Raw genomic sequence first — 115,343 nt, forward strand, 5'->3', positions numbered from 1 at the left:
GATCATGACTAGTTATGGTGCAAGTTACACAGAAGATAGGCTAAGAAATTCCATTCTGCTCGATTGTGGATTTGTGACAATGCAACTGATGCTTGCTGCCAAAAATTACGGATATGACACTAATCCTATAGGTGGTTTTTTGCGTAAAGAACTGACTGAAGCCTTTGAACTTGATCCGAAACGATATATTCCCATATTACTTTTATCTATAGGGAAAGCTGACGAAGAAGGTAAAGATACGGTACGTTTTTCTGTAGATGAAGTTACTCAATGGAAATAATATTTAAGATGAACAAATTATAAGATATAACAGTTCATAGAGTTAAGAATCGAAAATATATCATTTCATTCTATCTATTACTTATTAACTTTAAAAACCCTGATTTATATGAAAAAACTCATATTATCTATTTTATTATTAATAATAGCGATGACAACAATTCAAGCTCAAAACCCGTTCTTTTCGGCGTATAAAACGCCTTACGATACTCCCCCGTTCGATAAGATAAAAAACGAACATTACGAACCTGCCATAGAGAAAGGTATTAAAGACCACACTATGGAGATAAACAAGATAGTGATGATCAGGGCTGTCCCTACTTTTGAGAATACAATAGTACCGCTGGAGGAATCAGGAAAACTTCTGTCCCGTGTTACATCAGTGTTCTTCAATCTGCTAAGTGCGGAAAGCAATGACGAAATGCTGCAAATAGCCCAACGGGTACAACCGAAGCTTTCGGCACACTCGAATGAAATCAACCTGAACGAAGGGCTGTTTCAGAAAGTGAAAGCTGTATATGACAAACGGTTCGAATCCAATCTTAATCCTGAGCAGATCCGCCTGGTGGAAAAGACATACCAGGGATTCGAAAACAGAGGTGCTACACTCACTGGTAAGGACAGGGATACCTATAAAGAATTATCTTCTAAATTGAGCCAATTAACTCTGACTTTCGGACAAAATGCGTTGAAAGAGAACAACAAATTCGAAATGTTGCTGACCGATAAAGCTGATCTTGCCGGACTTCCTAAAATAGCTTTAGATGCAGCTGAAGCGAAAGCCAAGTCTAAGAATAAAGAAGGATGGTTATTTGACCTATCGGCCCCAAGCTATATCGCATTCATGAAATACTCTTCACGCCGCGACCTCAGGGAAAAGCTATATAAGGCCTATACAACCCAATGTGCTGCAGGCGGTGAATTCGATAATCAGGAAAATGTAAAAGAAATAGCCAAAACCCGTATGGAAATCGCCAATCTGCTGGGTTATTCCGATTATGCAACTTATGTATTACGAAACAAAATGGCTAAGGATAAGAAGCACGTATATGAACTACTTGACAATCTGTTCGATGCCTATACTAAAGCTGCCCGCGAAGACGTGAAAATGGTCGAAGGTTTTGCTGTAGGCATGGAAAATAAAGATATAGATCTTCAGCCTTGGGACTGGTCATACTATTCCGAAAAACTGAAAGATGCCAAATATAGTGTCAGTGACGAACTGGTACGCCCATACTTCGAACTGGAAAATGTAAAGAAAGGCGTATTCGGACTAGCTACCGATTTGTATGGCATCACTTTCAGAAAGAATACAAAAATACCCGTTTACCATTCTGAAGTAGAAGCGTTTGATGTATTGGACGAAAAAGGCAACTTCCTTTCCGTACTTTATACAGATTTCCATCCCCGTGAAGGAAAAAGGCAGGGTGCATGGATGACAGAATTTAAAGGCCAATACATAGAAAAAGATAAGGATTCCCGTCCACAGGTGCTTATTGTAATGAACTTTACCCGCCCTGCCGGTACAGACCCCGCTCTGCTTACTTTTGATGAGATGGAAACATTCCTGCATGAATTCGGGCACGCATTGCACGGTATGCTTACAAAATGCACTTACGAATCTTTATCCGGAACCAATGTTTTACACGATTTCGTGGAACTCCCATCTCAGATAATGGAAAACTGGCTGACCGAAAAAGAATATCTGGATAAGTTTGCCGTACATTATAAAACAGGTGAGAAAATACCTGCCGAACTGGTAAAAAAACTTGTGGATGCAGCTAACTACAATGCCGGTTACCTGTGTTATCGTCAATTATCGTTCGGATATTTGGATATGGCCTGGCACACGCTTACACAGCCATATACAGGCGATGTGATCGACTTCGAGCGAAAAGCGATGGAGAAGACTGCTCTCCTACCCCTGGTAGACGGTAGTGCTATGTCCCCTTCATTCGGACACATATTCTCGGGCGGATACGCAGCCGGATACTATGGATACAAATGGGCTGAAGTACTTGATGCAGATGCTTTCGCCCTGTTCAAAGAAACCGGAATTTTTAACAAAGAAACGGCAGAATCGTTCCGTAAAAATATTCTTGAGAGAGGAAATACAGAGGAACCGATGAGCCTGTATGTAAAATTCAGGGGACAAGAACCGTCTGTGGATGCATTGTTGATTCGCAACGGTGTAAAAAAATAACAAGTTTTTGTTTTTATAAAAGGCTATTTCTTATACAGGAATAGCCTTTTTACTTTTATCCGGCTGATATGGATATTATAAAAAATAATTGCTATTTACAGTAAATGGTATCATATAAATTTTTCAAAGAACTCCTTATCAACAACCCTTATTTTCTGATTGTTTACTTATAGATAAATATTTCAAGATTTGATTACAATTTTACTTAGTTTAAGCCCATTTTGTATATTGTCATTTTATAAAGTTTTACTATTTTTGTGTCGAAATAATAGAACGAATCACACACTTGACACAGAATTAGCCTTCATGAAATATTTCCTTTGGTTCTCTTTCCTCATATTCTCATTTTTTATAGTTAGCTGTAAAAAGAAAGAACATACGAAAGTCAGCGAATCTGACAAGAAAGAAGTTATCCAATCCAAATTTGCGAGAAACTATCCGGAGTTTGATCTCAGCATATTGCAAGAGTCACTAAAAGCTCATACTACTAATGATTCGGTATTAAAATCAATATACATTGCAACAGAGTTCAACCCCGTATGGATACATGACACACTCGATACAAAAAGATTATATACGTTTATTGACATCTTAAATCAGGTAGAAGAGCACGGATTATCTCCCGAATTATTTTCTTCGTCAAAAATAAAAATGATGGCAGATGCAATAGACTCTGGTACCTTTGTTAATAATCTGGATACAGTGTATAAGATAATGATTGCTTTGGAAGAGATATCGACCAGGTCTGCCATAAAGTATATTACAGGAATGAAATACGGCTTTACTGATCCCAAAAGCCTGTACAAGAAAGATTATGATATCGTCACTTCCGCTCCCGATTCTTTATTCTATAATAATCTATATGCTGAGATAAAAAAGGATCCCATTTTGGCTGTACTCAATTCACAGCCGTCAGATGATATCTATCTAAAGTTGAGGGAAGAGTATAAAATTTTAAGAACCAGACAAGAAACCGGATTTAAAGAGATAGTATCAGGAGACGTTACCTATAAGCTCGGTGATAAGAGCAAATACATTAAAGACATTGCAGACAGGCTTGTGTTGACCGGAGAATATAAACCGGATTCGATAAGTAGCGACAGCCTCTATATAAAGCTGGACGAAGGGCTGCTCGCTGCAATTAATACTTTCAGACGAAGGAATTCATATCCGGAAGAAGCTGAAGTAGGTAAACTGACTATAAGCGCACTAAACAGGCCTTTCGAATATTACCTGGCCAAGATACGGGCAAACATGGAAAGGTATCGCTGGAAACGGACTAAAGCAAAACATAACAAACATATAGAGGTAAATGTGGCTGCAGCCATGTTAGTTGCCAATAATACAAAGAGTGACAGTCTACCTTTGATATCCAGAGTATGCGTTGGTTCGGTAAGGAATAAAACCCCTCTTCTCCAAAGCGATATCAGCTATATGAACCTCAATCCCGTATGGAATGTACCGACAAGCATTGCCCAAAAAGAAGTAGCTGTATTGCAGAAAAAAGACCCTACCTACATCAAACGGCACAATATGAAACTGTATAAGGGCGGTAAGGAAGTAGATGTATCGTCTATAGACTGGAAAGATATCAATCCTAGTAAGTTTTCTTATACTATCAAACAAGATCCTGGAGGAGGGAATTCACTTGGCTTAGTGAAGTTCATGTTCAACAATGCATTCTCTGTATATCTTCACGATACTCCCAGCAAACTGGCATTCAACAGAAAAAACAGGGCCGTTAGTCATGGCTGCGTGAGAGTGCAAAAGCCTTTCGAACTTGCATTTTTCTGCGCTTCACCTGTAACTGAGGTTTATAAAGACCAGCTTTATTATAGCATAAATAAGCCTCCAGTATCAGAAGAAGGTAAAAAGCTGCTTAAAGAGCAGAGATTAAAGAAGCTACCCAACATTATCAATATTGATAAGGATGATAGGATATCCTTATTCATTGACTATTATACTGCATTTATGTATCCTAACGATGAAGTACTGTATTATGCAGACGATATCTATGAATACGATAAACTGATATTGGATGCTCTGAATCCTAACCAAACCGCAGAAAAGAAAAAGGTGGACAAATAGGATTCTCTCCTCTTACCTTATTTCAACCTTTTAAAAGCCTGGATCACTTTTCATCAAAAAAGTCTGCAGCTCTCTGGCTCAGGTCATGAGCGCTTTTCTTGGCTTTATCGGCAAAGCTATCCACTTTATCCACTATTTTATCCGTATAACTTTGAGTTTGCTTCGATACATTTGCGAACAACTCTCTGGCTTTCTCTATAAAGTCTTCGCTCTTGCCTTTAAAGAATTTTTCCCAATCTATATCAAGACCTTCTTTATCCATATAGTCTTTTACTACTGATATAGACTTAATAGCCTCCTCCTCTGTGAGCCCGACTTCAACCTGAAGTCTCTTTACCAAATCTTCCATATCGTAACTTATTATTGATTATTCAGTAAATATAAAACAAAATGAACTGATAAAAGTTCTGATTTGGAATATTATAAGGGTCTGATAAAAACAAAGAAAGAACTGAATATCAGTTCCTCCGGAGATCGCAATACTATCTACATTTTTAGAAGCGAAATCCTAGTGCCACTGACATATTGCGATTTTTCAACTCCCGTCCATCATCGGCAACATTATGAAAACCATACTCATAAGTCAGGTTTATCGTCCATATGTCATATATCAATCCTACCCGTCCCAAGACTCCGTAATCCCATCGGTTCCATTTTCTCAAAGCAAATGTTTCTTCTTCGTATGAGGGTATTGTTATTTGTGTACCTTGTACAACACCATCCTTAATGGTTGTAGCATAAGCCTCCCCCCGGTTCTTACCTTTAAAACCGTATGCAACATAGCCTCCGGCATTGAAATTTACTGCAAAATGTTTTGTCAGATACACCTCATATCCAAGACATAATGGTACCTGCAAGTAGTCTGCTGCTGTATTACGAAGAGTATCACCATAATATTCAATATCCATAGCTGTGTTATATTCACTTCTCTGGATATGCTGCCTAAGCCCTTTCTTCGTCACATAGAGACCTGATTGTAGCTGAATATTATGCAATATTTTAAAATTGACATTAGCACCTATCGTAAAACCAACCTTAGGCTCTTTGTACATGTTACCACCTTTGATATCCATTGTAGCAAAGTTGAAACCGAACAGAAGATCTGTGGTCAAACGTTTTCTTATAGTCTGAGCATTCGCAATGGAAGATACCAAAACTAACAAACCGACAAGTAAAAATATTCTAGATACTGTTTTCATAAAGCTTATATCGTTCCACAAAGTTAAAAGAATTAATTATATAATAAACTAAAGAGTCTATTTTCCTCAAAAATTTCATTTGCCACAGCTTGTATCTGTTCTGCTGTTATGGATTCAATCTTGTGAAATGTTTCTTCAAGAGTATTATAATGATTGTAATGGAAAAAACTTTTTCCGAGCGACAGCGCCATATTTTCATGATTATCACTCATTACACCGATCTGTCCTATCAGTTGTTTTTTAGCTATCGACAATTGCGATGTACTTAGCTTCTCTATCTTTAATTTATTTAGTTCCTTATGGACTAATCCAATACACTTATCAGCATTACGTTTGTCGCATCCGAAGTAAATAGATAAAATGCCCGTATCTGTATAAGCCGTCGCAGTAGAATCAACACTGTATACATACCCTTTTTTCTCACGAAGCGAAATATTCAGGCGGCTATTCATACCCGGCCCTCCCAATATATTATTCAACAGGTTCAAGACTTTCCTATTGGGATCAAACATCGAATACGAACGACAGCCTATCAAAGCATGCACCTGAGATGTCTCCTTATTTTCAATCCTTTGTTCCAGCTTTATTTCGACAGGAACTATACGCCCATTGGGACATATGGGACCTGATAGGTCGGACAAATACTTTTCTGCAAGATATACAACTTTCTTAAAGTCTGTGTTACCTAACGAGAAGAAAACAGTATTGGACGGTACATAAAACCGGTTAACAAAGGCCCTTGCTTTCATTGTATCAAAGTTTAGCAGCGTATCGGGTTCTCCCAAAATGTTGTGCCCTATCTGCGAACCATTGAAAACAAGATTCTCAAACTCGTCAAATATCAGTTCCGAAGGGTTATCCTCATAAGAATGTATTTCATCTATAATGACTTCGACTTCCTTATCTATCTCCTGCTGAGGAAACCGGGAATGGAAGGCCATATCGGATAACAGTTCAAACGCCCGTTCGAAATGCTGTTCCAAAAATATGGCATAAACAACGGTCTCTTCTTTATTCGTATAAGCATTCAGTTCTCCCCCTACATGCTCCATACGATTGATTATGTGATGAGAACGGCGTTTCTTTGTCCCCTTAAACAACATATGCTCCACAAAGTGAGCCATGCCATACTCTTCAGGGTTTTCATCACGTGTCCCGGCATTTACGATAAAGCCGCAGTAAGAAACGTTTCCGTCCATCGGTTTATGTACAATGCGAAGACCATTAGATAATGTATGCGAATGGTAATTGATCATTTCTTCATATAATGTGCCCGTTCTTCAGGCAGGAATTTCTCTATAGAATAGCGTAACATTGTCCGTGGCATTTCCTTATAGAAATGATCGAGAAATGAACACAACCTATCTTTATCTTTTTTGCCGGCTTCACGCAGCATCCAGCCAATGGCTTTATGCATCAGATCATGCTTATGACATAGTAATTTCTCAGATAAAGCGAATATATCATCCAGATCGCCACGCCTGATAAAAGCGAAAGTAGCCAGGATAGAAATACGCTGATCCCAAAGTAATGTACTCTCAGCCAAGCTATAAAGCACTGAACGATCTTTGTCTACAAGATACTTTCCTACTATATCTTTTGCACTCAGGTCCACCAAGTCCCAATTGTTGATATATTGGGTTTTCGACAAATAGTAATTGCAGATTTCAGTACGTTCAGCTTCTTTTGCTTTTTTGAACCTTTCTACCAACATAAGCAAAGCACAAAGACGGCATTCATGGTATTCACTCTCCAATAGTCTGGTAACTTCCGAGAATGGGATATCTTTATATTTTTTCGCCACTTTACGGGTATCAGGTACTACAACGCCGATAAACCTGTCACCTTCGCCGTATTGCCCTTTTCCTGTCTTGAAAAAGTAAGGGAGAAATTCCTTCTTCTCCTGTGTGGAGTATGATTCGAGCTCTTTTTGTATATCTTTTGCTGTCATTGTATCTGGAAAAGGTAACAAAGGTAACAGTTTTTTCAGTTAAAAACAGACGCTTCGTAGTTAACAATATCTATTCATTATCAGGAGATGATCAGTGCAATTCACCATTTACATTTATTAACCATATATAGTTAAAAAGTAACAGAAGTAACACATTTTTCAGTTAACAGTCAACAGTAATCAGTTAACAGAAATACAGTACTTCAACTTAGAACTTGCTACTTGTTAAAAAGTAACACATGTAACACAAAAAGCAATTAATAATTAAGAATGAAAAATTAATAATTAGAAACTCTTTATTTTATCGATCACTGTCAATTGTCCATTGTCAACTTTCAACTGATTAAAAAAGTAACAAAGGTTACACTTTTTCATTCATTTGCTAATCACTTTTTCAAAGAGCTATAAGCTAACAGCAAAAGGCTATCAGCTATATATATAGATAAACTTTTATACAAAAGTTCTATTCGGACGGAAGTTTCCGTTCTATATCTTCCGTATATGCCGTATCAGGTTCATATCTCAGCCTTTTGCGTTCATTGAGTCGCCATAGCCAAAACAATCCGCCTATAGGTATACCTATTGTCCATGCGCAATTCAGATACCCCATAAGACTAAAACCAAATCCGAAAAGCAATTGAAACTGCAATAACTGAAATGAAAAACCATGAATGGCCGAATATGCTATTGTAGGTACATTCAGGCAAATAACCGCAATGTATTTTATCCATTTCTTTTTCAGATCACTCCGCTTTATCTGTACAATCACATATACATTAAAAACAGGTATAAGAATTGCAATCAGCCCTATCAACCAAAACGAAAGCATAGACGGTATAATCTTTTTGATATCGAGTACATTTATAAACTTAATCTTTCCTGACTCATCATCGAAAGAAACTTTAAAAACTCCGAAGTAATCATCATTTGAAAACTGAATGTAAGCATCAGTTGTGCCGGCAGGTGTATTGTCTGATGTCATGGTCGATCTCACTTTCTCAGCTTTCATAAAGGTATAATCTAACTCCGTACCAAATTGTTTCACGATATGATGTCGAAAATCAGCCAATCTAAGTTTTAATGTATCCAGATCAACCCCTCCGAAGTCCTCCTTATCTACAGCCATCTGATCAACAGCCTCATCATATTTCTCATTTAAAAGATTTTCCACAAATGCTACAGTAGTGGCTTTATAGGTAAACATATTGGCGACCGTTTCACAACCGGTCATAGTAACAATTAGTAGAATAAATAGTAAAATTTGCTTTAGGTATCTCATAGTATTCACACGTAGTTATCAACAAACAAAAATAAGAATAAAAGCTAAACAAAAAAGTGCAACCATCTCTGATTGCACTTTTCTATATTGAATATCTTAAATCTGATTATTCAGCATTCAATGTAAAGCGTTTGAAACCTGTAACGGCAAGCTCTTTATCATGTTGCGCAAGATACTGAGCAATTGTTTGCTTAGGGTTTTTCACAAATTCTTGTTGAAGAAGTGTAAATTCTTTGTAGAATTTCTGCAACGCGCCTTCAGCGATTCTGTCAATCAAGTTCTCAGGTTTACCAGCTTCAATCGCTTTTTCTCTGGCAATCTTAAGCTCTCTTTCTTTGATTTCTTCCGAAACTTCCTCCGGTACTAGAGCAACCGGGCTCATAGCAGCAATTTGCATAGCTATATCTTTAGCTACTTGTTCGTCAACATTTGGTTTGTTGAAACCAACGATAGACGCCAATTTATTTCCCGGGTGAACATATGCTACTACTGTAGGAGCTGTGATTTGCTCATATACATTCAATTCCATTTTTTCACCTGTAACACCCATTCTGTCAGTAACAAGCTCCGCTATAGTGCGGTCGCCAACAGTAATAGTTTTCAGTGTATTTATATCAGCAGGTTTGCTAGATAATGCAGCATCAAGTACAGCCTTAGTCATACCTACGAAATCACCGTTCATTGCCACAAAGTCAGTTTCGCAGTTTACTGCTACTATTGCAGCGAAATCGCCGTTTGTTGCAGCCAACACACAACCTTCTGTTGCATCGCGGTCTTCACGTTTTGCAGCAAAAGCCTGTCCTTTTTTACGAATTATTTCGATTGCTTTATCAAAATCTCCTTCTGCTTCCGTCAAAGCATTTTTACAATCCATCATACCTGCACCTGTCATTTTGCGCAAGTGTTGGATATCTGCCATAGAAATTGCCATGTTTTTCTCCTTTTATTTTTGGTTTATAATTATACTTAGAAAAGAAAAGACCAAGAAATAGTCTCTAAGAATGCTCTTAGAGGCTAATTCTTAGTCTATTAAACTTTATTTACTCTTCGTCTCCTTTAGCAAATTTACTTGCTACAGCTGCATTGATAGCCTCTTGGTCTTCTTTTTCAACCACAGGTTTCTTTGCACCGGCTTTCGCTTTGCGCTCTCTTCTTGGAGCACCTTCTTCATCCTGAGCTTCTGCAGCTGCGCTATCCGCTTTTTCGATCTTTCTTTCCTCAAGACCTTCTTTGATTGCATCGCAAAGGCTTCCTAGGATAAGTTCGATAGATTTAGCAGCATCGTCATTTGCAGGGATTACGAAGTCGATATCATCCGGATTAGAGTTTGTATCTACCATTGCAAATACAGGTATTCCGAGACGGTTAGCTTCTCTTACGGCGATGTGTTCTTTCATCACATCCACTACGAATAGTGCAGATGGAAGACGGGTAAGATCCTGAATAGAACCTAATGTTTTTTCAAGTTTAGCACGTTGGCGTGTAACCTGAAGTCTTTCTCTTTTCGATAGAGTATCGAAAGTTCCGTCTTTCACCATTTTGTCGATAGTCGACATCTTCTTCACAGCCTTACGGATTGTAGGGAAGTTAGTCAACATACCACCCGGCCAACGCTCTACCACATAAGGCATATTTATTGACAGGGCCAAGTCTGTAACAACTTGTTTTGCTTGTTTCTTAGTAGCAACAAACAATATTTTTTTGCCCGATTTAGCGATCTGCTTCATAGCAGCAGCAGCATCTTCGGTCTTAGCTATTGTTTTATATAGGTCAATGATGTGGATACCATTGCGCTCCATAAAAATATAAGGAGCCATTGCCGGGTTCCACTTTCTCCTCAAGTGACCGAAGTGTACACCAGCGTCTAATAATTGGTCGAATTCTAATTTTGCCATTTTTAGTTTTTTGATCGTTTACTTTCTTTTTCTGTTAGCGAATTGTCGGGTAGCTCATTTTCAGAAGTCCCGGCAATTTAGATACTAAACGTAATTTAAGAGATGAGGCCGACTCATCATATATTAACCAACTTGTAACTTTTAAGCGGCCGTAGCCGTGAAAGCGTAATTGGGTAAAATAATATCCAAATTAACGTTTTGAGAACTGAAATCTTTTTCTTGCTTTTGGTTGTCCCGGTTTTTTACGTTCTACAACACGTGGGTCGCGAGTCATAAATCCTTCAGCTCTAAGAGCAGACTTATCTTCAGGGTTGATCTTCACCAAAGCACGAGCGATACCAAGACGTGCAGCTTCTGCCTGTCCTTTGTATCCACCACCGTTCAGGTTGATCTTGATGTCGTATTTTTCAGCAACAGCCAGTTTGTTTAGCGGTTGTTTTACAACATACTGAAGAATAGTTGAAGGGAAGTAATTGTCTAGTTCACGTTTGTTGATCACTATTTTTCCGGTTCCTTCGCTTACGAATACGCGAGCTATAGCAGCTTTACGTCTTCCTATTGCATTTACTACTTCCATTAATAATTATTTAAGAGCGTTAATATCTATTGTTTTTGGCTGTTGAGCTTCATGATTGTGCTCAGTACCTGCATATACATAAAGGTTTTTCAAAAGAGCTGCACCAAGACGATTCTTAGGCAACATTCCTTTTACTACTTTTTGCACCAGGCGGTCGGCTCCTTTTTCCATCAATACAGCAGGAGTAGCTTCTCTTTGTCCTCCCGGATATCCTGTATATCTCAAATATACACGGTCGTTCCATTTGTTACCAGTCAACACCACTTTTGCTGCATTGATAATAATCACATTATCACCACAGTCTACATGCGGAGTAAAACTTGGTTTATACTTCCCTCTCAGAAGTTTTGCCACTTTGGATGCCATGCGTCCAAGTGTCTGCCCGTTTGCGTCAATCACAACCCACTCTTTTTGTACAGTTGCTTTGTTCGCTGAAATGGTCTTATAACTTAAAGTATCCACTTACTTAAAAATTAATTTGGTTAATGACTTTTTTTGACTCACACAACTTTCATCCGCTTATCGAGCTAAGATATGACAAGCGATAATCGTTTGCTAATCAATTTTTTACGTTTTATTTCGTAATAATCGGCTCGCAAAATTACAAATAATCAGTGAATTAACAAAAATAAACGAGGAATTTTTTGATACACTAATGAGTTAATATGCAGATATACCAATAAATGAGAATATTGGAACAAAATCATCATCGGCATTCCTCTTTCACCCTGTATCCGTCCTGTATTTTATATCCTCTGGCTTCGATACATTGCAGAGGTATAAATTTGGCGTAATGGCTCGCGATACTAGCGGGAAGCGTCATATCGTGAGGCAGGCCTTCACTTACCCATATGGTTTGCTCATTATTAATGGCATATGGCAAAAATTCGTCTGTAATATCTAAACCTCGCGCTTTTTGTTGGTCGGTGATGGAGTAAGGTTTGAGCATTGTATGCGAAAACGGATGAATGTCATATTCTTTGATTTGCGGATAAAAGTTATAATAGCAACGACTTGTCCACAAGCCGATACTGAAAATAAAAGCACAAACCAATATTTTACCGAATCCCGGCAAATACCTTTTTTGATCCGAACCTCTATACGACAGCACCCCTCCCGTAAAAACTACGGCACATAATATTCCTGGTACAAATCGTATATCAGGCCCGCCAAAAACCCAGACCGCAACAGAGGCAAAGAAAACAATATACAGTAAATATATATGGCTTTTTATTTCTTTTCCCTTTTTTAGCATCAGATAAGACGCGAATATAAAAGAACAAAGGGTGAGCAAATATATTACATCAGTAAGTATATTGACAAACAAAGGGTCTCGTGCGCTCTCCCCCGGATAGCGCAAAGCAATCCTGAAAAAATAATAACCGATATCGAATATATAATCCTTTTCTCTCATAGCCACTTCGCGTGGAACTTTCCAGTCGAAAGAGAATAAATCGATCTGATAGAACGGATAGATAAGGTATCCGGAAATGATAACATTTCTTATAAGCCACGGAATCAATATCAAAAGCCCGGTAATACAGACAAATGAAATAACCTTATATTTCTTCTCCTTAAAAAGATTATACAGCAGATAAATACTTATCAATCCGATTGGAAAAAACGACAATTTACATGTAAGCAGAAAGACGGGCAATACAATACCAATCAAATAATTAGTCTTCAACAATTTTGGATACAATACAATCCGGGCAATAATATAGAACACAATAAAATTAGGCAATATATCCGTAGAAGTATTCCCCAGAAAGTAAATAGAAACCCAAAAGAGCAGAATATATGAAAGCAAGATAATTACACGCTTTACCTCATACTTAGAAATAAACAGTTCGTAAATCACCCAGCAACCGATGACTGTTACCACTAGCGGTTGCAACGGATAAATAGCCTCACCCAATAAAAAACGAAACGAAAAAATGGCACTTAGCAAAAAGTAACTGGAGTTGAAACCGAACCTGTCATCCAGATTCGCTACTCCCGGCACGACTGCATATTCTTCATTCCACCTGATATTTTGATAATGGTAAAATGCTGAATCATACACATCCTGTTGCCACGTAAAGAAATAGAGAGAGAACAAGAGGAATAAAATCATCAACACTGATTGGAAAGGTAAGGAAACACCTTTCGTCAACTTCACAATACAATTGTATGCATAGAGGAGCCTTTTACGACAGACAGCCCAATAGCTTACCGAAACCGGAAAGATAATAAATAAAAACACCTGATTGGATGGCAGCCACAACGACCACAACGACAAGGGTATAATAAGAAAACACAACCCGAGCAGCAATTTATCTACAGGGTTGTATTCTTCGTCACGTTCGCAAATCCTATTATATAACGCGAGCAGCATATCCCCGAAACTAAAGAGGATAAAGAATATGACTGTCCATGTTATAAAGTTTGCAAGCATTATTTTTCAATTAGCAAATTAGCAGATTAGTAAATTAGCGAATTAATAGAAAATCATTTTCGAATTTGCTAATTTTCGAATTTGCTAATTATTATATTGCCACTTCCCCTTTTATATGCGGATGCGGATCATAACCCTCCAGCTGGAAATCCTCAAATTTAAAATCGAAAATACTTTTTACTTCAGGGTTTATTATCATACGCGGCAACGGGCGAAAATCGCGAGTCAACTGTAACTTCACCTGTTCCAAATGATTTGTATATATGTGCGCATCTCCTAGTGTATGCACAAAATCTCCAGCTTCGAGACCTGTTACCTGCGCCATCATCTGCAACAAAAGGGCATATGAAGCGATATTGAAAGGTACGCCCAGAAATATGTCGGCACTACGCTGATACAGTTGCAGGCTCAGCTTCCCGTCAGCCACATAGAACTGGAAGAAAGCATGGCACGGAGGAAGGTTCATATTCGGCAGGTCGGCCACATTCCATGCACTGACAATAATACGGCGCGAGTCCGGATTGTTTTTGATTGTATCCACCACATTGGAAATCTGATCTATAAAGCCTCCGTTATAATCGGGCCAGGAACGCCACTGATAGCCATAAATATGCCCAAGGTCGCCATTTTCATCAGCCCATTCGTTCCATATACGCACACCGTGGTCCTGCAGATATTTCGCGTTGGTATCCCCTGCCAGAAACCAAAGCAGTTCGTATATGATGGATTTGAGATGTAATTTTTTGGTAGTGAGTACGGGGAAACCGTCAGCCAGATTATAACGGCTCTGATGTCCGAATACACTGATCGTACCTGTACCGGTGCGGTCACTTTTATGTGTACCCTCTGCCAGAACACGTTTCAGTAAATCGTGATATTGTTTCATATTTGGATATTTTGTTTTGCTTTGAAAATTATACAAAAGTAAGATATATTTCGCTCTAAAAAAAACACTCGTTCGTGTTATGCTTTTGTAATATTTCTAAATTCGGGACTCAGCCCTGTTTGTATCGCTTATATCTCCTCACCTTTTTGCACTTCCGACATTACCCGAAGGAAATTGCCGCCCCATATTTTTTCTATGTCTTTATCCGAATAACCCCTCTCTAATAATTTCACCGTGATATTTATCATGTCATTACTACCCTGACATCCTATTAACCCTCCGCCACCATCAAAATCGGACGCGATACCCACATGGTCGATGCCCGCTACTTTCACCGCATAATCAATATGTTCTATAGCATCAGTCAGGCTGGCTTTACTTTTATCCTTATTGATAAACAGGTCTACGAGGCATATCTGTACGACCCCTCCGTTTTTTGCTATTGCCTGCATCTGCTTGTCGGTCAGGTTGCGGTCGTGATAACACAGCGCCTGCACAGACGAATGCGATGCGATGACAGGTTTGGTAGATAGTTCTATTACATCCCAGAATGTTTTTTCTCCCACGTGCGAAACATCCACCATAACCCCCAGCCGGTTCATCTCCTTTACCACCTGTTTTCCATAAGGACTAAGGCCGTTCCACTCATGTTTTGTATCACTCGACGTATCGCATATATCATTGTCTTTGGTATGGCAAAGGGTTATATAATTCACTCCCATTTTTTGGAAACGGGCAATATTGGAAATATCCTTGCCTATGCCATATCCGTTTTCGATACCGATGAATATAGCCTTTTTACCTTCATTTTTGAGGCGTATAAGATCATCGGCCGTATAGGCTATGCCGCAGATATCCTTGTTTCTTTCTACCTGTTGATGCGTTTCTTTTATATAGTTTTCGATCTTATCCACAGCTTTTTGTGTCGATACTTTATCCCGAGGCCCTTGCGCTATATAAGCAGCGAAGAAAATAGCATCCAGCATCCCCTCTTCCATTTTAGGAATATTCACCTGATTTTCTTCCCTTCTTCCTATATCGAACCCTGCTTTTTTGAATTCGGTCGGTGTATCGCAATGCGTATCAACCGACAAAATATGCTTATGTAGTTCTTTTGCTTTACGGAAAACATTGGCTTCGTTCACAATAAATTTAAATATCCGAAGCATTGTCGTATCCCCGCCAAATACATGCCCTTCGGGATGCCATTGCACCCCTATAACTGAACGGTTGGGATATGCTTCTATAGCTTCTACAACGCCATCGTGGGTCGTTGCTACCGTACGGAAATTCGGAGCAAGGTCTTTTACTGCCTGATGATGAAATGTATTCACCGAGAACTCATCAACACCCAATACTTGTGCTAGTTTGGAATCTTTTTCTATAGCTATCGTATGTGTTCCCTGTTCTCTCGGCTCTGTCTGCTTATGATTGATACTCTTGTCTTTTACCTGCATAGGAATATCCTGATAGAGTGTTCCTCCGAAAGCTACATTTATCAGTTGCATTCCCCGGCAAATTCCAAGTATAGGAACATTCCGGTCGGTAGCCAGCTTCAGTAACACCAAATCGTAGATATCACGGAGGGAATCTATATCGTTCATATCCGGGATTGCTGTTTCCTTGTAATATGGGGGATTAATATCTTCTCCTCCGGTCATCACCAGGCCATCGAGGTCTTTTACGATATCCCTCAAAATTATGCCATCTGTTATTACAGGAATAATTACAGGCTTACCTCCCGCCTTTAGTATGGCGTTGATATATGTCGATTGCACTACGGAGCTGCCTTTATCTGTCCGGCCTGCTGATAAACCGATAAGCGGAGCCGGCTTAGAACGTAAATCAACAAACTCCGAATCTATGGTTTTATATAATTCCGGCAGGCTTGGAGTAACTGTTTTCTGGCTGTATATACTTCCGCTTACTGACAAGCAGATAGAAAATATGATCGATGCAAGTTTTCTCATTGTTATATATATTTAGCTGATCCTTATGTCAGCAAATTTAATATTATTCTTTGTTTACAACTAATTGCTTCTTCACCCAGTCTTTACCATCTGTCAGCCGGGTAACCAATACCGCACAGACGACATTCCCTGTAGAATTGAGTAGTGTAGCCGGAATATCCACAATTGTACTTATTATCATCAGTGTTCCCGCAAGTTGAGGAGAGAATCCAAAAACTGAACAGATAAGCAACTCTCCCGTCATACCTCCGCTCGGTATCGCTCCCATTACCGCTCCCACCAGTAAGGCCACTCCGATAATCATAAACATATTGGAGGAGGATGTAAGTTCCTGCCCGAATATAGTGAACAGGAATATAACTTTAAGCACTCCGGCCATTACTGAACCGTCCTTATGTATATTTGTACCCAAAGGGATAACCGTTTCCGCAATATTCTCCGGAACTCCCATTTTTTTCGATGCCTCGATATTTACGGGAATACAAGCAGCACTCGACGAAGTGGCAATCGCCATCAGGGATGGAGTAGGCATATTGCGCCAGAAAGCGATAAAAGCCTTTTTCCCTCCGGCTATGAAAACATAAGCCGAATTCAGCACAAAAAAAGAGATAGCAGTAAGTATCAGATAAAGCAGAAATACGTGTAAATATCCATTCAGTATCTGCCCTCCTAGTTTCCCTACTGTATCCGCGAAATAACAGCCAAGTCCTAAAGGCGCGGCCATCATAATAATACTCATCATTTTCAAGATTATACCATTGGCGGCATTAAGCAGCTCTGCTACCACCTTCCCCTTACTCCTCGAAAGAGCGGTGGCAAGGCCAAAGAATGCGGAAAATATGATAAGGGGTAGTAAATTTGATTTAGTAAACAGCTGCTGAAAATCGGAGACCGTAAATGTATTTACAAATATTTCAGCTGATGTCAACTGTCTGATTGTTTGTTCAGGTAGCCCTATCAACACATCCGACTGGTTAATGCCACCTAGGGGGTTATAAAACAAAGTGAACAGATATGCTACAATTGCCGCAACCACAGACGTAAGCAGAAATACAAGGGCAATATTACCGACAACCTTCCCCACCATATTCGACTGCTTCATATTACAGATAGATGACGATACACTGAAAAACACCAATGGCACTATCAGTACAAACATCAGGTTTAGAAAAATATCCCCTACCGGCTTAACAACAGATGCACCTTCCCCAAAGATGATACCACATATACCTCCTATCAATATTCCACAAAGGAGAAGAATAGTATATACATAATTTCTTAAAATATTCATCGAAACAAACAAATTGTATAAGTCTGCAAAATTACACTTTCAATTGGAGAAATTACATTTGTTATCTATAAATATTTGCTGTTTTGAAAAAAATGATATTCTACAAAGAATAACTATTCTATTGATAGTCTTAATTTTCGCTGTATATCTACAAAATGCTTTATATTTTTTCTCACGGAAACCTTGTTATTATAATAAAAATACATATATTTGCACCGCGAATGCAAAAATGGTGATTGTAGCTCAGTTGGTTAGAGCGTCGGATTGTGGTTCCGAAGGTCGCGGGTTCGAGACCCGTCTTTCACCCTAAAAAGAAAAGAAACTGTTTATCAAGCAGTTTCTTTTTATTTTTATAGCCATGCTATAATCAAAAGAAGTATGATAATATCACCACAACGACCAAGGCCGGAAGCATATTCGTCACATTGATATCCTTTATCTTAAGGATACTAATCCCTAATCCGATCAACAGAATCCCTCCTACCCCGGTCATATTCGCCGTCATATCATCGCTCATATAACGCATAATAAAAGCTGCAAACAAAGTCAACCCTCCCTGATAAACCAAAACGGGAACGGATGAAAACAAAATACAGATACCAAATGTGGAGGCCAGAGCTATGGACGAAATTCCATCCATAATAGACTTAGTCAACAACAAATCCGGAGACTTTCCCATACCATCTTCAATTGCACCCAATATAGCCATAGAACCAACACAAAACAGCATAGAGGCAGTGATAAAACCTTCTGTAAACTGATTTGTTGCCGCATTGCCTTTTTTCGTTCCCGAACTTTTGGATTCCAGATAATTGGAAAGGCGCCGCAAATGTTTATCTATATCGATACCCTGTCCGGTTATGGAACCCAGTACAATACTCACCACTACAATAATCATACTTTCTATGCGTAGTGACATTGATATGCCGATTGCAAGAGTAACCAGCCCGATACCCTGAAATACAATACCTGTCATTTTGGGAGATAATCTGGAATGAACTATCAAGCCAATAAGACTTCCTCCTATAATTGCCCCAGTATTGACGAGTGTTCCTATCATAGATACAACAATTGTGTTTAAATAGATTTGATTATCTACAAAAATAGAAAATATATTGACATTTTATCACCCACAAATCTAATTCGTTTACAGAAATAAAAAGAGGCTGTCCCAAAAGTAAAATTACACTATTAAAGTGTTATCCTCTTTGTCATTCTGAGTGTAGCGAAGAATCTCGATCCTCGGTATACGAGATGTTTCACTCCGTTCAACATGACAAAATGATATGAAAAAATACTTTTGGAACAGCCTCTTTAAGATTATGTTATTCCAGATTAGAATATTTTGTATGACAACTGAAAATTGAGCATAGGCCACCATTTCAGCCATTTAGTATAATCATCTATATCTTCAAAGCTTTCAGATGCATTACTCACGACATCCACTTTTCTCCCATTTTGTTTAAGACTGTAATTCCCCTGATAGATCATACCAAGTTCAAATTTGAAAGCAACACGCTTGTTTGCGATAGCACGCCCAACTCCCAGTCCGAAATATGGCTTGATCGTTTTTCCCAGTTGAAGGGTTGCATCCAGATTTGCATCATCCAGAGTTAACCTGTGACCATCGAAGTCAAGATACGGCCATTCTGTTACTCCCTCTTTTAGTTTAGCCGGATTTCCGTCATAGTCTGCAAGAAAGCCTTTCGCTTTCAATTTATTTGCACCGATAAACACACCTGCTGTAAGATGGAATATGCCTTTTGTAGGATGAAAATCCACCAATACATTTCCATTGGTAAAGTTCAGTTCTCCTTTCATTTTATAATCAGGAGTATAGCCAAAAGCCGCATCAAAAACACCATCCGGGTCATCTAAACTAATATCGAATGTACTTGTCTTAAACCCGACAAAATCAATTCCTGCACGTAATTTGAAATAATCGTTTATTGGTGTTGCCGCCTGCAAACCGATTCCCATGGTTGAAGCCCTTAGGCCTACACTAAGGTGGGAGAGAAATGTATTCTCAGACTTTTTCTTTGGAACTTCAATAGTTTCCGTGACTGCTGCAATAGAATCGGTAAGTGAAGTAGTTGTAGTCTCTTGAGCGTGAAAAGGCAATACGCATAATGCGATGATAGTCAGTAATAATAGTCTCATGTTTTTTTAGTTGTTAGGTTTAGTTAATAAAGTGTTAGGTTATCTACTCTTCAAGCCGCAAAGATATAAAAAAAGTTAAGCTGCATAAATAGTTGAATGTTAAATTATTTATGACACAGATATACCATATCTTAAAAACGGGAAATAAGAATAAAAATGTACTTTTGCACAAAACTAATTATTATTATGAATTATATTGAAGTTAAATTTATATGTACACCCAATGATGAGATCGTCAATAGTGTACTGTCAGCCACAATCGCAGAAATAGGATTTGAAAGTTTCATTGAAGACGAACTCGGCACAACAGCATACATTCAAAGCAGCCTGTTTAATATCGAGGAGTTGGATAAGTCTCTGAACTCACTCCCTGTAGAAGCCGAAATCCTCTATACATACAAAAGCATAGAAGACCAAAACTGGAACGAAGAGTGGGAGAAGAACTATTTCCAGCCACTGATTATCGACGACAAATGTATCATTCAGAGTACATTCCACAATGTTCCTGCAACATATGACTACAATATATACATCGATCCTAAAATGGCCTTCGGAACCGGACATCACCAGACTACCGAACTGATGATACGGGAAATACTGAAAGACGATTTTCACGGCAAATCGGTTCTCGATATGGGCACGGGTACTGCTATCCTTGCTATACTAGCCTCTATGCGCGGCGCGAATCCTATAATTGCCATAGATATAGATCAGTGGGCGTATGATAACGCTATTGAGAATCTTAATTTGAATAACGTTAACAATGTGGATGTAAAGATAGGCGGAGCAGAACTATTAGGTGGTGAGAAATTCGATATCATCCTGGCCAATATCAACCGAAATATATTACTGAATGATATCCATTCTTATGCTTCAGTTCTAAATAATGGAGGAACACTATACATGAGTGGTTTTTATGTAGAAGATATTCCGGCCATAAAAGAAGAGAGTAGTAAAAATGAGTTAATATTTGAATACAACACCGAAAAAGACAACTGGGTGGCAGTAAAGTTTACTAAATTGTCTTAATAAAAGACATAAGAGGAGGCTTCTGATTCGAAACCTCCTCTTATGTGTGAGTTAAATTAGGTATTAGGCTTTAAGGTAAATAAAGATTGTTTGGTTATCGATACAAAGGAACGACATAAATCAAACCGTACCAAATAAAAAAACATATTATAAAACATATTTTTTATAAATAATGCTAACATATCGAAGCCGAAAACCAATCTTTTTTAAACCCTTTTAACATTGCCCCAATTTTAGTTAATTTTATTTATCAACACATAATTCGCCCCATACACTCTGCATAATAACAAAATACGTGCCAGTTTAATTCATATAATCCCACATTGGTAACTGTACAGGCTTCTGTTTAAGACAATCGACCGCTTTGGCATCCAGATATTTCTTATGTACGACCAGGCGAAACATATATTCACTAAACCATTTATCTGTAAAAGTCAGATAACCTTTATTGCCCGAAGCAGCTCCCCAGCTATTCTCAAATTCCCATTTTACAGGAGTATCACTCACATCCGTGTCGCAACCTATCAATGTCATGGCATGGCTCGACCCGCTTTGCCGTGTTAAGATGCGTGCTTTCTTGTCCATCGATAAATTTACACCCAATAAAGACTGGTAATCATACATACCGGGGTCAAGAATTCCCGATTCCCGGTTTATCTGCTTACCTACATCACAAGAGGCATACATGGCTTCATTATTCTTTATGGAGGCCAGAGCAGCTTTCTTTATATCTTCATTCGGCAGATTCAGATATATCCAGTTGATGCCCTCTATTGTATTCTTGTAATTCTGAATCTCATATAGTTGATAATACTCACGTGTAGGGTCGTTCATCACCATGATATAATTATCAGGAGAATAATCTTCCGGAGTAATTGCGTCATAAAACTGCTTTGGAGTATAATTACGCAACTCTTTTATAATACCGTTTTTATCCTTATATCTCCATGTAAATTCTGTGGGCGGTTCACCAAGACACAGAGCCAGAATGCGGTACACATCTTTTAGTATAACTGTTTTCTCCGACCTGAGATCTGGTATTTTTTTACCTGAAGCCACCTGTTCCCTCAGATTATATCCGCCGGAGCGTAGTCTCTCATTCAGCAAACCAAGCATTTGTCTTGTATTGTTCGAATGCGCCGTTTCGGGCATCACATCCTGAGGCACAACTCCATATTTCTTTCCGGCATTATAATACAGATTCCATACCCCACCGTCGCCTACAGGAGATTTGAACAAGTATTCCACTGCTCTGTCTCCGAACGGATCCTTACTTGTACCTATAATATTTTCGAGAAACAGGTTTGCTTTTTCAAAAATATCCCAGAAATACAGATAATTATGAGAGAAGTCAAATTCGCTGACATTGTATTTCTCCATAATAGACGGACGCAATACATTCATAGATGTAAACATCCAACAACGCCCCGAGCTTTTCTGATCCGTTATCCCTTTTACATTTACTCTGTACCGAAAATAATGATCTATCTTACCTTGTAGATCACGATTCAGGGCATTTGCCGTAATATTGGCATTCGTTGTCAGAATGTTCTGGATGGCTTTCGTAGGAGCATCTTTTATAAAACTCGATTGTATTTCCTGCAGTTCTTTTTCTGTAATGATTTGCGCTGACAGAATTACCGAAGAACATAATAAGGCTCCTGTTAACAGAATCTTTTTCATATATGAATAGTTTATATTTAATGATCATAAGGTAACAACATATACACCAAGTTCCAAGATTTATACTTCTATAAATGTACATTGGCTGTTATGGCCAGACAGATCGATTAATAGTTTTAATAATACAAAAATAAGAAATACGGCGGGATAAATAGTACCCTGGTGTTACATAAATGGATAAAGGTTGCAGTATTCGACCTCCTTTCAAATTAAAAATTAAAAATTAACAATACAATCCTCATCCGCTTTATTAATTTAACCTATATTCACATCGTATTGTTAAAAAGTAACAGAAGTAACAGTTTTTACAATGAATAGTTGCCAGTAACCAATGATAATAACTCGTACCTTATCTGGTCGCAATTCTTTCTCAAAAAAGTAACAAAGGTTACAGTCTTTTACGCTTTCTCAATTTTCAAATCTTTAAATCTTCATATCAATCTTTCAAAGAACTACAAGCTAACCCAAAGATTAGCAGCCATTATATAGATAAACCCGAAAAGAAATTATACCTCAAACTTCCGGTATAAGGATAAATAATTGCCATACATATGAAGATTCTTATCTAAAGAATTTATCTTTGCATCGTTTTAATCAAAAAATCATCAGGAAAATGACTGAAATACAGCCGGCCTCTTACTCCAAACAAAGAATACGTTATGCCGTAATGGCTCTTTTTATAGCCCAGGGATTATGCTTTGCCAGTTGGGCAAGCCGCTTACCGGACATAAAAAAAGATTTCAGTGTAGAAAGTTATCTGCACTATGGTTTGCTTATGTTCCTTATACCGATAGGTAAATTCGTAGCCATACCACTGGTCGGATTCTTTCTGCCTCGTATCGGTAGTAAGAAAACCGTTCTGATAAGTATTACAGGCTTTACACTCTCCCTCTTTTTGGTTAGCTTAATGCCTAATATTACCGGATTGGGAATAACCATGTTCCTGTTTGGTATTTTTTGGAATATGACCGACATATCGCTCAATACACAGGCTATCGAAGTAGAGCGCATCTACGGAAAACCCATCATTGCCACATTCCACGCAAGCTGGAGCCTTGCCGCCTGTATCGGCGCATTGATAGGTTATGGTATGATTAACCTGAAAGTAGGGACTTTCGTCCATTTTGCTATAATTACAATAACCGCACTTATCGCTATACTTATCAATTATAAATATCTGCAGGAAGCATCACCAAAAGCAGAAAAGAAGATAGAACCACAGGTAAAAGCCAAGGGTTTCCGTATGCCGGAAACATTGCTTATACAATTAGGCCTGGTGTGGTTGCTTGCTCTCATCGTAGAAAATACGATGTTCGAATGGAGCGATGTATATTTCCAATCGGTTATAAAAGCGCCTGAATCGCTACAGGTAGGTTTCCTTGTATTTATGATTATGATGTTTTCGGGGCGTATGCTTACCAATTTCGCATACCGTATCTGGCAAAAGAAAACAGTGCTACAGATTGCCGGTGCGCTTATACTGATAGGCTTCGTTACATCTTCCTTGTTTATTCATACTGCCGATACCCTTATTATAAAAGTCATAATCAATTCTATCGGCTTTATGCTTATCGGTCTGGGAATATCCTGCGTAGTACCTACATTATACAGTATTGTCGGGGATAAGGCTAAGACTCCGGTCGGAACTGCCCTTACCATTATGTCGAGTATCAGCTTTGTAGGGCCGTTGGTTGCCCCGCTATTAGTAGGAGCCATATCCGACAGTCATGGAATGGAATGGGCTTATCTTGCAGTGGGATTATTGGGCGGATGCATTGTTGTTATTGCTGCATTGAGCAAAACATTGAGAAAGTAGTTATGAGTTTTGCTAATCAGTGGTTGATTTTTAACGTTCAATTTTTATAGACTACACTTCGTTTCGTTTAAATGTTCATTTTGGCATTGCCCAAAACGAACCAAAAGGCTAGCGCTCCGTTTCTCGGCGACCCAAAACCGCAGCTTCGGTGGAGCAAAATAATACGAAATCATCTTTAGACGGATTATCAGCGGGGTATAGCAGCTACCGTATTTTGCTCTACACCTTCGCTATACGGATTGGGTGCCCGCCTGCGGAACTAATGCGCGGGAGCTGACGCCCCTGTAGGCGAAGCCCTATGATGAAATACGCGTCAGCCTTGTCATGCGTCAGCGGACGCCATTTGCTTTATGGACGGGGTACCCATAGGGTGAAAAAGGCTAAAAAACGAAAACGTGTTTGAGCTTGTCGATCGATTCATATTATGTTTTATTGAGAGCGAGTTTTTTCGTTTAGCCTTTAAGTCCGTTATGGGTCGGCCTATAAAGCGGGCGTCAAAGCATTTTTGGTTCCTTTTTTTGCTTAGGAAAAAAGGAACACAAGCAATCTTTGATTGCGCGTAGTAGAAAACAATTGAACGTTTTAAGTAGCGAGAGCAGAAATAAAATTCATTTTGATTATGCCGAGTCACGAAAAACGACTGATGTAATTGAACCTTAAAATTCAATCACAGATTCATATCAATTAATAAATTATGAGTGAATTCAAAATAATCAATTCATAACTTATAACTCAGTATTAAACAACAGGAATTATCTGTTCCGCTGTCCTTATCCTATTTTCCACATCTTCTTTTGTGCCGTTAAACGGACCTGAATTCTCTATTTTGATAGTTGCCATTGCGGCAGCAAATTTACCTGCCTCTTCTATACCAGCCCCTTTGGCCCGCTTATACAGGTAACCTGTAACATAAGTATCGCCGCAACCTGTTGCATCAACTACTTCTGCCGGTTTATAGGCCGGTATCTTATAAAACTCTTTCCCGTCATAAATTACAGAGCCTAAACTGCCGAGAGTCACCAGTACTTCCTTTACACCCCAATCGTATAATTGCTGTGAAGCTTGCTTTATGTCCTTCATTCCCGTAAGAACTTCCATTTCCAGATCGTTTACTTTCAGGATATGGACATATTTTAAAGTTTCCAGTTTATTATTCCAGTCTATAGGATATACATTCTGATCCCTTACTTCGCGCAGATACCCTTGTGAGTCGACTGCGATAAGTCCCTTGCGTGAAAGATACTCAACCAGTTCAAGCGAAAAATCATCAGCAAGTAATGCACCTAATAAGAATATTTTAGCATCTAAATTTTCAAAGCCGTCTACAGAGAAAGGGTCAGCCTTTGCCAAAACCCGCTGTGTGCGATTATTCTGATTTTCTTCGTATATATTCTCAAAATATACGGAATGTTGGCTCGGGATAACGTGTACATCTACATTTTTGGATCGCAGATCGTCTACGACACTCATTTCAGACTCGGCCAGAGATGTAACCAATGAATAATCTATATCATCAAAATGACGGATAGCGTGAGAGAAATAAAAGGCTGTGCCACCAGGCATATGCACTGTTTTTTTAGGAGTCACCACTTTATCCAAAGTGATGTGCCCTACACAGCAAAGATCATGTTTATGCATTATTCTGTTTATTTGAAATGCAAAAGTAGTAAAATTGTTACGAATTCAGAGCCTGTTTAGATTTTATTCGTTCTAATTTTCTGGTCTGTTTTTAGGTTAATTTATTCTTCCACGAAGCGATAATAGCGGGCTATTGGAGCTGAGTGAAAGGATAAATTAGGCAAAAAGAGGCTGAAGATGAACGAAAAACAACTATAACAAAATGTTTTGGTAAAATTTAAATAGGCTCTCAGTATTATAAATCTTTATTTACTACTTTTGTCTTCAAATAAATAGAACATATATCAGATGCATAAATCCGGATTTGTAAATATAGTAGGCAATCCCAACGTAGGAAAATCAACATTGATGAATCTTCTCGTGGGAGAAAAAGTTTCCATCATTACTTCAAAGGCGCAAACTACGCGCCATCGCATATTAGGTATCGTGAATACTGACGACTATCAGATTGTATATTCAGATACTCCCGGGGTGCTGCGGCCTAACTATAAATTACAGGAGTCAATGCTTAACTTCTCCGTATCCGCTCTAAGTGATGCCGATGTACTGCTCTATATGACGGATGTTATAGAAAAAACAGATAAGAACGAAGAATTTCTGCAAAAAGTACAAAACGTAGATGCACCCGTCTTACTGCTAATCAATAAAATAGACCAGACCAATCAGCAGGAATTGGAAAAACTGGTAACACAATGGAAAGAACTGTTGCCAAAAGCCGAAATATATCCTATATCTGCCCTGAATAAATTCAATGTAGATACCGTAAAGAAAAGAATATTGGATTTAATTCCCGAATCTCCTCCCTACTTCGAAAAAGATGCACTCACCGACCGCCCTGCCCGCTTCTTTGTAACGGAAATCATCCGTGAAAAGATTCTCCTTTATTATCAAAAGGAAGTTCCTTATGCAGTGGAAGTCATCGTCGAGGAATTTAAAGACGAAAGGGAGATTATCAATATCAGAGCTTTGATAATTGCCGAACGCGATACTCAGAAAGGCATCATCATAGGCCACAAAGGCGCAGCCCTGAAAAAGGTGGCCACGATGGCCCGCAAAGATATGGAACGCTTCTTCAATAAAAAGATATTCCTTGAAATATATGTCAAAGTAGAAAAAGATTGGCGAAGCAGGGATAACCTACTCCGCCAATACGGATATCGTCTGGATTGATTTTACTTTTACTCTTCAATTGAAAATCCTACCGACTTGAGGTCGTCCCAGAAGCGAGGGTAAGACTTTGTCACCACCTTAGGGTGCGCAATATTTATATGATCCAGTTTTATAGCCGCCGGAGCAAAGGCCATCGCCATGCGGTGGTCTTCATAAGTTTTTATTACCGGGTCAGCCTCCGGCTCACACTTTTCGCCGTTCCATTCCAGAATACTGTTCTCGCTATCATACAAAAGATAGCCTAACTTCTTCATTTCATTTTTCAATGCCTCTATCCGGTCTGTCTCCTTTATCTTGAGTGTCTGTAAGCCTGTGAACATAAATGGAATACCCATCATACAGCATGTAACGGCAAAAGTCTGGGCCAGATCCGGTTCATTAACAAAATTATGGAACATCTTTTTTGTTACCTTTCCGGTCTTGGTCAGTATCACACCATCTTTGGTATATTCGGTAGCTACACCCAAGTCAAGAAACAACTCGGCAACTTTAGAGTCCCCCTGCATACTGTTTTTAAACAGGCCCTTCAACTCGATATGAGCATCGTCGACAAGTGCAGCTATTTCATACCAGTATGAAGCTGCAGACCAGTCCGATTCTACAATATAGTTCGTTGTACGATATTCTTCGGGATGTATCTTAATTGTTCGCCCGTCCCAATGAGTCTTAACTCCAAACTGGGCCATCATACCCAATGTCAGTTTAATATATGGTACAGATATAATATTCCCTTCCAGATGTATTGTCAACCCCTTACTCATGGAAGGAGCTATCATTAGCAAAGCAGATATAAATTGGGAACTAACATCCCCGGACAAGTAGATTTCACCTCCATCCAGTGCTGTACCCTTAATCTTCAGTGGCGGATATCCCACATTCCCTATATATTGGATGCGGGCACCTAAAGAGACTAAGGCGTCTACCAAAAGATGGATCGGGCGTTCTTTCATGCGTTCTGTTCCCGTTATAATCCATTCACCGGGAGTAATAGCAAGGAAGGCTGTCAGAAAGCGCATAGAGGTTCCGGCCGCTTTCACATCTATCAGGTTACTACCCGAGGTGAAAGCCTCGACCATCACATTGGTATCATCGCAATCTGAAAGATTGGCTATTTCCGAGGCACTTAGGCTCAACGCATTTAATATAAGAGCCCTGTTACTGATGCTTTTCGAAGCAGGAAGCGGTATGATCGAATTTAAGGCATTTGGTGCCGTGATTTTATATTGCATATCGTGATTTAATCTTCATACGAATTTAAACAAAAACTCATAAAAATCAAAGTCTTAAACATAGATTAAGAATTTACTACGAATAACAACATTTTTGACTTTTATGAGTATTCAGATTATTTATTATCACTGGTTATTATCATCCTGTATTACGCATACCGGCAGCGATACCCGAGATTGTAATCATCAGAGCCAATTCCAGTTCCGACGAATGCTCCTCGTCTTTTCTCGTCCGGTGCAACAATTCCACCTGAAGAAGATTCAGCGGATTTGTATAAATATTGCGCATTGCGATATTTTCCGCAACATCGGGCAGGCTCTCCATCAAATGGTCATCCTGAGATATCCTCAATATTGTATTCATATCGCTTTCGAGTTGACTTCTCAGTTTTTTTCCCAGTATCTGTAACTTATCCTCCACAAGCCTTTCATCATAATACTGCGACATACGCAAGTCGGCTTTGGCAAATACCATTTCAAGCATACTGATACGGGTTCCAAAGAACGGCCAGTCTTTATACATCGCTTTCAGCGTATCCATTTTACCATTGTCTATCACCTGCTGCAAGGCTTCCCCTGCACCCAGCCACGCCGGAAGCATCAGGCGGTTTTGAGTCCATCCGAAAATCCATGGAATTGCACGAAGACTTTCCACTCCCCCATTCGGACGGCGTTTTGCCGGGCGTGACCCCAGTGGCAAGCGAGCCAATTCCGCCTCAGGTGTAGCCTGATAGAAATACGGGATAAAATCAGGCTCTCTGCGAACCAGCCCCTGATAACTATTGCATGAAATATCGGAAAGTTCATCCATCAGGTCTCTCCACTCCTGTTTAGGGGCGGGAGGAGGAAGAAGGTTAGCCTCCAGTATAGCATCGGTATATAGCGATAGTGTCTTGATAGCCAGATCAGGTAAACCCAATTTAAAACGGATCATCTCGCCTTGCTCCGTCACACGGAGTCCGTCTTTCAACGAGCCGGGAGGCTGTGAGAAAAGAGCAACCTTAGCAGGGCCTCCGCCACGGCCGACCGTACCGCCACGACCATGAAATAATGTAAGAGCTATTCCTGCATCCTGACAGGTTTTGATCAAAGCTTCCTGTGCACGGTATTGCGCCCACCCGGCTGCAAGTGAACCTGCATCTTTAGCTGAGTCGGAATAACCGATCATGATCATTTGTTTATTCTTGATAATACCTTTATACCAATTGATAGCAAACAATTGTTGCATAATTCCATTGGCATTATTCAAGTCATTCAGCGTTTCAAACAATGGAGTCACAGGTAAAGTAAACGGACAATCCGCTTCCTTGAGCAACAAATACACAGCCAGAATATCTGATGGTGTTCTTGTCATTGAGATGACATAGGTAGGGATAGAGCCAACCGGGCTTTCCGCTATTACCCTACAGGTTTCAAGAACTTCCTTCGTCTGAGGACTAGGTTCCCAGTTACGAGGGATGAGCGGACGTCTCGAATTAAGTTCTTTTATAAGGAATGCCTGTTTGTCTTCCTCCGACCAAGTCTCGTAGTCTCCCAATCCAAGGTAGCGCGTTATTTCAGACAAGGCTTCTGTATGTATTGTACTCTCCTGACGAATATCCAGTTGAGTCAATGTTAAGCCAAAACAACGTACACGCCGCATAGTATCGAGCAGTTTATCGTCGGCTATTATTTCCATTTTACAGGCTACGAGTGATTTGTAGCACTCATAAAGCGGTTCCCATAATTGTTCGTTATGAATAAGTATATCCTCTGTGCGTTCAGGATTCTTACCTTCGATACGCGCATCCAGATAAGCGACAGTATTTTTTAGTCTGGTACGCAATCTTTTCATTAATTCACGGTATGGCTCCTGAATTTCATAATCTTTGATATAATCTCTGAATTCAGTAGTGCATGTAGCCATTGAAAGTTCTTTTACCAGAACTTCAACATCTTCAAGAAACAGTTTTGCTGCTCTTTTGCGGCTGTCCAACAATACTTCGTGAGTTATTTTTGCCGTCACATTCGGATTACCATCGCGGTCGCCTCCCATCCACGATGAGAAGTGTATCGGACGGGCATCAACCGGTAGCCGGTACGGTATTGTATTCTTTATCTGTTCGTCCAGTTCACGGATATATGCAGGAACAGCTTTCCACAGGCTGTTTTCCACAACTTCATATCCCCATTTGGCCTCCTCGTTGGGGGTTGGGCGCTTTTGACGAATTTCGTCTGTATACCAATATTGGGCGATAAGTTGTTTCAACCTACGCAAAATCTGCACCTTTTGGTAATTAGCCAAATCATCATGGTCGAGCAATGCAAGACAGTGATCTACCTGATTCAGGTTATTGATAAGCGAACGCCTGTTTATCTCTGTAGGATGTGCAGTTAATACCAGATCAATAGAGATATTCTCTATTGCTTTTATTATCGCTTCATCACTAAGATTCGCATCTTTCAGTTTTTTATATATATCTGGAAAATTAACCGGATTTTCGGCCCCCTGAGCATGGGGCGATACACTATTATACTGCTCAGCCGTATTCGTTAAATTCAGGAACTGATTAAACGAACGTGCCACGGGAAGAAACTCCTCATCTTTCAGATTCTGTAGTGTCTTCACCAGCGATTTATGTGCTTCAATATCTCCCGAATGCGAGGCTTTGGATAGTCTGCGAACTGTTTCTATCAGATCGACCATATCCTTTCCCTTAGCTTCGCCGATTGTCTTACCCAGCATATCACCAAGCAGTTTGATATTGTTATGCATCAAAGATTGCTGCAAATTACTCATAGTCTACTATTTATTATGTAAATGAAGTATTTAATATTCTGGATTAAGATATAACAATGATTCGTTGCCATATACCTAAAACAGTAAGAAAAAAGGTCTGCGACCTTTAGTATCCATTTAGTGTTTATCTATAAACATCAGAATATCTCTAATGTTTTACATACAGTCTAATTTTTGGGCAAAATGTAGTATTAAAGAATATTAAAGATACCCCTTTCCCTGTTGAAGGGAAAGGGATAAGAATATCTTATTCATTAATCAGTGTGAACAACTCCTCTGCAGCTTCGCGAGGTCCGTCTTTACTTTGACCTTCTATGGCTAGTGAAGTATAAATCTCACCTATCTTAACTCCGTTTTTATCCATATCGGTAAAGTACTCTTTGATAAGCTTACCGGCAAGTTTCTGTTCCTGAACAGGTCCGAACGGATTGGCAAAATAAGATGTCACCAAACCTTTTTCGGTGGTAGTACCTTTTGCTTTACGGGCTCCGGCTTCGAATACTTTGATTGCTTCATCCAGGTCAGTAAAGAATTGAATCTTCGTATCCGACTCTGTATAGTTATTCGCATAAAGGAAATAATCGACTTTGTATCCTTTCATAATAACATCATAAGTGGCAGCAGGTATCGTTATACGGGCATTAACCTTATCTGGATTGGTATAAATTCCTCTTTCTAATTGCTCAAAAGCATACATAGGATCGAGGTCATCGATACGGACAAATGCTCCGATCTCTGTTCCATAACCTTTTATAGTGCCATCTGCTTCTTTTTTCAGATATCCCATGTCATCGAATATGATACGCATATGACGGATATATTTCTCGTTCAGTGTACGGAAGGCCTCGAGGCTTTCTGATTTTCCGGCACCACTGTCTCCCATAATAATAATATTCGACTCTTTTCCGTTTTTCAGCGCGATATTTACCATCGCACCATGTATCGGCAAACGGTTCTTTTCCATTTGCTTCACATTGTGAAGTGTAAGTAACATCTTCTTCATGTATCCGAAATAGTCTATATCATCACAATGGTTCGCATAACCGATAAGGATGTCGTTCTTTTTATCTTTATAGTAGAATGTACGTTTTTCTTCATGTCCGTCAGGATAGCCGAAAACATAGATAATGTCCGGTTTTTTACCGATATATTCGCTCTCTTTAGCTAGTTCGAAGAGGTTTGCCAGTGCAAATCCATGAACCATGAAATCTTTATGGAAATAGACAAATGTGAGCATATTCCCTACTTTAGCAGGAAACAGGAACCAGTCGTCTTCGTTGAGAACAATATTCTCAATCGGATTTATGTTATGTTCCTGGAAAATACCGTCACGTGTATTTCTCTTTGTATATGAAATAAATGGCGGATTAAACATCACTGCCGTAATGAACGGTATAGGAGCCAATCCATTGTATTCTACAGGACAGTTCCAGTTGATATCGCTCAGTGTAAGGGCTGCATTTGCGCCTGCTGTCAGCTGACGGTATACACGATATTGATAGCCGATCACGGTTTCTTCGATACGACGGTATATGGAGAGAATAAGCTCATTGAATAGTTCATTGGCCTGCATAAAGCGAACGCTCTGCAATCCACTGCCTATCGAGCTGTTGTGAACGATAGTGTATCGTTCAAGCCTGCGCCAAAAGCTATATAGCAATTCTATCAGTTCAATAAACAAGTCTTTATCATTGAAGAAGATAGCATATTTACCATGCACATTCTGCACTTCATCTGTATTGCAGACTGTAAGCAATTTAAACGCCTCTATCAGCGTTTTTTCAAACTCCTCATCAGTTTTAAATTCTTTGATATAGTATTCGTAAATAATAACTTCTTCTTTCTTCAGTTTCTGAATAAAGACTTCTATAACTCTATGGAATCCATAACTGTTAAGTATTTTCTGTCGCGTGTCGCAAAATTTCAGAGTGAAGTTGATTATTGCTTTACCTTCGCCTAGAGTGAATTCTTGTAGCATGTCTGATATTGTTTATTATTTATAATTTTTGATTATCCGCACAATTTTCAGCTTATAATCTTCTGTTACGTGACTAAAGCGAACAGAAGATCATAAACCGATTACTCCAACCTGATCATAATCAGGATTGAGATGCTTTCTAGCTTCAAATTTAAGGAAACTTACCTATACAATTAAACGAATTAATGACTAAATTTATAATAAATTGTAAAATTAAAACAAGTTTTTGCTATTTTACTGTAATATAGTTCTTTATAAATCATTCATTTTTGTTCTTAGTCAAAAATTTAGGATTTACATCGAATGCATAGAAGGAGCTGTTGGTTTCTTGTAAACATTTAGGACACAAGCAGTCGCGGTAATTATCTTTTATATAATCACGAACTCCTATAACAAGACTTACTTTACGGCAACTACATAGCTCTATCCTGTCCTCCCTGCAACTGAATGATGCCGAACATCTTTTACATATCTTTTTCATTGTGTTTATTTTTTAAAAATGTGTAATATAATGATAACCAGATCAGAAAGTGCCTATAACATAAACTTATGTTGCCATACAGATACGATGGACATAAGATTGATTTAAACACAATCATTTCTTGAAATACAAATACTTAAAATAGTGAGATAAATCTCTTGTTTCCTATCTTTTTCCGCGAAAGATGAAAATATATGCTTTGGCAGGTCTTCTGACTTACTCTATCTTTAAACATCCTTCCCATTCAATAATGAATAGTGGTATTGGGTATTGTTTAAAGACTTTTTCAGCAATACTGTTAACCGATTATTGTTAACTGTTCACTGATAAGAGCTTACAGCAGCGCGACTGTTCAGGATTTACACCTGATTCCCTTTTCATTACTATCCGGCAAATGCGGACTTGTAACACCAATACGAAAACAAAGATATAGAATAAAATAGAATTGCAATGTGTTTTGACGGAAAGTTATCAAAAAAAAGCATGCTGCCCCCCGGGATAGCATGCTTGTTATATGTGCAGGTACAAGGTCAGTTTTCTTCCTCCAGATCCCAATCATCGAAGAAAGAATAATCGTCCGTAAACTGCTCCAACTCGCGGCGATCTTTTTTTGTAGGACGCCCCGTTCCACGGGCTCGATCTACAAATCCGGTCATCTTGGACATCTCCAATATTTCCAGTTGTGAAGGAAGAGTTACATCACGCATAAATTCAGGAACGAGCTTTGCTCCCATCCTGTTTTCAGAAAGAGCCAATACTTCGAACGAATATGTCACAGGCGGACGGCGAACCTCTATCACATCTCCGACTTTTATCATTCGTGATGGCTTTATTGTTATACCCTTTATTGTTATACGCCCTTTTTTGCAGGCCTCTATGGCAATAGAGCGCGTTTTGAACAGACGCACAGCCCAAAGCCATTTATCGATCCGTACTTCGTTCTTTACTTCTTTAGCCATATCTTATTTGTTGTTATACTGATTCATTGTGTTTTGTATCCCTGCCAGACAAAAACTCTTTATTATTTCTCCGCAAGTTTCCAGTTTAGCCGGAAGCTCTTTCTCCTCTTCGTCAGAGAATCCTTCCAGGACATAATCAACTTGTCCTCCTCTCGGAAAATCGTTCCCAATACCAAAACGTAAACGAGCATATTCCTGTGTACTCAAGATTGACTGTATATGCTTCAATCCATTATGTCCGGCATCACTGCCTTTTCCTTTGAGACGTAAAGAACCGAACGGCAGGGCCAGATCATCTACTACGACCAATACGTTTTCGATAGGAACTTTTTCCTGATTCATCCAATAGCGCACGGCATTACCACTGAGGTTCATGTATGTCGATGGTTTTAGCAGGATAAGTGTACGTCCTTTCACTTTCATCTCCGCCACAAAGCCGTAACGCCTGTCTGCAAAAACAATATTGGACGCTTTAGCTAAAGCGTCCAATACTCTGAATCCTATGTTGTGGCGGGTATATTCGTATTCTCGACCAATATTACCCAGTCCGACAATCAAATATTTCATTCGTTATCTTTCTATAGTTATCCGCTATTAGCCGTTTTTAGCCGCAAGACCTCTGGCTGCACGAGTCAACTGAACACGGCAAACAACGCCATTTTTGGCATTCAGCAATTCAAGTCCTTCGAAATGAAGTTCTCCAACCTGAATAGATTTACCTAATGCAAGGCCCGAAACATCAACATGCACTTTTTCCGGTACTTTATCGTAAAGAGCTCTTACTTTCAGTTTACGCAAGTCAAGAGATAATTTACCCCCTGCCTTAACACCTTCTGCCAGTCCGTCAAGTACTACCGGTACATCAATTACGATCGGCTTGTTTTCAAATACATGAAGGAAATCAAGATGCAGAATCTCATCTGTAACAGGGTGTACCTGAACATCTTTCAATATGGCTTTATAATTGTCTTTTCCTACTGTAAGGTCTACAAGGAAAATTTCCGGAGTATAGATCAATTTACGTACTTCGCTGTTTGTCACAATGAAATGTATAGCTTTGTCAGCTTTTTCTCCACCATAGATAACTGCAGGAATTTTGTCTTCTTTACGAAAAGCTTTAGTTGCTTTTTTGCCAATGTCTGTTCTGGCTTCGCCTTTTAGTTCAAATGTTTTCATCTTTTAATTTTAAAATGTGTTACTCAAATCAAGGATTTGCTTCCTCATTCCCATCACACGTACGGGCTTATAAAAGCGGGGCAAAGATAGTGGTTTTCTTTTTATTATCCTAACTTACTCAAAAAGAAAGAGCATATATTTTTGAGAATATATGCCCTTGATATGTAAATCCTTAATATTCACTTCTTCTTTCCCTGATTGGCAACTGCATCCATCAGCTTTTTGATTTCTTCTGGATCGCCAAGGAAATAATCTTTTACAAGATTCAGATCATCATCGAATTCGAAAACGTAAGGAACTGCTGTAGGCAGGTTCAAGCTTACGATATCTTCATCAGATATGCCTTTCAGATATTTGATAATACCACGAAGGCTGTTTCCGTGAGCGGCAACGATAATTTCATCATGACACATCAATGAAGGATAGATAACTTCCAGCCAATAAGGAAGAATACGCTCTACTGTTTCTTTCAATGCTTCTGTTTCAGGAATATATGCTTTAGGTACGCTTGCATAACGTGGGTCTTGTGAAGCTGAGCGCGGGTCTGTCGATTCCAGTGGAGCAGGCGGAACGTCATAGCTGCGTCTCCAAACCAGTACTTGCTCATCACCATATTTTTCAGCAGTCTCAGCTTTGTTCAGGCCTTGAAGCATACCGTAATGTTTCTCATTCAAACGCCATGTTTTTTCAACAGGAATCCAGTCCAGATCCATTTGGTCAAGAATGTTGTTCAATGTCTTAACGGCTCTTTTCAGATATGAAGTATAGGCCAGGGTAAACTGAAAACCTTCTTTCTTCAATAATTGTCCGGCTTTAGTTGCTTCCTGCACTCCTTGTTCCGACAAGTCTACGTTAGTCCATCCCGTAAAGCGGTTTTCTTTGTTCCAAACGCTTTCCCCGTGGCGAATCAATACTACTTTTTTCATCTTTATTTACTATTTAAATTTGTGATTTTTCTCGCAACGCAAAGTTAACAAGAAGTTTCAAGATTTAAAAATTTAAAGATTTCAATATTCTTTCTAATTCTTACCACCTTGAAATTTCGGAATGCATTTACCTTACAAATACCCATTCCTTGTCATCCGACAATTGTGGGGCAAAAACATATCCTTCGGTATCGAATCCCTTCAGATATTCTACATCTTTAATCTGATGCTGAATAATAAAGCGGGTCATCATCCCCCGTGCTTTCTTTGCATATACCACAATCTGCTTATAACCTTTATCCGTCTGTTGCTTAAAAATAGGAGTTATTACCTTATGTCCTTTGGGTAAAAGCTTACGGTTTACTGCTTTTGCATATTCTTTCGAAGCCAGATTGATCCATACATTGTCATCTGCCTTCATCTGCTTTGCCAGATATTTGCTGATAGTTTCCGACCAGAAAGCGTATAAGTCTTTTCCCCTATTGTTTGCCAGCGGAATTTGCATTTCTAAACGGTACGGTTTTATCAAATCGAGCGGACGAAGAACCCCGTACAAACCGGATATATGTATCAAATGCTTCTGTGCAAAATCAAAATCCTTATCTGAAAAAGTTTCTGCATCCAGCCCTTGATAAGCGATCCCATTGTATGCAAATGCAGCCTGCCTTTGTGGTGTCTTAGCCAGAGGGTATGCATGAATATACTGATATACATTATGCGCCAGTTGAGGATTGATACTCATCAATGAAGCTATCTCCTGCGCGGATATACCTTCCATTGACTTATACAATTCTTTCGCCTCTTTGGCATAAAGCGGTATAGTCGCTTCTCTTACCGGAACCGGGGATTCAAAGTCCTGCAGTTTCGCCGGAGACATTGTTATAATCATATTGCAATATTAATTATGTGTGTTTCTTATGAACAGGATAGGACACAAGATAGTTCATAAAGATTTAGTATTCACAGATTGCCAGCCCAACAGACTTAATCTCCAGATTATTATCCAATGCTTTAATCTTAAACAATGGTTTATCTTTATGAAATATGTATTGAAACTTATATATATGAAAATCATCACTTTTATTATCCCGGTCTGTTTTAAACCGGTCTGTTTCTATCTCAAATTTACCTTTTGCTTCGATTGTAAAGTAAAGAGCCCCCAAATATAGAGTATCCGGAACCACTTCTTTCAATTTCATTTCCTGTCCATTTCTCAATGACACAATACCATCATTTATGATACCCCCGACTTCATAATTTTCAAATTTTCCATTTGTATTATCCCTGAATATCGCATATCCGGGATCAAAGTTAGGAGCAACATCCTCAACAAGTATCGCATCAAATCCTTTGGTTGATATAGAGTCGAAACAAGAATTCCATATAGTCCAGGTAGTAGCAGATAATCCCGCCTTATGCACAGCATCAAGGCATTCCTGCTTAATAGCCAGGAAATGGGGATAATAATTGACATTATATTCCCGAAAGAAATCAATATCTTCCAAATGGTCACAATACAAAGAAAGTTGAGCATCGAGTCCTCTTAAATACTTTACTACAGACTTTTCCGGACTTGTAAAACTAAAATTACCGCGTCCTAATATTTGTACAGCCAGATCATATGCCTTTTTTACTGTTTTGTCTTTAAAGATACCCTCTTTAAGTTCAATATAGGGATGTATACCCTCTTGCCTGCAAATCAAAAGACCTTCCCGCAAGGTAGGCACCGGACGCCGCATCGAAGGATCTTGTGCCGCTAAAACATAGTTATTCCTTAATTCGGCCAAAGTTAAATCCCTACATTCTACTTCTTCATTAACTACTGAATAATCATTTTTATTACGACATAGCCTATTTATTGTATTATCATGAAATAGAATAATCTCATCGTCTTTTGTCAAAAATACATCAACCTCTACATATCGGGCACCTACCCGCCCAGCAAAAGACAAAGCATCCAAACTATTTTCCGGGGCCAACTTTTCTTCAAGACACAGCCCCCTATGCATTACAATAGCAATTTCCGGCGAATTAGTTTTTGGCTCGGAAACTTCTCCCGCATTCCTTGTGCTGTTATTTCCGCAAGCAACAAATACGACAGATATCAGGGATATGAGAGGTAGTCTGATTTTCATATCATTTCAGTTTCCATTCCGCGCCGTCTTTACCGTCTTTTATCTCAAATCCGGCCTTAGCCAACTCATTTCTTATCTGGTCGGATGTTGCCCAATCCTTATTTTCTTTTGCTTTTTGACGAATATCGAGCAGCAAGTCCACTGCTTTTCCAAATGCTTCGTTATTATTTGCTGAAGATGCCTCATTGCGAATACCCAACACAGAGAACAGGAATATATCGAATACATCCTTCAATTCGGCAATATCTTCTTTTGTCAGTTTTATATTCCCTGCTATGGCCGAGTTTATTGTCGTACTGGCTTCGCATAAGTGAGCAATAACTACCGCTGAATTCATATCGTCGTTCATTGCATCATAACATTTCTGACGAATGCTTTTTACATCCACAGAAGATGTATCCGAAACAGCTACTTTATCCAGCCTGCCATATGAATCCAAAAGACGTTCGAGGCTTTTCTCTGCGGCCTGCAATGCTTCATTACTAAAGTCTACCGTACTGCGATAATGCGCCTGCAGGATAAAAAACCGTACTGTCATCGGGCTATATGCCTTTTCCAACAGGTCGTGGCTACCGGCAAACAATTGCTCGAGCGTAATAAAATTACCTAACGAGCGTGCCATCTTCTGTCCTGCAATGGTTATCATATTATTATGCATCCAATATTTTACCACCTGATGCTTTTCCATCGCTGTATTCTGGGCTATTTCACATTCGTGGTGAGGAAACATCAAATCGAGACCGCCACCGTGTATATCGAATTCCTTCCCCAGATATTTGATACTCATAGTTGAACATTCAAGATGCCATCCCGGGAAACCATCACTCCACGGAGAAGGCCAGCGCATAATATGTTCCGGCGCTGCTTTCTTCCACAGGGCAAAATCCACTTTACTGCGTTTCTCGTCCTGCCCGTCAAGTTCACGGGTTGTATTCAGCATTTCTTCTATATTCCTATGAGATAGAATACCGTAATCGTAATCCTTGTTATATTTCTCTACATCGAAGTAAACAGAGCCGTTACTATCGTATGCGTAACCGTTCTTCAATATTTCTTTTATGGATTCTATCTGTTCTATGATGTGTCCTGACGCATGAGGCTCTATAGATGGCGGCAATGTATTCAGATCGTTCATTACCTTGTGGTAACGGTTGCTGTAATATTGAACTACCTCCATCGGCTCCAACTGTTCCAGACGTGCCTTTTTTGCAATACGGTCTTCACCGCTCCCTTCCTCATTTTCCAGATGTCCCACATCGGTAATATTCCTCACATAGCGTACCTTATAGCCGATATGCTGCAAATATCTGAATAGCAAATCGAATGTAACGCCATGACGGGCATGTCCCAGATGAGCGTCGCTATATACTGTAGGACCACACACATACATCCCTACGTGAGGTGCATGCAGCGGTTCGAATACTTCTTTTGTACGTGTCAGCGTGTTGTAAACCGATAGTTTTTGTTCCATAATCTGCTTCTAAATTTTTAGAGGTACAAAAATACGAAATTTGTTTTGTATAAAATACAGGGCGGCGGGATATTGTAAGAGAATCAACACTTTTTGATTTTTCTGAAAAAGTGCGACATAGGGTTGTCACTATTACCCCCTACTTTTACTCCCGATATCAGTATAGATAAATTAAAAACGAAAAAGTATGAAATTAAAAGTACATCTGGTTTATCCGGGAACATGTGAAGAAGCGTTCAATCTCTATAAAGAGGCTCTGAACGGCGAAATAGTATTCACTTTCCGCAAAAAGGAAGACAGAAGCTTTCAGGCAGCCGAAACCGACAAAGAGAAAATCTCTCACATGGTGCTCAATACGCAGCATTTCGAATTAGCCGGAGAAGATGCCAACTCCGGAGAAATCGTGGAAAGCGGAAACAACAACAAGCTGGTGTTATCCTTCTACAATCCGGACGATTTACACCGAGTGTTCAACCTGCTATCTAAAGAGGGCACAATCGTAAGCCCGCTGGAAAAGACATTCTTTACTGAAGCCATAGGCGAGATTATAGACAAATATGGAGTCCGATGGCTTATTATGATGTCTGACGACGATTATTCGGCCTAAAGGCATATCCTTAAATAAGATTGGTAGAAAACACTGGTTGTTCTGCCAATCTTATCTTATTTTTGCAAAGTAATCTCAAACAGGAAACCAATGAACCGTATAGACAGATTATCGGCAATTCTGATAATGCTTCAATCATCATCCATCGTAAAGATAAAGCAAATCACAGACCGTTTCAATATCAGTTCCCGTACTGTTTACAGAGATTTACGGGCTTTGGAAGATTCCGGAATTCCATTAACAGGCGACTCGCGCACAGGCTATTCATTAGTGGAAGGCTTTAAACTCCCTCCTCTGATGTTTACCCAGGAAGAGGCCTTCTCATTTATTGCGGCCGAAAAACTAATCGACAAGTTTACGGACAAGGGCTTTAAATCCAGTTACAAATCAGGTATTGAAAAGATCAAAGCCGTAATGCGGCTAGCGGAAATAAAGACAATAGAGGACTTCAACAATAAAATCGGCACATTGAATTATCACCTTAAAGACTCTGACAGCACTCAAAACATCCTGCACGAACTAATAGATGGAGCAGCTAAAAGGAAGAAAGTACAGATAACTTACTATTCCTACAACAGAAACGAAACGACTGACAGGACGGTAGACCCGATTGGCATATTCTTCTCCATGTCTAACTGGTACTTAATCGCATTCTGCGATACGGTAAAAGATTACCGGACTTTCCGCATCAGCCGGATTCAAAATATCACTCACACCCATGAAGGCTTTGAATTGAATCATCCTCCGCTCGATTCTTTCCTTAAAACACTTGGAGACCGCGAACATCTGCAAAAAATCGTCATTGAAGTCAACGAAAAAGATATGCTTCTTATCGATGAAAACAGGTATTATCAAGGACTCATCACCGAAAAAGAAGTAAATGGAAAAGTCGAGTTACATTTCATGACCTTCTCTTTCGACAGGTTTGCCCGTTGGTACCTATCTTATATTGATATTGCCAGAATCGTATATCCGGTGGAGTTCAGGACTAAGGTTAAAAACATATTGTCCAATGCTAATTTGTAACTAAGCCAAATTGCTCCGGTAGGTTATCGATTATAGCAAATAAATCATCCACAGATTCGGTACGAAGCATAGACACACGTACCTTCTTAAAATCAGGAATACCTTTAAATACCGGGCTTCCCGCCAGATGACGGCGGCTATGTATGATCCCGCCTCTCTCGCCGGAATGGGCTATATTCTTCCGTACCAAATCTTTCAAAACATCGAGATACCATGTAAACGCCTTCTTTGGCATAAGTTCTCCTGTAGCCAGATAATGCTTCACCTCTTCAAATATCCAGGGACCACCGATACTCCCCCGCCCGATCATTACAGCATCTACACCCGTTTCGTCAAAACGCCGTTTGCAGATTTCGGGAGTAGTCACATCCCCATTACCGATAATCGGGATATGCATGCGTGGATTATTCTTTACGGCTCCAATCAGCGACCAATCAGCTTCTCCTGAATACATCTGGGCACGAGTACGCCCGTGCAATGTTAAAGCCTGTATACCTGTATCCTGTAATTGCTCGGCCAGTTCTACAATTATTTTCGAATCATTATCCCATCCCAGACGGGTTTTCACTGTCACGGGAATATTCACAGCTTTCACAACGGCAGCAGTGATCTCTACCATCAGTTCGGGTGTCCGCATCATGCCCGAACCGGCACCTTTGCCCGCTACTTTTTTCACAGGACAACCGAAATTTATGTCCAGTATGTCGGGATTGGCTTCTTCACATATCTTTGCAGCCTCTACCATTGCATCTACTTCACGCCCGTATATCTGGATAGCCACAGGGCGTTCTTCTTCGCTGATGGTCAGTTTTGCCTGTGTTTTGTTTACATGACGTATAAGAGCGTCGCTGGATACAAATTCGGTATATACCATATCCGCGCCAAAACGTTTACACATCAATCTGAAACCCATATCGGTAACATCCTCCATAGGAGCAAGGAACACCGGGTTTTCAGAAAAATTTATATTACCTATTTTCATTGAATTTTCACTCTAAATTTTGGAAGTGCAAATATAGATAACTTTTATCAGAAGTAAAAAATCATAGAAGCACTTAACTATTCTTCGTTGCCCGCAACATCTCCCGTTTTCCCGGAGGCCCGGGTAACCGTTCCGTTATATAGCCGGCTTGCTGCATCATCCGGCGCACTATCCCTTTGGCACAATAGGTAACCAATATACATCCGTTGCCTGATATAGCATACAATTTATCAAAGATGTCCTGTGTCCACATATCGGCCTGTTTATCGGGGGCGAAGGCATCAAAGTAGATAATATCTACATTTTCTTTTATTTTCGAGAAATCGAAATTTGTAAAGTCCGCTTTTATTTTAGTAAGAAAAAAATTATCGGTTATCTCCGATTCTTTTTCCCACTCGGCACTATGCAACTTATAATACATATCCTGCTCTATAGATAAATATTTCTCAGGATAATTCAAATCTTTAATAATGTTATCTGACAAAGGATAGGCCTCTATAGTTGTATAATGGATAACCCGCTCTCTCTTTCTACTTTCGAGTAATGTAAGGAAAGCATTCAGCCCTGTACCGAAACCGACTTCGAATACATGCAGCGTATCTTTACTGCAATGCTTTAATCCGGTCTCTATAAAAACATGCGTAGATTCTTGTATAGCCCCGTTCACCGAATGATAATGCTCGTTCAGTCCGGGCATAAAAAGAGTGTGAGACCCGTCAGCTGTTAACTCTATTACAGGTTTCACACTCATTTTACACTGTGTTTAACTATCACTTATTTTTCTATTAAAGCCACGGCATATGCGGCAAAACCTTCCTCACGGCCTACAAATCCCATTTTTTCGGATGTGGTAGCCTTAATAGAAATATCTTCTTCAGAGATTTCGAGTATCTCTGCCATTATCTTTTGCATCTGAGGTATATGCGGGTTTATTTTAGGGCGTTCGGCACAGATCGTGGCATCGATATTGCCGATCTTGTACCCTTTTTCCGTGATAACCTCCAATGTTCTGGCCAGTAATATTTTGCTGTCTATATCTTTATATTCTCCGGCAGTATCGGGAAAGTGGAAACCTATATCACGCAGATTTGCCGCACCCAACAAAGCATCACAAATCGCATGTATCAGAACATCCGCATCCGAGTGTCCCATAAGCCCCTGAGTATGGTCGATCTTCACACCTCCGAGCCACAATTCACGATTGTCCGCCAAACGATGCACATCGTACCCAAACCCTACACGTATTTTCATTTTATTTAATTTGATAATTAGCACATTAGCATATTAGTAAATTCAATAACTATGTGCAACTTGCTAATTTCCGAATTTACTAATATGCTAATTAAGTTTTATCTGAATAAGTTTCTCATACCATCGATATCGAACGCCAAAGAGAAACGAAGTGTCTGGTCTAGCGGGTTTTGTTGTGCCGTAGCAAGCATATAAGCTACATCCAACTGGAAAGCAGTCAGCTTGAACCCTGCACCGAACGACAAATACTGACGATTGCCTTTCATTTTGTTTTCATGGAAATAACCGGTACGAAGGCGGAACTTATTATCATAGTCATATTCAGCACCCAACGACCACATTATCTCTTTCATCTCTTCCGAAAATCCACCCGGAGCATCTCCAAACGATTTAAAAATACCGGATATAGGACTTATATTCTGATAGTCTTCTACACGTTTTCTATAGTCGTTGATACTCTCGTCTACTTCTTGTACCGGAGGAGTCGGCACCAGCAACTTATTAATATCCATACTGAAAGACAATGTACTTACATCGTTCACAGGATACATCAAAGACGCTCCCAAACGCAGGTTTGTGGGCAGAAACTGATCTCTGTCACCACCTGTTGTTGCTATCTTGGTACCGATATTGGATATATTAAAACCGAAGCTAAGTAGGCTTTCCGATTGTCCTATATTTATATACGATTCGTTATAACCTGCTACATCTGCGGCCCATGCATTACCCGGAGTTGTTTCTTCATCCGCACCCGAATAATCGGCACGTATATAACGTACTGTTACCGATCCGGAAAATGTTTCCGTCAATTTACGCGAATAACCTAAATCAATAGCCAGTTCGTGAGGGCTTAGTGTTTGTCCTGTCCAACCTGCATCATTAGCGATATTGACATTGCCTACAGAAAAGTAACGCACCGAGGCACTCAATGCCTGATTATTTTCATTACCCAGTTTATAATATCCCACACCGTAAACCAGCGCTATATCATTTATGATTTTTCTCAACCAGGGTGTATATGATAATCCAAATCCCGCCTTACTCGGTGAAAATGCATATTTTGCAGGATTCCAGTGTTGTGAATACACATCGGGAGCAGTAGCTACTCCGGCATCTCCCATACCACCACCACGAGCGTCAGGAGCGATAGATAAAGACGGCATTGCAGTCAAAATCGGATTGATATCTTCCTGAGCAACCATGCTAAATGTAGTGAGTGCAAAAGCATTTACCAGCAAGACTTTTTTTAAGAAATTCTTCATTTATTCCACTATTTATTTTACGTAATTAAATTAATTTGGTTAAGGAAGTTTATAGTTTGTACATTCTTCAGTTATAGTTATAACTATCTTTTATCGATTTTATTATTTTTATTTCAAATTTTAACATACTATTCTAACAAATATGCAGATCCAATAGTTCATCTCCCTCCAGAATCCCTTTGAGATTATTCCCGATTTCAACTTTTCCCACTCCTGCGGGTGTACCGGTAAATATGAGGTCACCGGTCTTTAACGTGAAGAAGCGGCTTGCAAAAGCGATAATCCTATCCACCGAATGAAGCATTTCGTTCGTATTTGCAGACTGAACAACTTTATCATCTATTTTAAGCATAAAGTTGAGCTCCTGGATATTCTTCTCATATTTTTCTTTGGGGACAAAACTTCCTATTGCCGCGGAATTATCAAAAGCCTTCGATATTTCCCAAGGCTGACTTCTTTGTTTCAGTCCGGCTTGTATATCACGTGCCGTAAAGTCTATGCCTAGTGTTATTTCATTATAATAGCGATACGCAAAACGTTCTGCAATATTCTTTCCCATTTTATCGATACGGACTACCAACTCGGTTTCGTAATGGATATCCGATGAAAAATCGGGTATATAAAAACGGTTTTTATCGCCTGACAGCAAGGCTGTATCGGGTTTCATAAAGAGAACAGGATCATCATCTTTATCAGATAGTGCACGCCCCATCTCCTTATTATGTGTCTGATAATTAAGTCCTACGCAGATAATTTTCATTTATATCACCTTAAACCGAATAAGCAAAATAAAGTATTTAATACAAAAATCAATTAGTCAGAACTAACGATTGTCATTGCAGATACAAAAGTAATGAATAGGTCCGAGACCTTAGAGAGCAAAGATACACAAGATTTATCACTTCTTCCTTATCCCTCCGAATAATTGCCTGAATCTCATAGTCAATACACCGAAAACTCCTTCCGCAAAAATACCGGAATTCATTTTGGAAGTTCCCAGCATCCGGTTAACAAATACGATAGATACTTCTTTTATATCAAATCCCAGACAATAAGCTGTATACTTCATCTCTACCTGAAATGCATACCCCTTAAAACGTATATTATCCAAGTCGATAGTTTCCAATACATTCCGCTTATAGCAAACAAATCCCGCTGTTGCATCATGTACTTTCATACCCGTAATAAAGCGTACATACTTAGACGCAAAATAAGACATCAGTACCCGTCCCATCGGCCAGTTCACAACATTCACCCCGCTATAGTAACGTGAGCCTACCGACAAATCAGCACCTTCGTTAGCACACGCATCATACAAGCGTAACAAATCGTTCGGATTATGCGAAAAATCGGCATCCATTTCGAATACATATTCATATGAACGTTCCAATGTCCAGCGGAATCCTGCAATATACGCTGTACCCAGCCCTAATTTGCCCGCCCGTTGTATTACATTCAGTCGTTCCGGAAATTCGGATTGAAGTTTTTTTACAATATCTGCCGTACCGTCTGGTGAAGCATCATCTATAACAAGAATATCAAACATATGGGGCAGATCAAATACAGCTCTGATTATAGCCTCTATATTCTCTTTCTCATTGTAAGTGGGTATTATAACTACGGAATTGGACATATACTTTTCGCTCCTTTAATTAAAGCCACAAATGTAACATTTTAAGAATGGATAAATAAAAAATAATGACTAAAAATAGTAAAAAGAGTCATCGGTTTTGTGCATCAAACCATAGAGTTAGCCTCGCATATGATATTTTTACATTTATTAACTAAGTGTAATTAAAAAGTAACAAAGGTAACACATATACCAATTATCACTTAAAAGTCATCAGCTAATAACCTGTATCTCGTATCTTGTCTACTTTCCCCTTGGAGATCAGGAAACCTATCAAAATTTCATAGAATTAAAAGCTGACAGCTAAAGGTTATCAGTTACATACACAGATAAAGTTTTCAATATATTATATATGCAAATTTCAGCTATACCACTCTATATAAGAAATAAATAATCTTTCCGGGATTATTTTCAAAAATTTTTATACCCTTTTATGGAATTTAAGGCTTTTAGATATCTATTAGGTACAAAAGGGGAATAATTAATAACATATAAAACTTACAGTTATGAAAAACTTAGTTAACTTAAATTCCGCAGAATGGTGTGATATTATTTTTGAAGGTAAAAATAAATCATATGGTGCATTTGAATTACGCCAATCCTCTACCAGGAGGCATCTGATCGCATTCGGCGTAGTGGTATTATTTGCTGCCGTAGCATCCTGTTTGCCAGCCATTATCAGCTCTATCGAGGCTTCTACTGCAAAACCTTATGCAGGGAACTACGATGATGTGGTAACTGTGGTAGATGTATTGCTCGATGACCCGAAACCGGAAATTATCCAACCGACTATGCCGGAACCTCCGAAATTTGTAGCCATGCAGAAATTTGCTCCTCCTAAAATCGTGGATGACAGCCAGGCAACGGAAGAAACCCTGACCAGTATGACCGATCTGACAACCAGCACTAAAGCTATCGGGGCTTTCGAAGTTGAAAACGGCTCAACCGACAAGGATGCTGTGCGCAAAGAATTTGAAACCGATGTTGTCGGAGACGGAAAAGGTGGAGCTGCCCCTAAAGAACCCGAAGTATTCGTAAGTGCTCAGTTCATGCCTCAATTTCCGGGTGGAGAAGCAGATATGTATAAATATATATATGATAACATCAGATATCCGGCTGTGGATCAGGAAATGGGAATACAAGGAAAAGTCACTGTAAGATTCGTGGTAAGCAAGACCGGAGAAATCACAGATATCCAACTACTGAAAGGAATCAGTCCGACTTGCGACAAGGAAGCTATAAGAGTTCTGAAAAGCATGCCAAGATGGATACCGGGTAAGAATAACGGAGTAGCCGTTCCGGTTTACTTTACAATGCCGATTGTATTTAAATTGAAAATGTAGTATAATATGAAGTAGAAGGGAAAGCGCAACTCAATGAGTTGCGCTTCTTTTTATTTCTTCATCGATAATTGCACTCGTTTACGTGCCAGATCGACAGACAATACTTTGACCTCCACATGCTGATGCAATGATACCACTTCGGTAGGATCGGATACAAAACGGTCTGCTATTTCCGAAATATGCACCAGTCCGTTTTCTTTGATACCTACATCCACAAAACAACCAAAGTTTGTGATATTGGTAACGATTCCGGGAAGAATCATACCTTCACGCAAGTCATCGATAGTACGGATATTAGGATCGAATTCAAACATCTTAATACCTTTACGTGGGTCACGTCCGGGTTTATCAAGTTCTTCCATTATATCATTCAAGGTAGGCAAGCCGACCGTATCTGTAATATATTTTTTAAGATCGAGCGATTTTTTCAATTCCTTATTCTGAATCAGTTCAGAAACTGTACACTTCAGATCTTTTGCCATCTTCTCTACCACATAATAACTCTCTGGATGTACCGCAGAATTATCTAATGGATTCACAGCCTCTGCAATGCGAAGGAATCCTGCACACTGCTCAAATGCCTTCTCGCCCATACGAGCGACTTTCATCAATTCTTTACGAGATTTGAAAGCACCGTGTGCCGCACGATAATCAACTATATTCTGTGCCAGCACAGGGCCAAGACCCGAAACATAAGTTAGCAGGTGCTTACTTGCCGTATTTACATTTACACCAACAAGATTCACACAACTTTCGACGGTAAGATCAAGAGAATTTTTCAATTTTGTCTGATCTACATCATGCTGGTACTGCCCCACCCCGATCGATTTCGGATCTATCTTCACCAACTCAGCCAACGGATCCATCAGACGACGGCCAATAGATACCGCTCCCCTGACTGTCACATCATAATCAGGAAATTCCTCTCTTGCTGTTTTCGACGCAGAATAGATAGATGCCCCATTCTCACTTACAACGAATACTTTCACCTCTTTCTCGTAGCGAAGATTGGTTATAAAACGCTCTGTTTCGCGGCTGGCAGTACCATTTCCGATAGCAATCGCATCTATATTGTATGTAGATACCATTTTCACCACCTTATTTCCGGCTTTGGATGTCTCATTTTGCGGTGGATGAGGATAAATAGTCTCATTATGCAACAGGTTTCCTTCCGCGTCGAGACACACAAGTTTACATCCTGTACGGTAACCGGGGTCGATACCCAATACCCTCTTCTGTCCCAATGGTGGAGCTAGCAGAAGTTGGCGCAGATTCTCAATAAACACACGTATGGCCTCCTCATCCGCCTTTTGTTTCGACAAGGCCGAAAATTCAGTTTCTATAGATGGTTTCAACAATCGCTTATATGAGTCTTCTATAGCATCCGCCACATAGTTAGTAGCTTCATTGTCATTATCTCCTTTAATAAAGCGCTTATCCAATCTTTCTAGTGCTGTGTCTTCATCCGGCGCAATGTTTACACGGAGAAAACCTTCCGATTCCCCTCGACGTATTGCCAGTATACGGTGGGATGAAGCCTTACTCAATTTTTCGGAGAAATCGAAGTAATCACGGTATTTGTCACCTTCCTCTTCTTTCCCCTTCACTACCTTAGCGGTAATAACAGCCTCCCTTTCAAAAAGATTACGAATAGCATTACGGGCATATTCATCTTCATTTATCCATTCGGCAATGATATCGCATGCCCCGGCAATAGCGTCTTTCGTATCTTTTACATCGCCTTTTACGAATGAGAGGGCTTTCCCTTCCACATCCATCGGGTGCTGCGCCATAATCAATTCTGCAAGCGGATCCAACCCCTTTTTACGAGCTATTTCGGCACGGGTCTGGCGTTTAGGTTTATAAGGAAGGTAGATATCTTCGAGTTCTGAGCTGTTCCAGCAATTTTCGATACGCGTTTTCAATTCAGGTGTCAGTTTCTCCTGCTCTTCTATCGATTTCAGGATTGTCTCGCGACGCTTAACCAGTTCATTGAGTTTATCATTTTGCTCCTTGATAGCTCCTATCTGAACCTCGTCTAATCCTCCGGTTACTTCTTTTCGGTAACGACTGATAAAAGGAATAGTCGCACCCGAATCCAGTAAACCGATTGTTTTTTCTATTTGCGAAGCTTTAATACTTAATGCTGATGATATTAGATCAATTATAGTCATAACAAAATTAAAATTTGAGCAAAGATAATATATTCTATTTCACAATAGCCTCCAAAGCCCGCCACAAATTATCCTCCGGCACGGGTGCAGTAACGTCGATCAATTCTTTCGACACCGGATGAATAAAGGATATCCGACGTGCATGTAAACTGATACCGCCATCGGGATTGGAACGCTCCGCACCATACTTTAAATCCCCTTTTATCGGACTGCCAATTTTTGCCAGCTGGCAACGTATCTGATGATGACGGCCTGTTTCCAGGTCTATTTCGAGTAAGCTGTATTTATCAGAACGGGCAATAAGTTTATAATGCAATATAGCCAGCTTCGAATCGGGTTTCTCCACATCATAAGCGTACGACTTATTTTGTTTTTCATTCCGCACCAGATAATGCTTCAATGTCCCCTCCGGCTGTTTGGGCGCATTTTTTACAACGGCCCAGTATGTTTTACTTATTTCCTTATTCTTAAACATGTCATTCAGGCGGGGTAAAGCCTTGCTTGTTTTAGAAAAAACCACGATACCGCTCGTAGGACGATCTAGGCGGTGGGTAACACCACAAAAAACATTTCCCGGCTTATTGTACTTTTCTTTCAGGTATTCTTTCACGATTTCCGAAAGTGGCTTATCACCCGTCTTATCCCCCTGTACGATTTCCGATACAGTCTTATTGACAATTATAATATGGTTATCTTCGTAGAGAACAGTCATTATGAAAATTTCAAATTTAATACAAAGAAAAACCTTTCGATTGATAATCGAAAGGTTTTCTCAGTTATAATGTTTAATATATATGTGTTAAGCGTTCTTAGGCTTTCTCCAAGTAACATTTTTCATACTACCTGTTTCTTGGAATGCTTCGTGAAATGCGAAGGCATTATACATATCAAATTTAGTTTGTCCTTTTGGAGCATTCTTGATATACTCCTGCAATAGAGGACGATAATCCGGATGTACACATTTGTTGATGATTTCCTGCGCACGTTCTTCCGGACATTTGCCTCGAAGATCGGCCACACCATATTCAGAGATGATTACCTTTACAGAGTGTTCGCTATGATCCTGATGTGCAACCATTGGCACAAAAGAGCTTATCTTTCCGTCTTTTGCTACGGATGGTGTAACAAATATAGACACATATGCACTACGAGTAAAGTCTCCCGAACCTCCAATACCATTCATCATCTTGGTACCCATCACGTGAGTAGAGTTAATGTTACCATAGATATCAGCTTCAATAGCTGTATTGATAGCAATAACACCGAGGCGGCGAACTACTTCGGGGTTGTTTGAATATTCCGAAGGACGTAATACGATCCTTTCTTTGAAGAAGTCGAGATTCTGATATATATGCTCGATGCAAGGATTACTTACTGTTAAAGAACAGCCGCTTGCAAATTTAACACGTCCGGATTCCATTAAGCCGATAACAGCATCTTGAATTACTTCTGTGTAAACATCAAAATCAGGAATATCCTTACTTTCGCCCATCGCTGCAAGCACAGCATTGGCGATATTACCTACACCTGACTGTACGGGTAAGAATGTTTTTGGCATACGCCCTTCCGCCATTTCTTTAATAAAGAAATCAGCAACATTTTTTCCGATCTGAGCTGTTACCTCATCTACCGGAGCAAAGCCGCTACCTTCATTGGGTTCGTTGGTTCTTACAACGATTATTTTATCAGGGTCTACTTTTATATGATCTTTACCCACGCGATCATGCACTCCATATACAGGAATATCTTCACGTGTAGGCGGGTCCTGAGGCTCAGGAATGTCATGCATACCTCGCATTGCCTTCGGATTCCATTCATTTAATTCTACAATGACTTTCTTTGCCAGACGACTTACCGTAGGAGAGATACCAACACCGCATGTAGGAACTATTTCACCATTCTCTGTAACTTCACATGCTTCTATGACAGCATAATCTATCTTGCCATAGTATCCGTAACGGATATCCTGTGCCATCGTTGAAAGGTGTAAATCACAATATTTGATTTCACCGTTGTTGATAGCATCACGCATACTTTTGTTTGTTTGATAAGGTGCCCGGAAGTTAATAGCTTTCGCTCTGGTTAAGACCCCGTCTAACTTATCTCCTGTGGATGCTCCAGTGAACACATTTATCTTGAAAGGATTACCCTTTGCATGTTCTTCTTCGGCGCGTTTTGCGATAAATCCGGGTACTACTTTGGGACATCCGGCATGCGTAAAACCGCTAAATCCCACATTGTCGTTGTTGTTGATAAGTGCGGCTGCCTCTTCAGCAGTCATAAATTTTAAAGCCATTGTTTTTTAAAATGTATGATTTATATAAGTATTAAGTTGATTTTCATATACGCTACGCTTTCGCGCTGCAAAAGTACAAAATAAATATCTGATGTGCTATTTTAAATCATTAAAAATTCGAAGACCACAATTTAGTCCTGTCATCAAAAAAATGATGGCTTTCATTTCTAATGAGAACAATATACATAAACAAAGGAAAACCTTCCTTGCAGACTGTAGTTATAAATCAGATACCTTCCAAAAAACTACACAAAGCTTTCACAGCCAGTGCACGGTGGCTTATATTATTTTTAACATTACTTCCTAATTCAGCAAATGTTTCCGCATATCCCTCTGGCATAAATATAGGATCATACCCAAATCCTGCAGATCCTTTTTCTTCTGAAATTATTTCCCCTTCAATTTTCCCTTCAAAAAGATATTCCTTCCCTTCCAGAGTCAATGCGATAACAGACCTGAAGCGGGCCTTACGGTTTGTGACACCATCCAGATTTGCCAGTAGCTTCTTCATATTAGCCTTGGCATCATGTCCATCTCCCGCATAGCGGGCCGAATAGACACCCGGCGCACCATTCAATGCTTCGACTTCAAGCCCTGTATCATCCCCAAAGCTATCATAACCGTATTTTTCCTTCACATAGCGGGCTTTAATCAAAGCATTCTCTTCCAGCGTTTCGCCCGGTTCGGCTATATCTTCATGGCAACCAATATCTTTAAGGCTGAGTATTTCAAATTTATCTTTTACTACTTCTCTGACTTCCTCAAGTTTATGATCGTTATTTGTAGCAAAAACAAGTTTTCTTTTCATTTCTTTTTCAACGCATTATAAGTTTCCAATGCTTTTTCCAGTACCGTAAGCGCATTTCCCAGATCTTCCTTATTAAGGACATAGGCTATACGGACTTCATTTTTCCCCAATCCCGGTGTTGTATAAAACCCTGAAGCCGGAGCCATAAACACTGTTTGTCCTTCGTATTCGAAATCAGACAAACACCATGCGCAAAATTCATCGGCATCATCGACAGGCAGGCGTGCAACCGTATAGAAAGCTCCCATAGGAATTGGTGAATATACTCCCGGTATACGGTTCAGGCGGTCGATAAGAAACTTGCGTCTTTCCACGTATTCATCGTAAGTATCGCGGAGATAATCGGGGCTGGCGTCCAGCGAAGCCTCTGCCGCAATCTGTCCGATAAGCGGAGGACTCAGGCGCGCCTGACAGAATTTCATCAGAGTCTTCCGCAATTCCTTATTTTTAGTGATCAATGCACCGATACGGATACCACACTCACTATATCTCTTCGAGACTGAGTCTATCAGTACCACATTATCCTCGATACCGACAAGGTGACAAGCCGAAATATATGGTGAATTGGTATAAATAAACTCACGGTATACCTCATCCGAAAACAGATAAAGATCATGCTTCTGTACCAGATGTTTTATCTGATTCATTTCGGCACGGGAATATAAATACCCCGTCGGGTTATTCGGATTACAAATCATAATCCCTTTTGTACGCTCGTTTATCAGTTCTTCAAACTTTTCAACAGGAGGTAAAGCAAACCCTTCTTCGATAGAAGAGGATATTGTGCGAATAATCGCTCCGGCCGATACGGCAAAGGCCATATAGTTGGCATAAGCAGGCTCCGGCACTATTATTTCATCACCCGGATTGAGACAGGCCAGAAATGCAAACAACACAGCTTCGGAGCCTCCGGTAGTAATAATTATATCATCAGCCGATACATTAATATTATACTTTGCATAATAACCAACCAGTTTCTCACGATAAGAGCGGTATCCATCGCTGGGGCTATACTCCAATATAGAACGATCTATATTGCGTATCGCCTCTAGCGCTTCTTCGGGTGTAGGCAGATCGGGCTGTCCGATATTCAGATGATATACTTTCAAACCCCTGGCTTTAGCCGAGTCGGACAATGGAGCCAATTTCCTGATGGGAGAATTCGGCATTTCTATTCCTCGTTGCGAAATATGTGGCATAATGCTATTTTGATATAAATTTTATTTTCAATAAGGCGCAAATATACAAATTTTAGTTATGAGTTATAAGTTATAAATGACGAATTATGAGGACTTCCATATATTTATCTTTTACCTGGTTCCTTAATAGAATTACCAATCTAATTTAACATTAACATTTGAGTGTAAAGCTATACAGTATAAAGGCGGAAAGTTGCATAAACAAATAATTGTTTAAATCTATGTGTCTATTACAAAATATGAAAAAACGAACTATATATAGCCCTACAGAACACAGGAAAGGCTTTCCCCCTTTTTTAATATTCTTAAAATATATTTGTTAAATCAAATTTTTATCTTTTACTTTGCAATTGATACACAAGACAATTTATACTAAGATAAATAAAAAATAATGCATGTTTTCCTGCCAAATAATACAATTATGGGCTCTCTTTTTCCATCTGGAAATTTGGGAGTTAGTATTATTTTGCTAGAGAGAGAGAGAGAGAGAGAGAGAGAGAGAGAGAGAGAGAGAGAGAACTTTCCGGCTTAACCCTTAATACAGAAAAACTCACATTTCTTGTTTCCCATTTTAAGCAAGCGGTATTATCATGCGCGTACAACACCAGCATGTGTATGTATACGCATATTCTAACTTATTTCTCATATAAAAACAAACATTTTATATTTTATTTTACTTCTAAATTTTCTTTTTTAGTCGCAAAAAGGAGAACCAGCCAACCTGTAACCATCAATATATTTAAAATCCGATGCATGGTCAAAGATCAAGATAGATTTTCAAGAAAAATCTTCGATAAGTCTTTGTCTTTATTCTTATTGTCTTCAACCTATATTAAATCGCTTGGGAAAGTAATTTATATACCCCTTATCGCTTTATCAAGATCGTACATCGGATTTTTAACACACATTACATACTCAAAACAATATTATCACACAAATATCGATGAAACAACAATTTCAAATAATAGAAACGACAGATGAAAACAAATTTTACAACAAAACTAATATTACTATGCACCTCTGCTCTTCTATGTGTAAAATCACATGCTCAGGTTACAATTGGTTCAAATACATATCCTGAACCATATGAAATATTGAGAATAGATGGCAACGATGACAAAGGACTACGTCTATCACGACTAACCCAAACAGAACGGGACGACTTAACGAATACAACAATAAGCATTTCTTCTCAAAAGAAAGATGCAGCTAAAGGGCTTACCATATACAACATCACATATAACAGGATCGAGTTCTGGGATGGAAATGAATGGCGTATACTATCCGGTTCTTTCTCATTTTCCAATGGATTAAATCTTTTAGATACGGCCAATCCCCAAAAAGCCCGATTGGGCGGAACTCTTATCGAAGAAACCCTTATCAACCAACAAAGCCACACTCTGGCATTCAAAACCGAAAAAGGAGCGTTATCTATAAACACAGATGCTTTTTTTGTAGATAGCCTAAGAGTAAAAGCTAACAACATCGACAGATTCTATATAGATACCGTATTAACGGTAGATAACAGAAATGAAATATCCATAAATACGGGGAAATCGGGACTATATGTAAACAACAGTGTATTGAATATAATAAACGATCAAACAAAAATAAACGGGCACTTACAATATAAAGACGGTAACGAAAACTTAGCCGTAGCCGGAAAAGATATAATACTGAGGGCGAAAGATAATACAGGGAAAGCCAATTGGGAGCAGATGGAGCCATCCGTTTTAAATAAACCTTTTACTATAAACAGGGTATCCGGAAGCCCGAATGGCCCATCCGGCACAAAGTTTACAGTTGACACATGGACTGAGATTACCGACAACCAAATTTTACCTGCAGGAAAATGGCTTATATTCGGTCGTTTTGCAGCATATTCCAACAGGAGGACGGATGCTAGTAGTGGTGATAACGCAAATTATATGAGTTTTCTTCGTTTGGTCCGAGAAGATTCCGGTGGAGATGTAGTTTTGTACTCTTCTATGACCTTGCCGGAACGAAAGACTACTGGCGGCAATGAAAACTACGGGTCATACAGTGTACCTCAAATGGTTTATTTTCTGGATGCGGCAAATGCGGCTTCTTATCGTATAGATTTTAAAACAAAGAAACCTGACACATGGCACTCAACCCATTCAATGTTAGGCGATCAGTACTTTTATGCAATAAGATTAAATGATTAAAACAAACTATCATTATGAAACTACAGATATACACATCTTTTTTACTATCACTCTTTTTTGTAACAATAACATGCCAGGGACAGGTTACCGTTGGTTCAACAGCAAAGCCTGAAGATTTCTCATCTCTTCAACTTAACAGCAGCAATGGAGGTCTGCGCTTACCCCAATTATCGGTAGGGCAGAGAGACGCTCTTGTTATAGATGGAACTAGCGCCGGCCTGATAATATATAATGAGACAAGCAAAGCCATTGAATATTGGGATGGCCTAAAATGGTCGATGCTGGGAGATACGATACGAGTATATAATGGAATTCATAAAGATGGAGACATTGTGAAACTCGGCGGAAACCTAGAGAAAGCCACGATGGTAAATCTGAACAGTAAAAATCTGGAATTTGCTACCGGCGCGGGTAACCCCGGAGGATTCTCCGTAAATGATACGGTTTTTGTTGTAAATGGTAGGATTGTCGGGTCCAAACCATCTTCATATACAATAAACAAATCAGCTCTAAAGGTCAAGGAGACAGGCAGCAAAGTATCGATAGAAAATCAATTGAAAGTAAAAGTAAAAAATGATAGTATGCTTGTCCGAAACGACAGTGTAAATATACATGGCCAGCTATATTATGATAACAACAAAAGCGACATCAACGGAAAGGTACTTATTTCCAAAGCATCCGGTGTTGCTTTTTGGGGTAAGCTAAAACCGGATCTGATATTGGGTAAAACTTATCTTAAAGGCAAAATTAAAAAGGCGGGAACAGGTACAAGCACTGTCTGGGTCCAAAATACAAGTCAAAATATAAGTGGCCCATGCATTTCCGACACACTGACACTCACTCCGGGAAAATGGCTTATATTCTCTAAATTTGCAACAAAGACGAACTATGCATCTCAGAAGATGTTTACCTGGTCCCATATATTTATTCCGGGCCAAACAGTGCCGACAGCAACTATCGGCGCCGATGTAGAAGACGCAACGTCAACATCGTCACCTGAACTAACTTACCTGATCGATGTATCTGCTAATACAAAAATCTGTGTTGTAGCCAGTTCATCCAACAATCAGACATGGCTGGTAGAAGAAGATGGTACCGGAGCAGCCAAGGTAGAGTTCGGAGAACCTTATTTTTTTGCTATTATGATAGAAGATTATAATGAAGACGAATAACACCTTATTATATATAATAGAAAATAAAATCTTTTAAAGAAGAATATACATATATAAAATGAATATATATGATCTTTGAAAAATAAGCCATAGTATTTTGATATAATTTACAAACACAAAACTATTTACATTATGAAACATAGATATATCCTTATTCCCATTTTTACAATATTAGCCATAGGTTCTACCAAAGGACAAATAGTTATAGGGACGGATAAAGAACCCGAGAAATTCTGTATTGTAGAAGTAGAAAGTAAAAAAGGAGGTATACGTCTACCGAGAATACCAGATACCAATAAAAATAATATGATAACAACACACTCATTAACGAGTAATCCTGAGTCTGCGGGGCTGGTTATCTATAATTCAACGAATAATATTATCGAATTCTGGGATGGTAACAGATGGGTAGCTTTGTCAAATAAGATATCAGGGGCAAACGGCTTAACAGATACCAATGGCAAAGAGCTATGGCTAGGAGGTAAGCTCGATGATAACACAACTGTACAAATGAATAACAACGAATTGAAGATACAGCATAATCCTGCTGCAAAATTTATTATCAATGATACAATGGTTGTAGTAAACAATAAGATTGTGGACATACGCGTCGCCCGGGAATTTATGGTTAACGATACGGTTATAAGTATAAAAGGAAAGTATGTAGATATGCGACCGGCCATCTTATCTATTAATAACAATACATTCAGTATGAATGAAAGCGGAAGGACCAGAATGACCGGAACGTTCCAGTATACAGATGGTACCCAGGATCAAGGACATCTGCTTACAGCCAATAATAAAGGTGATGCATACTGGGGCGCATTAAGGCCTTTAGGGACTGTAAAGTCAACTTCAATTAACAACAACAAAGGTTTTGCCAGTAGCACAGTACAAGTATCTGACGGTATGCTTGAATTGCCTGCCGGACAATGGCTGATATTTGCTAAATTCAATTCGAACATGAATGCCTCACTTACAGGAATGTATCATTGGATATTATTATCTTCAAAAACACCGAGTCAAAGCAGTTACACCACCATATCCAGAGCCGGAGCCAATCCAGAGAAGAAGACCGCCGGAACGGGTATAAAGTCATATGCCACTCCATTTATATTACATTATGTAAACATAAAGGAGAAAACTCAATATATTATACAGGCTGGCACCAGTAACGCAGGCAATTCGGCTACTGTATCCGAAACATGGATAGGTAATTCTTATTTTTATGCACTGCGAATTGATATTCCGACCGACTAATAAACAGAAGTTGAAATATAGATAAAAAAACATTTCAATTTTAGTTTTGCTTTTTCAAAATAATCTTCCATCTCAAATATAAGAAAGGCAACCTCTCTTATATTTGAGATTTTTATGAGTTCTTCCTCTATATCACATTCTCTCTTATTCCTGATAAGCTCTATAATACTCCTCACAAATAATTATCGCAAAAAAGTAAATCTTCTATAATATTGTGTATCTTTGCACTACTTTGTTCCATTAAGGATGAAAAGGGAATCAGGTGTAAATCCTGAACAGACCCGCTGCTGTAAGCTCTGGGAATGTTTATATCAAAATACCACTGTTGCAAAATGGGAAGGTGATATAAGCAAGAGTAAGTCAGAAGACCTGCAAAGTAATATTTCGACAGCTTTCGAGGAATAAGGCTTAAGAAACATGCGTAAAAGAATTTAACTACCCTTCTTTTTCTTTGTTCTTATCGGATGCTGCAATTATACTAAAAGATATATTTTGCATAGATGAGAATTTTATTTTCTACCTTTTTATTTTTTTGTTCTTTCGCTGGTACATTTCTACTGGCGCAAACAAATGATAGTATCGAAACACAAAAGCTATCGGAGGTAGAAGTATCTGCACTTATAAAACCGTCGGCTGCCCGCTCGACTACACCACTGCAAGTGATAGACAACGCTGAAATGGAACGGATCGGCATATTATCTGTATCGGATGCCGTACGCAGATTCTCGGGCGTCAGCATAAAAGATTATGGAGGTATCGGTGGCATGAAAACGGTATCTATCAGAGGTATGGGGGCACAGCATACAGCAGTAAGTTATGATGGAATAACAATGAGTAATGTACAATCCGGACAAATAGACATAAGCCGTTTTTCTCTGGATAATGTCTCTATGATTTCTTTATCGATAGGACAATCCGATGATATTTTTCAATCCGCAAGGTCTTATGCTTCCGCCGGAGTACTCCAGATAACAACATTACAACCTACTTTCGACACTAAGCGGAATACATTAAACACAGGGGTCAAAACGGGATCATTCGGACTATTAAATCCAATGGTTTACTATGCCCGTAAAATTAACGGGCGATTTTCTATTTCCGTTAACAGCGGATGGGAACGGGCAGACGGCAGGTATAAATTCACATATAAAAATGCAGAACAGACCGAGGAACGAAAAAGAAGAAATTCTGATGTAAGTATCTGGCGTACGGAGCTTAATTTATATGGCAATTTGGGTAAAGGTGGAAATTTAAATTTCAAGGTGAATTATCTGGATTCGGAAAGAGGCCTGCCAGGATCGGTAATTTTTTACAAAGACGATAATGATGAACGAGTATGGAATAAGGATATTTTTGCCCAGACCTATTACAAAAATACGCTTTCACATAAACTGGAACTAAAGGCACAGGCAAGATTTAGCCGTACATATTACAAATACCTCGCTCTAAATAACAATATATCAGGCAGCAAACAAGAAGACCGCATCACCCAGTTTGAATACTATGCCTCTGCAGGGATTTTATATAAACCTATAGAGGATATCTCTATAAGCCTCTTCGAAGATGTATTTCAAAACCGTCTGAACAGTAATTTTACTGATATAGACAGTCCCTCCCGAAATTCATCCCTGACTGCATTAGCCGCACAATATAATAATAAACATATCACTATTACCGGTAGCCTGTTGGCTACATATGTAAAAGAGGATGCTAAGTCGGGAGAAATACCTGACAACAAGAAAAAGATAACCCCATCTATCAGTCTTTCATATTTGCCTTTCTTAAAGACAAACATAAGATTACGTGCTTCTTATAAAAAGATATTCAGAGTGCCGACATTCGACGATATGTATTATATCAGAATGGGGAATATCAATCTGAAACCAGAATATGCTACTCAATACAATGCCGGTTTGACATGGGTTGGAAAAATATCAGACAAAGTTGATTTTATAAGTATATCTGCCGACGGATATAAAAACAAGGTAGACGATAAGATTGTGCCCTTCCCGACTATGAATATTTTCAAAATGCGTAATTATGGAAAAGTAGACATGACCGGATTAGATATTAATACACGTCTGCACAGTGAGCTTTGCAAAAAGTTATCTATCCAATTGACCGGAAATTACAGCTATCAGAAAGTTATCGACATTACTGACCCTGAAAGTAAAAATTATAGAGACCAGATACCGTATACCCCGCGACACTATGGTTCAGGTGCTATAAGCCTGGAGAACCCATGGATAAATATAGCTTATACTTTAATCGTATCGGGCAAGAGATATGCATTGGATCAGAATATACCTGATAATGAGATAGAATCATATACGAATCATAGTATTTCTTTAAATAAGTCTTTTGATATAAATAAAAGTAAATTACGAGTGCAGCTCAATCTGATTAATTTATCTAATAAAAACTATCAGATCATTAAGTATTATCCTATGCCGGGACGTTCATTTACTTTATCAGCTAATTATCGTTTTTAAATTATATAGAACAGTAGCATACTGTTAAGTTGTAATAACATATTATTAAATACATTCTTTTACTTAATAAAATATTATCTATTATGAAAATGAATAAATTATTCAATGTTCTCTGTTTAATCTCGCTACTAACATTTTCTTTTATATCATGTAGTGATGATGATGACAATGATTTTTTTAATTCTGTTGAAACTCTACCTACGGATATAGCTTTTCTGGACGTAAATTTGAAAGGTGGCGAAATTAGTGGCGAATTAACATGGAAAAAGCCAATCAATACATCTGAACTTTCGTCCATTGTCATTTATGCCTCAAATGACGGCACTACAAAAGAAGCCAGAATAGATGAAGTATCGATTGACAAAGAGAAATATACAGTAGAAGCAAGAAATTATACTAAATATCTCCTGCTCGTTCCTAAAAATAAAAAAGATGTAGAAGGTTCTACCTTTGCCAAGGTGGAAATAACGGACGAAACCGGTAATAACGTTGTCACTGATCTGACATTTGAGGATACTGATTATACAAAAGATAAAATAGCTGGTAAGCTATCATGGACCAAGGCTTCCGGATACATTAATCTTTCAAAACTGATAATTTATACCTCCGAAGATGGTACTATCAAAAAAGATAAACTGGCTGAAGTAAATCCCGATATGGAAGAATATACTATAGCAAGCCGTGATTTGAGCAAATACTTCATCGTAGTTGCTACCGATGCAGAAAATACAGAAGTTGAAGACTTTGCCAAAATTGAAGTAAAAGATGCTTACGAAGTTTCGGGAGTATATATTCTAAACAGTGGAAAGATGGGAAATAATAATTCAAATATCTCATTCTACAATTTCCTTACAACAGAATTTAAAACTAAAGTATTCGAAAGCGCAAACGGGACAAGTCTGGGAGATACAGGCCAGGATATGGTAGTATACGGATCTAAAATGTATATCGCCGTTTATGGCTCCGGAGTTATCTACGTAACGGATAAGCAAGGAAAGAAACTGGCTGCTATCGAATCTGTAAAAGGAGACAAAAAACAGCAACCTCGCGGACTAACCTCATATGAAGGGAAAGTATATGCAACTCTCTATGACGGCTATCTTGCAAAAATAGACACCACTAAACTGGAAATTGAAAGCCAAGTAGCTGTCGGACGTAATCCTGAATATGTACGTGCAGCAAATAATAAACTGTATGTCGCCAATTCAGGTGGCTTAGATTATAATACTCCTTTAGGATACGACAAAACAGTTTCGGTTGTAGATGTTGCTACATTCAGAGAGACTGAAAAGATTCCGGTAGTCATCAATCCTGATAAAATGGCTGTTGATAGCGAAGGGGATATATATGTAATTTCTAACGGTAATTATGGTGATATACCTAATACCCTGCAAAGAATTGATGCAAGCACGCATAAAGTAACCAATGTTGGTAATGCAACATGGATGAGTATGAATAACGATAAGTTATATATCATTTATTCACAATACGATGCCAATTGGAATCAGGTAGTCAGCTACCATGTTTTTGATGCCAAGACAGAGAAGATGCTGACAGATAAATTTATAACAGACGGAACAACAGTAAATAAGCCGTTTTCTATCAATGCTGACCCTGTTAATAACTATGTATATATCGGTACATCGGACTATACTAATAATGGAGATATGTACATCTTCACCTCTGATGGTAAATTAGTTAAAAAATTAGACACAGGAGGTCTTAATCCGGCAGGTGCATATTTTGCAAGCTGGATAATCAGATAATATATGAAACTCTTAAATATCACACTACTCTTTTCTATTATCCTCATCCTCGCAGGCTGCAATAATCGCAAGCCTGCCGGACAGGATAACACGGAGCCGCAAACGGAATATACTGTCTATTATGCCAAAGGCTTTCAGGTAAAAAAGTATGATGAATATACTACTGTGTCGGTGCGTGATCCCTGGGATACCACGCGCATGCTGCAAACATATGTGCTGGTGGCAAAGAATAAAGATTTACCCGCAAATCTTCCTAAAGGCACACTTGTAAGAACACCTTTGGAAACTGTGGCAACATATTCCACCATCCATTGCTCTACGCTGAACGAACTGGATGCAGTGAACCTGATAAAAGGTGTGTGTGAACCTCAGTATATCAAACTATCTAATATACAAGACGGTGTAAAGAGCGGAGCAATCGTCGATTTGGGAATGGCCAGTAAACCCGATACCGAAAGATTGATCATGCTCAGCCCTGATGCTATCTTTGCCACTCCTATACAAGGCTGGACATACGGTAGCATAGAAAAAACAGGAATTCCTATTCTGGAAACGACCGATTATACCGAATCGCATCCGCTTGGACGCGCCGAATGGATACGCTACTATTCTTTATTTATCGGAAAAGAGCAATTGGCTGATTCGCTGTTCGCCCTCACCGAAAAGAATTATAATGCTGTCAAAGAAGCTCTGGCCGGAACTACAAACCGTCCTTCCGTATTTACGGATATACGTTATCAGAACAAATGGAATATGCCCGGAGGCAAAAGCTTTATGGCAAATATGCTATCCGATTCGGGAGCATCGTATTGCTGGTCTGATAATAACTCAACAACTTATATGCCTCTGGCATTCGAATCGGTGTTAGACAAGGCGGGTGAAGCAGATTTCTGGATAATCAAATATAACTGGCCTAAAGATATGACATACCAGAGCCTGGAAAAAGAATATAAGCCATATTCCCATTTCAAGGCATTTAAAGAAAAAAATATATACGGATGCAATACAGCATATTCAAGCTATTATGAAGATTTGCCGATTCATCCGGATTATATATTGAAAGATATGGCGTATATATTCCATCCGGAACTCTTCCCGGGATATACGCCGAAATATTATAAAAAAATAGGAGAGTAAATGTATATAGGTTTGTAAAAAGGCTGTGAACAGAATTTCTGTCCCAGCCTTTTTCTTTTAATAGTAATGAACGATATCGATCACATCGGAGCGTGACATAGCTCCCGGATTAATGCCAGGTTCGCCTTCGGGAATTGGTAAATTATACTTCCCGAAATATTCTTTCCAACCCTCCGTTATCTCATCTGTATCTGGCGATTTGAAAGTCATCGTATTCAACGGGAATACAGGAATGTGATTATTGGCCCTGAGAAGGATATCATAAATAAGCTCTGAACAATAATATTTATCATTACCCAAGATAAATCCATCATCATAATCTTTGCCGACAAGGGTTAACCCCTCGTTCAATGCTGCAGGGATACAATGAATGTATTCTTCCTTCAGCCGGCCTACGACCGATTTAGGATAACCGCCTTTTCCCCCGGGATACAGATAATCATCCAGAGGGGTCTTTGCTACTTTAGGACGAGTAGCTTCTATTACATAAACACTGTCATTATCGTCAATATAAACTATACCTACATGCGTAAACCGATAATCACCAATACCGGCAGTAACTGCTTTTATCGTATTATCTGTTCCGCTTGCACAATCTTCCTGAAAAATCAGATCGCCTGCACGGAGTTTAAAATCATTAATACCCCTATCCTGTTGGTATAGAGATAAAATAATTAATAATATAGTTTTCATCTTCTATCTAAAAATTTCATTAAAATGTATTTGAAGTACCGGGGGCGTAAGCTCCCCCAATTCCTTATTTTCAAAATACAGGTAATTGCAAAGGAAAACCAGATTATCAAAGGAAATATTCATTTTTAATTGATGGATCACCAGATTTGAAATAACTGTATTTCTTTCAATTTTGAGAAATTGCTTCGCCAGTATTTTATTCTTATCAAAAACCGAAACAATATCCGGCGACAATGGCTCTAGTTCAAATCTCAACCTGAATTTATTTCTCAGCATACCTGTCCAGTTTTTACTTTTATAGTGCTGATATGTTATATCTTCGAATAGTGTAAATAATGTTCTGTCACTTATCTGCAAGGTAGCATATATTCCATTCAGCATTCTGGATTCCTCTTCCAGCGAAGCCCACTCGTTCTTGCATTTATAGCGCATATTATGCTCTATTTCCTGCCATCCTTCCGACAAGGTTGTACGCACCTGAATTTCGAAAGTAGAATCAATATACCTGAAGCTATCGCTGTACATATTTTTCCATACATTAAATTCATTGAGCAATTCGCCACTCATTCTGCATACTACATTTATCCTGACCGGATCGAACTGATTGACCTTCGGATTATCGTATTGTAAATCGACAACATCAAACAACGAAGAAAAATAATCGACCAATACCTCAATATCCTCATTGAAGTATGTCATCACCCGCAGGCCTATAACGTCTTGTACTAATTTTCCATTGTGCATATAGCCTTTGCGCCTGATTTTTTCTTCGATCGAATTCTTTTCTTTTATCCGTGAATGAATCCTGTATAACAGGCCGGTCCTTGCCAGATTCGACTCTATGATTTCCTTTACATTCTGCTCAATAAGAATAAGCCCTTCATATATCATATTCAGACATTTTAATTATTTACTGACACAGAATGTTCAACGAAAATACAGAATCGATATTCTTACAGCCTTCCTGTTTTTATATAAAAATAAGATGGCAAATCCAATTATAACATCTCTTCATATTTCATATTTGCGTACAAGACCGTCTGAATTCTTCACCCCTCTCTATAAAATATTTTTCAGAGAGGAGTGAAGTTTTATCAGAGAACTATCTGAAAGTATAACTGATACCTCCCATTAGCCAGAAACCAGCCTGAGGTATATTTCCCCTATCGAAATAATGTGTATCATAAAGATTATTCAGATTCAGATTGAATACCATATCTTTATATTCATAGTTCAATTTCAGGTCGAGAGTCGAAAATGCAGGATAATGCTCATCGCCCACTTTTACCAGATTTTCAAATTTCTCATAAGTACCCATCCGCTTTTGGAAACGAAAATACCAGCCTGCCGAAAGTCCTTTATATATCTGATGATTGAATTTTGCCGTAAACTTATCCCGTAGATAGTTCAGTGAATAAATAGATATGAGGCCTTTGGTGTCTCCATCCTGATGCATACGGGTATAATCTAACGCCAGAGACGATTCTTCTCCCAATACGGGAAGTATATCTCCGATACGGAATTTAGCACCCATCTCCACACCTTTAGTATCTATTTTACTCAAATTCCATGCAGTGTACGCTTCATCCGTCGGGTTCTCTTTCACCCAGTCAATGATATCTCTACCCCATTGCATAAAGCCTGTAAGGTATGCACTAAAGTGATTGTCATTATATTTTATGCCTAATTCGAAAGATTCCGATTTTTCCGGTTTCAGATCATTCCGCCCGATATGCGTAGGTGCTTTATAATACATATCGGTAAAGGTAGGCACACGTGTTGACTTACTCCACGACGACGATACATTTATCCTGTCCGAAGGACGATAAGTAGCGCTTACCGAGGGATAGAACTTATATTGATTGTCTTGTAATGTATTATGATTCATTAGCGCTCCTGCGGATAGCACAAACCGCTCTATACTATAGGTATGCTCAAGTGATATACTGGCATTAGTCCGGTCATCATACTTCGTGTACTTGCGGTGTGGCTCAACCATAAGCATTCCTAAATTAGTACTCATAATATCTTCCTTGCGTATTTCTCCTCCAAGGCTGGTATTGCCAAACTTCGACCTGTACGAAAAAATAAGATTAGCTCCGTAAGTATCGCTGCGGTGGTAATTCCGTCCGTAATCGGTATCTTTCACCAGATCGTATTGATCGTGATGCCTGTTCCAATAAATTATAGGAACTATTTTAAAATCTGAGCCGAACTCCCCTTTCAACGAACCCATATATGTACTGGTGCGTTCGTACTGATTTGGAAATTTCGGTGAATAGAATGTATTGGCTCCGTATTTTTTATCATTATATCCCAGCTGCAGATCCAGTTTAGATTCATTTTGCAGCCTAAAGCGTGTTTGCCACAATACATTGTATATATCATAATCGCTATTCGCAATATAGCCGTCCGAAGAATTATAGCCCACCGACAAACTATTGGTTGCTATACCCGTTTTTGCCGCACCACGCACTTCCATCCCCCGAAGTTTGTGCATGCCCGCTTCTACACTGGCATAAGCCTTGTAGTCCGTATTCTTTTTTGTAATAATATTAATTCCGCCAGAAAAGGCACTCGAGCCGTAAATAAGAGCAGACGGACCATGAATGATCTCGATACGTTCGATGTCGGAAAGGTTGATGGGAATGTCGAAACTGTAGTGCCCTGTCTGGGCGTTTGAAAGGTTTACTCCGTTGAGAAGTACTGCGTTTTGATCGAATGATCCGCCACGGATCGAAATGTCGGCTTGTACACCGTGCCCGCCTCTTTGAACTACATCCATGTTAGCGGCGTAAACTAACAGATCCTGAATACTGCGGACGGGCGACTGCTCAATTTGTTCTTTGGTGATTACTGTAACAAGTTTTGCAGTCTGATTAATTGGAGTCTCTACCCGGGATGCCGTGACCATCACTTCGTCAAGTTCCTTTTCCAATACTTTTTGCTGCTGCTCACCATCAGTGGTAGTCTGCGCGGTGATAGTAGATACAGAAAGAAATGAAATAGCACAGCCTTTCACTACTCCGATGTTCACAATCCGGTGCATACTGTTAAATGCACTGTAGGCCTTCCGCACAAAGCGTTTGAAACGGTAGACCGGTCTTTCCTTAAAATGTTTTCGATTCATTTTTTTAGAATTTGTTAATAAAATAAATTGTCGCCGCAAAAGTACGGATTATAGATAAAGTTACCGAGCATAAATGCATAAAAAAAGCATGAATCCAAATAAGGTCCATGCTTTCAATTATTTAATATATTGTTATTTCTGTCCTACTCTTACATCATACAATGTCTTCCGGTTCATCAGTACAACTTTGTAATCTATAATAGAATCTCCATTTCCGGCTTTATCGATTACCGCAACTTTCATATCATAAATTTTTTGAGTTAAAACCAGCGTGTCCATTACCAATTTTTCTCCATCTTTACGGGTTCGGGTTATGGTATCAGGTATCTGAGCTAACCTGTTACGATATACTGTTATATCTTTTTGATTAAATATCATTTGCCCCAGTTTGATTACCGGCATAATGGAGTCTTTTACACTTTCGCGCCCTCTCTTATCTTTATATTCAGGATTTATTTCCACTTTAAAGGTAGATAAACCCTCATTATCTGTAAACCGGGCATATATATACATCCATTTTTTAGTTATTACCGTATCTATTCTATTGGGATTAGTATTCAGGCTATCATTTATCTTAACGACCAGATTACCGTACATCAACGTATCATTCTTATTAATCCGTACATCTGATATTGTAGGAGGCTCTGTCTCATCATCCTCAACCTTTGCACAAGATGAAAAATACAGGCCGGTCAGCAGAATAAGCGAAACCAGAAACAAGCAAAAATTTCTCATTATATATTAAGTAACTATTTAAATTTTACCGAAATTATTCTTATATAACCATTTTCATTCTTTGACATTCTCTTTATGGTTCTTTTGAGTATCTTTTTCACTTTTTTCTTTTGGTTTAGCCCGCTAAACCTGCAAGCAAAAATCTAAAAACCTGTCTCAAAATAACTCATAGAAGAATACCAATTAAATTTAAACAGTTACTAAGTGAATTTGTAACTACGAAAATACGATAAAGTTACGAGTTACAGGTCACCGCTAACCGTTTTTTTAGATTATTGACAATCCCGTATTATCAGCCATTGAAAGGAATACGCAGAAAGACTTGTATATTCCTACCTGGTTCGGGTATATTCAACCGACGATAAAGGCTCATATGATTAAGATAGCGAGTATTGAATATGTTTTGAACCTGCAGGTTGAAATTAACGGCAAACTTAGAAGTAAAGCGGTAATCGAATCCCGCGCCGGCATGGAACAAACTGGTACCCTCTGTTTTTGCTTCATCAAAGCCTACCCGGCTTTGTTTCGCATACCATTGATGAGAGGCAGATAACTGATAGTACGTCAGCCCTTTCCTTTTACCTGTATCTTTTAAGTATTTTATCTCATTAGTCATCGTCAAAGGTGGAGTGAAAGGCAGGGGATTATGGGCATCAAGATTTTTATTCAGTACAAAACTGCCTGCAGAAGACAATTCCAGTTGTCTCAATAATAACCATGCGATCCTATACTCTGCTCCTGTGAATATTGCTTTTGCCTGAGAATACTGATAAGGCTTATCATCATAAAGCGATACGGGTGTTTCCTCCACAGGCTGTAAAAAAATAAAATTGGAGTAATAATTTACAAACGGACTAAAATCAACAGAAAAGCCCGCCTTGTTATTATAATTTAGGCCCAAATCCAGTGTATAACCATTCTCTGCTTTTAGATCAGGATTACCAATCTCGTAACGGAATGCGGCATGGTGCACACCGTTAGCAGCAAGCTCATTCGCCGAAGGAAACCTGAAAGTTTTAGATACATTTGCTTTATATGTAAAACCGGTGTATGAATGTGGTGTATATACCAGCCCTGCACTTGCCGACCAGCTACCGAAGTTACGGTCTACATCGTAAGCCCGTTGGGCATATTGTTTCACTATATCTTCTCCGTATCCCTGTTCTTGGAGGTAGGTAGCTAAAGTATTATCATAAAAACCCGTGACGTCCATGTTCCCGAAATCGTATCTGGCTCCGGCCGAAAATAACCATTCATTCGTAAAGCGGAATGTATTTATGAAAGATAATCCGCCTGATATCTGATTGTAACGCGGCAGGAAGTACTCAAAGCCCCCTACCCTGTTTTGCTGATATTCTATGCTCGCTCCGATTGTTTTTGTCCAATTCCCCTTTTCATCCAGGAAAAGACGGGCATTTGACGAATATGTCCTCAATTTGAAATCTACTGCAATGTCATCGTCTGTCTCCGGCTCAGACTGCCCTTCATAATGTTCGTGAAAATGTTCGTACTCGCGTCGATGATTATACTGATATCCTGTATTTACAGACAAGCGGAATGCCGATGTTTTCCACTCTGTATTATTCGTTACCGCAAAATGATTTGCAGTAGCATATGGCAATGTGATATTCCGGTGCGAATTATCCATATCGTGATCATGGTCGTGGTCATCATGATCTCCTTCTTCGTGATCGTGATCCGAATGATCTTCCTCCACTTCAAAAAGTCCGGTCTTTTGGTAGTTGTTACTTACATTCACATAAGTGGTCACATTCTTTTTTCTGAAACCGACCGTTCCCGAAAGTGAATATTCCTTTCCGGCAGAATTGGGTAAACGCTTGTCCGGAAAAGCAATTTCCTGCGACTCATAGTCCGCTTTTTCGGCTGGCAGCCTATAATCAGCATAATCTTTATAATCATAAGCACCCTGCAAAAACCAGTTACCTTTCTGCCACCGGGCAGTAAGCCCCGCCCCATACAAATCATTGTTTGATGCCCCATACAATTGAGCCTCACCTTTGAAAACATCGGCATTCTCAAACCCATATGGCTGGATTTCGATTGCTGTTGTAGTACCCGAGCCTAAGAGTAATGAGTTTGGCCCCTTATAAATAGTTGTATTATATATATCCGATTGATTTATATCTATGCCATGGTCGGCACCCCATTGCTGATTCTGCTGACCAACACCTCTGTTTATTACTGTTACCCTATTGCCACTCAATCCTCTTATCACAGGTTTTGAAGTACCTCCGCCTATATTCATAGTAGTCACACCCGGTAAAATACTTAGCATCTTATTAAACGATGTAGAAGGTTTATCGTAATCTATACGCCTAACTGAGTTTTTTACCCCGGCAGATATCTCCACTTCGCTCAATTCTACGGCCAACGGCTTTAAACGGATATTGAGAAGTGTATCATTATGTAATGCTATATATACCGTATCTGTTTTATATCCTATATAGTTTACAAGGAGAGTATATGCATCATTCCTTAAATGGCAAAAACTAAAAACACCGAGACTATCAGTCAATTCGCCGACAGGCGTATTTATTATAGAAACGGCAGCTCCTTCTATAGGGTTTCCTGTATTTTGGTTTGTCACCTTTCCTGATATTGCGCAGGTTGATTGAGCTGAGAGCTGAAGATAAACGATGGAGAAGAATAGTATGAATAAAATCTTTTTCATTAGAGCCATCCTATGGTTTTATTACTGTGTAAATATTTTTCTGATTCCCTTATAATTCAATTACCGGTTAAAGCCTTATTTTTTACAATCGGGACATGTGCCTTCAAGTAAGACATCCACTGAGTCTATGGAAAATCCTTTAGGCATTGCAACTGGTGCCTGTATCTCTGTCTCCAGACATGTTACCGTATCACATTTTATACAATGAAAGTGAGCGTGTTCCCCTTTAGGCAAAGCTTCGTTGTTAAGAGCATATTTAACCGTAGAATCGTGCAAGACAATACGGTGGATAATATTCTTCTCTTCCAGCGTCTTTAATGAACGGTAAAATGTAACCCTATCGAATAAATCCGGCAAAGCTTTTTTTATTTCATTCTCTGACAAAGCAGAATCATTATTAAGCAACTCACTTATTATAAATTTACGACAACCCGTATTCTTCAGGTTATGAAGTTTTAATATTTGTTCGGCATTCATATATGCAACACAACTATAAATGAAACAAGGTTGCAAATATAACACCGATTCACCAAAAAGGATCTGAAAGGATAGATAAAAAATCAAAAAATATCTTTCCGTATGAATAAGTACTCGATATAGATAGATAAAAATATTTTTCCAAAAAAAACAATTTCTTATAAAAATTACGTCTTCAGGCTTTGATACTGCAAAAAAAGATTATCTTTGCAGCCGCATTTCGCAAGCGAAAAATGACGTTGCTGATAATATCAATAATACCACAGCCTGCGAAAACTAATTCATCCCAAAAACAGAATCGTTGACAGAACTGTTTTTGTATTATCCACCTTATAATTTATCTTATGGATGAAGGAGAATATCGAACAACTGACAGAACAAACCAAGCTTCTGATTGAAGCAGGTGATGTTGCCATGCTGCGCATCTATCTTGACGATCTGAACATCTCGGATGTAGAAGATCTGATTGATGAATTACCTGAGTATGCTCCATTGATTATTACGACTTTAAGTCTCAACAGAGCAGTAAATGTATTCAGGATATTAGATGTCCCCACCCAGGAACGGATTATCACAAAACTACCGGGACAGAAAATATCCGAAATTATTAACGGACTGCCTCCGGATGACCGCACGGCATTCTTTGGAGAACTAAAAGACCAGGAATTACAGCACCGCCTGATATCCCTACTCCCTCCCGAAGACAGGAAAGAAGTATTTACACTTCTTTCATATCCGGAGGACAGTATAGGGCGTATGATGACACCCGATTTCCTTGCGATATCTAAAGATTATACGGTAGAAGAGGCATTGCAGTATATTCGTAAGAATGGGAGAAACTCTGAGACAATTGATGTAATATATATCCTCGATGATAAGGGTGTATTGATTGACGACTTACGGATAAAAGAACTACTGATCAGCGATCCCAAAACACCTATTACCGATCTTATGGATGGGCGGCTTATTTCTCTGAATGCGCCGGATCCTGTGGAGGAAGGTATTAAGATATTTAAGATGAACAACAGGGTAGCCCTACCGGTCATAGATTCGGGTGGTATTTTGCTCGGCATTGTTACCATTGATGATATCCTCTGGGTTGCCGACGAGGAATATTCCGAAGATATGCAGCGAATGGGGGGTACATCGGCCCTGGATGAGCCTTATCTGGATTTACCCGTCCACAAACTCGTATGGAAGCGTGCCGGCTGGTTGGTTATATTATTCATAGGAGAACTACTCACAGCCTCGGTAATGCAATATTATGAAGAACAATTGGCGCAAATGATAGTTTTGGCATTGTTTCTTCCATTGATGATTTCGAGCGGAGGTAATAGCGGTTCACAGGCTTCCACCCTCGTTATTCAGGCTATGGCTACCGGAGAAGTAAAAATCCGGGACTGGTGGCGGGTATTCCGTCGCGAAGTAGTTTCCGGACTGAGCCTGGGTATTATACTGGGTATTATAGGCTTTTGCCGCATTTATATCTGGCATCTTATATTCCCAAATCTTTACGGAGAGCACTGGATTATGGTAGGTTCTACTGTATCTCTGGCCCTGATAGGCATTGTACTATGGGGCTCATTGATAGGCTCTATGCTGCCGTTTATCCTCCGGCGTTTTGGCGCCGATCCGGCCACATCATCAGCTCCATTTGTGGCTACGATAGTGGATGTAACAGGACTGATGATTTATCTGACCATAGCCAGCTGGATATTTGGCCCATTAATGAATGGTTAACAAAAACTAAAAACAGATTAATTAAAGGTGAAAAATGGGCTTATATATTAAACAAGACGAAGAAGCTGAACGTTTATAATATATAAGCCCAATATATCACCGGATATTCCCAAAGAATATCCACAAATCTGAATTAATGAAAAGAGACAAAATCCCGGTAAGTAAACCTGACAGCTCAGACCCGAACTCTATTTTAGCTAATCAGAAAAAATGTGCCGAAGTATTGATGCGCAAGTATAATAACTTGTACCCTTCTGAAAAAGAGCAAAGAAAATGTATAATTAAGGAACTATTAGGGAGTGTTGGAAATGATTTCATGATCGAACAGCCATTCACTTGTACCTATGGACAAAATGTACATATAGGAGAGAATTTCTATGCCAATGTAGAATGCCTCTTCCTTGACGAAGCTAATATTGAAATAGGTAATAATGTACTTATGGGACCTCATGTCGGTATTTACACCGTCAAGAAAACCCTTGGGGGAGAAGCGCCTACACCTCCTCATCCGGTAAAAATAGGTAATGACGTCTGGATTGGAGGGAATGTCACTATACTACCGGGAGTAACGATCGGAAATAATGCACTTATAATAGCAGGCAGTATCGTCACAAGAAATATACCGGAAAATGCTATTGCGGCAGGCAATCCAGCTAAAGTGATAAAGTACATAGATGTGACCATTGAAATCGATTGAGGTACTATAGACAGAGGCTAAACTCTATTAATTTACCATAAAGATGATAAGATTATATATAGCTCGTAGTGCGAAAATGACTACGAGCTATTTTTTGTACAATAAAGTAATACTTCCAGGCTTAATGATTACTTTCTTTCATTTTCTCTGCTAACGCTTCTGCGCATCGTTCCCCATCCATAGCTGCCGAAACAATACCCCCTGCATAACCAGCCCCTTCTCCACAAGGATAAAGACCTTCTATTTCCACATGCTGCATTGTCTCTCTATCACGTAGAATACGGACAGGTGAAGAAGTACGGCTCTCTACACCTAAAAGGATGGCTTCATTTGTCAGATAACCTTTGTAGCTATTCCCCACTTTCCTAAATGCTTCTTGCAAACGCACAGAGACAAATTTGGGCATCCATTCGTGCATAGGTGATGATATTACACCGGGAGCATAAGATGTATCCGGCAGAGAATCACTTTTTTTGCCATTCACGAAATCATATAACCTCTGCGCAGGAGCTACCTGGCTCTTTCCGCCGTGCAGCCATGCCAGCTCTTCCAAATCTTCGACGAATCTTAATAATGACAATTCATCATATTTTGCATATTCCGGAAAATCTTCCGGATGAATCTCAACTACAACTCCGGAGTTAGACCAGCGTGATCCGCGGTTAGATGGCGACATACCATTAACAACCACTTGCCGGGGCCCACTGGCCGATGGAACTATAGTTCCCCCGGGGCACATACAGAAAGAATATACACCACGATCTCCGGCCTGAACAACAAAGCTATACTCTGCAGCAGGTAAAAACTCACCTCGGCCTTCCTTACAATGGTATTGAATCTGATCTACCAGATGCGACGAATGTTCAACACGGAATCCAACAGCTAATCCTTTGGCCTCTATTTTTATTTTCTGGTCATACAACATATAATACACATCGCGAGCCGAGTGACCGGTAGCAAGAATAACCTGCCCTAAAAATGTTTTTCCATTATTCGTTTCTACTCCTTTTACCGTATTATTATCAATTATGAGTTTATCCATTCGGGTTTCGAAATGCACTTCGCCTCCAGACAATATAATCTGCACACGCATTTTTTCTATAATACCCGGTAATCTATCTGTTCCTATATGCGGATGCGCATCAACAAGTATAGATGACTCTGCACCATGCTGGCAAAAAACATTTAAAATTTTTTCTACACTACCTCTTTTCTTACTACGGGTATATAGTTTTCCATCAGAGTATGCTCCTGCTCCGCCTTCTCCAAAACAATAGTTCGATTCGGGATTTACAACATGTTCCCGGTTCATTAATGCCGTATCGCGTTTCCTGTCCCGGACATTCTTCCCTCTCTCTATTACTATAGGACGTATCCCCAATTCGACCAACCTCAATGCTGCAAACAAACCGGCAGGGCCTGCTCCCACGACAATAGCCTGTGGACAATCTTTTACATTCGGATAATATGTACTTACAAAAGCCGGATCATTTTGCACTTCATCCACATATCCCCTCACCCTGAGGTTTATAAAAATATTCCGTTGCCGGGCGTCTATCGAACGCCGGAGAATACGTACCGAGTTTATATCTTTAAGAGGAATACCGGATTGAGAAGAAAAAATGCGTCTTACTTTTTCAATATCTGACGCCTGTTCTGGCGTAATGCGTAAGTCTATATCTTTTTGCATGAATCATTTATTAATTTGAGAGTACAAAGGTATATTTTTTAATGATGAGTTATAAACTCTCATTTATGAATTATATCAAGTGATTATAAAAAGAATCGGCAGCAAACATTTCTGCCTGCTGCCGTTCTATATTTTAGTAAATCTTCCTGAAATATTATTCTACAGGAATATCTTTATTTACATTCTTGCTACCGATAGCTGAATAATACAACATATAAGCCAATCCGGCAAATACAACCCAGTAACTGGTCATGTATCCTGCACCGTCAGCAATTGCATTTTGAAGAAGTGGTAAGAAACCTCCACCACAAACCAACATCATAAAGATACCTGATGCCTTGGCAACATATTTGCCTAATCCTTCTACTGCAAGGTTGAAGATACCACCCCACATTACAGATGTACAAAGTCCGCACAACACTAAGAACATAGCATTGATAGGCACCTGAGTCATACCAAATGAAAGAGCTCCTGTGGCAGGGTCTGTCATAAATACAGGCATGGAAATATTTTGAGTTGTAGGAAGGATGATAGCCGATAATACCAATACCAAGCCTACTGCCGAAGCAATAGTAAGCATCACTTTACTGGAAACCTTTCCTCCAATGATACCACCTAAGAAACGGCCTACCAACATCAGGAACCAGTAAGTACCAGTAACAAATCCCGCTGTAGTTCCATCAAGGCCTCCACCCTGAGTAGCATCAGCCAGGAATAAATTCAATGTTCCCGGAATACCAACTTCGATACCTACGTAAACAAAAATCGCTATAGCTCCCAATTTGAAGTGACGAAACGATAATGCACTATATTGATCCTTAACTCCTTTATTTTCTTCTTTTGCCATGTGAGGCTCAGGGATCTGAACCATAGACAATACGATGAATGCAAGAGCAAAAATAGCCATTGCCACATACATTACAGGATACACATCTGTGATATTAGCTTTTGCTACTTCACCCACTAAAGCACCTACCAATATAGGTACCAGTGTAGCACTTAACGAATTGAATGTTCCACCTATCTGGATCAACTGGTTACCTTTTTTACCGCCGCCACCTAATGTGTTCAACATCGGGTTTACCACAGTATTCAACATACACATTGAAAAACCGGCAACGAATGCACCTAACAGATATACAACGAAACTTCCGGCACCACCCGAAAGATATTGGATTCCTACTCCTACAAAGCCAACAGCAACAGCAATCAGGGCAGTTTTCTTATATCCGATTTTTGACAACAAAATACCGGCAGGAATACCCATAAAAGCGTATGCTATAAAGTTTGCGAAGTTACCCAACATACCCATGGCATTAGAAACTCCGAATTGATTTTTCAATACAACCCCCATCGGTGCTGCAAGATTCGTTACAAATGAGATCATCGCAAACAGGAAGATCATCATAATAATAGGTAACAAATAATTCTTTTTCTCAGTACTACTCATAATATCACTTTAGTTATTAATTTAAATTATTCTTTATTAAATCGCATTTAGTGTTCAGACCTCACTTCAGGAGTTGTCAGGGAGTAATTAAATCATAAAAAATCAATTACCCCCTGATTAACTCCAAGATACAATTTCGGAATGTATCTCAATTCATGGTTATAAAGGCTAAGTGAAGATTGTTTTCGCAAAAACGTTGTAAAAATACTTATACATTTTGAGCTTCTGTTGTCAAAAAACGTGTTGTACAACATAGAAATTTATATTTAGATATCACTTCTTTTTATAAGTACCTATTTTCTTTTTTTATTAAGGTAAAATTGACTATTTTTATTACTTCAAACCGATAAAAAATAATCATTTGTATATTAATGAATTAATACATTTTCGCCATCAAATAATCATAGATAAAAAATATTAAAAACAACAAATCATAGAATTCATTAAAGTTTGTATTAAATTGGTAGTGCTGTATCTATAAAGAAACCAGCCGAAATATGTTTAACAATATTTAATAAGGGACTTTCTCTATCACGAATTCATTTTGACAATATGAGTACGATCAACTAAAATATATTATACAAAATAAAGTAAACCAATGGAATCTATTCGCAATTTGTACAAGATCGGTCATGGCCCCTCGAGTAGCCATACAATGGCTCCTCAAAAAGCAGCTCAGAAATTTAAAGACGAAAACCAATACACCGACTCATTCAGGGTCACATTATATGGTAGCCTTGCTGCAACAGGTAAAGGACATATGACAGACACTGCGATAATAAATACACTACTGCCTTTTTCCACCGAAATAATATGGAAGCCAGAAACAATTCTTCCTTACCATACAAACGGGATGAAATTCGAAGCCATCGTTAAAAGTCAGACTGTAAAAGAATGGACAGTATACAGTATAGGTGGTGGAGATTTATCAGATGGTACATCCGAAACCCAAAAAGAAATTTTGTACGACAAGAGCACCATGAAAACAATATTGGAATGGTGTCAGCAAACAGGCAAAACATTCTGGGAATATGTGGAAGATACCGAAGGTAAAGACATTTACGATTACTTGCTGACTGTATGGAAAACGATGGAAGCTGCTATCCATAGAGGAATGGATGCAGAAGGCCTCCTTCCGGGTGGTTTAGGGTTGCAACGTAAATCGTCCATGTACAGCATCAAAGCGAAAGGCTATCAGGGCTCGATGAGAAGCCGCGCCTTAATATACTCCTATGCGCTCGCCGTATCGGAAGAAAATGCCAGTGGTAATATCATTGTAACAGCTCCTACTTGCGGCTCCTGCGGTGTACTACCTTCTGTTTTATACCATCTGAAAATGAATCATGACTTTAGTGATCAAAAGATAATCAGGGCACTGGCCACAGCCGGATTGATAGGCAATATAGTGAAAACAAACGCCTCTGTATCAGGAGCCGAAGTCGGCTGTCAGGGAGAGGTGGGTGTCGCTTGTGCGATGGCAGCAGGAGCAGCCTGTCAACTATTCGGAGGCTCTCCGCAACAAGTCGAGTATGCTGCTGAGATGGGACTGGAACATCACCTGGGACTTACCTGTGACCCTATATGCGGACTAGTTCAGGTACCTTGTATCGAACGTAATGCCTTTGCTGCTGCACGGGCTTTGGACTCTTGTTCATTTGCCATGCTATCGGACGGAAAGCATCTTATCAGTTTCGATAAGGTTGTTCGCACGATGCAGCAGACCGGGCATGATTTACCTAGTCTTTACAAGGAAACTTCTACAGGCGGTCTTGCTGTAAATCTGGAGTAACTAAATAGCAGAACCAGTAGTTATGCATATCTTCAACAAAACTGATTAATAGCATTTTACAGAAGATAAAAACCGTAATCTCTTTTATATCTTATTGTAGACCAGTCACAATATAAACATCTGTATAACTTACATTTATATAACATTTTATATACTTTAGTTTCAATATTACAGGCTTATTTCCTACTTTTGTATACATGTAAATTAATTACCTTATATACCCAATGACCACAACCAATTTATTAAACAGAAGCGCGGACAACATCCGCATCCTATCGGCCTCTATGGTCGAGAAAGCCAAATCGGGCCATCCCGGAGGCGCCATGGGCGGCGCTGATTTTATCAATGTGCTTTTTTCTGAATTTCTGGTCTATGACCCGAAGAATCCTCAGTGGGAAGGCCGCGACCGTTTCTTCTTAGATCCGGGACATATGTCTCCGATGCTGTACTCCACCCTAGCCCTAGCCGGTAAGTTCAGTATGGAAGACCTTCAGGGCTTCCGCCAGTGGGGCAGCGTAACACCGGGCCATCCCGAAAGAGACATCCTGCGTGGTATCGAGAACACTTCCGGCCCGCTCGGACAAGGGCATACCTTTGCCGTGGGAGCAGCCATCGCCGCCAAGTTCCTCAAACAACGCTTCGGTGACTGCATGGATCAGACCATCTATGCCTTTATCTCCGACGGAGGCGTACAGGAAGAGATCTCACAGGGAGCAGGCCGTACGGCAGGCCACCTCGGACTCGACAACCTGATCATGTTCTACGACTCCAACGGTATCCAGCTGTCTACCAAGACCCGCGAAGTGACCGAAGAAGACGTAGCCGCCAAATATACAGCATGGGGTTGGCGTGTGATTACCATTACAGGCAACGACGCCACCGAGATCCGTGCCGCCCTGACAGAAGCCAAACAGGAAAAAGAACGCCCTACCCTGATTATCGGTAAGACCATCATGGGAAAAGGAGCAGTCAAAGCAGACGGCAGCAGCTTCGAAGACGAAACAGAAACACACGGACAACCGTTAAGCGCAGCGGGAGCCTCTTACGAGAAGACCATCGAAAACTTAGGTGGAGATCCGACAAATCCGTTCGTTATCTTCCCCGAAGTCAAAGAACTCTACGAAAAACGTGCTGCCGAACTGGCAGAGATCGTAGCCAAGAAATATGCGGCCAAAGAAGCCTGGGCAAAACAAAACCCGGAGCTGGCACAAAAGATGCAGCAGTGGTTCGACGGCTATGTACCACAAATAGACTGGGCAGCCATCGAACAGAAGCCGAACCAGGCCACCCGTGCCGCCTCAGCTACCGTACTGGGAGTATTGGCCAAACAGGTAGAGAATATGATCGTATCCTCAGCCGACCTGTCCAACTCGGACAAGACCGATGGTTTCCTCAAGCATACCCACAGCATGAAGAAAGGCGATTTCTCGGGAGCCTTCCTGCAGGCAGGCGTATCGGAGCTTACCATGGCTTGCCTGTGTATCGGTATGACCCTGCACGGAGGAGTCACGGCAGCCTGCGCCACCTTCTTTGTATTCTCCGACTATATGAAACCTGCCATCCGCCTTGCGGCGCTGATGGAACTACCCGTTAAGTTTATCTGGACACACGATGCCTTCCGTGTCGGTGAAGACGGTCCTACCCACGAACCGGTGGAACAGGAAGCCCAGATACGCCTGATGGAGAAGTTGCAGAACCACCACGGTCACAACTCGATGCTTGTTCTCCGTCCTGCCGACGTACAGGAAGCTACCGTAGCATGGAAGATGGCCATGGAAAACAAGACCACTCCGACAGGCCTTATCTTCTCACGGCAGAACATCAACGACCTGCCTGCTAAGGCAAGCCGCTATACAGAAGCCTTACAGGCTGAAAAAGGAGCTTACATAGTAGAAGAAGACGAGGACTACGATGTTATCCTGTTGGCTTCGGGTTCGGAAGTCTCAACCCTTGTAGACGGGGCTAAGCTGCTGAAAGCAGACGGCATCAAGACACGTATCGTATCGGTACCATCCGAAGGGCTGTTCCGTGCACAAAGCGAAGCCTACCAGCAAAGCGTACTTCCGGCGGACAAGCGGAAGTTCGGCCTTACAGCAGGCCTTCCTGTTACCCTTCAGGGTCTTGTAGGCGATATAGGTAAGATCTGGGGTATGAACTCCTTCGGATTCTCCGCCCCTTATAAGGTACTGGACGAGAAGCTTGGCTTTACTCCTGAGAATGTATATAATCAGGTGAAGGAATATCTGAAATGACAGTTAACAGTTAGCAGTTAGCTGTAAACAGTCATCAGTTAACAATAAAATAATCAGAATAAACAGTTGCAGGTTGTGGAATGAAGCAGCCTGCAACTTATCATTCATCAATCATAACTCATAACTATCCCATGAGCTTATTTCCCATCCCCTCAAAACCCATCGGATTGGCCAGTGACCATGCCGGCTACCCGATGAAAGAATATATCATCAGCCTGTTTAAGGAACAGGGCATCCCTTATACCGACTTGGGTACCTATGGAACGGAGAGTGTCGATTATCCCGACTTCGGCCATAAGCTGGGAGAGGCTATCGACAGCGGAGACTGCGACAAGGGCATTGCCATCTGCGGTACGGGCAACGGTATCAACATGGCATTGAACCATCACAGGCATGTAAGAAGTGCCCTTTGCTGGAACGTGGAGATCGCCAAACTGGTAAGATTACATAACGATGCCAATGTGCTGACTCTGCCGGGCAGGTTTATCTCACAGAAGGAGGCGTATCAGATGATAGAAGTTTTCTTTAATACCGACTTTGAAGGGGGGAGACATCAGGGCAGGATTGATAAGATTAATTGCTGAAGAAAGAAAAAGAATATCAAAAGTTTGTTATTAAAATGTAACAAGCTTTTCATTTTCCTACAATCTTATTATCTAAAGTTAGTTTCTTTATTCTTCAATTATTTAAAGGACATTGAAGTTTTACCTTTAACTATGTAGAAGTTTAAATAGCCCTTCAAAATTTAGAAAAAAATGCAGATTCGCTGTATTTTCTTCAAAAAAATTACACGGAAGGCAGACTCATACCCGTCAACTTACGATATAGATCAAGTGCATATACGTCAGTCATTCCTGAAATAAAGTCCAGTATCGCCAAAATACGTCCATAGAGAGTAGGGGCATCCGTTTCGAACTGTTCCGACACACGACTCAATACTAATTCTGAATACTTACCTTTGGGAGCATCATCAGTAGCAGCGGTAATGAACGTATCGAGCAGAAACCCGATGATACGGTGTCCTGCAAGTTCTATATCTACAACATCCTTCGCTTTATATATCTTTCTATAGCTTATATCATTGGCCACTTGATTTGCCTCCTTTGGCAAAGCGGATATATGGTCGATTAATGCGCCGTCAAACTTACCTTCCAATATTGCATTTTCATTGTTCAGAAACACTGTTGTACACTCATCGACCAGCAAACCGATAAGAGTTGAACGTAAATAAGCTATCTGCTCGTTAATGTCACTTACACGCTCCATTGTACGGAGCATCTTTTCCTGTTTCTCGTCAGAAAAGAAGTTCATAAAAAGGCTCTTTGTCTGTTCAGTAGAAAGTAGACCCAACTTGTGAGCATCCTCAATATCCATTGTCCTATAGCAAATATCATCGGCAGCTTCGACAAGATATACAAGCGGATGACGAGCATACTTCAACGGGGACTCTTGCAAGCAAAGCATTCCCAATCCATCGGCAATCTTTCTGAAATCCTCTTCCTCGGCCTGGAAAAAGCCGAATTTACCTTTCTTACCGGCTGCAAGCGCGGAATAAGGATATTTGGCAATGGATGCCAATGTAGAATATGTCATTACGAATCCGCCAGGACGGCGTCCTTTGAACTGATGTATCAGCATTCTGATCGAATTGGCATTCCCTTCAAAGTTGGTGAAATCTTCCCATCGTCCTTCTTCTTCCCGCACTTTCTGTTCAAGATGCCTGCCGTTCCCTTCTCTAAAATAGCTGGTAATAGCCCTTTCACCGGAATGTCCGAACGGAGGGTTCCCTAAATCGTGCGCCAGACATGCAGCAGCTACGATGGAGCTTATCTCTTCGAAATGAGCCGGAGAATCAGTATGCTTTTTTCTCAGTTCCCTGCCTATTATTTCCCCTAACGAACGCCCCACACACGACACCTCGATACTATGTGTCAGACGGTTATGCACGAAAACACTGCCCGGAAGGGGAAAAACCTGCGTCTTATTTTGCAAGCGGCGAAATGGTGACGAGAATATAAGCCTATCGTAATCACGCTGAAAATCAGTACGGTCATGATGCTTGTCATCATGGTATTTTTCCATTCCAAAACGTTTTGCAGAGAGGAGGAGTTGCCAATTCATAGAGTATCCTTTTTTATCGTAGCCAAAGATAACGAATTTAGTCAGGATAATATATTCGGCTTATGTCAATTATGAATATTATCTGTCAGACTGCTCTTCTGTTTTTATTTATTAACCTTATATTGTTAAAATGCAAGGAAAATAACAGAAACCGAATGTACCGATATGATAATCCAATTAGCGGATTAATCTTTTATTTAGACTTTGCACTCTTAGTTTTCCACTTAAGTAGTACATAAAATATTTAGTCTGTTTCGTCTAAAAAGAAAATTTCTTCCAGAGGTTTCCCAAATACTTTTGCAATCTTCAGAGCTAATACCGTTGACGGGATATATTTATTAGTCTCAATAGCATTAATCGTCTGACGGCTAACAAAAATTATCTTGGCTAGCTCTTCCTGAGTCAAATTATTAATTACCCGCTCTATTTTTATATTATTTTTCATCACTCTTCTTTTTTGAAGATTTATACAACAAAAAATTGAATCGTATTACAAAAATAATAAGAGGCGTAAACATATTATAAATTAATACATCTAAAAAATCCAAGTCATAAACGACAAAGACAGCAATAAGCAACAACAAATAGTTAATAAAAACAGCCCAAAGGAGTGAAGTGAGCCTAATATCAGCGATATATTCATCTTCCACCTTTTCTTTAGAAAATGCGAATATTACTCCCCCAATAATTAGCAATGAACAAGTAAGGGTAAAAGTCATATCTACTTTACCTTTATTAAAACCGGAAGTTCCTAACAGCCAGCTTAAATCAACTATTAAGTAATCATTCAAAAAATTATTAATGACAAAGCCAACTAGTATCCCAGTCAGTAAGATACATAAACCAATTATCTTACATCTGTGCGGAAATAAAAATCTTGTTTTCATAGTGATATCAAAATTATAAAATTATATATGCCTCAAATGTAAAGTATATTTTACTAAAAGACAAGCATACTTTACATTTTTTATTAGATAATCTAATAAAAAAATGAATAAAATAACCTGCGTTCTAGTGTACAAACTGATACTAACGAAAATAATCAATATACCAATACAATTTTATTTGCGAATTTACCTTATCCTCTTTTTTGGCATTACCCCAAAATAAGCGACCTCCGATCCCGCACATTTAAAAGAGAATCTAATATTTACCCTAGCCAACTATCGATTCACATCATTAAAAACCAAATCATTTATCTATATATTTAGCGGATAGCCTTTAGCTGTTAGCTGTTAGCTGATAGCTGATAGCTGATAGCTGATAGCTCTTTGAAATGATGAACGAGCCGCCTCAAACCCCAAGGGGCAGGGCTGTTAAGTTCTATTTTTTTACCCTCTGTGTCATATTGAACGGAGTGAAACATCTCGTTTTTCAGGGTCGGGATCCTTCGCTCCACTCAGGATGACAGCAGAAAATAACAGAACAAAGTAGAGAACTTAACAGCCCTGCCCCAAAGGGGACTTACAGAGAGGAAAAAAGTGACAGATAAAAAATAGTAGAAAATGTGTCAAGTTTGTCAAGTTTTGCACATAAGCTATTGACTGACAACTATCAGCTAATAACTAAAAAGGTGTTACTTTTGTTTCCTTTTTGCTCCTTAGTGTCTTTGTTGAGTTTTTTAACCACGAAGTAAAAGGAGTAACCCGGAGTTTTTTTGTTAACAGAATGCTTCGCTCTGCTCAGCATGGCAAGATAATTATTAATTTTTCATTATTAATTGTTTTCTGTGTTACCTTTTAACTATATATAGTTAACTAACGTAAAAAAACAGAAGATGAAAATAATGAAAAAACTGTCAGATGTGTCAGGTTTTAACTAAACATAGTTAATAAAAACAAAAAAAGGTTCCCCATTGATTAGAACTGAGAATTTCTATGCATTTATCATGCCCTTTAAGCCTCGGTATCGAAAAAGAAACTATCTTTAATCAGTCTTTTGTATTTTATTCAATTTAAAAAACAGGAATCATGAAACCTCTAAAAGCCCTCTTTTTCATAAGTTTACTGCTTATAATCTGTATATCCTGCAATAAACATGCATCCATAGAAGGATTGATCTACTACCCTAGCGATTATGTACCTGCAATGAATGTTTGCCTGAAAAATATTGAAACAGGTAGTACAATAACCTTACTGACAGGCGAATCAGAAGAGGGAGAAACGGTAAAATACAAGTTTGACAATGTACTTCCCGGCAAATATATTGTATATGCTATACCGCAAGACGATATTGACGGTGAATCGGCAGGAGGTTATACATACGCTGTTCCCTGCGGATTGGATATTACTTGTACCGACCACAATTTCATCCAATTAGATATAGAAGGAGGCGCTGTACTTACAGGGATAGATATAGCCGACTGGTATGATGAAGATATCAGGTATAATGCCGAAAATTTAGGAAAATATAACAACAGGAACTTGTTTAATATAGAAGTCTAACCAAAACTTTCTCCCTGAAAAGTAGTACCTTTGCACCCGAATTTTAAGATTCGGTATTCACAAATGAAGATTTTAAACAAGTCCTACACAGTTTCCCTGATTGTTGCTATTGCCTTCTTTATGCAAGGGCTTGATACTACTGCTGTGAATACGGCTGTACCTGCCATGGCCAAGTCGTTTGGGACGGATGTTGTTCACCTGAGTGCCGGAGTAACATCTTACCTGATCGCATTAGCTATATTCATTCCTGTCAGCGGATGGATTGCCGACCGTTTCGGAACACGTAAGGTATTTTGTTTGTCCATCATTCTTTTTATACTGGCCTCTACCCTTTGCGGCACATCGCAAAACCTGACCCAGTTTGTTATCTTCCGCATATTTCAGGGGATGGCCGGAGCTATGATGACGCCCGTAGGCCGTTTGGCCGTACTGAAAACAACGCCCAAGGAGAATCTGGTAACCGCGATGGCTTATATCACATGGCCTGCACTGGTTGCCCCTATACTCGGACCGCTGGTGGGGGGTTACCTTACTACATACTGGCACTGGCACTGGATATTTTACCTGAATATACCGATCAGTATTATCTGCGTCGTTCTTGCATGGCATCATATCCCCGAAGAAAAAGACGACACTCCGGTAAAACGGCATTTCGACTTTGTGGGATTCGTCCTCAGCGGGCTTGCCTTAGCCGGATTTATGTATGGAGTGGAATTGCTGAGCCGTACCGAAGTACCATACTATGTTTCAGGGATAGTCGTTTTGTTCAGTATTGGTCTACTGGCTTTTAATATCCGGTATTCGCGGCATATATCCAACCCATTGATAGACTATTCGGTAATCAGGATACCAACATACAGGGTTACGATATTCACGGGATCAATATCACGCATGGTAATCGGGGTAGCGCCATACCTTGTTCCTCTGATGTTTCAGGAAGGTTTCGGCTTAAGCCCTTTCGAATCGGGAACGCTGTTTCTTGCCACTATGGCCGGAAACCTTGTTATGAAGCCTGCTACGATATGGATCATGCGCCATTATAATTTCCGCACAGTACTTATCAGCAACGGGTTTATGGTTGCCGTATTTACATTCTTCACGGCACTCCTGCTACCGACTACACCAGTTGTATTAATCGTAGTGGTCATGTTCCTGTCGGGGATGTTCCGTTCCATGCAGTTCAGTGCCATTACCACACTTGCTTTTGCTGATATACCTCAACCCCGCATGACTGCCGCGAATACGCTATACAGTACTGTACAGCAGATGTCGACCGGTATGGGTATAGCTATGGGCGCTGTATTCCTCCGGTTCTCAAATATGATAAATGGCAGTACCGACCATTATTCGGTTGCGGATTTTCGTCTGGCATTCATCTTTGTCGCCATATTAGGCGTAGTCTCCCTATATGGATATACAAAACTGACGCCGGACGCCGGAGATGTGGTGAGAGTGAAGAAAAGGGATAGAAACGAATAAACAGTACCCGTCTCCTCGTAATTTACTTTACATAAGGTTTCGGATCAACTTTACCATCTATAATATCTTTTACAACCGATTGCAGCGTAGTATAAGCAAGATTGCCGTCATATACGACATTAAAGCCATATTTATCCGCACCTTTTTGCATCACAGGATCGAAACGTCCGGACTTACCTTCCTCTTCGGCAGGAGTGAACTCGAGAGTAATCGTGGAATCGATGCGGCCATCTTTGTCGGCTACATAGAATATATATTTGGTAATAGTACGGCATGGTGATACTTCGAAGCGCTCATATGCCGATACGTCTTTATCACCTACGGTAAAATGGTCGACACAGAACATATCTGCAATGCTGGTATTCCAAAGTTCGCCCTGCTGGTACGCAGTATATAATCTCGCCTTCGACACATCTGCACGGCTGTAATAACCTAAAGCATTGTAACATTCGACCAGTTTTTCGAGAGAATAGTAATCATCGGGAAAATATTCGGTCAATTCCCTGTATGCTTCAGATGCATCCTTGTAGTTTTTATTATCGAACTCAATCTTTCCGATATTATTCAGTACAGTAACATATAATTCTTTGTCTTTCTCTATTTTCGACTTAGCCACATAGAAAGTATCCAATGCCTGTTTTACATTGTCCTGATTAGCATATACTGCACCTATCATATAAAAGGCTTTCTCCGATGGATTAGGCATATTTACCGCCTTTCTGTAATTAGCCAAAGCTTTTGTATAATCATCCTGAGCAAAATAAATATCACCAAGGCCGGTATAGTATTCGGCCTGCTTCGGAGCCAGATTTATAGCCTTTTGTATATCCGCTATACCTTGCGTATGATTTCCATTTGCACTGCTGATAGAGCCTTTTACATAGAGCGCCCGTGCAGATTTCGCTTCTTTTTGTATTGCCATATCGGCATATCGGGAAGCATTGGGAAAATCATTCAGCCTGATATAAGATTCTGCAACGTACGATAACTCTTCAGCCGATGATGCACGGGGCGTATTTCCATATTCTTCTATTATTTCGGTATAGAGTCCCTTCTCAAACATTTTCTTGATATCGTCTTTTGGCTTTACAACCTGACTTTCATGTGAAAACAGAATATTACCTGAATGGCTTAAAGGAAGTATAAATAATGAAATTAATAATATGCAAGCTGCTTTTTTCATCGTTAATTATATATTAGTTACGAGTTTTTAGTTTAGTGGTATTTTATTGTTAACAGGCCTTTAAAACCATTTTTGTTTTCTCATCCACAGATAGGTACACAAGGCAACCAAAGCCAAAGCTATCCATGAAAAGAAATAACCGTACTCCCACTCTATCTCTGGCATAAACTTAAAATTCATACCCCATACGCCGACCATAAAGGTGAGAGGAATAAATATAGTAGACACAAACGTCAGACGCTTTATTATTTCATTCATCTTCAGATTGTTATTATTATAATATAAATCCAGCAACGAGGTCAGCGATTCATGGAATGAAGCCAGGTCGCCCAATGTCGTACGCATACGGTCGTCAAAGTCATTGAAGTAGACGATATTCTCTTCTTTTATCAATTTATTAGTATTATGCAGCAGGTTGCTATATTCTTCCCTGAGTGCTATCACCGTACGCTTGATATGCATATAATTGACCCTGCACCGATGCATAAACTGGAGGATATCCACAGAATCCCTCCGCATTATCAGTTGGTCTTCGATGTCAGCCAGTTTATCCTCTACTGTCATCAGTGTGTTGATATTGGATAAGTTTACGGCATTCAGAAGGATATAAAGCAAAAAGTCCGTACTCTTCTGGCGTATCATTCCATTGTTTTCTTCAATATCCTGTTTTACCTCTTCGAAGATAGGGACAAGCGCCTCCTGAAAACTAATGATAAAATTTTCACCAAAAATAAATGCGATCTGCATATCATCTATATTGGAAGTATCGCTTTCCAGATAAAAAGAGGACATCAATATAAAGGTTACCTTATCATAAGCTACGATTTTCACAACCCTTTGGTCGGCCAATAAATCTTTCACATCAAATCCATGAAGGTCAAATTCCCTGCAGATACGGTTCACTTCTGCTGCATCAGAAATACCCTGAACTCTGAACCAGTTCACTTTCGAATTGTCTACACTGCTTTTCAGAGACGCTTGCTGAGGTATGTTCTTTACTTCCATCCGCATAGAATCGTATTGCAACAACTCCACTGACATCGGAATATCCTTATCTCCCAGATATGCAGGTTTTGTTAACAGGTAATTATTCCGGGGTAACTTATTTTTGAGTCTTTTTGGTGTTCGTTTACTCATATTTATATATGCGATATTACCAATTTTTAGCTGTATCAAAAGTAAGAATAAAATACTATATTTGTACTCTTTGAAGAGGTATTTAAGGTCGTAAGCGTGCTTATTGTATATACAAATACAACAACGACTGGCTGTTATAATTTTCGGATACATATAAATGCCCTTCATATATTTGAACTATAACTAACTATTAAAAGATTTAAACCTAATAAACTGTACAATTAATGGGGGAAGTATTAAACATACTGAAACGGAAAAAGATACAATTCTTTTTCTTGTTTTACATCTTGCTTCTGGTGCCAATATTATGTCCTCTTGCTCAAAACTTTACCTTCATTGATAAAGTAGCTGTATTCGTGGTATGCGGATTACTATTTGCTGCCATATGGGTACTATCTCTCTTTTTAAGTTCCAAATCTGAGAAGATCGTATATTCCATAATGCTGGCTATATCGGTTATTCCGGGTTCTATCTTTCTGGCATATCTTCTTTTTGCCCGGGTAATGCTGGAACAGAACAGTGTAACCAGCCTTTTCGAAACAAATCCTGAAGAAAGCAAGGAATTCGTCGCTCATTACTTAAGTATATGGGTCATAGTCGGCGTATTGATTTATGCAGCAATCCCTATTGTAATGATTTGTACGATGAAATCATTCAAAAAATTAAAAATAGCAGATAATAAACTGCTCTTCACTTTAAGTATTATCATTATCTTGTGCATTGTCGGCATCAACAGGGTTTCCCGTTCAGTCTACTTTGTCAACTTCTATAAAACATTCGTCAGCTATAAGCTAAGGACCAGCTATGAAATAAAGACAATAAAAGAGCGACAGAAGGAAGATTATATAGTAGAGACTCTTCGGAAAGATACTGTTCCGCTTACAATTGTGGTTGTGATAGGCGAGTCGCTGAACAAACATCATATGTCGCTGTATGGCTACCCGCGTAATACCAATCCGTTGCTATCCCAGCTTGGTGACAGCCTTATCGTATATCAGGACGTTGTGGCGCCACAGGTACACACCATTCCGGTCATGCGTTCGGTGTTGTCTATGTCCGAACTGAAGCATCCGGAATACTTCACAGAAAAACCATCTCTTTACGAATTATTTAACCGCAGTGGGTACGATACCTACCTGGTAAGTAATCAGGAATTCAGTGAAGACTGCAAATCCAGCTACGATATTCTGTTGACACTAGCGAAAAAGAAATACAATGTAGCTACATATAAGCAACACGACGATATTGTATTGCCCGTATTGGACAAAATATTCGATGAAAGCGCTAATAACAGAAATAACAAACTGATAGTCGTACACCTGATAGGGAATCATATGGCCTACGAATTCAGATACCCTAAGGAATATATTGTATACAATAATAAAAAGGATAATCTGGTTGCGGATGCTCCCTTCAGGGATGATAAAGCTAAAAAGACAATTGACAAGTTCGACAATTCTGTCCTATATAACGATTATATAATAAGCAGCATCATAAACACACTGAAAAGCCGCCAGAAAGAAGATGCAGTGATGATATACTTCTCCGACCACGGAGAAGAATTATACGACTATCGTGAATTTGCCGGGCACGCATACGAAAAGGTATCGCCAACCATGAGTGAAATACCTTTTATGATATGGATGTCTCCATCGTACAGAAAGAAACACACCGACCTTATATTTGACAATAAACGTCCTTATTCTACCGAAGATTTCATCTATTCCCTTTCAGATCTGGCCGGCTTAAGCTATAAGGACTATAACGATTCCAGAAGTTTATTCTCCAAAGAATTTAAAGCTAAAGAACGCTATGTGGGTGAAAAAAGATATGAGGAAATAAAGGAAAAGTGGCCCCCTAATCCCCCGGAGGGGGACTTACAAAGATAATAGAAATAAAAAGTGACGGAAATAATGAATCTTCATTATTTCCGTCACTTTTTATTCAGCATATTTCTTATACCCTCATTATAAGTCCCCCTCCGGGGGATTAGGGGGCTATCTGTCTTGTTTCAACCTGTCGGCCATTGCCTTCCCTAACGAAATACAGGCATCATATGTGTCGTGGCGCATTGCCTGACGCATTTCTACAGGTTCGCCAATCACTTCAAACTTAGTATCCAAGGCAAACTGAGCCAGACGTTTCACCGCAGCTCCGGCCCATGTAAACGAACCGAAATATCCGAAATAGCGATGTTTCATATCGCGTCCTTCGACTTTCGACAACAAGTATTCCACTTCAGGAAACAGTTTGTTGTTATATGTGGGTGAACCTACAATCAGCCCCTTATATTTAAATATATCACGGATGATATAAGAATGTGAACGTTTCGAAACATTGTGCAGTATAATTTCCTTTATACCCTGCTGAGCCAGCTCATAAGCAACCGTTTCGGCCATTTGCTCGGTGTTTCCGTACATACTGCCATAAGCTATCACTACCCCTTCGTCTCCATCGTAACGGCTGAGCTTATCATAGATAGAGATCACTTTTTTGATCTGCTCATCGATAGTCCATACTGGCCCGTGAGTAGAACAAATCATTTTTATATCCAGTGATCCCAGTTTTTCCAATGCTTTTTGTACCGGAGAGCCAAACTTACCTACTACATTGGAATAATAACGTATCATTTCGTCATAGTAGCGTTCGGGGTGCAATTGCGTATCGGTGATACCGCCATCCAGCGTACCGAATGTACCGAAAGCATCTCCCGAGAAGATAATTTTATCGGTAGTATCGTATGTCATCATTGTTTCCGGCCAATGTACCATCGGGGTGAGATTAAAGACCAGGTTATGTTTACCCAAAGACAACTGGTCACCATCGTCAATCACCATCACGCCGTCAGTTATACCGTAAAAGCCCTGCACCATGTCGGCCGTACGCTTGTTACCTACAACCTTTACGTTGGGATACCTGTTTCTCAGCAAACCGAGAGAACCGGAATGGTCGGGCTCCATATGATTGATAATCACATAGTCGAGCGACTTTCCGTTCAAAGCTATTTCCAGTTTATGAAAGAAAATGTCGGAATAACAAATATCAACAGTATCGAACAATGCTGTTTTTTCATCCGAAATAAGATAGGAGTTGTAAGAAACTCCTTTAGGCAATGGCCACAGATTTTCAAAAAGATGCTTTGTCCGGTCATTCACTCCGATATAGAATAAGTCATCTTTTATTGGAATTGGTTTTAACATACTATCTTGATTAAGTAGTGTAGTGTATTATAATTAAACTATTTTCTTGTAAATACCTGTTGTTTAGGAACATCAAAAAAGCCCAGGAATCCTGCATACTACTTTTTCTTCACATTACTGTTTTTAGGCATAGTGTCCACCTCCGGCGTTTTCTTTGTCAGAGCACTATATAATAGCCATATACCCCAGATCACAAACGGAATACTGAGCAGCTGCCCCATATTAATACCGAATGTATCTATCATTTCTACCTCAAACGGTTCCTGAATATTTTTAATAAACTCTATACAGAACCTTGAAAAGAAAATACCTATAAGCGATATCCCCAGAATAAGTCCTGTTCTGTTTCTTGCATTGGTCTTATAATACAGATACAAACCTAATCCGAATAAAAACAAATAGAAAAGTGCTTCGTATATTTGTGTAGGGTGGCAAGGTAATTCACCCGATCCTCCCATATTGAGAGGCTGATGCCACTTAGGATCCCTGATAAAATTGAAACCCCACGGCAAAGTCGTAGGACCTCCGTATATTTCAGAATTCATGAGATTACCCAAACGTATCGACGTTGCCCCTATAGCTACCCCAACCACAAGACGGTCCAGAGTTTTCACAGTCATCTCTCTTGTCGTATACACCATAGATACACAAATACCGATAAGGAATCCCATAAAAGCAGACTCGCCAAAACCCAGAGAAGGAGAAGAACTGACCGTCAGCCCATAGATATACTGGCACAAACCTCCTAAAACCAAACCTATGAGAGCGAATATACCCAGATGTTTCCAGTTCATCTTTTGCCCGGTTATCTTGAGCGAATACAGGCATACACCAATAGTCATTCCTATTGCCCCGCCATGGCTCGCTAATCCGCCTTCCCACACCATAAGTATCTTAAGGGGATTGGACAGATAATACACAGGATCATAAAACAGGCAATGTCCCAAACGGGCACCTATAACCAGGCCTGTAAGCACATATAAGAACAGAGAATCGAACCATTTCTCCGGAAGCTTTTCCGACTTATACATCTTCTGCACAACTATCGTTGTGCAAAGAACGCCCGCTGCCCATAAAATGCCATACCAACGAATTTCTCTGCCAAATAGAGAAAAAGCTTCAGGATTTACATCCCATGTTATAAATGAAAGCATGTCCAGCATAAAAAATTATATTAGGATTCTATATAAATACAAGAACATTTAATGACACATTGTTTCAATCCCGCTACCTGTTGCATATAAACTTAACAAGGCAGCAATTAATTCCGCCACCATAAACTACCTTATTTTTTCGGATTACAAAGATATAAAAATACTATTCATTTAAAACCTGTTTAAATAATAAGTTACACTAAAAGCCTTAATTCTTCTTTGATAAAAAACTGAACGTTAATATCTTTTGTTATAAATAAAAATACGCATCTAATATAAAATAATTCTAAATAAGTCCAATTATGCAACATACATTTTCCCATTTGTTTTTATGTTAATAAACATTATGCGCAATTTGGAATATTTATTAACATTTTTGCTATCTTTAAAATCAGAAATAGGCTCTGGATAAAGTATCTTGACTTATTCAATTATGTATAAACAGTATAACTGTTAAAAAATTATGGATTATAACAAGACAAATACGTATCTCAAATTCGACAAGTCACGGATGGTTAACCTTGAATACTCTCTGCGCAGAGAAATACTCAGGACAAACCGTCGTGGCGCTTATCATTGCACTACTCTGGTAGAATGCAATACACGCAAACAACACGGACTACTCGTTATGCCTGTACCCAAACTGGATAATTCGAATCATGTATTGCTCTCCTCTTTTGATGAAACAGTTATACAACACGGTGCCGACTTCAATCTGGGAATACATAAATACGATGGAGACAATTACAGTCCGATGGGACACAAATACATCCGCGAGTTTAGCTGCGACTCATTGCCGCGTACCATATACAGGGTTGGCGGAGTAATTCTGTCGAAAGAAAAAATGTTTTCACTTGAAGATAATACTATTTTTATCCGGTATACTCTCCTTGATGCACACTCTCCTACAACCATACGCTTCAAACCGTTCCTTGCATTCCGGGAAATTAACACCCTGACAGGAGAGAACACAGTAGCCGAACATGGTTACAAAGAAGTGGAAAACGGTATCAGTATGTGTATGTATAGCGGTTATCCCGATTTGTACATGCAATTTAACAAAGAGGTTAACTTTGTTTTCGACCCCAATTGGTATAAAGGCATAGAATATGACAGAGATAAGGAAGAAGGCCTGCCGTATAAAGAAGATTTATACGTTCCGGGGTATTTTGAGCTACCTATAACAAAAGGTGAATCCATTATTTTTTCAGCTAGTGACGTCCATGCCGATACAGGCAGGTTATCTGCATTATTCGAAGAGGGTGTAAAAGAACGTACCCCACGCTCTTCTTTCTACAATTGCCTCAAAAATTCCGGACACCAATTTTATTTCCGCCCGTCTAAAGATGAGTTGTATCTACTGAATGGATACCCTTGGGGTAATGTTACTGCACGAGAACAGTTTATGTCTCTCCCTGGTCTTACCCTTGGTCTTGGCAAGCCGGATGCATTCGAAGAAGTGATGGATACTGCCATACCTACAATAGAAGCATTTATGCAAGGGAAACCACTAACGGGTTTTCTCAAAGATATAGATAATGCAGATGTATTACTTTGGTTGCTTTGGGGATTGAAACGATTTTCTGACACCGATAAAGAGCGTTTTTACACCAAATACGCATCTTTAGCCAGCAAAATAGTAGCTTTTATACAAGAAGGGAAACACCCTAATCTTACCCCGTTGACAAACGGATTGCTAAGCGTAGACAATCGCGTAGGGTTTCCGAGCTGGATGAACAATGCTGCCGGCGCAGGCAATTATGCCCTACCCCGCACCGGATGTCTGGTCGAAGTCAATGCTTTCTGGTATAACGCATTAATGTTTAATCAAGAAATTGCCCGTCATCTGGAAGACGCCAAACTGGAAAAGAAGATGGGCTTATTAGCCGAAATAGTAAAAACTTCATTTGTAGAAGTATTTTATAACGATGGCGGTTATCTGTACGACTATGTGGTAGGAAATTATGTAGACTGGAGTGTAAGGCCGAATATGCTTCTGGCTATATCGCAGGATTATCCGCTTCTGGACAAACGGCAAAGTAAATCCATAATAGACATCATCACCAAGGAGCTGCTGACAGCCAAAGGCATACGATCACTCAGTCCAAAGAGTATCGGATTCAGACCGCGCTGTGAAGGTTCCATAACCGACAAACTTCATAGTGCATACAACGGAGCCTCATGGCCTTGGCTGCTTGGCCCGTATATGGAAGCATACCTGAAAATATTCCAACGGAGTGGCTATTCGTTTCTCGACCGTCTGCTCATCGGAGTAGAAGATGAAATGTCGAACGACTGTATCGCCTCACTCTCAGCTCTCTATGATGGAAGTATCCCGTATTTCGGGCATGGACCTATATCGTATTCCATCAGTGTGGCTGGAGTTATCAGGGCGTTAAACCTACAAAAAGCGTTTGCAGATGAATATTAAGAAAAGTATTAACCGTATAAAAAATATTAATGAGAGACGGAAAATTGACACATGCTATTTTCTCTGTTTCATTAATGCTTAATTTTGGAACTATATGAAAGCATTAATGTTTGGATGGGAGTTTCCTCCTCATATATTAGGAGGGCTCGGAACTGCAAGCTATGGCCTTACCAAAGGTATGGCTATGCAGCCTGATATGGATATTACATTTGTAATACCCAAGCCAAGGGGAGATGAAGACCAGAGTTTTCTGAAAATCATCGGGGCATGTAATACCCCTGTTGTATGGAAAGATGTTTATTGGGACTATGTAAGCGAAAGGCTTTCAAAATATATGGATCCTCAGGAATATTATAATATGCGGGATCATATTTATGCCGATTTCAGTTATATGTACACCAATGATCTGGGTTGTATCGAATTCTCGGGACGTTATCCCGACAATCTCCTCGAAGAGATAAATAACTATTCGATAATGGCCGGAGTAATAGCCCGCACCCACGATTATGACATTATTCATTCTCACGACTGGCTTACATATCCTGCAGGCATACATGCCAAAAATATATTAGGCAAACCACTGGTTATACACGTACATGCTACCGACTTCGACCGCAGTCGCGGGAATGTAAATCCACAGGTATATCAGATGGAGAAAAACGGTATGGATCATGCTGACCATATTATTTGTGTAAGTAATCTTACTCGGCAGACGGTAATCGAAAAATACTATCAGGACCCGGCAAAAGTAACTACAGTACACAATGCCGTAGAACCTTTAAGTCCTGAAATACTAGCCATTAACACAGAAAAAGGGATAAAAGACAAAGTGGTTACTTTCCTCGGGCGTATCACCATGCAGAAAGGCCCGGAATACTTTGTGGAAGCAGCAGCCCGTGTATTGGAAAGAGCTAAGCATATACAGTTTGTTATGGCAGGCAGTGGCGATATGATGGAACGCATGCTGTATCTGGCTGCCGAAAAGGGTATATCGGACCGGTTCCATTTCACAGGATTCCTAAAAGGGAAACAAGTATATGAAATGTTGAAGCGTAGCGATGTATATGTAATGCCATCGGTGTCCGAACCTTTCGGTATTTCTCCGCTCGAAGCCATGCAGTGCAGCATCCCTACTATTATATCCAAACAATCGGGATGTGCCGAAATTCTGGATAAAGCCGTCAAAGTAGATTACTGGGATGTAGATGCCATGGCTGACGCCATATATTCTATTTGTACATACGATGCTATGGCCGATTTCCTCAGCAAAGAGGGGAAAGCCGAGGTGGATAATATCAAATGGGAATATGCCGGACAGAAAGTAAGGGATATATATAATAACTTGTGTAAATAAAACAACTATATAAATTATGAAAAATATTTGTTTCTACTTCCAGATACATCAGCCACACCGCCTGAAAAGGTACAGGTTTTTCAATATCGGAGGCGACCACTATTATTATGATGATTTCGCCAATGAAGATTTTATTCAACGGGTAGCTGAAGTTTCCTTTGTTCCGGCCAACAGATTGATGTTGGAAATGATAAAGGAATACAATGGTAAGTTTAAAGTTGCATTCTCGATTTCGGGCGTAGCATTAGACCAGATGGAAATATATGCACCGGAAGTAATCGACGGATTCAAAGAACTGGCCGATACAGGATGTGTTGAATTCTTATCCGAAACACAAGGACATTCACTGGCTTCCCTTATCGACCCCGAAGGTTTTAAAAAACAAGTAAAAGAACACGACGATAAAATTGAAAGCCTGTTCGGACAACGTCCAAAAATATTCCGTAATACAGAACTGATCTACTCGGACGATATCGCTGAACTTGTTTACGATATGGGATTCACGGGTATGATCACTCCCGGCGCAAAAAGGACATTGGGCTGGAAAAGTCCTAACTATGTATATAAATCGGCTGTGCAACCGAAACTAAAACTATTGATGCGTAATCCACGATTCAGTGACGATATCGCGACCCGCTTCTCTAACTACAATTGGAGCGAATACCCGCTTACCGCTGACAAATTTATCAACTGGATTGCTACCACTCCTAAGGAAGAGCAGGTAGTTAACCTGTTTATGAATTACGAGGCACTGGGTAACTTCCAGAAGAAAAGCTCGGGTATATTCGATTTCATGAGGGCATTGCCTCGATTTGCAACAGAAAAGAATATCGGATTTGCAACCCCTTCCGAAGTGCTCAATATGCTGAAACCCGTAGACAGCATCTCTTCTATGCACCCGATATCATGGGTAGGTGAAGAAAGGGATATATCGGCATGGTTGGGTAATACATTGCAGCAGGAAGCTTTCCACAAGCTATACGAAGTAGCTGAACGTGTGAGCATGAGCCAATCCAGAAGGCTCCTACAAGACTGGAATTACTTGCAATCGAGCGATCATTTCTACTATATGGGAACCAAACACGACCTTCCTTTCAGCCCTTACAGCTCTCCATACGAAGCATTTAATACCTACATGAATGTATTGAGTGACTTCAAGGAAAGAGTCGATGCTGAATTCCCTAGTTCGATAGAAAACGAAGAATTGAACGCCCTGCTGACAACTATTCACAATCAGGCGGATGAAATAGACCGCTTGGAAGATAAAATAAAGAAACTGGAAGCAAAGACAAAAGTTTCCGCACCCAAGGCTACAGATGAGCATGCTATAACCCCTGCAACTATCAAAGAGAAAAAAACTGCACCTGCCAAAAAAGAAGCGAAAGCTAAAACTGCTGTTGCAGCCGTCAAAGCTGAAGATAAGACTAAACAGGCAACCAACGTGAAGGCTGAACCTGATAAAACTATACCTATGGCTAAAAAAACAACGGCAAAACCAGCAGTAAAGACAAAAACGGAAGCTAAGCCAAAAGTCGCAGAAAAGAAACCCGCACCAGCGACTAAAGTGAAAACGAAAAAATAAATAGATAATATTTTATTCCCTTGCAACTTTTAGGAATCAGAATGCATCTTTATTAATAGGAACGTATTAGTCACAGTAACAAACTATTCCAGCTATGAAAACAAAGATGCATTCTGTTTTTTCAATGGTACGATTTTCTGTACTATCTCTAGCCGACGAATTTTCAGGCACAACCGTCAATTCAGAAGAAAAAGGTTGGATGAAAAGGGTTGTTTCAGGATTAAAGCCTGAAGAACATATAGTAAAGAATAATATAATAATAGCGAAAATTCCAAAGATCGACGCTTTATAAACAAATAGATCCAGAAATGGGATAAGACATGTTGCCCGCTCTGCCTACACCACGTAGTCTTATCTTTTACAGTTCCTGCACCGCCAGATAATTGTAATCACTTACCACTTTACGAAGAAATACCCTGTCGGGGCCATTATAAGTATATCCTGTAATGGACTTTATGCGTTCGGCCAACCGTTGGTTGAAGTAATCGCTGTCGCGCATGCGCTGATCTTCTATTATAGAACTGATAGTCTGAATATCCTTATCGGAAAGCTTATCCAAGACATCTGTATAAGTCACTTTATAATCTTCATGGAAATCGAGATCGGTAATAGATAATTCCCTGTTACGACTATTCAATTTGAGGTCTATAACCGTAGTTCCGGCCAGGAGATCGCCCAAGCGTTGCGATTTTTTTGTCACAGCCACCATGATTACCGCCAGAAAACCTTCTGTCATGGAAAAGTCTATCAAACGAAAAAGCCATCTTATGAGGAACGAACTCGAAGTAGGAGCTGTACCGTCAACATTGACAACCCTTATTTTCATGACCATTTTACCGGGGCTCTGCCCGTTATTTAAAGTTTCGAAAAGTAAATCGTAAAATATTACAGGAAGAAAGATAATGATAACAATAAAAACGGCAAAGATATCCCCGTTGAAAGCCTGATTTATTCCAAAAGAAGCCACTGTTCCCAAAATCCAAAACCAACCGATGACCCACACAATAATAGCAATAAGATCGAGAAGGTAAGCCAGTATACGCTGTCCTACGCCTGCAGTTTCATAATCTATAGTTACATTTTGTGTTGTTTGAACTTCAATAATCATCTTGATAAATAAAATAAAGTGTCAAGCTTTTTAATACCTGTACCTATTTTGTGTTCTATTTATAACAGGAAGAAACCACAACTCCAGATACCCTCTATCATTTATAATTGACAAATTTAATTTTTTTGTATGATTATTACGGCATTTCTTTCTTTCTTTTTAGGCAAAGGCTTATATTTGCGATAATAATTCAAAATACGAACTACAAACTAATGAGAGAAGCCGCCTTTGTTAAGGAAAACAGGAATAAGTGGCAGCAGATAGACAGTCAGACCAAAGATAAAGACATTCCGGCTGAAACACTTGCTGACAACTTCATAGAACTTACAGACGATCTCTCGTATGCACGTACTTTTTACCCCAAATCCCAAACCGTAAGATATCTTAATCAGCTCGCCGGCAGATATTTCATTAATATATATCAGTACCGTAAAAAAGAGAACGGCCGTTTCCTTCGTTTCTGGAAAACCGAATTGCCGCTTATCATGTACAAGTACAGGAAGAATATGCTCTATGCGTTCCTGTTCATGTTCGCAGGTGTACTGTTAGGGATCTTCTCTCTGCAACAGGAATCCAATTTTTCAAGCGTAGTACTAGGACAGGAATATGTGAATATGACTCTTGAAAATATAGAAAACGGTGATCCTATGGCTGTATACAAAGACGATGCTAAAGGGTGGATGTTTTTTGGCATAGGAACTAATAATATCAGAGTAGCATTCTATGCTTTTATTCTTGGTGTACTTTGTTCGGTAGGAACTGTTTATATACTCTTTTCTAATGGAGTAATGCTGGGTGTATTCCAATACTTTTTCTACCAATACGGACTGCTCGGCGAATCAGCGTCTATCATATGGCTGCATGGCACTTTGGAAATATCGGCTATTATCATAGCCGGAGGCGCAGGTATGGTTTTGGGAAATAGTATCCTGTTCCCCGGCACCTACAAACGGATAGATGCAGTGCAAAGAGCGGTAAAAGATGCTGTAAAAATAGTAGTAGGTCTGGTTCCCGTCTTTATTGTAGCTGCTTTTATCGAAAGTTATATTACCCGCCTTACAGATATGCCTGTATATCTTAAACTGACAATAATAGGCCTATCGGCTTTATTTATTATATGGTATTTTATTTATTATCCTTATCTCGTAAACAAAAAAGTGAATGGAGACACATGAAAAAATCAGATTGAACGGAAACCGCGATTTCAGCGGTAATTTCGATATGGCGATAAAGTTCATCAAGCAGAATTTCGGACCTGTAGCACGTGGAGTTTCTTATCTGATACCTCTATTACTGATAGCTGCATTCTTTATGCCGAACCTGTTTAAACTATACTATCAGATAGGCTCGGGGCATAATAATCCGGATACAATCTTCGATGATTTCTCATATCTAAGTATTATTGGAGGGATAGCAGCTTATTTATTACTGATACTTACCATGTTTTTAATGGCATTATTTACCATCTCATACATGGCATTATATGTAAAGTCAAAAGACGGAGTGGTAGATAATTCGGAGGTATGGAAAAAAGTGCCTAAAATCGCGTTACCGGCTCTTGGAGGTGGCATTCTTTTCGGATTGGCAGTTATGATAGGTGGTGTTTTGTGTTATATACCGGGTATTATTGCTGCTGTCTATCTGGGCTTTTACTTATATGCTTATATTAACGAAGACTTAGGTATTATCGATAGCTTTCAATATAGTATCAAACTGGTTCAGAACAACTTTTGGGTAACATTAGGCTATGGATTCGTATTTTCTTTCATAATAGGAATGGTCAGTATGGTGTTTATCGTTCCGTTCTATGTGGGACTGATAGCCAGTATGCTTCAGGTTGAGTTTTTTGCGGGCGAAATATTCTTTATTTTGTCCACTATGATTCTTTTTGTTGGTTATATTTTCACCTATACAGCCATGTATATGGCTATGGGTGTGATGTATTACAGCCATCGCAACAAGATAGAAGGCAACGATCTGGAATTTGAGATAGACAGTATAGGAAACCAGAACGATACTCCTCCAAGCATCCCATATTAATCCGGTCTCTGTGTTGAATAATAAGATAGATATAACATTTATAAAGGGTATATTATTTATATTCTTCGTATGCCTGTTCTCAGATCTTCCGGCACAGACCGACTCTGCACAAGCTATTGCAACACCATCGGCGCAAGAATCCGTAGATTTCAGAATCCCCGATGAAGCGAAAATAAAAGAATATCAGAACGATAATCGCTTCCAGTACAAAAGAGTAGAAAAAGTTCCATCATGGTGGGATAAAGTTAAAAATTGGTTCTTTAACCTCTTTGCCGATATATTTTCAGCCGTGGCAAGATCAGGCTTTCCGGGAGTTATAGTCCTTATAGCGCTTATTGTTATCATATGTCTGATTGTGCTAAAATTTGCCGGGGTAGACTTCAGAACAGTGTTCGGGAAGAAAAAGATGGATACGCCCGAAATAGACATTTATACTGAGAATGTACACAACATGGATTTCGATTCGCTGATAGCGAATGCGTTGAAAAATAAAGATTACCGCCTTGTTATACGCTTCCTATATCTGAAAAATCTGAAACTGCTAACAGATAAGGAATTTATAGAGTGGAAGCCAAACAAGACCAATTACAGTTACCAGTATGAGATAGAAAATCAGGCTGTACGTTCCCAATTTATGGAAACGACACTTATTTTCGATTATATATGGTATGGTGAATTTATTCCTGATGAAACCAACTTCCCCATAATATATAACCGGATGGAGTCTTTCTCTAAAACGATAGCCAATGAAAGATAAAAAGATGATAGCACTTATAGTGGTGGTTGTCCTCTTGCTGTTCGGACTCTCATTCGCTAGGTCTAAGGCTCCGAAGCCTGTGGACTGGTCTCCTACTTTCATTAATTCTAAAACAGGACCTTACGGCACATATATTACATATCAGTTACTAAGTGATATCTTTGATAAAAAGAACATACGCGTCACCCGTATGCCTGTCTATAACAATCTGAAGAAAAATGTGGGAGAATACCTTACTTATGACGATGATCCATATTCATACGAAGATAAGGATTATTATGACACATATGAGGAATCTACAATCACTGATTATTCAGACTATGAGACCGACTCTGCAACAGATTATATAGAAGAACAAGTAGAGATCAATAATATCCCTACAGAAGAATATGACCCTAGTTCATGGTATGTCGATCTGGATAATATATCAGACACTACCTCATATATATTCATAAATACAAGCTTTACGCTTGATAAACTTGATATGGAGTATATGCTGGACTTCATAGGGTTGGGCAATAACGTCTTTATTTCTGCCGAAACAATAGACAGAAAGCTTTTGGATACATTGAATATAAAGACAGATGTAAAATATTTCCAGACAGATACAGTTTATAACCTTACCGATCATTCCGCAAAAAAATACAGTTTCGGCAGTATTCAGGGACAAGTAAAATTTAATACAGATAGTTGTAAACTCTCCGTCAGGCCTTTAGCCTTTAACAACAAAAGAGATACCGTATTCATCGATATTAAGTATGGCAAAGGCCATATTTACCTACATTCCGTGCCTTCAGCTTTTGCAAATGTGAACATGCTCCAAATCAGGAAGTATGACTTCGGATTCCGGTGCTTATCATACCTGCCCAAAAACAGTAAGATAATCTGGGACGAATATCAGAAGCAGGGTTCATTGGGTGAAGGTAGCGATTTTAAGATCATGTTAAATAATCCGCCTTTACGTGTGGCATTGTATGTTATCCTCATTGGATTTCTTCTATTCATGCTGTTCAGATCGAAACGTATCCAACGGGCGATTCCAATTATTAAGCCCCCGATAAATTCATCCTTAGAATTTCTGGGTACGATAAGTAATCTATATTACCGAAAGAAGGATTTTAATACAATATTGGCAAAGCGGCATGCATATTTCCTCGATTACATCAGGAAACACTATTACATGCCAACCGAAAACATCGATAATGAATTTGTAAACGTATTAAGCGCAAAATCGGGAATGGATAAAGACAGGCTCAGTGAATTGTTCCATATCTATAAGGACCTATCCACTCTAGCCTTTATTGAAACCCAACCGTTCCTAAGGTATAATAACTTGTTGGAAGAGTTTTACAGAACCGTAAAAAACAAATAAACAGAGATATATGTCAGATTTAGAATTCCAGTCGAGAATAGATTTCTCCGAATTGAGCCAAAGCGTTCAAAGCATAAAAAACGAAATCGGGCGGGTTGTTGTCGGCCAGCATCAGTTGATAGAACAAATGATTGTTGCTATTCTGGCAAATGGCCATGTGCTGGTAGAAGGCGTGCCCGGTGTTGCAAAAACATTATCTGCTAAACTTTTAGCTAAGACAATCGATGTAGGATTCAGCCGTATCCAGTTTACCCCCGACCTGATGCCGTCAGACGTATTAGGCACGAGTATTTTCCTGCCGGGAGCCGCTAAGTTCGAATTCAAGAAAGGGCCTATATTCTCCAATATAGTCCTGATAGACGAAATAAACCGTTCTCCTGCCAAAACTCAGGCTGCTTTGTTCGAAGTGATGGAAGAACGCCAGGTAACAAACGACGGCACCACATACAAGATGGATTATCCGTTCCTCGTAATAGCTACACAAAACCCTATCGAACAGGAAGGTACTTATCGCTTGCCGGAAGCACAGCTCGACCGCTTCCTCTTCAAGATAGTAGTGGATTATCCGAATATCGTCGATGAAATCGCTATCCTTGATCGTCAGAACAAAGGCGAACTAACTATAGATGTAGGTATAAACGCGGTATTAGATGCTGCAAAGCTCAACCGATTGCGTCAGGCTGTAGAAAAGGTATTGGTCGAACATCATCTGCTCGAATACATCGCGCAAATAGTATCTGCCACCCGTCAGAGTCCATGGATAACATTAGGAGCTTCGCCTAGGGCTTCCCTTGCTATACTGAATGCATCGAAAGCACTGGCTGCAATCAGAGGCCGAGACTTTATCACGCCCGACGATATAAAAGAAATGGCTGTGCCTGTGCTTCGTCACAGAGTATTATTAACACCCGAAAAAGAAATGGACGGTACATCTACCGATACAATCATATGGCAATTGATAGACAAAGCGGAGGTTCCCCGGTAATACGGTTTATTAAGAGTCTCTATCTTACAAACCTGCTCTTTATTACACTGGCATTATGTGTGATAGGACTTTTCGCATGCTTTATTTTCGATGAATATTTCTACCTGATGCAGCTCGTATTGGGTGTATTCTGCGTATTCATCCTGCTGGATATATTCACCGTCTTTCGTCAAAAGAAAGGAATAATAGGTTCGCGTAATTGTCCCGACAGGCTATCAAATGGTGACCAAAATACAATATCTTTCTCTATTACAAACAGATATCCGTTCAAAGTCAGGATAAAAATAGTAGAGGAAGTACCTTTCCAATTTCAGAAAAGGGATCTGATATTCAGAACCTCTCTGGGAGTAGACAAAGTAGAGGTCTTTTATTACGACTTGCGCCCTACCCGGCGGGGAGTATATCAATTCGGCGCTCTGAATGTTTATGTGTCAGGTTTGTTCGGTTTCGTCAGCAGACGCTATATCTTCGACAACCATAAAGATGTAGCAGTATATCCTTCATTTATCGAGATGCATAAATATGAATTGCTGGCTGCATCGCACCGTCTGACCGATTACGGGGTAAAAAGAATCAGGCGGATAGGACATGCGACCGAATTCGACCATATTAAACATTATACACTCGGAGACGACCCCCGTACAATCAACTATAAAGCAACAGCCCGAATGAACCAACTCATGGTGAATACATATCAGGAAGAGAAGTCTCAACCTGTATATTGCCTTATAGATAAAGGGCGTACAATGAAAATGCCGTTTAATGGGCTTACATTGCTCGATTATGCTATCAATTCGACCTTAATGGTATGCAGTACAGCACTTAACAAAGGCGATAAAGCAGGGCTGATAACATTCTCGAAAGGAATAGATGAAATACTGCCTGCCGATAAGCATCGCCGTCAACGAAACAAGATACTGGAAACACTGTACGCACAGCAAACCGACTTCAAGGAAGCCGACTATGAACGCCTGTATGTCACCGTACGCCGTAAACTGACACAGCGAAGCCTGATAATCCTATATACCAACTTCGAAACAGTAAACAGCATGCGCCGCCAATTGAAATACCTGAGCAGCATGGCCAAAGATCACCTGATACTGGTTGCTTTCTTCCTCAACTCGGAGTTTAACGAAGTCTTGGATACCCCACCCTCCAATCTGGAGGAAACTTTTCGCAAAGGGATGGCTGAAAAACTGTCGTATGACAAACTGCTTATTGTGAAAGAGCTGAACAGATACGGGATTTACACAATATTGTCAAAGCCCGAGAATCTGACAATCGACTCCATTAATAAATATCTGGAGTTCAAATCGAGAGGGCTGATATAACTACAATAAAATAAACAAAGGTCAGAATATAAACCCTGACCTTTTTATATTGGTTTACATCCTACTATTCTTCTATCGATCCGCTCTGAGAAGCAATCGCATCCACTACAGCAATAGTGGTAAGATTTATAATATCCCGTACAGAACTTTCAATATCGGTGAAATGTACCGGTTTGCGTAGTCCCATCTGAATAGGTCCGATACTTTCACCGGCAATACCGAGTTCCATAAGCAGCTTACTGGATATATTCGCAGAGCTCAAATTCGGGAATATCAATGTATTTACATCCTTACCTCTTAGGGCATTGAAAGGGAAAGTCCTGTCTCTTAGATCCTTGTTCATCGCAAAGTTCAGTTGCATTTCGCCGTCAATCTTGAATTCAGGATAATTCTCATGGAAATACCGTACAGCATTTGCGATACTCTTAGGGCTACCATTATCATCAGCTCCATAATTGGAGAATGACAACATGGCCATTACCGGCTCTGTCGCAAAATATTTTACAGCATCGTGAGTCAGTTTCACTATTTCGATCAGAGTATCCTCTTCCGGCCAGCGATTAATCAATGTATCGGCCAGAAAATAAGGGCCTCTCTTTGTTTGTACAATATGCATTGCTCCAAAGTGCTTATAATTCGGTCGCAATCCGATAACTTCCAGCGCAGTACGGGCAAACTCACGATAATGGCTGTAAATTCCGGTTATCACAGCATCGGCATCCCCTGTTTCCACCATCATCATACCAAAGTAATTACGGTCGCTCATTTTCTCGAAGGCTTCCTGATAACGGATACCTTCTCTGGACTTCTTCTCACTTAATATCCTCGCATAACGGCTACGCCTTACATCTTCCGATATATTACGATGATCTATAATCTGTATCCCATTCAGTTCAAGCCCGTTTTCACTAGCAATATTCCTAATGCGATCTTCGCTTCCCAACAGAATAGGATGGCATAAACCATCTTTATGTGCAAAAATAGCAGCCTTTATCATATTGATATGGTTACCCTCGCAATATACAACCCGCTTAGGATCACTCTTAGCCAAATGAGTAAGACGGTGTATAAGCTTATTGCTGTAACCCAGCATCTCCGATAGTTTGTTTTCATATGTATCCCAATCGGTAATCTGCTTACGGGCAACACCGCTTTCGATAGCCGCTTTGGCTACTGCAACAGAAACGGTCGTCAGTAAGCGTGGATCGAGAGGTTTCGGTATAATGTATTCTTTACCGAAAGACAAGCGTTTCAACTCATATGCTGTATTAATAACATCAGGAACAGGTTCCTTTGCCAGATCGGCAATAGCACGTGCTGCAGCAAGTTTCATTTCTTCATTGATACCTGTAGCCCTCACATCGAGCGCGCCACGGAATATATAAGGAAATCCCAACACATTGTTTACCTGATTAGGATAATCGGAGCGACCTGTGGCAAAAACAATATCGTCGCGGGAAGCCATTGCTTCTTCGTATGAAATCTCAGGATTGGGATTTGCCAGAGCAAATACAATCGGATCCGGGCCCATTTTGCGAACCATCTCTTTTGTCAGCACATCAGCTTTGGACAAGCCCAGAAACACATCGGCACCTTCTAAAGCTTCCGTCAGCGTTGTTATATCTCTATCGGTCGCAAAACATTTCTTTATATCACTCAAATCATTACGTCTTGTAGTAAGTACCCCCTTACTATCGCACATAATTATATTTTCTTTCCTCACTCCGAATTTCATATACAGGTTGGTACAGGCCACTGCCGAAGCTCCTGCTCCGTTCACAACCAGTTTTATCTTCGAAATATCCTTATTTGTTACATCCAGCGCGTTAAGCAATGCAGCTGCTGATATAATAGCCGTACCATGCTGATCGTCATGCATCACCGGAATATCGAGTTCTTCCCGCAGGCGTCGCTCTATTTCGAAGCATTCAGGAGCTTTTATATCTTCCAGATTGATTCCTCCGAATGTAGGGGAAATTGCTTTTACTGTCTGTATAAATTTTTCCGGATCTTTTTCATCCACCTCAATATCAAAGACATCGATTCCTCCGTATATTTTAAAAAGTAAGCCCTTACCTTCCATCACCGGCTTGCCTGCCAAAGCTCCGATATCTCCCAGTCCCAAAACGGCCGTACCATTAGATATAACAGCCACCAGATTCCCTTTGGCTGTGTAATCATAAGCTGTCTGAGGATATTTTTCTATCTCCAGGCAAGGCTCGGCTACGCCGGGCGAATATGCCAAAGCTAAATCGGTTTGAGTACTGTGGGGTTTTGAGGGAACAACTTCAATTTTTCCCGGTCTGCCTGATGAGTGATACTTTAAAGCAGCTTCTCTTGTAACTTTAGGCATAATCTTAAGATTTTTATAAGTTTTACTAATTAGATCAACTAGTATGAATTAAAAACAAAGTTACAAAAAAGGAATCTGATACAGGCAAAAATTTAGGCTAATCGTTATGACAACAAAAACTGTTTTTCAACATAAAAAAGATAGATATAAGAAGCTTAAATCAATAATTTTCAACTTCGTTAACATCATAAAGACAGAACACAATATAACAAGATTAGATATTTTGCTTTATTTCAATAATTTGATGCGAGATGATGAAGATAGTATAATAACAGGTAGCAGCTCAATTTTTATACAGTCTTCATTTTAACGATAAAAGCATTATAAGCGGCATTCAACATTTACAGTGAGCACAATCATCTGTTAACAGAAGTACAGGTCTTTCAACTTATTATTTAAAACTTATAACTCATCGATAAATTTACATCTATTAACCATATTTAGTTAAAACCTGACAAGCCTGACAGTTTTTTAATTATTTCCATCTTGTATATTTTACATTCGTTAACCATATATAGTTAAAAAGCAACAAAGGTAACACGAAAAGCAATAAATAATTAAGAATGAATAATTAATAATTTAGCTTGTCATGCTGAGCGGAGCGAAGTATCTTCTTCATTAAAAGGTAACAAAGGTAACACTCTTTTCTCAGCTTTACTTTTTACTTATTCCAATACTTCAAAGAACTATATACTAAGACAATAACTTAGTGTATAGATAAAGTATTTTGCAAAAAGTTATTTTTATTTCAAGATTATTTCAATCTTTGATTGATGCTATATATTAGCCTTCAACACCTCTCTGGCCTTTTCTATCATTGTATCCAGTCCCTTGGCCATATCTTCATCTGTCATGTCCTGAGATATATTGGGGTCGATACCAAATTCTATCTGTTTTTTCTCTGCATCCAGAATCGGTGATGCTGAAAATCGTACCGACCAGCCATTCGGCAGTTCGGAAGAGAAAGGCATTCCGGAGCCACCTCCTGTTTTGTCGCCCATAAGTATGGCATTAGGCGCATAACGCATCATATTCACAAAGTCATTGGCTGCACTATAACATCTGCGGTTGGTAAGCACAACGACTTTTTTCTGAAAACGCAATCCATTAGCAGGTTCTACATATATTTCGTACGGTTTCGAAAAATCGTCATGTCCCTTGCCTGTTTTGTGTAGCATATAAGCTACCAGTGTTTTATCATTAAAGAAATATGATGCCAATTTCTCACTGTTCGTCAGCTCTCCTCCTCCGTTATTCCTTACATCGAGGATGACACCATCACATACCGCAAAGCGGTCGAATACCTGCGACAAGTTGCCATCGCCTATCCCGCTCGAAAAACTGCCATAATAAATATAACCTATATTATCGTCCAGTATTTTGTATTTCAAGCCGCTGGCTATGCCATAATCTGTACCCAGATAATTATCCTGTATTTTTGTATCAAAATTATAAGGATAGTCGTCATACCACTTACTATAACGGGCTACATCATGGCTTGCCACCAGATTTACATGCCCGTCCTTTACCTCTGCCAGCATTTCGCCGAGTACGGTAAACAAAGCATCATTCGTCATATTCTCACTGATACGTGCAGCGTATCGGGTATGAACTTCGTTCCAGTCCACATCCTTATAACTGAAAAAGCAATAATGCTCATCCATTATTTTCCACAAAGCCTCGAAGTTCCCTTGTCTGGTATTCTCGAATTTATCCTCATCAAAACATGATGAAAAGCTGAAAACAAATGTAAGAGATATAATAAGTATATATTTCATCCAGTATTTTTTTTAAGCCCTCAAGGTAGTAATAATTCTTTAAACTCCTGAAATGAATAACGGTAGTAGTTCAAATCAACATCGCCATCCACCCCGGGTAATTCCCCTTTATGCGAGAACTGCCATATACGCCAGTTCTTCACATCATCGGACGGCTCATTATGCAGGTCACACATCCAGATCAGGTTATCAGGAAAATTATCTTTGATATATAATTTATAACAATCTTTGTTCGTATAAATGACCGGATGAATTCCGAAATGTTCATACAATTCCTTCTCCAGCACTTTCAATTCACTCACAACAACTTCAATATAGTCTTTATCCTTACTGTAAGGATTGGCCGGCGAATGTTCCACATCGATAGCCGGAAGCATATCTCCGGTGTTAAACCTCGCTATTTTCAGAAAGTGTTGTGCCTGTTCCTTCCCAGACAAGCCGAATGTATAGAAATGGTAAGAACCCACCTTTATATTTGTTTCCCTTGCCAAATCATAATTGTAGGGATAATTCCTGTCTTCGTGGGAAGTGCCTTCTGTTGCTTTAAGGTAAGCGAAAGTAATATTTTGTTCCAGAACACTCTCCCAGTTTAGAATCGGATTGTGATGGGATACATCCACCCCCTTTACGAAATACTTACTGGAATCGAAAGACTCGGATTCTCCAAAATAATCCTTTATAACGAAGAATGCCACAACACACAAGCACGCAGCTATCACAAATGGCAGAATAAACCTTTTCGGTTCAAATTTCACCGCTTTCCTTCTGCTTGTGTTTTTTCGGGTTCGCTTTCTTACTATTTTCTTAGCCATTGGCTTACTTTAATCGAAAACAACAGTTTCGGTAAAAAGCTTACCAACTTTATCTTTTGCCGACAGAATCAGTTCTTCTTCTTTTATTCCCCAATCAATGCCGACTGTAGGATCACTCCACAAAAGCGAAGCTTCATATTCCGGGGCATATATGTTATCCACTTTATAAGAAAAAATGGCTTCGGGGCTAAGCACAAGAAATCCGTGGGCAAAACCTCTGGGTACAAATAATTGCTTTTTATTATCTTCGGTAAGTTCCACCGCTAAAGATTTGCCGAAGGTGGGTGAGGATTTACGTAAATCCACTACCACATCGAGGACGCTCCCCTTGAGCGCTCTGACTAATTTTGCCTGGGCATATTTACCTGTCTGATAATGCAATCCACGCAACACGCCACGGGTCGACTTCGATTCATTATCCTGAATAAACTCAACTCTGCCGATATGCTCTTCGAACGCTTCTTTCCTGTACGATTCCATAAAATAGCCCCTTTCATCGGTAAATACACGGGGCTCTATTGTCCAGACTCCTTTTATATTCTGCTCTATAAATTTCATACAATAAAAAAACTTTAGTCTAGTAAGCTAAGTATATATTGTCCATATGCGGTTTTATCTAGACGTTTGCCTAAAACCCGCAATTGCTCATTATCAATCCATTTGTTTCGCCATGCAATTTCCTCTATACATGATATATAAAAGCCTTGCCTGTTCTGTATTGTCTCCACATAGTTCCCGGCTTCGAGCAAGCTATCGCAATTTCCGGTATCGAGCCATGCAAAGCCACGTCCGAATAATTGAACCTTTAAAGTCCCTTCGTTCAGATAACACTTGTTGAGATCGGTGATTTCAAATTCTCCTCTGGCCGACGGCTCCAATGCTTTCGCTTTTGCGGAAACAGTCTTATCGTAAAAATAAAGTCCGGGCACAGCGTAATTGGACTTAGGATTTTCGGGTTTTTCCTCCAATGACATCACCTTGCCATCTTCGTCAAACTCAACAACCCCGTATGCCCGGGGATCTTTCACATAATAGCCGAAAATGCATGCCCCTTTTTCTATTATCGCAGCTTCTTTCAGCATTTTGGAAAAGCCCTGTCCATAAAACATATTATCTCCGAGAATGAGACATCCGGCTTCCCCATCGAGAAATTTTTCGCCCAGTACAAAGGCTTGAGCCAAACCATTAGGAACTTCCTGAATTACATATTCAAACTTCATCCCGAGCTCTTCGCCCGTACCCAGCAACGCCTCAAACATCGGTAAATCGCGCGGCGTGGAAATAATCAATACTTCACGGATACCTGCCAGCATCAGTGTGGATAAAGGATAGTAAATCATTGGCTTATCATACACCGGCATTATCTGCTTCGATATTGCTTTGGATAAAGGGTAAAGTCGTGTGGCACTCCCGCCTGCGAGGATAATTCCTTTCATGCTTGCTCTGTTTATTTATTCAGTTGCAAATATAAGATAATAGTTACAAGTTACAAGTTACGGGTTACGAGTTTTTCGTCACTCTGCTCCGTTTATCCGTCAGCCAATTTGTAACCCGTCTACTTGTTTTCTCGTAACTGCCCGCAGGGCGAAGTAACTCGTAACTTTTCATTACCTGATTATCCTTTTATGTTTTTTTGTTAAAAATAAGACATATATAACCCTGTCAAATTTCGCTATTTATAAAAAAAAGTATTCCTTTGTGTTGTTTTTTAGAATAATGAGTGACGAATAAATTTCGATGATATATTATCGAATCATAATTCATGCTTATCGTTCCACTTAATAGAGTAGTAAATAAGTCTGCGACTTTAACAGATAGAATTAATGAAATATAGATTCATCACATTTTCAGCAATCTCCATACTTGCCGGAGTTTCTTTTATTCAAGCGCAAAACGTTCCTGATAAGAATCAGCAGCAACGTTATTTCGACATAAATAAAAATATAGAAATATTCAATTCCATAGTACGGGAAGTAGACATGTTCTACGTAGATACTCTGGACCTGAACAAAACTATCCGCAGCGGAATCGACAATATGCTCAACACCCTCGATCCTTATACGACTTATTTCAACAAGGACGACATGAAGGAGTTCAG

General features: G+C 39.6%; 94 protein-coding genes, 1 tRNA gene and 2 riboswitches (2 of these 97 running past the window's edge). Of the genes, 35 read left to right on the top strand and 60 right to left on the bottom strand.

From position 1 onward, the window contains the following. From QZL88_RS03505 to QZL88_RS03515, 3 genes are all read left to right on the top strand, one after another. Nucleotides 1-280: the end of a nitroreductase family protein gene (locus QZL88_RS03505; protein ID WP_296938641.1), read on the top strand. 359 nt of this gene lie to the left of the window's left edge; the window shows 280 of its 639 coding nt (coding positions 360-639); its start codon lies beyond the left edge, outside the window; it ends in the stop codon at nucleotides 278-280. Nucleotides 281-388: 108 nt separating this feature from the next. Next, complete coding sequence (locus QZL88_RS03510; RefSeq protein ID WP_296938642.1) at nucleotides 389-2,482, top strand: M3 family metallopeptidase; 2,094 nt, start codon at nucleotides 389-391, stop codon at nucleotides 2,480-2,482. A 306-nt stretch (nucleotides 2,483-2,788) separates the two neighbouring features. After that, nucleotides 2,789-4,570, top strand: a complete 1,782-nt coding sequence (locus tag QZL88_RS03515; RefSeq protein WP_296938643.1) for a L,D-transpeptidase family protein — start codon at nucleotides 2,789-2,791, stop codon at nucleotides 4,568-4,570. Between the two features lie 43 nt (nucleotides 4,571-4,613). On the opposite strand, the gene QZL88_RS03520 is transcribed toward QZL88_RS03515, so the two are convergent. From QZL88_RS03520 to QZL88_RS03580, 13 genes are all read right to left on the bottom strand, one after another. After that, the gene (locus QZL88_RS03520; protein WP_296938644.1) at nucleotides 4,614-4,919 is read right to left on the bottom strand and encodes a hypothetical protein; all 306 of its coding nucleotides are present in this window, start codon (nucleotides 4,917-4,919) and stop codon (nucleotides 4,614-4,616) included. 145 nt (nucleotides 4,920-5,064) lie between these two features. Continuing rightward, nucleotides 5,065-5,769, bottom strand: a complete 705-nt coding sequence (locus QZL88_RS03525; RefSeq protein ID WP_296938645.1) for a porin family protein — start codon at nucleotides 5,767-5,769, stop codon at nucleotides 5,065-5,067. Nucleotides 5,770-5,801: 32 nt separating this feature from the next. Beyond that, nucleotides 5,802-7,025, bottom strand: a complete 1,224-nt coding sequence (locus QZL88_RS03530; RefSeq protein WP_296938646.1) for a pitrilysin family protein — start codon at nucleotides 7,023-7,025, stop codon at nucleotides 5,802-5,804. Continuing rightward, entirely contained in the window at nucleotides 7,022-7,720 is a 699-nt protein-coding gene (locus QZL88_RS03535) for a DNA alkylation repair protein (RefSeq protein WP_296938647.1), read from the bottom strand. Before QZL88_RS03535 ends, QZL88_RS03530 begins: the two co-directional genes overlap by 4 nt. Nucleotides 7,721-8,183: 463 nt before the next feature. Next, nucleotides 8,184-8,951, bottom strand: coding sequence for a hypothetical protein (locus QZL88_RS03540; protein WP_296938648.1), 768 nt, complete (start codon nucleotides 8,949-8,951; stop codon nucleotides 8,184-8,186). Between the two features lie 154 nt (nucleotides 8,952-9,105). Beyond that, entirely contained in the window at nucleotides 9,106-9,930 is an 825-nt protein-coding gene (gene tsf / locus QZL88_RS03545; RefSeq protein WP_296938649.1) for a translation elongation factor Ts, read from the bottom strand. 109 nt (nucleotides 9,931-10,039) lie between these two features. Continuing rightward, nucleotides 10,040-10,894: a 30S ribosomal protein S2 gene (gene rpsB / locus QZL88_RS03550; RefSeq protein ID WP_296938651.1), complete on the bottom strand. Its 855-nt coding sequence runs from the start codon at nucleotides 10,892-10,894 to the stop codon at nucleotides 10,040-10,042. 190 nt (nucleotides 10,895-11,084) lie between these two features. Then, entirely contained in the window at nucleotides 11,085-11,471 is a 387-nt protein-coding gene (rpsI, locus tag QZL88_RS03555; protein WP_006801469.1) for a 30S ribosomal protein S9, read from the bottom strand. Between the two features lie 6 nt (nucleotides 11,472-11,477). Then, nucleotides 11,478-11,933 carry a 50S ribosomal protein L13 gene (gene rplM, locus QZL88_RS03560; protein WP_296938652.1) on the bottom strand — a complete coding sequence of 152 codons (456 nt, stop codon included), beginning with the start codon at nucleotides 11,931-11,933 and terminating at the stop codon, nucleotides 11,478-11,480. Between the two features lie 244 nt (nucleotides 11,934-12,177). Continuing rightward, nucleotides 12,178-13,908: a hypothetical protein gene (locus tag QZL88_RS03565; RefSeq protein ID WP_296938653.1), complete on the bottom strand. Its 1,731-nt coding sequence runs from the start codon at nucleotides 13,906-13,908 to the stop codon at nucleotides 12,178-12,180. A 91-nt stretch (nucleotides 13,909-13,999) separates the two neighbouring features. After that, complete coding sequence (locus QZL88_RS03570) at nucleotides 14,000-14,794, bottom strand: thymidylate synthase (RefSeq protein ID WP_296938654.1); 795 nt, start codon at nucleotides 14,792-14,794, stop codon at nucleotides 14,000-14,002. A 128-nt stretch (nucleotides 14,795-14,922) separates the two neighbouring features. After that, nucleotides 14,923-16,764: a gamma-glutamyl-gamma-aminobutyrate hydrolase family protein gene (locus QZL88_RS03575; RefSeq protein WP_296938656.1), complete on the bottom strand. Its 1,842-nt coding sequence runs from the start codon at nucleotides 16,762-16,764 to the stop codon at nucleotides 14,923-14,925. 43 nt (nucleotides 16,765-16,807) lie between these two features. After that, nucleotides 16,808-18,055, bottom strand: a complete 1,248-nt coding sequence (locus QZL88_RS03580; RefSeq protein ID WP_296938657.1) for a dicarboxylate/amino acid:cation symporter — start codon at nucleotides 18,053-18,055, stop codon at nucleotides 16,808-16,810. A gap of 231 nt (nucleotides 18,056-18,286) precedes the next feature. Here QZL88_RS03580 and QZL88_RS03585 point away from each other — a divergent pair. Beyond that, nucleotides 18,287-18,362: transfer RNA gene (locus tag QZL88_RS03585), tRNA-His, on the top strand. A 60-nt stretch (nucleotides 18,363-18,422) separates the two neighbouring features. Here the strand turns inward: QZL88_RS03585 and QZL88_RS03590 are convergent. After that, nucleotides 18,423-19,115, bottom strand: coding sequence for a DUF554 domain-containing protein (locus QZL88_RS03590; RefSeq protein ID WP_296938658.1), 693 nt, complete (start codon nucleotides 19,113-19,115; stop codon nucleotides 18,423-18,425). 275 nt (nucleotides 19,116-19,390) lie between these two features. Further along, nucleotides 19,391-20,215, bottom strand: coding sequence for a hypothetical protein (locus QZL88_RS03595; protein WP_296938659.1), 825 nt, complete (start codon nucleotides 20,213-20,215; stop codon nucleotides 19,391-19,393). Between the two features lie 186 nt (nucleotides 20,216-20,401). Between QZL88_RS03595 and prmA the strand changes: the two genes are divergently transcribed. Further along, the gene (prmA, locus tag QZL88_RS03600; RefSeq protein WP_296938660.1) at nucleotides 20,402-21,244 is read left to right on the top strand and encodes a 50S ribosomal protein L11 methyltransferase; all 843 of its coding nucleotides are present in this window, start codon (nucleotides 20,402-20,404) and stop codon (nucleotides 21,242-21,244) included. A gap of 303 nt (nucleotides 21,245-21,547) precedes the next feature. Here the strand turns inward: prmA and QZL88_RS03605 are convergent, their stop codons facing one another. Continuing rightward, on the bottom strand, nucleotides 21,548-22,927 hold the full coding sequence (locus QZL88_RS03605) for a C1 family peptidase (RefSeq protein WP_296938661.1): 1,380 nt from the start codon (nucleotides 22,925-22,927) through the stop codon (nucleotides 21,548-21,550). A 613-nt stretch (nucleotides 22,928-23,540) separates the two neighbouring features. Here QZL88_RS03605 and QZL88_RS03610 point away from each other — a divergent pair. After that, entirely contained in the window at nucleotides 23,541-24,743 is a 1,203-nt protein-coding gene (locus tag QZL88_RS03610; RefSeq protein WP_296938662.1) for an MFS transporter, read from the top strand. 738 nt (nucleotides 24,744-25,481) lie between these two features. On the opposite strand, the gene QZL88_RS03615 is transcribed toward QZL88_RS03610, so the two are convergent. After that, entirely contained in the window at nucleotides 25,482-26,381 is a 900-nt protein-coding gene (locus QZL88_RS03615; protein ID WP_296938663.1) for a PfkB family carbohydrate kinase, read from the bottom strand. Between the two features lie 288 nt (nucleotides 26,382-26,669). On the opposite strand from QZL88_RS03615, the gene era reads away from it, so the two are divergent. Then, nucleotides 26,670-27,551: a GTPase Era gene (era, locus tag QZL88_RS03620; RefSeq protein ID WP_296938664.1), complete on the top strand. Its 882-nt coding sequence runs from the start codon at nucleotides 26,670-26,672 to the stop codon at nucleotides 27,549-27,551. Nucleotides 27,552-27,559: 8 nt separating this feature from the next. Here the strand turns inward: era and QZL88_RS03625 are convergent, their stop codons facing one another. The 11 genes from QZL88_RS03625 to cysS form a co-directional block, all read right to left on the bottom strand. After that, nucleotides 27,560-28,780, bottom strand: a complete 1,221-nt coding sequence (locus tag QZL88_RS03625) for a 3-phosphoshikimate 1-carboxyvinyltransferase (RefSeq protein WP_296938665.1) — start codon at nucleotides 28,778-28,780, stop codon at nucleotides 27,560-27,562. 139 nt (nucleotides 28,781-28,919) lie between these two features. Next, nucleotides 28,920-31,559 (bottom strand): phosphoenolpyruvate carboxylase, encoded by a 2,640-nt coding sequence (gene ppc, locus QZL88_RS03630; protein ID WP_296938667.1) that lies wholly within the window; start codon nucleotides 31,557-31,559, stop codon nucleotides 28,920-28,922. A 247-nt stretch (nucleotides 31,560-31,806) separates the two neighbouring features. Then, entirely contained in the window at nucleotides 31,807-33,537 is a 1,731-nt protein-coding gene (locus tag QZL88_RS03635) for a phosphoenolpyruvate carboxykinase (RefSeq protein ID WP_296938669.1), read from the bottom strand. A 259-nt stretch (nucleotides 33,538-33,796) separates the two neighbouring features. Continuing rightward, a complete protein-coding gene (locus QZL88_RS03640) occupies nucleotides 33,797-34,018 on the bottom strand; it encodes a cysteine-rich CWC family protein (RefSeq protein WP_006801453.1) in 222 nt (73 codons plus the stop codon). Between the two features lie 183 nt (nucleotides 34,019-34,201). Further along, nucleotides 34,202-34,448, bottom strand: a riboswitch (cobalamin riboswitch). Nucleotides 34,449-34,548: 100 nt separating this feature from the next. Then, on the bottom strand, nucleotides 34,549-34,977 hold the full coding sequence (locus QZL88_RS03645; RefSeq protein ID WP_296938670.1) for an RNA-binding S4 domain-containing protein: 429 nt from the start codon (nucleotides 34,975-34,977) through the stop codon (nucleotides 34,549-34,551). A 3-nt stretch (nucleotides 34,978-34,980) separates the two neighbouring features. Further along, nucleotides 34,981-35,544, bottom strand: a complete 564-nt coding sequence (gene pth / locus QZL88_RS03650; protein ID WP_296938671.1) for an aminoacyl-tRNA hydrolase — start codon at nucleotides 35,542-35,544, stop codon at nucleotides 34,981-34,983. A 27-nt stretch (nucleotides 35,545-35,571) separates the two neighbouring features. Beyond that, nucleotides 35,572-36,153: a 50S ribosomal protein L25/general stress protein Ctc gene (locus tag QZL88_RS03655; protein WP_296938672.1), complete on the bottom strand. Its 582-nt coding sequence runs from the start codon at nucleotides 36,151-36,153 to the stop codon at nucleotides 35,572-35,574. A gap of 179 nt (nucleotides 36,154-36,332) precedes the next feature. Continuing rightward, nucleotides 36,333-37,079 (bottom strand): 2,3-diphosphoglycerate-dependent phosphoglycerate mutase, encoded by a 747-nt coding sequence (gpmA, locus tag QZL88_RS03660; protein ID WP_006801449.1) that lies wholly within the window; start codon nucleotides 37,077-37,079, stop codon nucleotides 36,333-36,335. A gap of 127 nt (nucleotides 37,080-37,206) precedes the next feature. Continuing rightward, on the bottom strand, nucleotides 37,207-37,968 hold the full coding sequence (gene yaaA, locus QZL88_RS03665; protein ID WP_296938673.1) for a peroxide stress protein YaaA: 762 nt from the start codon (nucleotides 37,966-37,968) through the stop codon (nucleotides 37,207-37,209). 64 nt (nucleotides 37,969-38,032) lie between these two features. After that, on the bottom strand, nucleotides 38,033-39,214 hold the full coding sequence (locus QZL88_RS03670) for a glycerophosphodiester phosphodiesterase family protein (RefSeq protein WP_296938674.1): 1,182 nt from the start codon (nucleotides 39,212-39,214) through the stop codon (nucleotides 38,033-38,035). A 1-nt stretch (nucleotide 39,215) separates the two neighbouring features. After that, nucleotides 39,216-40,685: a cysteine--tRNA ligase gene (cysS, locus tag QZL88_RS03675; protein WP_296938675.1), complete on the bottom strand. Its 1,470-nt coding sequence runs from the start codon at nucleotides 40,683-40,685 to the stop codon at nucleotides 39,216-39,218. A 187-nt stretch (nucleotides 40,686-40,872) separates the two neighbouring features. Here cysS and QZL88_RS03680 point away from each other — a divergent pair, with 187 nt between their 5' ends. Both QZL88_RS03680 and QZL88_RS03685 read left to right on the top strand, forming a co-directional pair. Continuing rightward, nucleotides 40,873-41,292: a VOC family protein gene (locus QZL88_RS03680; protein WP_296938676.1), complete on the top strand. Its 420-nt coding sequence runs from the start codon at nucleotides 40,873-40,875 to the stop codon at nucleotides 41,290-41,292. Nucleotides 41,293-41,382: 90 nt separating this feature from the next. Next, entirely contained in the window at nucleotides 41,383-42,318 is a 936-nt protein-coding gene (locus tag QZL88_RS03685; protein ID WP_296938677.1) for a YafY family protein, read from the top strand. Here the strand turns inward: QZL88_RS03685 and dusB are convergent. The 6 genes from dusB to QZL88_RS03715 all read right to left on the bottom strand — a co-directional run bounded on the left by dusB (nucleotide 42,308) and on the right by QZL88_RS03715 (nucleotide 47,446). After that, nucleotides 42,308-43,300 (bottom strand): tRNA dihydrouridine synthase DusB, encoded by a 993-nt coding sequence (gene dusB, locus QZL88_RS03690; protein WP_296938678.1) that lies wholly within the window; start codon nucleotides 43,298-43,300, stop codon nucleotides 42,308-42,310. The genes QZL88_RS03685 and dusB overlap by 11 nt on opposite strands. A 73-nt stretch (nucleotides 43,301-43,373) precedes the next feature. Beyond that, complete coding sequence (mnmD, locus tag QZL88_RS03695) at nucleotides 43,374-44,051, bottom strand: tRNA (5-methylaminomethyl-2-thiouridine)(34)-methyltransferase MnmD (protein ID WP_296938679.1); 678 nt, start codon at nucleotides 44,049-44,051, stop codon at nucleotides 43,374-43,376. Between the two features lie 23 nt (nucleotides 44,052-44,074). Continuing rightward, nucleotides 44,075-44,551 carry a 2-C-methyl-D-erythritol 2,4-cyclodiphosphate synthase gene (ispF, locus tag QZL88_RS03700; RefSeq protein ID WP_296938680.1) on the bottom strand — a complete coding sequence of 159 codons (477 nt, stop codon included), beginning with the start codon at nucleotides 44,549-44,551 and terminating at the stop codon, nucleotides 44,075-44,077. Nucleotides 44,552-44,649: 98 nt separating this feature from the next. Continuing rightward, nucleotides 44,650-45,813 (bottom strand): type IX secretion system outer membrane channel protein PorV, encoded by a 1,164-nt coding sequence (gene porV / locus QZL88_RS03705; RefSeq protein WP_296938681.1) that lies wholly within the window; start codon nucleotides 45,811-45,813, stop codon nucleotides 44,650-44,652. 133 nt (nucleotides 45,814-45,946) lie between these two features. Further along, nucleotides 45,947-46,573: a fumarylacetoacetate hydrolase family protein gene (locus tag QZL88_RS03710; RefSeq protein WP_296938682.1), complete on the bottom strand. Its 627-nt coding sequence runs from the start codon at nucleotides 46,571-46,573 to the stop codon at nucleotides 45,947-45,949. 138 nt (nucleotides 46,574-46,711) lie between these two features. After that, nucleotides 46,712-47,446 carry a polyprenol monophosphomannose synthase gene (locus QZL88_RS03715; protein WP_296938683.1) on the bottom strand — a complete coding sequence of 245 codons (735 nt, stop codon included), beginning with the start codon at nucleotides 47,444-47,446 and terminating at the stop codon, nucleotides 46,712-46,714. 503 nt (nucleotides 47,447-47,949) lie between these two features. Between QZL88_RS03715 and QZL88_RS03720 the strand changes: the two genes are divergently transcribed. Then, nucleotides 47,950-48,786 (top strand): energy transducer TonB, encoded by an 837-nt coding sequence (locus tag QZL88_RS03720; protein ID WP_296938685.1) that lies wholly within the window; start codon nucleotides 47,950-47,952, stop codon nucleotides 48,784-48,786. A 50-nt stretch (nucleotides 48,787-48,836) separates the two neighbouring features. Here the strand turns inward: QZL88_RS03720 and QZL88_RS03725 are convergent, their stop codons facing one another. From QZL88_RS03725 to QZL88_RS03745, 5 genes are all read right to left on the bottom strand, one after another. Then, complete coding sequence (locus QZL88_RS03725) at nucleotides 48,837-50,960, bottom strand: Tex family protein (protein WP_296938686.1); 2,124 nt, start codon at nucleotides 50,958-50,960, stop codon at nucleotides 48,837-48,839. Between the two features lie 34 nt (nucleotides 50,961-50,994). Next, nucleotides 50,995-51,672, bottom strand: a complete 678-nt coding sequence (locus tag QZL88_RS03730; protein ID WP_296938687.1) for an RNA pseudouridine synthase — start codon at nucleotides 51,670-51,672, stop codon at nucleotides 50,995-50,997. 87 nt (nucleotides 51,673-51,759) lie between these two features. Further along, the gene (locus QZL88_RS03735; RefSeq protein WP_296938688.1) at nucleotides 51,760-53,256 is read right to left on the bottom strand and encodes an acetyl-CoA hydrolase/transferase family protein; all 1,497 of its coding nucleotides are present in this window, start codon (nucleotides 53,254-53,256) and stop codon (nucleotides 51,760-51,762) included. A 226-nt stretch (nucleotides 53,257-53,482) separates the two neighbouring features. After that, nucleotides 53,483-54,064, bottom strand: coding sequence for a non-canonical purine NTP diphosphatase (locus QZL88_RS03740; RefSeq protein ID WP_296938689.1), 582 nt, complete (start codon nucleotides 54,062-54,064; stop codon nucleotides 53,483-53,485). Beyond that, nucleotides 54,061-55,263 carry a pyridoxal phosphate-dependent aminotransferase gene (locus QZL88_RS03745; protein ID WP_296938690.1) on the bottom strand — a complete coding sequence of 401 codons (1,203 nt, stop codon included), beginning with the start codon at nucleotides 55,261-55,263 and terminating at the stop codon, nucleotides 54,061-54,063. Before QZL88_RS03745 ends, QZL88_RS03740 begins: the two co-directional genes overlap by 4 nt. Before the next feature lie 977 nt (nucleotides 55,264-56,240). Here QZL88_RS03745 and QZL88_RS03750 point away from each other — a divergent pair. From QZL88_RS03750 to QZL88_RS03775, 6 genes are all read left to right on the top strand, one after another. Beyond that, complete coding sequence (locus tag QZL88_RS03750) at nucleotides 56,241-57,452, top strand: hypothetical protein (protein ID WP_296938691.1); 1,212 nt, start codon at nucleotides 56,241-56,243, stop codon at nucleotides 57,450-57,452. Nucleotides 57,453-57,466: 14 nt separating this feature from the next. Continuing rightward, the gene (locus QZL88_RS03755; RefSeq protein WP_296938692.1) at nucleotides 57,467-58,624 is read left to right on the top strand and encodes a hypothetical protein; all 1,158 of its coding nucleotides are present in this window, start codon (nucleotides 57,467-57,469) and stop codon (nucleotides 58,622-58,624) included. Between the two features lie 132 nt (nucleotides 58,625-58,756). Further along, nucleotides 58,757-59,884 carry a hypothetical protein gene (locus QZL88_RS03760; protein ID WP_296938693.1) on the top strand — a complete coding sequence of 376 codons (1,128 nt, stop codon included), beginning with the start codon at nucleotides 58,757-58,759 and terminating at the stop codon, nucleotides 59,882-59,884. Between the two features lie 215 nt (nucleotides 59,885-60,099). Then, a riboswitch (cobalamin riboswitch) is annotated at nucleotides 60,100-60,276 on the top strand. 108 nt (nucleotides 60,277-60,384) lie between these two features. Further along, the gene (locus QZL88_RS03765; RefSeq protein WP_296938694.1) at nucleotides 60,385-62,376 is read left to right on the top strand and encodes a TonB-dependent receptor; all 1,992 of its coding nucleotides are present in this window, start codon (nucleotides 60,385-60,387) and stop codon (nucleotides 62,374-62,376) included. A gap of 83 nt (nucleotides 62,377-62,459) precedes the next feature. Further along, complete coding sequence (locus tag QZL88_RS03770) at nucleotides 62,460-64,142, top strand: DUF5074 domain-containing protein (protein WP_296938695.1); 1,683 nt, start codon at nucleotides 62,460-62,462, stop codon at nucleotides 64,140-64,142. A 3-nt stretch (nucleotides 64,143-64,145) separates the two neighbouring features. Then, nucleotides 64,146-65,279, top strand: a complete 1,134-nt coding sequence (locus QZL88_RS03775) for an ABC transporter substrate-binding protein (protein WP_296938696.1) — start codon at nucleotides 64,146-64,148, stop codon at nucleotides 65,277-65,279. A gap of 57 nt (nucleotides 65,280-65,336) precedes the next feature. Here QZL88_RS03775 and QZL88_RS03780 read toward each other — a convergent pair whose 3' ends face one another. The 6 genes from QZL88_RS03780 to QZL88_RS03805 all read right to left on the bottom strand — a co-directional run bounded on the left by QZL88_RS03780 (nucleotide 65,337) and on the right by QZL88_RS03805 (nucleotide 73,006). Further along, the gene (locus QZL88_RS03780; RefSeq protein WP_296938697.1) at nucleotides 65,337-65,972 is read right to left on the bottom strand and encodes a YiiX/YebB-like N1pC/P60 family cysteine hydrolase; all 636 of its coding nucleotides are present in this window, start codon (nucleotides 65,970-65,972) and stop codon (nucleotides 65,337-65,339) included. A gap of 3 nt (nucleotides 65,973-65,975) precedes the next feature. Beyond that, complete coding sequence (locus tag QZL88_RS03785; RefSeq protein WP_296938698.1) at nucleotides 65,976-66,863, bottom strand: RelA/SpoT domain-containing protein; 888 nt, start codon at nucleotides 66,861-66,863, stop codon at nucleotides 65,976-65,978. A 211-nt stretch (nucleotides 66,864-67,074) separates the two neighbouring features. Then, a complete protein-coding gene (locus tag QZL88_RS03790; protein ID WP_296938699.1) occupies nucleotides 67,075-69,102 on the bottom strand; it encodes a TonB-dependent receptor in 2,028 nt (675 codons plus the stop codon). Nucleotides 69,103-69,234: 132 nt separating this feature from the next. Next, a complete protein-coding gene (locus QZL88_RS03795) occupies nucleotides 69,235-69,837 on the bottom strand; it encodes a hypothetical protein (protein ID WP_296938700.1) in 603 nt (200 codons plus the stop codon). Nucleotides 69,838-70,129: 292 nt separating this feature from the next. Continuing rightward, complete coding sequence (locus QZL88_RS03800) at nucleotides 70,130-72,529, bottom strand: TonB-dependent receptor (RefSeq protein ID WP_296938701.1); 2,400 nt, start codon at nucleotides 72,527-72,529, stop codon at nucleotides 70,130-70,132. Between the two features lie 75 nt (nucleotides 72,530-72,604). Next, on the bottom strand, nucleotides 72,605-73,006 hold the full coding sequence (locus tag QZL88_RS03805) for a transcriptional repressor (protein ID WP_296938702.1): 402 nt from the start codon (nucleotides 73,004-73,006) through the stop codon (nucleotides 72,605-72,607). A 348-nt stretch (nucleotides 73,007-73,354) separates the two neighbouring features. Here QZL88_RS03805 and mgtE point away from each other — a divergent pair, with 348 nt between their 5' ends. Next, nucleotides 73,355-74,746, top strand: coding sequence for a magnesium transporter (gene mgtE, locus QZL88_RS03810; RefSeq protein WP_296938703.1), 1,392 nt, complete (start codon nucleotides 73,355-73,357; stop codon nucleotides 74,744-74,746). Nucleotides 74,747-74,882: 136 nt separating this feature from the next. Beyond that, entirely contained in the window at nucleotides 74,883-75,443 is a 561-nt protein-coding gene (locus QZL88_RS03815; RefSeq protein ID WP_296938705.1) for a sugar O-acetyltransferase, read from the top strand. Nucleotides 75,444-75,564: 121 nt separating this feature from the next. Here the strand turns inward: QZL88_RS03815 and QZL88_RS03820 are convergent, their stop codons facing one another. After that, on the bottom strand, nucleotides 75,565-77,133 hold the full coding sequence (locus QZL88_RS03820) for an FAD-dependent protein (protein WP_296938706.1): 1,569 nt from the start codon (nucleotides 77,131-77,133) through the stop codon (nucleotides 75,565-75,567). Between the two features lie 154 nt (nucleotides 77,134-77,287). Next, complete coding sequence (locus QZL88_RS03825) at nucleotides 77,288-78,583, bottom strand: MFS transporter (RefSeq protein ID WP_296938707.1); 1,296 nt, start codon at nucleotides 78,581-78,583, stop codon at nucleotides 77,288-77,290. Between the two features lie 598 nt (nucleotides 78,584-79,181). Between QZL88_RS03825 and QZL88_RS03830 the strand changes: the two genes are divergently transcribed. From QZL88_RS03830 to QZL88_RS03840, 3 genes are all read left to right on the top strand, one after another. Continuing rightward, the gene (locus QZL88_RS03830; protein WP_296938708.1) at nucleotides 79,182-80,372 is read left to right on the top strand and encodes an L-serine ammonia-lyase; all 1,191 of its coding nucleotides are present in this window, start codon (nucleotides 79,182-79,184) and stop codon (nucleotides 80,370-80,372) included. A 224-nt stretch (nucleotides 80,373-80,596) separates the two neighbouring features. Beyond that, complete coding sequence (locus tag QZL88_RS03835) at nucleotides 80,597-82,624, top strand: transketolase (protein ID WP_296938709.1); 2,028 nt, start codon at nucleotides 80,597-80,599, stop codon at nucleotides 82,622-82,624. A gap of 131 nt (nucleotides 82,625-82,755) precedes the next feature. Next, complete coding sequence (locus QZL88_RS03840; protein WP_296938710.1) at nucleotides 82,756-83,208, top strand: RpiB/LacA/LacB family sugar-phosphate isomerase; 453 nt, start codon at nucleotides 82,756-82,758, stop codon at nucleotides 83,206-83,208. A gap of 202 nt (nucleotides 83,209-83,410) precedes the next feature. On the opposite strand, the gene QZL88_RS03845 is transcribed toward QZL88_RS03840, so the two are convergent. From QZL88_RS03845 to QZL88_RS03855, 3 genes are all read right to left on the bottom strand, one after another. Beyond that, entirely contained in the window at nucleotides 83,411-84,745 is a 1,335-nt protein-coding gene (locus tag QZL88_RS03845; protein WP_296938711.1) for a deoxyguanosinetriphosphate triphosphohydrolase, read from the bottom strand. 244 nt (nucleotides 84,746-84,989) lie between these two features. Next, nucleotides 84,990-85,190, bottom strand: coding sequence for a helix-turn-helix transcriptional regulator (locus tag QZL88_RS03850; RefSeq protein ID WP_296938712.1), 201 nt, complete (start codon nucleotides 85,188-85,190; stop codon nucleotides 84,990-84,992). Then, nucleotides 85,180-85,632 (bottom strand): hypothetical protein, encoded by a 453-nt coding sequence (locus QZL88_RS03855; protein WP_296938713.1) that lies wholly within the window; start codon nucleotides 85,630-85,632, stop codon nucleotides 85,180-85,182. Before QZL88_RS03855 ends, QZL88_RS03850 begins: the two co-directional genes overlap by 11 nt. Nucleotides 85,633-86,715: 1,083 nt before the next feature. On the opposite strand from QZL88_RS03855, the gene QZL88_RS03860 reads away from it, so the two are divergent. Together QZL88_RS03860 and QZL88_RS03865 are read left to right on the top strand one after the other, a co-directional pair. Then, complete coding sequence (locus QZL88_RS03860) at nucleotides 86,716-87,189, top strand: hypothetical protein (RefSeq protein WP_296938714.1); 474 nt, start codon at nucleotides 86,716-86,718, stop codon at nucleotides 87,187-87,189. Between the two features lie 63 nt (nucleotides 87,190-87,252). After that, nucleotides 87,253-88,668: a DHA2 family efflux MFS transporter permease subunit gene (locus QZL88_RS03865; RefSeq protein ID WP_296938715.1), complete on the top strand. Its 1,416-nt coding sequence runs from the start codon at nucleotides 87,253-87,255 to the stop codon at nucleotides 88,666-88,668. A 22-nt stretch (nucleotides 88,669-88,690) separates the two neighbouring features. Here QZL88_RS03865 and QZL88_RS03870 read toward each other — a convergent pair whose 3' ends face one another. Both QZL88_RS03870 and QZL88_RS03875 read right to left on the bottom strand, forming a co-directional pair. Next, nucleotides 88,691-89,851 (bottom strand): tetratricopeptide repeat protein, encoded by a 1,161-nt coding sequence (locus QZL88_RS03870; RefSeq protein ID WP_296938716.1) that lies wholly within the window; start codon nucleotides 89,849-89,851, stop codon nucleotides 88,691-88,693. 60 nt (nucleotides 89,852-89,911) lie between these two features. Then, nucleotides 89,912-90,988: a magnesium and cobalt transport protein CorA gene (locus QZL88_RS03875; RefSeq protein WP_296938717.1), complete on the bottom strand. Its 1,077-nt coding sequence runs from the start codon at nucleotides 90,986-90,988 to the stop codon at nucleotides 89,912-89,914. Nucleotides 90,989-91,212: 224 nt separating this feature from the next. On the opposite strand from QZL88_RS03875, the gene QZL88_RS03880 reads away from it, so the two are divergent. Beyond that, on the top strand, nucleotides 91,213-92,877 hold the full coding sequence (locus QZL88_RS03880) for a sulfatase-like hydrolase/transferase (RefSeq protein ID WP_296938718.1): 1,665 nt from the start codon (nucleotides 91,213-91,215) through the stop codon (nucleotides 92,875-92,877). 108 nt (nucleotides 92,878-92,985) lie between these two features. Here QZL88_RS03880 and QZL88_RS03885 read toward each other — a convergent pair whose 3' ends face one another. Beyond that, nucleotides 92,986-94,188: an FprA family A-type flavoprotein gene (locus QZL88_RS03885; protein ID WP_006800380.1), complete on the bottom strand. Its 1,203-nt coding sequence runs from the start codon at nucleotides 94,186-94,188 to the stop codon at nucleotides 92,986-92,988. A gap of 98 nt (nucleotides 94,189-94,286) precedes the next feature. Continuing rightward, complete coding sequence (gene lgt / locus QZL88_RS03890; protein ID WP_296938719.1) at nucleotides 94,287-95,351, bottom strand: prolipoprotein diacylglyceryl transferase; 1,065 nt, start codon at nucleotides 95,349-95,351, stop codon at nucleotides 94,287-94,289. Nucleotides 95,352-95,805: 454 nt separating this feature from the next. Here lgt and QZL88_RS03895 point away from each other — a divergent pair, with 454 nt between their 5' ends. The 4 genes from QZL88_RS03895 to QZL88_RS03910 all read left to right on the top strand — a co-directional run bounded on the left by QZL88_RS03895 (nucleotide 95,806) and on the right by QZL88_RS03910 (nucleotide 101,001). Further along, nucleotides 95,806-97,773 (top strand): glycogen debranching enzyme N-terminal domain-containing protein, encoded by a 1,968-nt coding sequence (locus QZL88_RS03895; RefSeq protein ID WP_296938721.1) that lies wholly within the window; start codon nucleotides 95,806-95,808, stop codon nucleotides 97,771-97,773. Between the two features lie 94 nt (nucleotides 97,774-97,867). Further along, the gene (locus QZL88_RS03900; protein WP_296938723.1) at nucleotides 97,868-99,127 is read left to right on the top strand and encodes a glycosyltransferase; all 1,260 of its coding nucleotides are present in this window, start codon (nucleotides 97,868-97,870) and stop codon (nucleotides 99,125-99,127) included. Nucleotides 99,128-99,143: 16 nt separating this feature from the next. Further along, nucleotides 99,144-100,709: a polysaccharide deacetylase family protein gene (locus QZL88_RS03905; RefSeq protein ID WP_296938724.1), complete on the top strand. Its 1,566-nt coding sequence runs from the start codon at nucleotides 99,144-99,146 to the stop codon at nucleotides 100,707-100,709. A 94-nt stretch (nucleotides 100,710-100,803) separates the two neighbouring features. Beyond that, on the top strand, nucleotides 100,804-101,001 hold the full coding sequence (locus QZL88_RS03910; RefSeq protein WP_296938725.1) for a hypothetical protein: 198 nt from the start codon (nucleotides 100,804-100,806) through the stop codon (nucleotides 100,999-101,001). Nucleotides 101,002-101,067: 66 nt separating this feature from the next. On the opposite strand, the gene QZL88_RS03915 is transcribed toward QZL88_RS03910, so the two are convergent. Next, nucleotides 101,068-101,817, bottom strand: coding sequence for an RDD family protein (locus QZL88_RS03915; RefSeq protein WP_296938726.1), 750 nt, complete (start codon nucleotides 101,815-101,817; stop codon nucleotides 101,068-101,070). Between the two features lie 212 nt (nucleotides 101,818-102,029). Here QZL88_RS03915 and QZL88_RS03920 point away from each other — a divergent pair, with 212 nt between their 5' ends. The 6 genes from QZL88_RS03920 to QZL88_RS03945 are packed head-to-tail and all read left to right on the top strand — an operon-like array spanning nucleotide 102,030 to nucleotide 108,302. After that, complete coding sequence (locus QZL88_RS03920; RefSeq protein WP_296938728.1) at nucleotides 102,030-102,992, top strand: stage II sporulation protein M; 963 nt, start codon at nucleotides 102,030-102,032, stop codon at nucleotides 102,990-102,992. Then, nucleotides 102,979-103,857, top strand: coding sequence for a hypothetical protein (locus tag QZL88_RS03925; protein WP_296938730.1), 879 nt, complete (start codon nucleotides 102,979-102,981; stop codon nucleotides 103,855-103,857). Before QZL88_RS03920 ends, QZL88_RS03925 begins: the two co-directional genes overlap by 14 nt. A 10-nt stretch (nucleotides 103,858-103,867) precedes the next feature. Beyond that, nucleotides 103,868-104,614: a hypothetical protein gene (locus tag QZL88_RS03930; protein ID WP_296938732.1), complete on the top strand. Its 747-nt coding sequence runs from the start codon at nucleotides 103,868-103,870 to the stop codon at nucleotides 104,612-104,614. Next, the gene (locus QZL88_RS03935) at nucleotides 104,604-105,986 is read left to right on the top strand and encodes a DUF4350 domain-containing protein (RefSeq protein ID WP_296938733.1); all 1,383 of its coding nucleotides are present in this window, start codon (nucleotides 104,604-104,606) and stop codon (nucleotides 105,984-105,986) included. Before QZL88_RS03930 ends, QZL88_RS03935 begins: the two co-directional genes overlap by 11 nt. A 10-nt stretch (nucleotides 105,987-105,996) precedes the next feature. After that, the gene (locus tag QZL88_RS03940; RefSeq protein ID WP_296938735.1) at nucleotides 105,997-106,971 is read left to right on the top strand and encodes a MoxR family ATPase; all 975 of its coding nucleotides are present in this window, start codon (nucleotides 105,997-105,999) and stop codon (nucleotides 106,969-106,971) included. Then, nucleotides 106,935-108,302 (top strand): DUF58 domain-containing protein, encoded by a 1,368-nt coding sequence (locus tag QZL88_RS03945; protein ID WP_296938736.1) that lies wholly within the window; start codon nucleotides 106,935-106,937, stop codon nucleotides 108,300-108,302. The genes QZL88_RS03940 and QZL88_RS03945 overlap by 37 nt, the downstream gene beginning before the upstream one ends. A gap of 64 nt (nucleotides 108,303-108,366) precedes the next feature. On the opposite strand, the gene QZL88_RS03950 is transcribed toward QZL88_RS03945, so the two are convergent. The 5 genes from QZL88_RS03950 to rfbA all read right to left on the bottom strand — a co-directional run bounded on the left by QZL88_RS03950 (nucleotide 108,367) and on the right by rfbA (nucleotide 114,681). Continuing rightward, entirely contained in the window at nucleotides 108,367-110,655 is a 2,289-nt protein-coding gene (locus tag QZL88_RS03950; RefSeq protein ID WP_296938738.1) for an NADP-dependent malic enzyme, read from the bottom strand. Nucleotides 110,656-111,431: 776 nt separating this feature from the next. After that, nucleotides 111,432-112,433: a S41 family peptidase gene (locus tag QZL88_RS03955; RefSeq protein WP_296938739.1), complete on the bottom strand. Its 1,002-nt coding sequence runs from the start codon at nucleotides 112,431-112,433 to the stop codon at nucleotides 111,432-111,434. 20 nt (nucleotides 112,434-112,453) lie between these two features. Next, the gene (locus QZL88_RS03960) at nucleotides 112,454-113,245 is read right to left on the bottom strand and encodes a GH25 family lysozyme (protein WP_296938740.1); all 792 of its coding nucleotides are present in this window, start codon (nucleotides 113,243-113,245) and stop codon (nucleotides 112,454-112,456) included. 9 nt (nucleotides 113,246-113,254) lie between these two features. Then, nucleotides 113,255-113,803: a dTDP-4-dehydrorhamnose 3,5-epimerase gene (gene rfbC, locus QZL88_RS03965; RefSeq protein WP_296938741.1), complete on the bottom strand. Its 549-nt coding sequence runs from the start codon at nucleotides 113,801-113,803 to the stop codon at nucleotides 113,255-113,257. A 14-nt stretch (nucleotides 113,804-113,817) separates the two neighbouring features. Beyond that, nucleotides 113,818-114,681: a glucose-1-phosphate thymidylyltransferase RfbA gene (gene rfbA / locus QZL88_RS03970; RefSeq protein ID WP_296938743.1), complete on the bottom strand. Its 864-nt coding sequence runs from the start codon at nucleotides 114,679-114,681 to the stop codon at nucleotides 113,818-113,820. A 387-nt stretch (nucleotides 114,682-115,068) separates the two neighbouring features. Between rfbA and QZL88_RS03975 the strand changes: the two genes are divergently transcribed. Beyond that, nucleotides 115,069-115,343 carry the 5' end (the start) of a S41 family peptidase gene (locus tag QZL88_RS03975; RefSeq protein ID WP_296938744.1) on the top strand. The gene runs 1,456 nt beyond the window's last position, so 275 of the gene's 1,731 nt are visible here — the first part of the coding sequence; it begins with the start codon at nucleotides 115,069-115,071; its stop codon lies off the right edge, out of view.

Source organism: uncultured Dysgonomonas sp. (assembly GCF_900079725.1).
Taxonomy (GTDB): domain Bacteria; phylum Bacteroidota; class Bacteroidia; order Bacteroidales; family Dysgonomonadaceae; genus Dysgonomonas.

Excerpts from the sequence above, each read along its gene's own strand:
- QZL88_RS03510 (WP_296938642.1), top strand. The coding sequence starts at position 389 with ATGAAAAAACTCATATTATCTATTTTATTATTAATAATAGCGATGACA.
- QZL88_RS03515 (WP_296938643.1), top strand. The coding sequence starts at position 2,789 with ATGAAATATTTCCTTTGGTTCTCTTTCCTCATATTCTCATTTTTTATA.
- QZL88_RS03520 (WP_296938644.1), bottom strand. The coding sequence starts at position 4,919 with ATGGAAGATTTGGTAAAGAGACTTCAGGTTGAAGTCGGGCTCACAGAG.
- QZL88_RS03525 (WP_296938645.1), bottom strand. The coding sequence starts at position 5,769 with ATGAAAACAGTATCTAGAATATTTTTACTTGTCGGTTTGTTAGTTTTG.
- QZL88_RS03530 (WP_296938646.1), bottom strand. The coding sequence starts at position 7,025 with ATGATCAATTACCATTCGCATACATTATCTAATGGTCTTCGCATTGTA.
- QZL88_RS03535 (WP_296938647.1), bottom strand. The coding sequence starts at position 7,720 with ATGACAGCAAAAGATATACAAAAAGAGCTCGAATCATACTCCACACAG.
- QZL88_RS03540 (WP_296938648.1), bottom strand. The coding sequence starts at position 8,951 with ATGACCGGTTGTGAAACGGTCGCCAATATGTTTACCTATAAAGCCACT.
- tsf (WP_296938649.1), bottom strand. The coding sequence starts at position 9,930 with ATGGCAATTTCTATGGCAGATATCCAACACTTGCGCAAAATGACAGGT.
- rpsB (WP_296938651.1), bottom strand. The coding sequence starts at position 10,894 with ATGGCAAAATTAGAATTCGACCAATTATTAGACGCTGGTGTACACTTC.
- rpsI (WP_006801469.1), bottom strand. The coding sequence starts at position 11,471 with ATGGAAGTAGTAAATGCAATAGGAAGACGTAAAGCTGCTATAGCTCGC.
- QZL88_RS03565 (WP_296938653.1), bottom strand. The coding sequence starts at position 13,908 with ATGCTTGCAAACTTTATAACATGGACAGTCATATTCTTTATCCTCTTT.
- QZL88_RS03570 (WP_296938654.1), bottom strand. The coding sequence starts at position 14,794 with ATGAAACAATATCACGATTTACTGAAACGTGTTCTGGCAGAGGGTACA.
- QZL88_RS03575 (WP_296938656.1), bottom strand. The coding sequence starts at position 16,764 with ATGAGAAAACTTGCATCGATCATATTTTCTATCTGCTTGTCAGTAAGC.
- QZL88_RS03580 (WP_296938657.1), bottom strand. The coding sequence starts at position 18,055 with ATGAATATTTTAAGAAATTATGTATATACTATTCTTCTCCTTTGTGGA.
- QZL88_RS03590 (WP_296938658.1), bottom strand. The coding sequence starts at position 19,115 with ATGATAGGAACACTCGTCAATACTGGGGCAATTATAGGAGGAAGTCTT.
- QZL88_RS03595 (WP_296938659.1), bottom strand. The coding sequence starts at position 20,215 with ATGAGACTATTATTACTGACTATCATCGCATTATGCGTATTGCCTTTT.
- prmA (WP_296938660.1), top strand. The coding sequence starts at position 20,402 with ATGAATTATATTGAAGTTAAATTTATATGTACACCCAATGATGAGATC.
- QZL88_RS03605 (WP_296938661.1), bottom strand. The coding sequence starts at position 22,927 with ATGAAAAAGATTCTGTTAACAGGAGCCTTATTATGTTCTTCGGTAATT.
- QZL88_RS03610 (WP_296938662.1), top strand. The coding sequence starts at position 23,541 with ATGACTGAAATACAGCCGGCCTCTTACTCCAAACAAAGAATACGTTAT.
- QZL88_RS03615 (WP_296938663.1), bottom strand. The coding sequence starts at position 26,381 with ATGCATAAACATGATCTTTGCTGTGTAGGGCACATCACTTTGGATAAA.
- era (WP_296938664.1), top strand. The coding sequence starts at position 26,670 with ATGCATAAATCCGGATTTGTAAATATAGTAGGCAATCCCAACGTAGGA.
- QZL88_RS03625 (WP_296938665.1), bottom strand. The coding sequence starts at position 28,780 with ATGCAATATAAAATCACGGCACCAAATGCCTTAAATTCGATCATACCG.
- ppc (WP_296938667.1), bottom strand. The coding sequence starts at position 31,559 with ATGAGTAATTTGCAGCAATCTTTGATGCATAACAATATCAAACTGCTT.
- QZL88_RS03635 (WP_296938669.1), bottom strand. The coding sequence starts at position 33,537 with ATGCTACAAGAATTCACTCTAGGCGAAGGTAAAGCAATAATCAACTTC.
- QZL88_RS03640 (WP_006801453.1), bottom strand. The coding sequence starts at position 34,018 with ATGAAAAAGATATGTAAAAGATGTTCGGCATCATTCAGTTGCAGGGAG.
- QZL88_RS03645 (WP_296938670.1), bottom strand. The coding sequence starts at position 34,977 with ATGGCTAAAGAAGTAAAGAACGAAGTACGGATCGATAAATGGCTTTGG.
- pth (WP_296938671.1), bottom strand. The coding sequence starts at position 35,544 with ATGAAATATTTGATTGTCGGACTGGGTAATATTGGTCGAGAATACGAA.
- QZL88_RS03655 (WP_296938672.1), bottom strand. The coding sequence starts at position 36,153 with ATGAAAACATTTGAACTAAAAGGCGAAGCCAGAACAGACATTGGCAAA.
- gpmA (WP_006801449.1), bottom strand. The coding sequence starts at position 37,079 with ATGAAAAAAGTAGTATTGATTCGCCACGGGGAAAGCGTTTGGAACAAA.
- yaaA (WP_296938673.1), bottom strand. The coding sequence starts at position 37,968 with ATGATTATAACAATGTCTCCGGCGAAACTGCAGGACTTTGAATCCCCG.
- QZL88_RS03670 (WP_296938674.1), bottom strand. The coding sequence starts at position 39,214 with ATGAAAATCAGACTACCTCTCATATCCCTGATATCTGTCGTATTTGTT.
- cysS (WP_296938675.1), bottom strand. The coding sequence starts at position 40,685 with ATGGAACAAAAACTATCGGTTTACAACACGCTGACACGTACAAAAGAA.
- QZL88_RS03680 (WP_296938676.1), top strand. The coding sequence starts at position 40,873 with ATGAAATTAAAAGTACATCTGGTTTATCCGGGAACATGTGAAGAAGCG.
- QZL88_RS03685 (WP_296938677.1), top strand. The coding sequence starts at position 41,383 with ATGAACCGTATAGACAGATTATCGGCAATTCTGATAATGCTTCAATCA.
- dusB (WP_296938678.1), bottom strand. The coding sequence starts at position 43,300 with ATGAAAATAGGTAATATAAATTTTTCTGAAAACCCGGTGTTCCTTGCT.
- mnmD (WP_296938679.1), bottom strand. The coding sequence starts at position 44,051 with ATGAGTGTGAAACCTGTAATAGAGTTAACAGCTGACGGGTCTCACACT.
- ispF (WP_296938680.1), bottom strand. The coding sequence starts at position 44,551 with ATGAAAATACGTGTAGGGTTTGGGTACGATGTGCATCGTTTGGCGGAC.
- porV (WP_296938681.1), bottom strand. The coding sequence starts at position 45,813 with ATGAAGAATTTCTTAAAAAAAGTCTTGCTGGTAAATGCTTTTGCACTC.
- QZL88_RS03710 (WP_296938682.1), bottom strand. The coding sequence starts at position 46,573 with ATGAAAATTATCTGCGTAGGACTTAATTATCAGACACATAATAAGGAG.
- QZL88_RS03715 (WP_296938683.1), bottom strand. The coding sequence starts at position 47,446 with ATGTCCAATTCCGTAGTTATAATACCCACTTACAATGAGAAAGAGAAT.
- QZL88_RS03720 (WP_296938685.1), top strand. The coding sequence starts at position 47,950 with ATGAAAAACTTAGTTAACTTAAATTCCGCAGAATGGTGTGATATTATT.
- QZL88_RS03725 (WP_296938686.1), bottom strand. The coding sequence starts at position 50,960 with ATGACTATAATTGATCTAATATCATCAGCATTAAGTATTAAAGCTTCG.
- QZL88_RS03730 (WP_296938687.1), bottom strand. The coding sequence starts at position 51,672 with ATGACTGTTCTCTACGAAGATAACCATATTATAATTGTCAATAAGACT.
- QZL88_RS03735 (WP_296938688.1), bottom strand. The coding sequence starts at position 53,256 with ATGGCTTTAAAATTTATGACTGCTGAAGAGGCAGCCGCACTTATCAAC.
- QZL88_RS03740 (WP_296938689.1), bottom strand. The coding sequence starts at position 54,064 with ATGAAAAGAAAACTTGTTTTTGCTACAAATAACGATCATAAACTTGAG.
- QZL88_RS03745 (WP_296938690.1), bottom strand. The coding sequence starts at position 55,263 with ATGCCACATATTTCGCAACGAGGAATAGAAATGCCGAATTCTCCCATC.
- QZL88_RS03750 (WP_296938691.1), top strand. The coding sequence starts at position 56,241 with ATGAAAACAAATTTTACAACAAAACTAATATTACTATGCACCTCTGCT.
- QZL88_RS03755 (WP_296938692.1), top strand. The coding sequence starts at position 57,467 with ATGAAACTACAGATATACACATCTTTTTTACTATCACTCTTTTTTGTA.
- QZL88_RS03760 (WP_296938693.1), top strand. The coding sequence starts at position 58,757 with ATGAAACATAGATATATCCTTATTCCCATTTTTACAATATTAGCCATA.
- QZL88_RS03765 (WP_296938694.1), top strand. The coding sequence starts at position 60,385 with ATGAGAATTTTATTTTCTACCTTTTTATTTTTTTGTTCTTTCGCTGGT.
- QZL88_RS03770 (WP_296938695.1), top strand. The coding sequence starts at position 62,460 with ATGAAAATGAATAAATTATTCAATGTTCTCTGTTTAATCTCGCTACTA.
- QZL88_RS03775 (WP_296938696.1), top strand. The coding sequence starts at position 64,146 with ATGAAACTCTTAAATATCACACTACTCTTTTCTATTATCCTCATCCTC.
- QZL88_RS03780 (WP_296938697.1), bottom strand. The coding sequence starts at position 65,972 with ATGAAAACTATATTATTAATTATTTTATCTCTATACCAACAGGATAGG.
- QZL88_RS03785 (WP_296938698.1), bottom strand. The coding sequence starts at position 66,863 with ATGATATATGAAGGGCTTATTCTTATTGAGCAGAATGTAAAGGAAATC.
- QZL88_RS03790 (WP_296938699.1), bottom strand. The coding sequence starts at position 69,102 with ATGAATCGAAAACATTTTAAGGAAAGACCGGTCTACCGTTTCAAACGC.
- QZL88_RS03795 (WP_296938700.1), bottom strand. The coding sequence starts at position 69,837 with ATGAGAAATTTTTGCTTGTTTCTGGTTTCGCTTATTCTGCTGACCGGC.
- QZL88_RS03800 (WP_296938701.1), bottom strand. The coding sequence starts at position 72,529 with ATGAAAAAGATTTTATTCATACTATTCTTCTCCATCGTTTATCTTCAG.
- QZL88_RS03805 (WP_296938702.1), bottom strand. The coding sequence starts at position 73,006 with ATGAATGCCGAACAAATATTAAAACTTCATAACCTGAAGAATACGGGT.
- mgtE (WP_296938703.1), top strand. The coding sequence starts at position 73,355 with ATGAAGGAGAATATCGAACAACTGACAGAACAAACCAAGCTTCTGATT.
- QZL88_RS03815 (WP_296938705.1), top strand. The coding sequence starts at position 74,883 with ATGAAAAGAGACAAAATCCCGGTAAGTAAACCTGACAGCTCAGACCCG.
- QZL88_RS03820 (WP_296938706.1), bottom strand. The coding sequence starts at position 77,133 with ATGCAAAAAGATATAGACTTACGCATTACGCCAGAACAGGCGTCAGAT.
- QZL88_RS03825 (WP_296938707.1), bottom strand. The coding sequence starts at position 78,583 with ATGAGTAGTACTGAGAAAAAGAATTATTTGTTACCTATTATTATGATG.
- QZL88_RS03830 (WP_296938708.1), top strand. The coding sequence starts at position 79,182 with ATGGAATCTATTCGCAATTTGTACAAGATCGGTCATGGCCCCTCGAGT.
- QZL88_RS03835 (WP_296938709.1), top strand. The coding sequence starts at position 80,597 with ATGACCACAACCAATTTATTAAACAGAAGCGCGGACAACATCCGCATC.
- QZL88_RS03840 (WP_296938710.1), top strand. The coding sequence starts at position 82,756 with ATGAGCTTATTTCCCATCCCCTCAAAACCCATCGGATTGGCCAGTGAC.
- QZL88_RS03845 (WP_296938711.1), bottom strand. The coding sequence starts at position 84,745 with ATGAATTGGCAACTCCTCCTCTCTGCAAAACGTTTTGGAATGGAAAAA.
- QZL88_RS03850 (WP_296938712.1), bottom strand. The coding sequence starts at position 85,190 with ATGAAAAATAATATAAAAATAGAGCGGGTAATTAATAATTTGACTCAG.
- QZL88_RS03855 (WP_296938713.1), bottom strand. The coding sequence starts at position 85,632 with ATGAAAACAAGATTTTTATTTCCGCACAGATGTAAGATAATTGGTTTA.
- QZL88_RS03860 (WP_296938714.1), top strand. The coding sequence starts at position 86,716 with ATGAAACCTCTAAAAGCCCTCTTTTTCATAAGTTTACTGCTTATAATC.
- QZL88_RS03865 (WP_296938715.1), top strand. The coding sequence starts at position 87,253 with ATGAAGATTTTAAACAAGTCCTACACAGTTTCCCTGATTGTTGCTATT.
- QZL88_RS03870 (WP_296938716.1), bottom strand. The coding sequence starts at position 89,851 with ATGAAAAAAGCAGCTTGCATATTATTAATTTCATTATTTATACTTCCT.
- QZL88_RS03875 (WP_296938717.1), bottom strand. The coding sequence starts at position 90,988 with ATGAGTAAACGAACACCAAAAAGACTCAAAAATAAGTTACCCCGGAAT.
- QZL88_RS03880 (WP_296938718.1), top strand. The coding sequence starts at position 91,213 with ATGGGGGAAGTATTAAACATACTGAAACGGAAAAAGATACAATTCTTT.
- QZL88_RS03885 (WP_006800380.1), bottom strand. The coding sequence starts at position 94,188 with ATGTTAAAACCAATTCCAATAAAAGATGACTTATTCTATATCGGAGTG.
- lgt (WP_296938719.1), bottom strand. The coding sequence starts at position 95,351 with ATGCTGGACATGCTTTCATTTATAACATGGGATGTAAATCCTGAAGCT.
- QZL88_RS03895 (WP_296938721.1), top strand. The coding sequence starts at position 95,806 with ATGGATTATAACAAGACAAATACGTATCTCAAATTCGACAAGTCACGG.
- QZL88_RS03900 (WP_296938723.1), top strand. The coding sequence starts at position 97,868 with ATGAAAGCATTAATGTTTGGATGGGAGTTTCCTCCTCATATATTAGGA.
- QZL88_RS03905 (WP_296938724.1), top strand. The coding sequence starts at position 99,144 with ATGAAAAATATTTGTTTCTACTTCCAGATACATCAGCCACACCGCCTG.
- QZL88_RS03910 (WP_296938725.1), top strand. The coding sequence starts at position 100,804 with ATGAAAACAAAGATGCATTCTGTTTTTTCAATGGTACGATTTTCTGTA.
- QZL88_RS03915 (WP_296938726.1), bottom strand. The coding sequence starts at position 101,817 with ATGATTATTGAAGTTCAAACAACACAAAATGTAACTATAGATTATGAA.
- QZL88_RS03920 (WP_296938728.1), top strand. The coding sequence starts at position 102,030 with ATGAGAGAAGCCGCCTTTGTTAAGGAAAACAGGAATAAGTGGCAGCAG.
- QZL88_RS03925 (WP_296938730.1), top strand. The coding sequence starts at position 102,979 with ATGGAGACACATGAAAAAATCAGATTGAACGGAAACCGCGATTTCAGC.
- QZL88_RS03935 (WP_296938733.1), top strand. The coding sequence starts at position 104,604 with ATGAAAGATAAAAAGATGATAGCACTTATAGTGGTGGTTGTCCTCTTG.
- QZL88_RS03940 (WP_296938735.1), top strand. The coding sequence starts at position 105,997 with ATGTCAGATTTAGAATTCCAGTCGAGAATAGATTTCTCCGAATTGAGC.
- QZL88_RS03945 (WP_296938736.1), top strand. The coding sequence starts at position 106,935 with ATGGCAATTGATAGACAAAGCGGAGGTTCCCCGGTAATACGGTTTATT.
- QZL88_RS03950 (WP_296938738.1), bottom strand. The coding sequence starts at position 110,655 with ATGCCTAAAGTTACAAGAGAAGCTGCTTTAAAGTATCACTCATCAGGC.
- QZL88_RS03955 (WP_296938739.1), bottom strand. The coding sequence starts at position 112,433 with ATGAAATATATACTTATTATATCTCTTACATTTGTTTTCAGCTTTTCA.
- QZL88_RS03960 (WP_296938740.1), bottom strand. The coding sequence starts at position 113,245 with ATGGCTAAGAAAATAGTAAGAAAGCGAACCCGAAAAAACACAAGCAGA.
- rfbC (WP_296938741.1), bottom strand. The coding sequence starts at position 113,803 with ATGAAATTTATAGAGCAGAATATAAAAGGAGTCTGGACAATAGAGCCC.
- rfbA (WP_296938743.1), bottom strand. The coding sequence starts at position 114,681 with ATGAAAGGAATTATCCTCGCAGGCGGGAGTGCCACACGACTTTACCCT.